Raw genomic sequence first — 115,343 nt, forward strand, 5'->3', positions numbered from 1 at the left:
CAAAAGTGCGCATCTGGCGCAATCGACATGACCAGCTCTTCATCGAATACCGTGGAGAACAACTGCCCTATCGGCGCGGTACCTCGCACCACCTCACCACCGTTCTCGATGCAAAAGCGCTTGAAGCACGACCGGCGCTCAATCCGCGCGCGCACCATCCCCAAAAGGCACACACCCCGCCGATGACACACCCCTGGAAAAAACAAACCTACCGGGCGATCTCGACGAAGGGACATCTCTAACGAGTTTCAGGGGGACATCCCAGCCGAGCTTGTACAGGCGGATTGTGGAACCCCCGGAATTTGAAAGGCGCCTTCAGCCTACGGCTCCACGCCTCCCACTGAGCCGGGGCCCCCTTCGCCGAGCAAGTCTTTCCGCCGCGCGGCGGTCCGCGCCCGGGACTGTTCACGGCGCCAGGCGGCGATCTTGGCGTGGTCGCCCGAGAGCAAGACCGCCGGCACCTCGACCCCGCGAAAGACCGGCGGCCGAGTGTAGCTGGGATAATCCAGCCAGCCGTTGGCAAAGGACTCGTGCGCGGCCGAATCGGCGTCGATCACGCCGGGAACCAAGCGGGCTGTTGCGTCGATGATGGCCAGCGCAGCCAGTTCGCCCCCGGTCAGAATGAAGTCCCCAACGGAAAATTCCTCGAGCGGATACAGCTCGGCCAGGCGCTCGTCGATCCCCTCGTAGTGGCCGCAGATCACGATCAAACGGTCGTGGGCGGCCAAACGAGCTGCGTCGGCGTGGGCGAATGCCTTGCCTGCGGCCGCCGGTACGACGATCGCGCGCCGCTCGCCGGCGGGGGCGCTTGCGATGATCGCGTCCAGCGCGCGCGCGAGCGGTTCGATCCGCAAGACCATGCCGGCGCCGCCGCCGTAGGGCATATCGTCGGCACGTTCGTTTCCTTGCAGCGCGTCGAGCAGATGGTGATAGCGAATCGCGATCGTTCCGGCTTCCACCGCGCGTCCGAGGACCGAGAGCCCGACGAACGGCGCGAAGACTTCGGGGAAGAGCGTGATCACGTCGATGATGAGCATGAGCGTCGCTCCTTCGAGGCACCCGTAAAGCGAGCCTCGAATCGCAGGCGTATGGCCGATAGCGCCGAGCAGATCTTCCTTTCGGATGAGATTCTCGCCCTGATGCGCAGCGCGGCGGCGCTCGCCGGCGGGATGCACGAACCCTTCATCACCGTGCGTACGCTGCTGCTCGCGCTGCTGGACGATCCGCAAATCGGGCCTGCGCTCACCGAGGTCTTGCCGCGCGAAAAGCTGGAGACGTACGAACTTCCCGATGACGCGGGAACGCGCCTGACGGCTTCGCGCATTCCCGAACCGCACTTGCAGAGCGGCGAGCGTGCCGCGCTGCTGCGGTTCAATACGCTGGCCTTCAAAGTGCCTGACGGCAGTAAGAGCGTGTGGTTGAGCCGTGAGGCCTACGCGGTGTGGAACGAGGCCGCGCGGCGGGTGGGAGAAGGCGAGCAATTTCTGCCCAAACATCTGGCCTTCGGGATTGCAGCCGACGCGATTCGTTCGCCGGGTGTGCTCAGCGCCATGCGGGTGTCCCCCGGCGACGTCACCGACGCGTTGCTAAAACTTTAAATTTATTAGGTTTTGGAGGCTTCGACGGCGGTGAGTTCTTCGAGATATTCGAAGAGCTGCGGAAGCGTGATTTTTTCGAGCGCGGTCTGTGCCTTGACGTGGTCCGCGTCTTCGCCTTCGTCGCGAATGTAGCAGCGCGTCTCGACGCCGTTGTCGCTTTCGCTGATGAACGAAACCGCGAACCCGCGCCCAGGCATCTCGTCGTAGATGCGCATCGTTTGCGGATTGAGAATCTCGATCGAGTGTGACGCGTTGTTGGCGTCGAAGATCAAAATTTTGAGATGCTCGTAATTGGTCACCTCGATCGAACCGACGACGAAGACGTTCTTGGCAGAAAAGAACTCGTGCCCACGCTTGCTGCGGCTCGAGACTTCGTAAAAGACTCGGTGGGCAACGAAGCGCTGCAGGATCTTGCGTAGGGTCGCCAACGAGGCGAGGGTTTCGGTCCGGTTGCCTCGTGTGTAGATGATCTTCACGCGGACGTGCCCGCTTGTACAGCCGCAGGAGGAGTTCCTCCCTGTCCTCTGCGAGCGGACCGAGGCCGCCGCAAGCGAAGACGAATCGAGCGATGTTCTCTGTTCCCGATATCATGGTCGTCTCGGTGCTGGCGCTGCTGCTGTTCGGTCCCGATCAGCTGCCCAAAATCATGCGTCAGAGCGGGCGGCTGATGCGCGAGATCCAGAATACCTCGCACTCGTTCATTGCCGAGATGGAACGCGCCGCCGAGATCAGCGAGGCTCAGAGCGAGCCGCGGCCGCCGGTCGACGAGCCCAAATAGCAGGCGCGCAGGCGAAGCTGCGCGTCTAGATGTTGAAGTTCTGGCGCAGTTCGGTAATGCGCTGCGCGACGAGCGTCCGCACCTGCGCGTGTAGGCGTTCTTTCTGCTCCTCCGGCAGCCGGCGGTAGACCATGTACCCCGCGGCCGAGGCCAAGCCGCCGAGCAATCCGATGAGAAGCGCCTTGCCCACTTCGTTCTCGCCCTCTTCCGAGCGCGGTTCGTCGCCGAAGGCTCCTTGGTAGCCGTTTCCGGCGGAATTCGAGGCCGACCACGGCTGATCGGGCGGCGTCGTGCGGAACGTGTCAGACATGGGATCCTCCTTCGGGTACGCTGCCTATTCTACCCGGTTTGGCGCGAGCGTGTTACGCGGACGTGAGCCGGGTACTGCCGGGCGAGCTGTTCGCTGGCCAGCTCGGCGGTTGCGACGATCGCAATCACCGCGGCGTCGTCTCGCGCGGATTCGGGAACGTTCACGTCGATGAGCCCAGCGCGCATCGCTGCGCCGACCTCGATATTCGCGTGCTCTTCGAGTCCTGCGCGTGCGGCCTGAAGCACCGCCGAAACGGCCGCGCAGACCAGCGAATACTCATCGGAACTATTCTCGGGGATTTCGACATGACCGGATGCAAAAAACCGGGAGAGCCGCCCACGGCCATCCCGGTAAAAGGTCACTTCAACCATCGCTCACCCCGGCGCCCTGAGCCTACTCGAGGGTTAAAGGCTGATTTTCGTGATTTTGACTTCGGCGAAGCGTTGCCGGTGGCCGTTGAGCTTACGCACGCGCTTCTTCGCTTTATAGCGGAAGACCAGGATCTTTTTGTCCTTGGCTTGGCGCAGCACGGTCCCGGTCACAGTGGCCCCCGCGAGGGTGGGCGTACCGACTTTCACGCCGCTGCCGGTGCTCGCGAGCACGACCTGATCGAAGGTGACGTCGGCTCCGGCCTCGAGATCGACGAGGTCGGTGCGGATGACGTCGCCCTCGGCAACGCGCATTTGCTTGCCGCCGGTCTGAATGATCGCGTACATGACTGACACACAGTACCAGGGCTCCCGGGAGCTGTCAACGTCCTGACCCGGCCGCCGGCTCGAGCGTCAACCGGTGCACCGCCGCCGCCTCGACGGCCGCGTCCGAATAGGGCAGCGGCAGTAGCTTTCCGGCAACCCAGGCGGCGGCTTCGTCGGTGTAGTGGCCGCTGCCCGGCCGTCCCGATTCACCTTGCGGAATCGTGATGCCGCCGGCATCCCAGTTCCCGACGTCCCAGACGGCGCGGAAGCTCTGCGAGAACCCGTAGTTCTGAACCTTCACCGTGTAGGCGTCGCCGTCGCCAGCGAACGTGGTTCCATTCAAGAACGAAAACCCGAGCGCGGCGAGCGGGTGACGCACCTGCACCGCGCCGGCCGTTCCCCAGGGCGTCGGCGAGGGATCGCTGACGGCGGCGAGTGCCGTGACGGCCCCCGGCTTCGCGCGTGAGGCGAGCATCGTTTCGGTCATGCCGCCGAACTCGCGCACGAGCGCCCGGCGCAGGTAGTACGCGGCGGTCGCGTCCCGCGAGACCGGCGTGAAGCGGCCGTCCCACGCGGCGAGCTGCGGGACGTGCGCCGCGAGCGCACGTTCGCAAACCGAGAGCACGTCCATCTGCATCGCCGCGAAATATGCGATGTCGTACGTCGTGCGGGCGCGCAGCATCCGGGCAACGCGATAGGCTCGGCACGGTGCGATGAATGCCGGCGAGAGCCTGAGCGGATACGACGGTCCGTACATCTTGTTGTTCGACGTCCACACGATCGCCGTGCGCGCGGGCGCAACGTGCGGCAGCTCGTCGAACGGAACCGGCGGATAGACGTTGCGCAGATCGCTTGCCGGGTGAATGCCGCGCGACCACAGCGGATCGTCCGGTATCGAGCCGGCAAGCTGATAGGCGACGCGGCCGCTCACGCCGGCAAGTTCGAAATTCTGCGTCGGTCCGGGATAGGTGCGCAGCGCCGCCAGCGCGTCTTCGATGCTGCGCGCGCGATCGAGCGCTTCGAACGTCGTCAGTGCGGATTGCGGGTCGTCGTATGCGTTCCACCGCACGAGCACAAATCGTCGTTTGGCGTTCACGCTGACCCACGTGCCGAACTCGCGCGCGCCGCGGTAGTAGCGCTTGGTCACGTCGCGGCCGAAGCGAACGCGGAACTTCTCGGTTTGCCAATCGGCGGGCTCGAGATGTGGCGGCGCATCGAAGATCGAGAGCGCCGTTACCGCTCCGTTGGTCGCGCCCCACGCGACCTTATCGTTGTGACCGAGCGTGATCCCCGGCGTTCCCACCAGCGTCGCGCCGGCGGCGTGAAACGTCGGCGCATGCAGATCGAGCAGATACCACACGCCTGGAATGCCGAGCTGCAGATGCGGGTCGTTGGCGAGCAGCGCGCGTCCGCTCGCGGTGTGCGCTGCCCCGGCCGCCCATTCATTGCTGCCGATCGGCGGCCGCCGGTCGAGAAGCGCGCGGATCAGATCGAGGCGGGCGTCGCGTGTGCTGCAACGCGCCGGGTCGGCGATGTGCGCGAGACCTTCGGTGACCGGCGCATCGAAGCAGGGATCGGAAAGGGGTTCGTTCTTGCCCACACGGCCGGCGACCTCGTTCCAATCGTCGGTCAAAACGAGGACGGTTGCGAAAGCGACCGCAAGCGAGTCTTGCGGTCTCCACGGCTGCATCGAATAATGAAGGATCCGAAACTCGACCGGGGTCGACTCGCGGGACGCCGCCGCGTTGACGCCGTCCGCAAACGCCCGCAGCATCGCACGGTCGCCTCCGTTCAGCCGCGCCCACTCTCGCTCGACGATCTCACGCACCGGCACGACGCGTGCTGCTTCGTCGGCCCGCAGCGTCACGGATCCGAGAATCTCGCTGAGATCTCCGTAGACGAACCGGCGCTGCAGGTCGAGTTGGAAGAGCCGGTCCGCTCCCTCGACGTAGCCTTGCGCAAAGAAGAGATCGTGTTCGTTCTGTGCACGGACATGCGGTACGCCGCGCGCGTCGCGCAAGATCTGAACCGGTGCGTACAGACCCAGCCCGGCGATCGTGCCGTCGGCTCGCGCACGCGCGTGCATGCCGGCGAACACGTTGCCGGCATAGATCGCGAGGATCACGGCGATGGCTGCGAGCAGTGCGGCAACGGCGCGGATGACGATCCGCATCACAGCTCCACGTACAGCTCGCCGGCGTCTTCGCGCACGGGATAGGTTTGCACCGGCATGACGGCGGGCATCGTCGGGGCGCCGGTGCGCACGTCGAACGTCGCGCCGTGACGCGGGCAAATCACGCACGCGCCCTCGATCTCGCCTTGGTCGAGCGGGCCGCCGTCATGCGTGCAGACGTCGTCGATTGCGTAGAACGAACCGCCGAGGTTGCAAATCAAGATCTCCACGCCGTCGACGGCAAAGGATTTAGCCGTTCCCGGCGGGATCTCGCGTGCGGGCGCCACGCGCCGTTCCACGATCAATTACCGATCTTGTGGCAAGGCGCAAGCGTTTTGGGTGTCGTGCCGAGCGCAACGATATGGAACATGAAGCCCGGTCCGATTTTCACGTTCTTTCCGCTGCGGACCTCGTTGACCGCCGTGCGCACGAGACCGGGGATCGGGAGATACCCGGTCGCGCGCTCGGCGAGCGTTTCGGCCGGCGCCCAGACCGAGGCGTCGCGGGGATCGATCATGACTTGGTAGGGTTTATTGTTGTAGACGAGTTCACGCACCTCGAGCACGAGCGAACCGTTACGGTCGTGATTGCTCGCCGCGGTCACTTCGCGTACCACGCCGTAGCCGATCGTTCCCTGCGGAATGAGCACGTTATCGATGCGTGCGGTTACCGCGAGCTTGAAGCGGAATTCCATACCGGGGAAAGCGGTTCCCGAATCGACCGTATCGACCATGGTCGCCGGGATCGCGACGATGCAGCCCGTCGCCCACGAACGGGCGGGAGCGGCGCAGATGAACCAGGCAAGTACCAACGCTGCCGCGGCACGCCAAACCATGCCGGGATTTTCAGCGGTTAGCCGACGGCGCCTTCCATCTCCATCTTCACCAGACGGTTGAGCTCGACGGCGTATTCCATCGGCAATTCTTTGACGAAGAAGTCGAAGAAGCCGTTGACGATCATCGCCGTGGCATCGGCTTCCGAGAGACCGCGCGACATCGCGTAAAACAGTTGGTCCTCGCCGATCTTCGAGACGCTCGCCTCGTGCTCGACGGTCGAGCGCTGCTCGTGAATCTTCATCGTCGGCTTCGTGTCGCTGGCCGAGCGGTCGTCCATGATCAGCGCGTCGCAGCGCACGCGCGTCTTGGCGCCGGTTGCTCCCGGAAAGATCTCGACGAGGCCACGATAGGTCGTCTTGCCGCCGTGCGCGCTCACGCTCTTGTTGGTCACGACCGAGGTCGTGTTCGGCGCGACGTGGATCACTTTGGCGCCGGCATCCTGGTGCTGGCCCTCGCCGGCAAACGCCATCGACAGAATCTCGCCGCGCGCGCCTTCACCCATCAAGTAGATCGACGGATACTTCATCGTGAGCTTCGAACCGAGGTTACCGTCCACCCATTCGACCGTCGCGTTCTCGTGCGCCACCGCACGCTTGGTCACGAGATTGTAGATATTGCGATACCAATTTTGAATGGTGGTGTAGCGAATCGACGCGCCCTCGAGCGCAATCAGTTCGACTACCGCACTGTGCAGCGACGAGGTCGAGAACTTCGGCGCGGTACAGCCCTCGATGTAATGGATCTTCGCTCCGGCATCCGCTATGATCAGCGTGCGCTCGAACTGACCCATGTTCTCGGCGTTGATACGGAAATAGGCTTGCAGCGGCATCTTCACTTCGACGCCCGGCGGAACGTAGATGAACGATCCGCCCGACCAAACGGCGGAGTTCAGTGCCGAGAACTTGTTGTCCGCGGCGGGAATCACGGTCGCGAGATATTTGCGGACGATCTCCGGATACTGCTTGACCGCGGTATCCATGTCGCAGAAGAGCACGCCCTGCGCGTCGAGTTCCTTGCTGACGTTGTGATAGACGACTTCCGACTCGTACTGGGCGGAAACGCCGGCCAAGAACTTGCGCTCGGCCTCCGGAATGCCCAAACGATCGAAGGTGCGTTTGATGTCGTCGGGTACGTCGTCCCACGAACGCTCGGTCTTGTCGGTCGACTTGACGAAATAATGGATGTCCGCGAAGTCGATTTGGGAGAGCAGCTCGGTGTCGCCCCACGTCGGCATCGGCTTGCTGACGAAGAGCTCGTAAGCCTTGAGGCGGAAGTCCCGCATCCAGTCCGGCTCATTCTTCATCGCGCTGATGCGCTCGACGATCTCGCGCGTGAGGCCCTTGTCCGACTTGAAAACGTAGTTTTCCGGGTCGTGGAACCCGTGGCGGTAGTCCTCGGAGACCGGGAGCTGAGCTGGCGTGGCTGCCGCACGAGGCGGCTGCTGGAGCCCGAGCGCAGGATGCGCGTCCGAGCCGAGCGATGCGGGCGTAGTCATGGCAATCTGAGGGTACCACGCCCTCCCTTATAGTCAAGATTGTGAAGTAGGAGCTTCAAAATCTCTTCACTGCTCTGGTATGCAACCAAGCCGCACGACGCGTTCGAACCACCTTAAGAACTTCTTATCCCAAAGGGGTTTACAGGGGGGGCAAGGGGGGTTATCATGTTCGCCGGACCTGGGGTATTGAGCTTGGTTTGATCCCCGAGCGGCAGGTCCACGGTATGGGGTGGGCGCGCCCTTTTTGCGCCATCGCGACGAGTCGCCCGTGCACCGAAAAGCGCCGGCAAGAGTTCGTCGATAGGTCGGGGACGTGACGCTGCACAGCAGGCGCCAGCCGACAAGTCCGGAGGTGGGATTCCCCCGAGGCTCAAGGAGAGCGGAAAAATTGAAGGCACTCGGTACGCACATCGTGTGCGAGTTGTCGGGCTGCGATGCAGCCGCACTCACCAACGTCGATGCGGTCCGCGAGATGATGATCGGAGCGGCCAATGCATCGCGCGCGACGATTATGGAAGTCGCATTTCATCGGTTCGAGCCCCAAGGCGTCTCCGGCGTGGTCGTCCTTGCCGAGTCGCACATCTCGATCCATACCTGGCCCGAGACGGGCTACGCCGCAATGGACTTTTATACGTGCGGCGACCACACCGATCCATGGCTGGCGTGCGAGTTCGCTGCGAAGGCACTGTGCGCCAAGACCATGCTGACCACGGAAGTGAAGCGGGGCATCGCGCAAAGCAGCGGCGCGTTCACCCACGTCGTTACCCGCGATCACGAAACAACCGCGCTCTCCGCATAATCGAGCTTCGAGCGAAACCGAAGGATCATCGCGACAGCGATGGTCCTTTTTTTACTCCTCGCTTCTCAGCCGCGGTTCAGGGAGGGCGCCCTTGCGGGCGCCCTTCTCAGATTTTCGCCGCGGCGCAGGGTACGCGCGTCGAAATCGAAAGCTTTCGGGATGCGTCTGCCCATCATCGGATTCGTATTTTCAGTCTGTGCGCTCGCGCTCGCCGCCGGATGCGGCGGCAGCGGCAGCGGTAGCTCCACACCGACTACGAGCACCACACCGACCCCAACCCCCACGCCGGCCTATGCGGCGAGCGGCGCACCCGCGACGGCCATGCCGATCAGCACGTCGTCGCCGGCGAGCGCCTATGTCGTGACCAACGAGTTCGGCGTCACGGTGAACGTGCAGGCGGCAAGCGCGGGGAGCGGAACGACGGTCGCGGTCTCCGTTGCGACCGCGGCGCCGGCGGGCCTGACGCCGTTTATCGTCACGCGAGCATCGGGAGCGAAGCGCCGCATGCAAGACGATTCGACGGGAACGCCGCTCGTGTACGTCGAGCTGCAGCCGAGCGCTGCATTCACGCTGCCGCAGTATCCGCAGTTCCAGCTCACGCTTCCGCCCGGCTATGCACCGCAAGGTTATAATTTCTTCGCCGCTTTCCAAACCAACGATCCGTCGTACACGGCGAGCACGGGGTATAACGCCTGGTACGCGCCGCAAGCCGATATGGGCGCGGCAACCGACTACAACGGCGGGCAGACGCTGACGTGGGCTAACCCGAGTGGTACGTTCACGTTCGGCAATTACTACTACGTCTATTGTCTTTACGAGGTCTCGACGACATAAGCGGGCGGGGGCACCTTTCTCCCGCGGCGAAGCCTGCTGCCCGCTATGCCCAAAACCGAGCATTGGCAGTGGTACGTCGAAGAATCCGCTCCGACCGAGGCGCACCATCACGCCATCGAGACCGTGTTCTTCTCCGGCCGCTCCGACTTTCAACAGGTCGCGGTGATCTCGACGCCGGTTTTCGGCAAGATGCTGATCCTCGACGGTGACACACAGAGCTCTCAAGGCGACGAAAAGATCTATCATGAGTCGCTGGTGCATCCCGCGATGGCGGCGAGCGCCGACCGCGCCGAGGTGCTGATTCTCGGCGGCGGCGAGGGTGCGACCCTGCGCGAAGTGCTGCGCCACCCCGGCGTGAAACGCTGCACCATGGTCGATATCGACGGGATGGTCGTCGATCTCTCCAAGAAGTATCTGCCCGAATGGGCGAACGGCGCCTTCGAGGAGTCGCGCGCGAACGTGATCATCGGCGACGCCCTCGCCTACATGCGAGCGCATGACGAGCGCTTCGGCGTCATCATTTCGGATCTGACCGAACCGCTCGAGGACTCGCCCAGCAACATCTTATTCAACGAAGACGTCTTTCATCTGATCAAGTCGCGCCTTGCGCCGGGCGGCGTCTACGTGCTGCAAGCGAGCACGGCGGCGTTCCACAATTACTCGCTGCATTGCAAGATGGCGCGCACGCTGCGCCGGCATTATCGCCACGTGACGTCCTTTTTTACCTACGTGCCGGCTTTCGATACCGACTGGGCCTTCCTCGCCTGCAGCGACACGGTCGATCTTGCGAGCCTCGACTCGGCCAAGGTCGATGCCTATTGTGCCCAGTTGCGTGGCGAGAATTTCTTCTACGACGGCCAAACCCACCGGCGGCTCTTCTCGTTGCCGCTCTATTTGCGTCGTGCGCTCGCCGCCGATGGACCCGTGTTTTAGTGGGCATCGATTTCGCCTCCGCACCGCACCACTGGGAGAAACACAAGTCGCACTTCGTCGCGCTGCTGGATCTCAAACTGGAAAGCGTCGATCACGGCAAGGCGATCATGCGTATGCCGTATCGTCCCGAGATCTCGAACGGTTCCGGTGCCGTGCACGGGGGCGCGATCGTCAGTTTGTGTGACACCGTCTTCTACGTTGCGCTCGCATCGATCTACGGGCGGGAGCAAGACACGGTCACCGTTGCGCTGCAGTGCAATTTTCTCGCGCCGGCGCTTCCGCCGCACGATCTGATTGCCGAAGCGACGGTCCTGCGCGCCGGGCGGCGCATCTGCTACGGCGAGGTCGCGGTGCGCAGCGACGGCAAGCTGGTCGCGCACGCGACGCTCAATTTCCTGAACAGCTATCCGGAGGAGGCGCCGAAAGCATGAGCACCTCAACGCAACTGCGCCGCACGGCGCTCTATCACGAGCACGGCAAACACGGTGGGCGCATGGTCCCGTTCGCGGGCTTCGAAATGCCGGTGCAGTACTCGAGCATCTTGAAGGAACACGACGCCGTGCGGCATCGCGCGGGACTCTTCGATCTCTCGCACATGGCGCAGTTTCTCATGGAAGGGCCGGATGTGGCGCTCTGGGCCGAGACGCTGACGATCAACGCGGTCGACTCGATGAAACCGATGCAGGCGCGCTACAATATCTTTTGCAATCCGCAGGGCGGCGCACACGACGATACGATTTTCTATCGCTTGAGCGAGCGCTGGCTGCTGGTGGTCAACGGCGCCAACGCCGAGAAGATGTGGAGTCATCTCAACGCAAACATCGCCGGAAGCGTGCGGCTCGAGAACTTGCACGGCCGCAACGCGCTGATCGCGTTGCAGGGTCCGAAGTCGGTCGCAATGCTGCAGCCGCACGTCGACGTGGATCTCTCCGCCTTGAAATATTACTTCTGCGCCGAGGGCAACGTCTACGGCCGGCCCGCGATCGTCGCGCGCACCGGATACACGGGTGAGGACGGTTTCGAACTCTTCGTCTTCGGCGAACATGCGCCCGAGATCTGGACGGCGCTGCTGCGCGATCATGCCGCCGACGGGCTCGAGCCGTGCGGTCTGGGGGCGCGCGACGTCTTGCGTCTGGAGGCCGGCATGCCGCTTTATGGCCACGAGCTGACCGAGGAGATCACGCCGGTGCAAGCCGGACTGCAATGGGCGCTCAAGACCGGCAAGCCGGAGTTCATCGGACGCAACGCCTTGATCGAGCAGATGGAGCGCGACGACTACCCGCGCATCGCCGGCCTGATCATGAAGGGCCGTGCGCCTGCCCGCGAAGGGTATCCGGTCTTTTTCGGGGGAGAGCCGGCGGGGGAGATCCGCAGCGGCTCGATGGCACCGTCGGTGGGCGGTTCGAATATCGCGACCGCGCTGCTCGCCAAGACCGCCGCAACCGTCGGTGCGAGCGTCGAGGTCGAGATTCGCGGAACGCGGCACGACGCGACGATCGTTCCGTTACCTTTTTATAAGCGTCCGAAGTAGGAGGATCGACTAGCGTGGCGGACCCGGCAACGCTGCTGTACAGCAAAGAGCACGAGTGGGTGAACATCGAGGGAGAGACCGCGACGGTCGGAATCACCGACTACGCGCAGGACTCGCTCGGCGACATCGTCTACGTCGAGCTGCCGCGCGTCGGCAAGCAGATCGAGCAATTCGGCAACATCGGGGTGGTCGAATCGGTGAAAGCCGTTTCCGATCTGTTCACGCCGGTCGGCGGCGAAGTGCTCGAGATCAACGGTGCGCTCGAAGGTGACCCGGCCGCCGTGAACCGTGATCCGTACGGCGAGGGCTGGATGTTCAAAGTCAAGCTCAAGGACGCGGGCGAGAAGAACAATCTCCTCACCGCGGCCGACTACGAAAAGATCGCGCACAACTAGAATGAAACGTGTATTTGGGGTGCCCCACTTAGGCCATCCGGCTTCGCCGGACCGCACGTCGTGTGCTTGGCCATTGCACCGGCATCCGTGCCGGTGGGGTCGTCTGGGGCGGAGCGCCTTTTAAACATGTATACGCCCCACACGGAAGCCGATGTTCGGGCGATGCTCGGCGCGATCGGCGTCGGAACGCTCGACGATCTGCTCCAGGTTCCCGAAGCGATCGCCCTCAAGGGGAGGCTCGACGTCGTTCCCGCTCTTCCCGAATATCAAATCGGCCGGCGTTTCGAACACTTTGCCGCAAAAAATAACGGCGTCGATTACGTCTCGTTCTTGGGCGCCGGATCGTACCGGCACTACGCGCCGCCGGCCATCGGGGCACTGGCGATGCGCGGTGAATTTCTCACCGCGTACACGCCCTATCAAGCCGAGGTCTCGCAAGGCTATCTCCAGGCGATCTACGAGTGGCAGACCTACGTTTGTTTGCTGACCGGAATGGATCTGGCCAATGCGTCGGTGTACGACGGCGCGACCGCGCTGGCTGAGGGCGCGATCATGGCCCTCAACGCCAACGGCCGCAAAAAAGTGCTGATCTCGCGGGCCATCGATCCGAATTATCGCGCCGTGCTCAAGACCTATTGCGACGGTCTCGACGTCGAGATCGACGAAATCCCGCTCACGCGCGAAGGAACGACCGATCCGGATGCGCTCGCCGCGGCGGTTGCGTCGAAAGAATATGCGGCGGTGGCGTTACAATCGCCCAATTTTTTCGGGAACGTCGATGTGCTCTCGCCCGCCGCACAGCAGTCGGTTACGGCGAGTGAAACCGTGCCGATCGCCGTGGTCACGGAAGCAATGTCGCTCGGCGCTCTGGCCGCGCCGGGATCCTGGGGCGCGCAGATCGTCGTCGGCGAGGCGCAGAGCTTCGGCGTTGCGATGGCCTACGGCGGTCCGTACGTCGGGTTCATCGCTTCGACCAAGGAACACATGCGCCGGATCCCCGGCCGTTTGGTCGGCAAGAGTGTCGACGCGCAGGGTCGCACGGCGTACGTGCTGACACTGCAGGCGCGCGAGCAGCACATCCGCCGCGAGCGTGCAACCTCGAACATCTGCACGAATCAGGCTCACTGCGCGCTGATCGCCACGATCTATCTCGCCCTCATGGGCAAGACCGGGCTGCGCGACGTCGCCGCACTCAATCTCGAGCGCTCGCGCGAACTCGCCACGGCCGTCTCTAAACTGGACGGCGTGAAATTGAAATTCAGCGCGCCGTTCTTCAACGAGATCGTGGTCGACGTGCGCACGAGCGCGCGCGAAGTCTTGGCCAAGCTGCGCGAACGAAAGATTCTCGGCGGCGTCGATCTCGGCCGCTGGTATCCCGAATTCTCGACCTGCATCTTGATGAATGCGACCGAACTGACCACGACCGGCGAGATCGAGAAGCTCGCCACCGCCCTCGGAGAAATCATTCGTGTCCACGCCAACGTTTGACCGCACGGCGAGCCCGCTCATCTTCGAACTCGGGCAAGAAGGGCGTGCCAACCGCTACGTGGAGCAAGGCAAACCGCTCGAGCAGTTCCTTCCGAAGAACGTGCTGCGCGAGGATCTGCCGCTGCCCGACAACAGCGAGCTCGACGTGGTGCGTCATTTTACCAAACTTTCGCAGCGTACGTTCGGAATCGACCTGGGTTTTTATCCGCTGGGCTCGTGTACGATGAAGTACAATCCGCGCGTCAATGACGCGATGGCGACCAAACGCGAGTTCGCTCAGCTCCACCCGTATACGCCCGACGAATTGGCGCAGGGCGCGCTCCAAGTGATGTACGAGCTCGAGCGCTCGCTGGCATCGCTTTTCGGCATGGCGGCCTTCTCACTCAACCCCGCGGCGGGCGCGCACGCGGAGCTGGCTGCGCTGCTGATCGCCAAGAAATATTTCAAGGATCGCGGGGAAGAGCAGCGCGACAAAGTGATCGTGCCCGATACGGCGCACGGTACGAATCCCGCCTCGGCGGCGATGTGCGGATTCAAGGTGATCTCGCTGCCGAGCGACGAGCGCGGGCGCGTGAGCGTCGACGAGATCGAAAAAGTGCTCGGCCCGGACACCGCCGTCTGCATGATGACCAACCCGAATACGCTCGGCCTCTTCGAAGATCACATCGCCGAGATCGCGGCGGCGGTGCACGACGTCGGCGGGTTGATGTACTACGACGGCGCGAACGCGAACGCGATCATGGGCAACGTGCGCCCTGGCGACATGGGCTTCGACCTCATGCACCTCAACACGCACAAGACGTTCACGATCCCGCACGGCGGCGGCGGCGCCGGACACGGACCGGTCGGCGTGGCCGCGCATCTGGTCGACTATCTGCCGACGCCGGTCGTTCGTGCTATGGCATCCTTCGAGACGCCTGCTTCGCAGGTTCCTCAGGATGACAGAGCCCCTAGCGAACGCTTCACCTTTGAGCTCGATTTCGATCGTCCGAAGTCGATCGGACCGATGCGCTCGTTCTGGTGCAACTTCGCGCATGCCGTGCGCGCGCTCGCGTACATCTACGCGAACGGCGCCGACGGGCTCAAACGCGTCTCGCAGCTTGCGGTGCTCAACGCGAATTACGTGCGCGTCAAAGTCGCGGAATTTCTCGAGACGCCCTATCCGGAGATCTGCCGGCACGAGTTCGTCGCCTCGGCCCAGGAGCTCAAGAAGGAGACGGGCGTCAAGGCGCTCGATCTCGCCAAGGCGCTGCTCGATCACGGAATGATGGCGCCCACGATGTACTTTCCGCTGATCGTGCCGGAGTGTTTGATGATCGAGCCGACCGAGACCGAGTCGAAGGAGACGCTCGACAATTTCATCGCCGTACTCCGCGAGATCGTCGAAACCGCGAAGCGCGATCCCGCCGCGCTGATGGCGGCGCCGGTGACGACCGTCGTCGGGCGGGTCGACGAAACGCGCGCTGCGCGCCAACCCGACCTGCGCTGGGAGCCACCCTCTCCGTCATCCCGAACGTAGGCGTTTGATGACAAGATTACGCTGACTCCTCCTGGCGGGTCTCGTCGCCCGACAGCGCGTGGAAGAGTGCGCTGCGTTCGGCGGTGAGATTGCAGTCGCGGTTGCGGTGCTTGTGCGGCGGGACGACGATCTCGAGCGCGATCGTCGCCGGCGAACCGTGCAGGAGCACGATCCGGTCTGCGAGGTAGAGCGCTTCCTCGATATCGTGGGTGACGAGAATTGCCGTCGCACTGACGGCGGCGATGATCTCGGCGAGCGCTTCCTGCAACTGCATGCGGCGTAGCGCATCGAGCGCGGCAAGCGGCTCGTCCAACAACAGCACCGAGGGTTTGCGCACCAGCGCGCGGGCGAGCGCGGTCCGCTGCGCCATGCCGCCGGAAAGCGCCTTGGGCAGCGTCGATCGCGCGCCGTCCAATCCGGTGAGCTCGAGCACGTCGTCGACGCGCGCGCGCTCATCGGGCGTTCGTGCCGCAAAGCGTACGTTGCGTTCGACGGTCAGCCACGGAAAGAGCCGCGGCTCCTGAAAGACGTAGCCAACCTCGCCCTCGACCGCGATATCACCGATTGGATGCACGTCGAGCCCCGCAATCGTTCGCAGCAGCGTGCTCTTTCCACAGCCGCTCGGCCCGAGAATGGCGACGATTTCGCCGCGTTCGACCGTGAGCGAGATTCCTTCGAGCACGCGCAACGCGCCGAAGGTAACGGACAGATCGACAATGCGGATCGCGCTCATGACCGCAGGCCATCCGTCCACGCGGTGCTTCTCCGCTCGATTGTGCGCATTCCCGATTCGCAGAGTTTGCCGAGGATGGCGAGCAACAAGATCGCGACCAGGATCTCGTCGGGTCGTGAGATCTGCTGGCCCTCGGTCAGCAAGAATCCCAGGCCGCGCGTCGAGGCGAGCAATTCCGCGGCAACGAGGAAAAGCCACGCCTGCGTGAGACCGATCCGCGCGCCGACCAGCAGCGAGGGAAGCGCCGCCGGCAGCACGACGCGAACCGCGATGCCGAACGGATGCAGCCCGAGGATGCGCGCGACCTCGACCAACTTGCGATCGACCCCGTGAATGCCGGCGACCAGATTTACGTAGACCGGGAAGAACGCACCGATCGCGATCAGCGTGACCTTTGCCGATTCGCCGATGCCGAGCCAAAGTAACAGCAGCGGCACCCACGCGAGCGAAGGCACCGAACGAATCGCTTGCAGCGTCGGGTCGATCGCGCGCTCGACCGTACCGTTCAAGCCAACCAGCGTGCCGATGACGATTGCCAGCGCGAGTGCGATCGCAAAGCCGGAAAAGACACGCGCGACGCTCGCGAGGATGTCTTGCTGCAAGAGTCCACGCTGCCACAGCGAGCCGAGTTCGGCAATGACGCGTCCCGGCGGGGCGAGTTGATCGGGTGCAAACCAATGGACGGCGCCGGCGACGATCCACAGGACGAGGATCGCCGCCGGCACAAACCATGCGAGCAGGACGTTACGCATGGGCGAGGGCGACGCGCGCGGGCGCTGGATCGGCCAGCGAGCCGAGCGCGCTCTGCACCGCGCCGACGTCGGCGACGAGTTGCTCGGAGCGAATCACCGGAATCGTACCGCCGACCGAATCGAGATACGCCTTGCCCGGAACGGGATCGGTGAAGCGCGTGCGGTCGTTGATAACCAGGCTCGCGATCTTCACGTCGAGGTTCGATGCTTCGGCGAGAATCTTCGCGGTTTCGTCCGGGTGCGCTTTGGCATACGCGTGACCGAGCTCGTAGGTGCGCAGCACGGTGCGTACGACGTCGGGATACGCGGTGAGAAAATCCTCGCGCGCGTTGAGCGCGCCGTACGTGTTCCAGGCAATGTTGCGGTAGAGCAGGCGCGAGCCGGCCTCGAGTTGCGATGCCGCCATGTGCGGGTCCAGTCCGGCCCAGGCGTCGACTTGGCCGCGTTCGAGGGCGACCCGGCCGTCGGGATGCTGTAGCTCGACGATCTGGACGTCGCTCGAACTCAGGCCCACCGACGCCAGCGCGCGCAGCAGAAAGAACCACGGATCGGTTCCGCGCGTCGCCGCGATGCGCTTGTCTTTCAGCTCGCGCAGCGACCTCAGCTTGGAGTTGCGGCCGACGACGATCGCGGTCCACTCCGGCTGCGAGTAGAGAAAAACGGTGTGCAGCGGAACGCCGTTGGCTCGTGCCAGCAGCGCCGCGCTTCCGGCGGTCGAGGCGAACTGCGCCGAGCCCGAGGCGAGGAATTGATTGGCCTTGTTCGAGCCGAGCGAGAGAACCCAGGAAACGTTCGTCCCGGCCGGTGCGAGCGCGCGCTCGATCCAGCCGTTCTGCTTGAGGATCAGGCTGACGGGATTGTAGTACGCGTAGTCGAGGGTCAGCGCGTCGAGTTTGCCCGCCGCACGAGCCCGGCCGGGAAGGGCGAGGGCAGCGAGGGCGGCGCTGGCGAGGCCGATTGCCTCGCGTCGGGTCGGGTCCATTGGTAGCCTCCTAGGAAAGCAAAAAGCCCCCGCCGGATCGGCGGAGGGCTTCGGTCATCGAAATTCGTGTCGCGCTATTTCGAGATGCGAGAAGCCAACCTACGCCGATCGGGCGCCGGGACGAGGCACATGTGACACATAACGTGCAGGTTGGACATGGACCCGACGATAGCATGAAGGGGAGAAAGAGGGCTACCCTTCTGGCAGGCGCTTCTTGGGTCCGGACGCTATAATGAGGGTAATCAGGGGGCGCGACACGAGCCCCCTTCCCTATCTCCCGCTACGGGTCTATCGACATGCGAATCAAGTATGAAGTGTCGGCCGGCGGCTTGATGTTACGGCCGCGCGAGTCTGGCTTCGACGCGCTCTTGATCGGACGCGGTTCGCCGCGCATTTGGACCTTGCCGAAGGGACACGTCGAAGCGCGCGAGTCGAACGAACAGGCCGCGATCCGCGAAGTTCGCGAGGAGACGGGGTGCTGGGGCGAGATTCTCATTCGCCTGAGCGAGATCTCGTATTGGTTCTACGTCGGCAAAGCCAAGCACAAGAAGAGCGTCACCTTCTATCTCATGCGTTATCTCTCGGGCGACCCCGCGCAGCACGACCACGAGGTGGACGAAGCCCGCTGGTTCGAGGCCAACGCGGCACGCAAGGCGCTCAAGTACGTCAACGAAAAGCGCCTGGTCGACATGGGGCTCGAGTTCGTCGCCGCCAACCCCGCCGTCTTTGGCGACGATGCAACCGTGGCACTGGCCGAACAGAAGAGCTCTTGACCGACGCCGACGCCCTCCACGTCCGGCTCGACGTTTTCGACGGGCCGCTCGATCTGCTCCTGAGTCTGATCAAAGAGCAGCAGCTCGACATCGCAACCGTGCCGCTCGCTTCCGTAGCCGAGCAATACCTGGCATACGTGCGTATGATGGAAGCGCTCGACATGGAGCTCGCGGCGGAGTACCTGGTCATCGCGGCGACGCTGGTCTTTCTCAAATCCAAAGCCTTGCTGCCGCCCATTCCGCAAGAGTTTCTCGACGAGGGTGAGGATTCGCCCGAAGCGGTCGAGGAGCGGTTGCGCCGCCGGCTCATCGCGTACTCGCGCTATCGTGAGCTCGGCGTTCAGCTCCGCGCCCGGCAAGAGGAAGCGAGCGGTTATTACTACCGCGATTCCGGCGATCCGACCAGCGAACTCGTCCAGCACTATCGCGTCGATCCGGAGAAGCTCAAGCGCGCGTTCATCACGATGCTGCAGCAGGCGCGCCCCGAGAAACGCGAAATCGTGCGCGAGCGCGTCTCGCTGATCGCACAGATGGACTACATCTCTCGCAAAGTGAAGGAACAGGGGCAGGTCTCGTTCTTCGCCCTCTGCCGCGAGTTGGGAATGACCCGCGACGTCATCATCGTGACCTTCCTCGCCATCTTGGAACTGGTGCGCCGTCACCGCGTCGATTTCCAACAACCGGATCACGATGACGACATCCGGCTGTTTCCAATCTCTCACGCCGTTACCCAGGTATAGTAGTGAACACCCAAGAGTTGAACGATTCAGACTCCGAGCTCAGCGCCGAAGCGCACGAACTGCGCGCCGCTGCCGAAAGCGTGCAGCCCGCGATCGAGGCCCTGCTTTTCGTCGCCAGCGAAGCACTTGACGCCAAGCGCATCGCGAAACTGACCGGAGAGGAGGAGCGCGCGGTCGCGCTGGCGCTGCAATCGCTCGAAGAACGCTACAGCAACGGCGGCATCGTGCTGCGCCAAATTGCCGGCGGGTACCGTTTCGCGACGTCGTCTGCGGTGCGCGACGTGGTCGAGGCGTACCTCTTGCCGCCGAAGACGACGCTCTCGACGCCGGCACTCGAGGCGCTTGCCATCGTAGCGCACATGCAACCGGTCACCAAAGGTGAGATCGAAGCAATTCGCGGCGTCAATTCCGATAGCGTCGTCGGCACGCTGCTCGATCGCGGCTTGATCGCCGAAGCCGGGCGCAAAGACGTCGTCGGTCGCCCCATCACCTACAAAACGACGCCGCTCTTTCTCGAGTCCTTCGGGCTGCGGTCGCTCGATGATCTGCCGCAGCTCGAGCTGGAGCCCGGGCAACCGCTCGAGCTGAACCTCATTCTTCCACCGGCGGCGGTCGAGTGACGTCGTTCGATTCACTGGTTGCCGAGTACGACGCAGGCCGTCTGGGCTACGCCAACGACGTCTACAACGCGCTGGCGAATTTCGGCTTCTCTCCGCGGTATGCGATTCTCGACATCGGGTGCGGCACCGGCTTGGCGGGGGGACCGTTGATCGAAAACGACTTCAACGTCACCGGGGTCGATCCGTCCGAACCGATGCTAGCCGTCGCCAAGGAACGCTATCCGGAAGCGACGTGGGTGCGCGGGACGGCGGAGTCGCTGCCGTTCGAAGACTCGTCGTTCGACGCGGTGATTTGCGCGCAGGCGTTCCATCATTTCGACGCAGGCCCGGCGATGGCGGAGCTTCGGCGCGTGCTGCGTGCGGACGGCCGCGTCGGCATCTGGTGGAAGAGTCTGATGAGCGACGATCCCGTGAAGCAGCTTCGCGACGCAGTCGCGGTGGATATGGGCTTCGCGCCGCTGAACAGCGGATGGCGCGGCGGATTCAGGGAATTCTACTCGGCCGGCTTTTCGCAGACGGGCGTTCGCGTGATTCCGTGGAGCACGATCGTCACGTTGAGCCGCTTCCTTCAGTACGAGCGTTCGCGGAAAATCGTACGCGACGCATTCGGCGGGCGCGACTCCGAATATTTTCAACGGCTCGAAGAGCGGCTGCGCGAAACGCTCGGCCAAGGCGATCCCGTCATGCCGCTCACGTACACGCACTTTCTCTACCTCGCGAAAAAGTAACCGCTTCTCGTGCGCATCGGGATCCACACGCGCGTCTCCGCCGGTTATGCCAAGGCCGTCGCCTATGCGGCCTCGCTCGGTTGCACGGCCGTGCAGATCTTCTCGAGCAATGCGCGAAGCTATCGCGTCGCGAAGGTCGATACGTCCGCGCTCGCGGCGTTTTCGCAGCTGCGCGCGGACGCGGGTATCGAGCGCTGCGTGATCCACACGGCCTATCTGATAAACCTGGGCAGCGAGGACCCGGCGATCGTGAGTAAATCGCTTGGCCTTTTGCGAGGCGATCTCGCGGTAGCTGCTGCGGGGAAGATCGACTACGTCAATACGCATCTGGGCTCGTACGGAACTCGCGATCGCGGCGAAGGCTTCGCCGCAATCGTGGCGGCGTTGGAAGACGCGCTGAGCGATATTGCACCCGGCGTGATGCTGGTGATGGAAAACTCGGCGGGAGCCGGCAATCTCGCCGGCGGTACGCTCGAAGAACTCGGCCGCTTCATCGCGGCGATCGATCATCCGCAGCTCGGTGTGTGTCTGGACACGGCGCATGCCTGGGCCGCCGGCTATGAGATCAACTCGGCCGACAGCGTGGAACGTTTCCTAACGCTGGCCGACCGGCACATCGGGCTAGCACGCATTCCGATGTTTCATTTCAACGACACCCAAGTACCGCTCGGAGCCGCCCGCGATCGGCATTTCCACATCGGCGAAGGCCTGATCGGCTTCGAAGGTTTTCGCGCGCTGCTCGCCCACCCCGAGGTGCGCGAGAAAGTGGCGATCCTGGAGACGCCAGGCGAAGAAGCCGACGACAGGCGGAACATGGAAACCTTGCTCGCGATCCAGAGAGGAATTTCGCCGAGCGGATCGGCCGAAGGCCGAACGCCACAGATTCAGCGAAGCTGAATCCGAATGGGATTCGTAGCGCACTTTGACATCGACGCGTTCTACGCCAGCGTCGCGGTTCGCGACGATCCGAGCTTGCGCGGAAAGCCCGTTGCGGTCGCCGGGTCGCACCGGCGGGCGGTGGTGTTGACCGCCTCGTACGAGGCGCGTCCCTACGGTGTGCGCTCGGCCCTTCCGCTCTATCGAGCACGCGAACTCTGCCCGCAACTCGTCGTGGTGCGCCCGCAGATGAGTCGGTACAAAGAGATATCGCGCGAGGTGTTCGCGATCTTCGGCGCGAGCGGCCGCGCGGTCGAGGGACTTTCGCTCGACGAGGCGTTCGTCGATTTCGGCGCCACGTCGCTCGAGGCGGCGCGCGCCGATGCAGCCGCCATCCGTGCCGAAGTCTTCGCGCAAACCTCGCTGACGGTGAGCGCGGGCGTCGCGACCGGGAAGATGATTGCCAAAATCGCCTCGGACAGCTGCAAGCCCGACGGCCTGCTCGCGATCGAGCCCGGCGACGAGGCGCGGTTTCTGGCGCCGCTGCCGGCAGCTCGTTTGTGGGGCATCGGCCCGAAGACGGCGGCGCGTTTGCAGACGTTCGGGATCGCGACGATCGGACAGGTTGCGGCGCTCGACGAATCGCAGGCGCGCGCGATCTTCGGGTCGTGGGGACCGCAGGTGCGCGATCTCGCGCGCGGCATCGACACCCGCAGCGTCGAACCCGGCCGCGAAACGAAATCGATTTCGTCCGAGACAACCTTCGAATACGACGTCCGCGACGAGCGCAAACTGATCGAGGTCCTGCGCGAACAAGCGGCGGAAATCGCCGAGAGCCTCGAACGCGAGGACTGCAGCGCGACGACGGTCGGGATCAAGATCAAGCGCGCCGATTTCCGCGTCTTTGGACGTCAGACACATTTGGCCGAACCGACGCGCGACGCCCGCATGATCTACCGGGCTGCGCTGCATTGTTTGCGCCGAGCTCATCTGGCCGGAACGCCGGTCCGGCTACTCGGTCTTCGCGTCGCCTCGCTTGCGCTCGGTCAGCCCAAGCAGATCAGTTTCTTCGACGGTTCGAGCGGACCGGGCCCAAACGCGTAGTCTAGATATGATCGGTTCCCCAGATGCACTCGTTCTTTGCGGAGGCGGCGCCGGAAACCCATCGCTTCCCCGGCGCACTGAGCCCGGCGGCCATGAGCAGCGCGCTTGCGCGCTTGCGCACGCTCGCGCGCGGAAGTCGTTCACGCGCCGGTTCGGGCGGAAGCCACCCGGTGATTCGCCGGAGGTCGCCGGCCGCGCTGCGAAGCAGCGCCGGAATCAGCGCTGCCGCTTCGGCATCGGCGTAGCCGAATTCATCGAGAATGTACGCGTCGTGCTTGGGCGCGCGCGCACCGAGAACGTAGGCCGAGATCGCGCGCCCACGACGCACGAGGAGGTTGGTCTCGATACTGCCCGGATGTTCCGAGCCCTGACGCATGCGCAGCCGCAGCCATTCCCACACCAACGGCGTGCGCACGAACGCACTCGTTCGTTGGTGTTCGCAGAGTTCGAAACAGCGCTGCACGCCGGGCCAGTCCCGTTCCTCGAGCCGCGCCACTTCGACGCGCGTCTTTGCCAAGCTGTCGGCGCGCAGACTGATCGAGCGCGAGGGCAGCAGCGAGAAGCCGAGCTCGGCGTAAAACTGCGGCCGGATGTCCGAGAAAAGGAACGCGAGATCGAAGCCTTCGGCGCGCGAACGGTCGAGTTCCATCGCGAGCATCGCGCTGGCGTACCCGCGGCCGCGTAAGTCGGGCGGCGTAAAGACGGCGCCGACGCCCAGGGCCCGCAACCGTTCCGAGCCGTTGCGCAGCGTGCGCTCGTATCGTTTGAACGATGCCAGCAGCGCTTTGCCGTTGTAGAGACCGATGGTGCGATAGTGCCGCCGCCCGTATCCGCTGCGCGCGACTTCGCCGGTGTGCTCGACGTAGCGTTCGAAGGTGCGCTCGCCGCCCCAGAGCGGCGCACTGAGCGGAAGCACCGTTTCGGCGTAGGTTTCGAAATCGATCGGTTGGAGTTTCATCGCGCGCGCAGCTCTTCGAGGAATTCCGGCGCGGTGAGGCCGCGCGTGGGCGGGCCCGAGGCGGTGACCAGGAGTCGTGCGCGCGCTCGCGAGAGCGCGTACTCGAACGCGCAGCGCTCTTGGGCGTTGTATGCTTCGCGTGCTTTGGTGCGATAGAGATAGTAACTGAACTTGGCGGTGCGCGACGCTTGCGCATCGCCGACGTTCTCGCGCGGGACCATTCCCAACGTCGGGCTCCATAAGAACGAGTCGGGCACATACCAACGCGGAAACGAGCCGGGCCGCGCATCCGGAATCACGACGACCGCGAACGAGCGCCCGCGGGCTGCGTCGATACTGAGCAGGTGCACGAAGCCCGAGTCCTCGACGATCTCGCAGCTCTCGCCGTCGCTCTGTGCCCGTTCGAGGCAGTCGGTCAGCAGATCGCCGAGCGTCGCTTCGGGACGATCGCGGTGCAGCCGGATCAGCCGCCGCTGCAATCGGCGTAGGATCGGCTGCTGGGCGCGTGCGCGCGCCGATCCGTCGGGACCATCCTGCGCCAGACCCTCGGCCCAAACCTTACGCACGAACGCCGGGAAAGGCAGCGTGGTCATCGCTTCGATCCATCCCCGGCGCAGCGTGCGAAAGCGTTCTATGCGTGCGCGCGCGACGTCATTGAGCAGCGCGTCGTTATCGCCGCGCAATACATTCCACCCGAGCCGCACGTCGCGTTTGGGATTCCAGCGACTCGTGCGGACCGTCGGCGCTTGTTCTTCGTCGAAATTGAAGAGCGCGGCTTGTGGATCCGGCGGGTCCGAGCACAACGCGGCGACCGACGCATCGGAGAGCGCCATCGCTTTGCCGCTCAGCGTGCGCAGCAGCCAGTCGTGCCTGAACGGATCCCACACGTTCCAGAGCAGCGCCAGCGCATCGAGAGCGCGGCGGTCGGCGAAGACGTTCACGTCGCCCGCCGTCGCCGCGGGAACGTTGCGATCGAGCAGTGCATCGAGATAGACTTGCACGTCGGCGCTGCTCCGGAAGAGGAGCGCGATCTCGTCGGGCGGTACGCCGCGCTCGATCTCTTCGTGCACGCTCTGCGCGATGTATCCCGCTTCCTCAACCGGCGTCTTTGCGCGGTGCAGCGCGAGAGCGGCGCTGGGTGCTTGGCCGGCGAGTGCGATCGTGCGGCCGGCGCCGGCGAGCGCAACCTCGGGACGCGCGCCCTTAAAGCGGCTGGTGGCGGCTTTCGCATCGCCGGCAAAGGTGACGTTCTTGAGCGGTGTACCGTAGATCGCGTCGAGCAACGCGCGCTGCGCCGGCGTCGCCTCCTGCATCTCATCGACGAAGACGTGTCCATATCGCGCGCGAACCGCCGATCCGAGGGCCGGCTCATCGCGCAGCCGCTGCAGCGCCGACGCAATCGCATCGCTCGCACAGAGCGCGCTCTCGGCGGCCGTAGCGGCGACGTATCCGGCATAGAGCTTGTGCAAGATCTTGACCAGGTCGATTTCGCGCCGGTATTGCCGCTGCAGTTCCTGTGGCGACACGTCGAGCGAGTCGCGATAGGCATCCTTGGTCGCGGCGATCAAGTCGGCATGCGCGAAGTTCGGCGGCTTGGCATAGAAATCGGTCGCACCGGCGAGCGACTTATCGAGGAAGGTTTGCGGGTCGACCGCGCCGTCGCGCAGTTTGCGAATCAAACGATAGGCGGCATCGAGAAAACGCTCCGGCGAGCGCAGCGCGGCGACCTCGGGATCGAGGCTGGCATTCAGCAACTCGGGCCAGATGAAATCGAAGAGCGGCTCCGCGCAGCGGGCGAACAACCGCCGCGCTTCGATCTCGTCGGAAATTCGAACCGGCGCGCCGGCGGCTTCGTGGACGGCAATCGCCAGCGCGACCAGTTCGCACGGATGGCGCGCAAAGAGAAAATCGGTCCCGATCTCGCGCTCGTAACGCTGCGCGCGCGCCAGCAGCGTGGTGGTCTTCCCCGAACGGCTCGGTCCGGCGATTTCGAGCGATTCTTCGAACCCGGCGTCGATCGCCATCATCGTCCGAAACGCTCGCGCTCGTCATGCGGCCGATCGGCGCACGCATCGCGATACGCGCAGTACGTGCAGGCCGACGGGTCGCTCGTCACCGGGAAATGCTCGAGCGACCCCGCCGTCAATTCGCGGCAGATCTCGACCATGCGGGTGCGAGCGCGTTCCAGCTCGCCGATCGCGATCGTGCCCGTCGGCGCGTCGCTGCGCTTTCCGTTAGGCCCGGCAACGGGAACGACCTCGAGCGCGATCGGCACGACGTCGAGCAGCGAATCCTTGAGCGGGATCAGCGCCAGCCTCGCCACGCGGTCGCCCGCAGCCGTGCGCGCCCAGTAATAAAACGGCAGCTGAAAGTCGGCAAAGCGCCGCACTTGGTCGCGGTATTCGGCGGCGCTGGTCGCGATCGATCCGGTCTTGTAATCGAAGATGCTCACCGCGCCGGTGCGGTCGTCGCGGTCGAGGCGGTCGATGAATCCGACGAACGCGAAACCGTCCAAGTCGAGTTCGACCGGGACCTCGCGCCCGATGACCGTAAACGGACCGCGGGCAGCTTCGGCAAGCAGCCAGTCGACATAGCGCTGCGCGGTGCGCAAGGCTCGCCGCTTTTGCAGCTCGAGTTCCACCGCCGTATCGAACTGCTCGCGAAAGCGCTCGAAGTTCCAGCGGATGTTCTCCGCGATCCGGACCCGCATCGCCGCTTCGTCTTGCGCGTTCGGGCTGGGAAAATCGGCGTGAAAATCTTCGAGCGCGGCGTGAAAGGCGGTGCCGTACGTCGAAGCGGACGACGGCGCGTCTTCGACCGCGGCGCAAACGTAGCGGTAGTACCACTTTCGCGCGCAATCCGCGTATGCGTTGAGCGCCGACGCGGAAAAGTGGGGCTGCCGCGCGCGCACGCCCGAGCGCGGATCGGCGCTTTCCGCGAGGGCCAGCGCAAACTCGCCGCCGCTATCCTCGCTCTCATCGTCGGGCCGCGGTTCGAGGCCGAAGCGTTCGTAGAGGTCGGTTTGCGGGCCGATCGCGCGCACGCGCTCGGCGAACGAGAGCAGCGCATCGCGTTCCGCGCTCGAGACGGCGAGCAATCCCCGCGCTATTGCGTCCAGGAGCGGCGGCACACGCGTCGCCGCGGTTGCGTAGGCGGCGGCGGTATCGTGCGGCACGCCCGAGCACGGCGAGCGCAGCGCCCGGACGAGGGGTGCATCCTCTTCGGTCTCGGCCCACGCACGAAGGTCGGCAACAAAAGCAGCGGCAAGCGAAGCGTCCACAGTCACGATACAGCGTAGCAGTTACAGGTCGTGGACCAGGCGCCCTTGCATGAGGCGTATAAGGGAGAAACCATGCGGCGCATCATCATCGGTATCAGTGGTGCGAGCGGCAGTGCGTACGGCTACATGGCGCTGCAAGCTCTGCGCGCGATCGGCGGCGTCGAGACGCACGTCGTCGTGACCGATGCCGCACGCCGTACGATCGAACTCGAGATGGACATGACGGCCGACGACTTTGAAGCGCTCGCCGACGTCGTCCACCGCGGCGACGATCTCGCCGCCGCCATCTCGAGCGGATCCTTCGTCACCGACGGGATGCTGATCATCCCCTGTTCGATGAAGAGTGCGAGCGCGATCGCGTATTCGATCAACGACAATCTGCTGGTGCGCGCGGCCGACGTTTGCCTCAAGGAGAAGCGCAAGCTGGTGCTGGTCGTGCGCGAGACGCCGCTGCACCTCGGGCATCTGCGCACGCTCGCGCAACTCGCCGAAATCGGGGCCGTCATCCTGCCGCCGATACCCGCGATGTACGCCGCGCCGCAGAGCGTCGACGACATCATCGCCCACACCGTCGGCAAGGCGCTCGATCAGTTCGGCATCACCAACGATTTATTCAAACGCTGGCGCACACCGGGCAAGACCCCCTTGTCATCGTGAGCGTAGCGAACGCACCCCTCTTGTCATCGTGAGCGTAGCGAACGCATCCCTCTTGTCATCCTGAGCGCAGCGAACGAAGTGAGCGAAGTCGAAGGACCCCTACCGAGGGGCTCGGGATGACAAGGACTATGACGAACGTCATCAGCTTACTTAGCCGTTCGATGCTTGCTGGGTCAAAGGAATCAGCGTACTCCGGAAGCACTTCGGTGATTGCAGGAAGGATCGCGGTGCTTTCAAATGTGATTCCCATAGCGGGGCAGGGGTATCGTCGTGAGCGGGGGCGTCGGCTAGGATTCGTTAGCCAATGAGCAAGAATATCTGGGGCGAGAAATACCCGCGCGGCCAATCTCCGATCGAGGTCGCGGCGCGCCATTCACCGTGGTGGTTCTGGATCTCGGGCACTCTCGGGTCCGCCGTCGTCGTTCCGATGCTGCTCTCGCGCTCGGGGCTTCCGGCCTTCGCCTACGTCTGCGCGGGGATTGGCATCATGGCGTTCGCGTACTCCCTCGCCGGGCTGGTCGCCAAGATCGTGCAGCGTCGCGGCTGACCCACTCTTCGGAGGGCCGGTGCATTGCTATGCATCGGCCCTCTCGGAGCTCACCAGCCTCTCCGCTAACGCGACGTCGCTGGCGCGGTCGACGTTGACGCCGGTTTCGGGGTAGGGCGAGACGATCGCGCACACGCTCGCGCCCAAGAGTTGCGAGGCCCGCCGTTCGGCGCTGGCGATCGAAAGCCGGCCGAACGCGAACCGCGCCATGACGTCCCATCCGAACAGCGACGCGAGTTGCAGCGGGTTCTTGCGCGCGGCACCGAGGCGCTCGATGAAGCGCTCGAGCGCCGGGAGCGCGCGCGGTTTGATCGCTATGAGCCCGCCGCCGCAATACGTGCCCTCGCGCAGGCGCGCCCAGGTGTGCGGAACTTCGGGAAAGAGCGCTTCGTGCACCGTCCGCTCGACGCAGCCGTATCCGATGTCGGCATCCACGTCGTACGCGTGTTCGATGAAATCGTCGACGCAATCCGGCGTGAGGATCGGAAGATCGGAAGTGCTGACGAGCACGATCTCGTCCGGCGGTAGAAGTGCCAATCCGTTGCTCAGGCTGATCTGAATCTTCGTGCCGTCGGCGCGTCGTTCGTCGGCGCCGGCGAGTGCGGCATCTGCGTGCACCGCTTGCGGGGCGACGACGATGATGCGGCCGACCAGCGTGCTCGCGCGCAGCGCGCGCAACGTGCGCTCGACCAGCGCGATGCCGCCGATTCGCACGAACGCCTTGTTGATCGCGCCGGGTTGAAGCGCGGCCACCTCGTCGGGACCGCCGCCGGCCAACACGACCGCCGTCGTCCTCACGGCGTGCCCTGAGCTTCTCGAAGTGCGACGCCGCCGCGCCAGGAACGCCCGTGCGCGAACGCGGTCCGCAAGCGAAGATAGTCGGGGCTCAGGTCCAGCCTCGAATCGATCGCGGCGATCTCTTCCGCGCTGCGCGCGAGCGTGAAGACGGCTGAACCGGAACCGGCCAGCAGGGCATTGCGCGCACCGGCTGCGTGCAGCGCTTCGATCGCGCGCGCGACCGGAGGCGTCGACTCGGCGATCGGATCGTGAAAATCGTTCTGAAGAAGGCGTTCGACCGTCTCGAAGTCGTCGCGCTGCAGCGCGCTCACCGCCTCGAGCGATACCGACGCGTTGCGCGGGCGCGACGGCCGGCTCGTGCGGTCGAGCAGCGCATACGCGGCTGCCGTCGAGACCGACGCGGGCGGTTTGACGATCAACACGTGCCACGCCGGCAACGCCCCCACGGCGGTCACGCGCTCGCCTGTGCCTTCGACGAGCGCGCCGGAATCGGTGAGAAAGAACGGCACGTCGGAACCGAGCGAACGTGCCAGGCCGATCCAGTCCCGAGTGTAACGATGCTCGAACGCCCCCGACATGGCCGCGCGCAAGAGCGCTGCCGCATCGCTCGAACCGCCGCCCAAACCGGCCTGCGTGGGAATCACTTTGTGCAACGCGATCGCCGCGCGCGGGAGCGGGTCGAGCGCGCGCGCCGCTTTTACGACGAGGTTATCCTCGCCTTCGAGCGTCGGATCGCTGCAGGTGAACGAGAAGCCGGCGGCGGGCTCGACGCGTAAGTCGTCCGCTAGCTCGAGGGGTACGATAACGCTACGCAGCGCATGGTAGCCGTCGTCTCGACGATCGAGCACTTCCAGCGTCAAATTGATCTTTGCCGGGCAGGCGAAGTTCATCCGCATCAGTTTCCGGCGAAAGGGGCGCCCCCGTCAAGGGCGTAGGAGTCATACGATGGGTCCGAGCTACGACGCGCTGCGAAACGAGTTTTGCGCCTACGTCCTCCCCGAATCGCAGACGCCCTACGGGCTGTTGCTCGGGAATTACAAGTCCTTCGCGCAATCGACCGCAAAGGGCGGCGTGCGCGGACTTTGGGACGCCGACTCGGACAAAATCGTCTTTGGGACGCATCACATCGTGTATCGCATCGGCGGCAGCGCGCAGACGCTCCCCCCTCACCAGATCGAGCGCGAAATCACCTTCTTGCCCTACGCCCAAATCGGCGAGTTTACGCTGGAACACCGCGTGCACGTCACCGAGGCATTTTACGTGCCGTTCGGCGAGGCATTCGATCGCGCGGTTTCGTTCGTCGTCGACGTCACGCTCTACAACCCGGGCGCGGCGCCGATCGACGTTTCCGTATTCCCTTCGGCGATGCTCGTCGGCCAGCGCTTTTACGGTGAGCCCGAAAGCGAAATGACCGCGTGGGCGCAAGGCCGTTTCATCTGTTCGAGAAACAACGAGAACGGCGCTACGCGTTGGTGGGGCGGTTCGCGCGAGCCGCGCGCGGCGGAACTTTCGTTGCGCGAGCAGGTCTTGGTGGAGAACATCCGGCGCGGTTCGCTGTTGCCCGAAGGCATTCCGGACTTCGGCCGCACCGCGGCCGAAACGTCCACGATCACCGGCCGCCGCATTTTCGGGGCGTTCGAATACTCGATAGCGATCGCACCCGGGGCCCGTGAATCGCTGCGCTTGGCCGTCGTCTTTCATAAAGACGGCACCGAACGCAGCCTGCCGGTGCTCGAGCGACTGCTGGCCGACCAGCGAGCGCTGCACGATACCCAGCGCTACTTCGCGCGCCGGCTCGCCGACGCGCGCTTCATGACGCCCTCCCCGACGATCAGCCGCGGCGTCGCCTGGGCCAAAGCCAACATGATTCGCATCGTCAAGGAGTATCCGCAAGGTTGGGGATCGACCAATTCACCGCCCTCCGACATCCTCGTGTCGCGCGACACGTCGTGGTTCGTGCACGGCTTCGATTATTTTTGGCCGCAGTTCAGCCGCGACGCGCTCGAGGTCTTCAACCGCAGCGTCGAAGAGTCGGGTTTGATGATCGAGTACGTGCGCGGCGTCAACGGGTACACGACGGCTTACGATCTGAACATCAACGACGATACGCCGCTGCACCTGGTCGCCATGCTGCACTACTACAACGCCACCCTCGACGACGGCTGGGTTCGCGAGAAGCTGCAGCTGATCGTCAAGCTGGCCGACTACATGATTTCGCAGCGCGACGATCAAGGGTTGATCTTTTGCCGAGCCAAGGGCGTTGACATGTACGGCATCTCGTCGTGGCGCAACATCATTCCCTATTACACGCTCGACGGCGCGGTGACCGAGATCAACGCCGAGGGCGTCTTCGCCCTCGAAGCGGCGGCGATGATGTGTGCCGTGGCCGGCGATTGGGCAAACTGGGAGAAATACGCCAACGAAGCACAGGCGCTGCGCGGCGCGATGATGGATTTTCTGTTCAACGACGACACCGGAGCCTTCGTGCTCAACTACGATCAGGATCGCAATTATCAGGACAGCTTTACGGCCGACGAAATCTTTCCGGTGCTCTTCGGCGTCGCCGACGTCGATCAGCGGCGTTCGATTCTGCGCCGCTTGCTCGAAGCCGACTTCATTACGCCGGTAGGGTTGCGCACGATTTCGACCGCCGATGCGTGGTACTTCCCGTCATACGGATTCGGGTTGCTCGGCGGCATCTGGCCCGACCTCACGCTGTGGTTCGCCGTCGCACTCGCGCGCGACGGCTTCGTCGACGAATGCGTGCATTTCTTGGACGTCATCTATGGGTCGATGGAAGTCGGCAGCTCGCGAAACACCGTGCCCGGTGAGTTCGCGGAGTGGTTCGATGGCGGCTCGCTCGCGAATCGAGGCATGTACCTCTCGCCGTGGACCGGGGCCAAATATCTCTGGGCCGTGGCCGAGACGATCGGGGGGCTCGACGGTTACCGCACCAGCGGCCGGCCGCACCTCGCGCCGCTGCGTCCCGAGGGCTGGCAGTGGATCGCGGCCGCGCGCGTGCACTGGGGCGGAAAGCGCTGTAGTTACGTGATCGACTTGCTGCACGATCGCATCTACGGCGACATGCCCGAGCTTTCGGCCGAAGAGCCGTTCACGTGCATCTTTGCCGGCCGCGACGTGAGCGACGAGGTGACGATCTCACCGGTCGAGATCGGTGCGATCGCGTTCGAAGACGAGCGGGGAGCGGTGCGCATCTTCGTCTGCAACATGATGGACCGTTCGCGTCCCGCGCTGGTCGAATTCCGCGGACACACCGTCCGCGTGCAGATGGAAGCCGGCGAATTGCGCGAGGTGCAGTTGATCGGCCGTCCGACCGAGCGTAAGGCGCGTGCCGCCAAGCTCGACGTGGTGCCCGCGTGATCGATCCATCGAAGCGCTTCGTGACGGCTCTGCTGGCGGCGGGGGTGGCGGTTCTATTGACTGCGATTTTGATCGGCGAGCATATGGGCGATCGCGTATTGGTCGACGCGGTCGACACCGACAGCACCGCGACCACCCCGCTGATCACGCCGCTGCCCGAACCCTCCAGCAGCGGTCCGTACGGTCCAGGTTGGAAGAATTCGCAGACGCTGGCGGCCGCGCCCGATCCCGGATTCCCGGATCCGCGGGTGCCGCCCAAGCCCTTACCGACCGCGGCCACGCCCTCCCCCAAGCCTTCACCCGCCTCGACGTGGACGCCCAATCCGAATCTCCCGATCTGGGATCAGACCCCGCCGCCGAGCCCCGGAGCGTCGCCGACCACCTTCTCGCAGGAGTCGACGCAAGGCAGCCCCAGCCCGCAGGTCGCCGTTACGCCGCGCTAGGCTGCAAATTGTAACTAATGTCTCCGTTGGTTTGTCTTGCTACGATAGAGACATGGATGAGAAGGCTACCGGAACCGTAACCGTCAAGCGCGGGCTTGCCCAGATGCTCAAAGGCGGCGTCATCATGGACGTCGTCACCCCCGAACAGGCCGTCATCGCCCAGGAGGCCGGGGCGGTCGCCGTGATGGCGCTCGAGCGCATCCCGGCCGACATCCGCGCGGCGGGCGGCGTTGCCCGCATGAGCGCGATCGAATTGATTCAAGGCATCATGGACGCGGTTACGATTCCCGTGATGGCCAAGGTGCGGATCGGGCATTTCGCCGAGGCCCAAGTGCTGCAGGCGATCGGCGTCGATTACATCGACGAGTCCGAAGTGCTGACGCCGGCCGACGATCTGTACCACGTCGACAAGCACGCGTTCACCACGCCGTTCGTGTGCGGTGCGCGCGATTTGGGCGAAGCGTTGCGCCGGATCACCGAGGGCGCGGCGATGATCCGCAGCAAGGGCGAAGCGGGCAGCGGCAACATCGTCGAAGCCGTCCGTCACATCCGAGCGATCAAAGACGCCATCGCCCAGCTCTCGGTCTCTCCCAAAGAAGAACTGGTCGCGCGAGCGCGCGATCTCGGCGCGAGCTATGAATTGGTGCGTGACGTCGCGCAAGCGGGCACGCTGCCGGTCGTTCTCTTCTGCGCCGGAGGCGTTTCGACGCCGGCCGACGCGGCGCTGATGATGCAGCTCGGCGCCGAAGGCATTTTCGTCGGCAGCGGCATCTTCAAGTCGAACGATCCGAAGAAGTTCGCGCGCGCGATCGTCGACGCGACCACGCATTTCAACGACCCGAAGGTCGTTGCCGAGGCGTGCCGCTCACTCGGTACCGCCGACGCGATGGCCGGGCTCGACGTGCGCAAACTCGACGAAAGCGAGCTGCTCGCGACGCGTGGAAACTAACACCCCGGTGATCGGCGTGCTCGCGCTGCAGGGCGACGTCGTCGAGCACGTCGCCGCGCTCGAACGCGCGGGTGCGCATGCGATCGAGGTAAAAACGCCGGAACAGCTTGCGCGCGCGCAAGGGCTCGTGATCCCCGGGGGCGAGTCGACGACGGTGATGAAGCTGCTCGACCGCTTTGGTCTGGCCGCACCGATCGTCGATCGCACGCGCGCCGGCATGCCGTTGTGGGGAACGTGCATGGGTATGATCGTTACCGCGCACGACGTCGCCGGATTGCAGCAACCCACGCTCGACCTCATCGACATTACCGTACGCCGCAACGCGTTCGGACGACAGAACGAATCGGCCGAGATCGAGCTCCCGATCCCGGTGCTCGGACCCGCACCCTTTCCGGCAATCTTCATTCGCGCGCCGTGGATCGAGCGCGTCGGCCCGGGCGTTGAACTGCTTGCCTCGCGCGACGGTCACGGCGTAATGGTTCGCGAGGGCAACGTTCTGGGAACCTCGTTCCATCCCGAGCTCAGCGGCGATCCGCGGGTCCACGCGTATTTCCTGAAAATGGTCGGCGACGCGCGCGCGGCAGAAAAAACGGTAGGGAAGGCTTCCTCGGCCGCGTAACTCTGGCACCGATGAGTTCGCACGCGGAAGCATCCGACGAACACTTGGCCGGATTCCAAGGGCAGATCCCGCCGCTCGAGCCGCTGCTCACGGAAGTGATCACGACGCTCACGCTGGCGGCGCACGCCTATCTTGCGGACACCGATGGGAAGGAACCGGATTTTCGCTCGGCCGAAGCCTCGATCGACGTCGCCAGCGTCGCCTTCGACCGCGTCAAAGAAAGGTTGCGGCCCGACGAGAGGTTAGCAATAACGCAGATGCTGACCGAAACTCGACTGACGTTCGTAAGAAGGCGAGGCATGTAAATGCCTCGCTTTCATGCATCCGAACGCCTCTCGTGTCGCTGCCGGAGACTTCCGTAGTGAGCGACGTGCTCGTCTTGAATTTTACGTACGAAGCGCTGAACATCACCAGCTTCCAGCGCGCGGTGAAGTTGATTTTCGCGGGCAAAGCCGAGATCGTGCATGACCGCGACCGCGTGCTTGCATCGACGCGCTACGAAATGCGCATGCCCTCGATCATCCGGATGCTCTACTACATCCGGCGCCCGATGCAAAAAGTCGCGCTGACGAAGAAGAACGTGCTGATTCGCGACGACCACACATGTCAGTACTGCGGATCGCGGGGCGAGAAGTTGATGACGGTCGACCACGTCGTGCCGCGCAGCCGCGGCGGCCCCTCGACGTGGGAGAATCTGGTTTGCGCGTGCATGCGCTGCAACAACCGTAAGAACAACCGCACGCCCGACGAGGCGAACTTGAAGCTGAGGCGCAAGCCGCGTCAGCCCAAGTACATCCCGTGGATTCAGATCAAACGCAACACGCTCCCGGGCGAGTGGGGTAAGTTCTTGTTCCTCTACAACGTTTCGATCGACGAACGCGTCGAGTGAAGGGTTTCGAGCAGCGCACGCTGCCCGGGGCCGACGGTGTCTCGATCAACGCGGTGGTCGGCGGCAGCGGGCCGCCGCTTCTGCTGTTGCACGGCTATCCGCAAACGCACGTCATGTGGCACAAGGTAGCCCCGGTGTTGGCGCGCCGGTTTACGGTCGTCGCAACGGACTTGCGCGGATACGGCGACAGCGGCAAGCCGCCGACCGACGCGGACCATGCGCCCTACTCCAAGCGCGCGATGGGTGCCGACCAGCTCGCCGTCATGCGATCGCTCGGGTTCGATTGCTTTTTTCTCGCCGGCCACGATCGCGGCGGTCGCGTCGCGCATCGTCTGGCGCTCGACCACCCGGACGCGATCTCGCGCCTCGCGGTCCTCGATATCGCTCCGACCCGCGAGATGTATCGCGGAACGACGATGAGCTTTGCCTACGCCTATTATCACTGGTTCTTTCTCACGCAGCCGTACGATCTGCCCGAACGGCTGATCGGCGCGGACCCGGAATATTACATACGCCGGAAGCTCACCGGTTGGTCGGCCGGCGGCGACGTTTCCCGCATCTTCACGCCCGAAGCGCTCGAGGAATACATCCGCTGTTTCAACGATCCGGACGTGGTGCATGCCTCCTGCGAGGATTATCGCGCGTCGATTGCGATCGATATCGCTCACGACGATGCCGACGGCGGACGCAAACTCGAACCACCGCTGTTGTGTCTGTGGGGTGCGCGCGGGGTCGTCGAGCGATTGTTCGACGTTCTCGCACTGTGGCGCTCGCGCGCCGAGACGGTGACCGGAGCCGCGCTTTCGAGCGGACATTATCTGGCGGAAGAGGTGCCGGCCGAAACGGCCGACGCGCTCGTCGCGTTCTTCGGCGATCAGCTCCCGTAGGCGGGTGCGAGCGCCCGCAACGCCAGCGCACCGCAGAACGTGCGGTTCCACGCGCGCTCGATGCGCTCGCGCGTCGGTTTCTCGACGACGGCGCCGACGCACCCGTCGGGACGCACGATGAGCACAACCGGTGGTTTGACGTGCCATCGCTTCGGCGGAACCTCGATGCGCAGATGCGGAAGATCGAGTTGCAAATCGCCGGCGAGAAGCAAGATTGGTTCGCCGGCCCGTCGTGCGTTGACGCGCGAACCGTCCGCCAGCCGCAAGTCGTCGATGCGGCGTCCAGCCAGCGGGTGGCGGCTGTCGACGATCGGCGAGTTCGTGTAGCGGCCGCTGAGCATGCCGATGCCGCGGCAAAGTTTGCGCTGCATGCCCGGCCCCCGCACCGCACGCGAGAACGCGCGCACGATGAACTGGCGTGCGCGCGAGGGAAACGAGATGCCGACGCGTGTCAAACGATCGGTGAGGCGTTCGACGGTGTCGGTGATGATCTCGCGCCGCTCGAGATCGTAACTCTTCAAGAGCGCGTCCGCGTGGCGCTCGTCGCGCACGGCGCAGGCGAGCTTCCACGCCAAGTTGGCGGCGTCTTGAATGCCGGCGTTCATTCCTTGACCGCCGGCGGGGCTGTTGAGGTGCGCGGCGTCACCGGCCAGCACGACCCGTCCCACGACGAAACGCTGTGCCTGGCGACGATGAATCTTGAACAAACTGCTCCATTCGGTTCGCACCGGCGCTTCGCCGAAGAGTTCGTGCAGCCGTTTCGCGTGCGCGGCCGGCGCGAGCGCGGCGTCATCGCCGATCTCCTTCGGAATCGACGCGATCACGCGCCACAGGCGTTCGCCGAAACGAATCGCGAGGCGGGCGCTCGGTAAATCGAAACGCACTCGCGCCGAGACGGCTTCGGCGAATTCGGCATCTACGGTTTCGTCGCTTAGAACGACGCGCGTATCGTAGGTCGTTCCTTGCAGCGTCAGGCCGATCGCATGCCGCACGACGCCGTGTGCGCCGTCGCAACCGACGACGAACGATGCCCGCAGCACGCTCGCGCCGGAGGACGTCTCGACCGGCACGTCGACGGCGTTGGGCCGCGCAACCACGCCGCTGACGTTGATCCCGGTGCGCAGCTCGCACAACGGGTGAGCGCGAACCAGGCTGCGCAGGATCGCTTCGGTTTGACTTTGCGGCAGCATCAGCGCGCCCGGATCGTCGAAGACGTCGTTGACGGCGGAGAAGTCGATCGTCGCGACCGTACCCTCGGTGCGCGCATTCACCGCGCGAAGCACGCGCGCGAACCTTCCCGCCTCGCGCAGCGCCGCGTAGGCTCCCCAGTCGCGCAGGATCTCCTGCGTGCGGGGCCAGATCACGGCGGCGCGCGATTCCTTTACCGGCTCCGCGTTGCGCTCGAGGACGATCGAACGCGCGCCGTAGCGCGCGAGACCAAGCGCGAGGGAAAGGCCGACCGGCCCTCCACCAACGATGATTACCGGTGCGTCCACGCGAAGCTCGTGCGGTCCATGATTCAAGCGCTCTCCCGCCTCTGGCTTCCGTTCACTCAGATGCAGTCCTTCGACGCGAGCGCGCGCACGTTTGTTCGCGGGCAGGGCACGAGCCTGATCGATGCGCGCGGCCGGCGGGTCTTCGACGCGGTCAGTTCGATCTGGACGGTCGTGCACGGCCACTGTCATCCGGCGATCGTCGATGCGATTGCGCTTCAGGCCGCGACACTCGACCACGCGACGACCCTGGGCGCGACCAATCCGGTCGCCGAGGCGCTCGCGCAGATGTTGTGTGAGCTATGCGATAGCGACTACGCGTTCTTCGGAAGCGACGGCGCCAGCGCGGTCGAGGCGGCGATCAAGATGGCGCTGCAGTATTGGCAAAACGCGGGGGAGCCGCAGCGCACGCGGTTCGTGCGTCTGGTCGACGCGTATCACGGCGACACCTCGGGAGCGATGAGCCTCTCCGACATTGCGGTGTTCAAGTCGCACTTCGGCGCGATCAGCTTCGAAACGCGTCCCTACCGGCAGGCCGAGGATCTCGAGGCCGGCGACGTCGCCGCGGTGATCGTCGAACCGATCGTGCAGGCGGCGGCTGGAATGCGGTTGGTGCCGCCCGAGCAGTACGAACCGCTCAAAACGTGTACGCCGCTGGTCATCGTCGACGAGATCGCTACCGGATTCGGCCGCACCGGAACGATGTTCGCCTACGAACAACTCGATCTGCGCCCCGATCTTATTTGCCTGGGCAAAGGAATCACCGGCGGGGCGATGGCGCTCTCCGCCGTGCTCGCGCGCGAACGCATTTTTCGAGCGTTTCTCGGCGCGCCCGACGAGCGCAAACAGTTCTTCCACGGCCATTCGTATGCGGGCAATCCGATCGCGTGTGCAGCGGCACTCGCATCGCTCGAACTGTTCTCCCGCGAGTCGACGTTCGAGCGGGCCGGCAGCATCGAGCGAACGGCGCGCGAACGCGCCGCGGTGCTGAGCGAGCATCCGGCGATCCGCGAGATTCGTCAAGCGGGAACGATGCTGGGCATCGAATTGTCCGACGCCACGCGTGCGTGGCCGGTCGCGAGCGCACTCTACGATCTCGGCCACTTCACGCGCCCGATCGGCGCGGTCGTGCAACTGGTGCCGCCGCTCTCCTCGAAAGACGAAGAGATTCACGACTTCTTCGACGCGTTTGTCGTCGCGCTGGACATCGCGTGAGCTATCTCGACCGCGTCGCCGCGCTGCTCGAGGAGATTCGTTCGCAAGGCCGGCACCGTGAGGTGCGCAGCGGTCCGCCGGGCGGCATGCTCGATTTCTCGTCCAACGACTATCTTGGACTGGCGACCGATTCGCGTCTGGTCGAAGCGCTCCGGCGCGCGCGGCGCGTCGGTTCGGGCGGCGCGCGCCTCCTCGGCGGAGCGCAGCGCGAGCACACGCTGCTCGAAGACGAGCTTGCACGATGGCTCGGCCGCGAGCGCGTGCTGCTCTTCTCGTCCGGGTATCACGCCGCGCTCGGCGCGATCGCGGTCCTCGCGCAAACGGTGAATTGCATCTACTCCGATCGCCTCAATCACGCTTCGCTGATCGACGGCATCCGCAGTGCGCGCAGCGACCGCGTCGTCTACGAGCACGGCGAACTGCCGCCGCGCGCGCAGCGCCGCCGTCCGGCGCTCATCGTTACGGAATCGATTTTCGGCATGGACGGCGACGCGGTCGATCTCGACCGTACCTTCGCGGATCTGAACGAAGACGACGTCTTGCTGGTCGACGAGGCGCACGCGCTCGGTGTTACCGGCGTGCAAGGCACAGGCTGCGCTCGGCGGCTGGCCGATCCGCGCGTGGTCGTGCTGGGGACGCTCTCAAAGGCCTTCGGCGCGCACGGCGGCTTCGTCGCCGGACCGGCCGCGTTGATCGATTTGCTCGTCAACACCGCGCGAACGTTCATCTTCGATACGGCCTTGCCGCCCGCGATCGCTCTTGCCGCGCGCATCGCGCTCGTCTTGATTCGTGACGATGAATCCGCGCGCTCCCGCCTGCGCGAAAACGTCCGCCGCCTCCGCGCCGGATTACGCTCGCTCGGGTTTGCGGCCGGAGACGATCCGTCCCCGATCGTACCGGTCGTGCTCGGAAGCGAGGCGCGAGCGGTAGAAATCGCGCGCCTGCTCGAAACCAACAACATCTACGCACCGGCGATCCGGCCGCCCACGATTCCGCCCGGGACCTCGCGGCTGCGGCTTTCGGTGCGTGCCAACCATCAGCTCGAACACATGGATGTGTTCGTACAAGGCCTCGCGGAATGCATCGTTACTTCGTGACCGGTACCGACACCGACGTCGGAAAGACGCGCGTGACCGCGGCGCTTGCGCTCGCGCTCAAGAATCACGGCGTGACGCCGACGATCGTGAAGTTGGTGCAGACCGGGCTTCCGCCCGGCATGCCGGGCGATTCCGCGCGCGCGGGCAAACTCGCCGGCGTGCGTTCGGTCGAGCTCGCGCGGTTCGAAAAGGCGGCCGACCCGTGGTCGGCGGCGCTGGCCTACGGGCTGCCGGAAGTGCACGCGCGAGAGCTGGTCGACGCGATCGTGCACATCGAGAACGGGGTGGTAGCCGAGGGCGCGGGCGGGTTGATGGTTCCGCTCAACGCGCGCGAGCAGATGGGGAACGTCGCGGTGCTCGGCGGTTTCGACACCATTCTGGTCATCGGTCTCAAGCTCGGCTGCGTGAATCACGCGCTGCTCACGATCACGCAGTGCCAGCAGGCGCACATCCGCCTAGCCGGCGCGGTGCTGGTCGAGCGTTGGGGCCCGACCGAGGGGAGTTATCGCGACGACGTCGCGCGCACGCTGCAGGGAAAGGTCGAGATTCTTGGCATTCTGCCGTTTGACGAAGACGAGGCGAATTCGGTGAAGACGGGTTCGCAAATCTTCGGCTCGCTGTTCAACTGAGGAATTTCTTGCTTGCACCCGACGATTGACGCGACGCGCCGGCGCACGCTCGATGAAAAGCTCCCCGCCGATCGCGCGCTGCTCGAAGCGCTCGCGTCGCTGCCGGACGAGGACCTTCCCGATCTGCTGGCGCTTGCCGACGAGGTGCGGGCCGCGCACTGCGGCAACGCGATCGCGGTCGAAGTGCTCTACAACGCGAAGAAGGGCGGCTGCTCGGAAGACTGCCATTTCTGCTCGCAGAGCGCGCGTTTTGCCGGCGAAGTCGAAGCCGAGCCGCTCTCCAGCGTCCAGGGATTCGTCGACGCGGCGCGCGAGGCACATCTGCGCGGAGCCGGCGAGTTCTGCATCGTCGTCGCGGTGCGTGGGCCCTCGGCGCGTTTGCTCGAGCGCGTCTGCGAAGCCGTGAAGATCATCAAGGCGCAGCTTCCGCTCAAAGTGGCGGTGTCGCTCGGCATCTTGAGCGCGGAGCAGGTCGCGCAGCTGGTTGCGGCCGGCGTCGACAAGGTCAATCACAATCTCGAAACCTCGCGGCGCTACTTCCCGCGTGTCTGCACCACGCACACCTTCGACGAGCGGGTGGAGACGTTGCGGCTCGTGCGCGAAGCCGGTCTCGAAGTTTGCTGCGGCGGTATCATCGGCATGGGCGAGACGGTCGAAGACCGGGTCGATTTCTTGTGCACGTTGGCAACGCTCGCGCCCGAAGAGGTCCCGATAAACTTTCTCAACCCGCGCCCGGGCACGCCGTTTCAAGATCGGTCGCTGGTGGAACCGGTCGAGGCGCTGCGCTTCGTCGCGATGGCGCGGCTGGCGCTGCCCAACGCGTTGGTTCGCTTTGCCGGCGGGCGTGAGATCACGCTGCAAGGGCTGCAGGACCTCGGCATGCGCAGCGGCGCGAGCGGCATCGTGCTCGGAAACTACTTGACGACCAGCGGCCGCAGCGATCAAGATGACTTCGCGATGCTTGACCGCCTCGGCTTCGAAGTGATGGCCTAGCACGCTTGGACCAGGAGCGCACCCCGTATTTTCAAGCGCTGCTCGAGTATGTCGACTCGGGCGTGCTGCCGTTCCACACGCCCGGGCACATGCAGGGCCGCGGTGCCGACCGCGCGTTCCGCGAGTTCGTCGGCGATAACATCCTCGCTATCGACCTTACGCCGATGCCGGGCATCGACGATCTCTTGCAGCCGACCGAGTCGATCAAGGAAGCGCAGGAGCTCGCCGCCGAGGCGTACGGCGCCGATCACACGTTCTTCTTGATCAACGGTTCGACCAGCGGCAATCAATGCATGATGATGACCGCGTTGAACCCGGGCGAGAAGATCGCCGTGCCGCGCAACTCGCACAAGTCGATGCTCGGCGGCCTGGTGATGAGCGGCGCGCATCCGATCTACATGCGTCCGGCAGTCGATCAGGACATGCACATGGATAACGCGGTGACGCCGCAAACGGTCGAGCGCACGATTGAGGAGCATCCCGATCTCAAAGCGGTCTACCTCGTCTCGCCCACCTACTATGGCGTCGCCGCCGACTTGGCCGCGATCGAACGCATCACCCACAAAGCCGGCAAACTGCTGTTGGTCGACGAAGCCTGGGGTCCGCATTTCCACTTTCATCCGGCGCTGCCGCTTTCGGCCACGCAAGCGCGGGCGGATCTTTCGATCAACTCGACCCACAAGATGCTCTCGGCCTTTTCGCAGTGCGCGATGCTGCACCAGATCGGCGACCGCGTGCGGCTGGATCGACTCAAGGCCGTGCTCAAGATGTTTCTCTCGACCTCGCCCAATCTGCCGATGGTCGCCTCACTCGACGTGGCGCGGATGCAAATGGCGACCCAAGGCGCCGCGCTGCTCTCACGCACGATCGAACTCGCGCACGAAACGCGCAGCCGGCTCAATCAGATCGACGGAGTCTACTCTTTCGGCGAAGAAATTCAAGGACGTGAAGGCGTCTTCGATCTCGACCCGACGAAGATTACCGTGCGCGTCACCGACTTGGGATACACGGGATACGAAGCGTCGGAGATCCTGCGGCGCCGGTATAACATCCAAGTCGAACTGGCCGATCTCTTCAACGTCGTCGCGCTTTTCACGATCGGAACGACATCCGAAGCCGCGGATCGCTTCGTCAACGCGTTTGCGGAGATGGCGCGCGACGATCGTCCCCTCGACATGTACGCACCCTCGGGCATTCTCGAGCAGCGTCTCCGGCGCGAAACCTACCGGCTCCCGGAGATTCCGCCGATGCGCATGCTCCCGCGCGATGCGTTCTTGGCCGATACGGAGTTCGTCGACTTTCGCAAGTCGGCCGGGCGTATTTGCGCCGAGACGATCTCGCCCTATCCGCCCGGTATCCCGGTGATCGCGCCGGGCGAAGAGATCACCGCGGATCTAATCGACTACCTTCGTCTGGAGCTCAAAGCCGGCGTGCGCGTTCAAGGACCGCACGACGATCGGCTGCGCAAAATCCGGGTTGTCCGCCACCCTTAGGGAAGCTCTGAAGAAGTCCATGCACCGATCGTTATGGCCCCGATGGCCACAGATCCGAGGAGTCGGCGAGGGAGCATAGCCAGGGTGTTCTGTGACCGAGCCGACGACGATGGAGATGCGCCATCGCGACCATAACCCTTCGGGCAAGGGCATTTTCCGGTGCGGGTCTTCGTTGCATCCTCGGTCACAGAGCGCGTTGCTATGCTCCCTCGGATGCGCCTCGATTCGCACCGGAAAATGCTCCTTGCGATCGGTACAGCGACTTCTTCAAAGCTTCCCTAGGGCACGCGAATGCGTTGGTTGGCGTTGTTCATGATGTAGATCTTGTCGGCGTGGCGCACGCCGAGCGCCTTCTGATCGTAGATGATGCCGACGTATTGACCGTCATGCACGTCCTTCATCTGATACGTCGTCTTACCGTCGGCCGAGAAGACTTGATCGAACGCCGGCAGGATCTCGAAGCTCAGCACCTGCTTCGTGCGGGGGTCCTCGACCTTGATATTGTTGGTCGAGACGTGAATCGTCAAGCCGTAGAACGTGCTCGCTGCCCACGCCGGGGTCGCGGTCGCGGCGAGCGAGAGGAACACAAGAGCGGCAAAGCCGCGCAAAAGTACGTGTCGCATGGCTGGATTATACCTACGCCGAACACGCTCGAAACGAGATGGCAACGCTCTTCGACTCTCTCCCTGCCGAGGCGACCCTGTTTGCCGACGGCGGCTCTCGCGGTAACCCGGGACCGGCGGCCAGCGGCGCGGTGCTGATCGATGCCGACGGCACGATTCTCGACCAAATCGGTCGCTATCTTGGCACGGCGACCAACAACGTTGCGGAATGGACCGCCCTCTGTATCGGGCTCGAGCGCGCGGCCGAGCACGGATTTCGGCGTATCGCAGTGCGGCTCGACTCCGAGCTGGTCGTCAAGCAGATGCGCGGCGAGTACCGCGTGAAGCACGCCGACCTGCAACCGCTCCATCGCCGTGCGCAGGCGCTGCTCCGGCGCTTCGAGCACGTCGACATCAAACACGTGCCGCGGAAGCTGAACAAGCTTGCCGACCGGCTCGTCAACGACGTGCTCGACCAGGAAGCGGTCGCGCGGAATCAGTAAGGACGCCCCTCATGCTCCGCCGTACGGTCGTCGTTCCTTGGGCCATCTTTATCTTCGTCGTCGTAATGACTGTTATCGGGATCAAGATCTACGGCGGCGGCGAGCTCTCGCGGCTCAACGGGGTTGCGCGCATCGTGCAGCAGCCGAGCGCCCTGTACGCGGATCTCACGATCCTCTACGACAAGCCGCCGATCTACGAAGAAGCGTATCGTACGAAAGACGTCGAGGGAATTTCGACCTTTCAATACGTGATCCGCACGTACGCCGGAAAGCAGATCTCGATTACCGCTCCGCGCGAGGTAACCACCGACGTGAGTTACTTCTTCGGAAGGCTCGTCCAGGACGGCGTCTGGGATTTGGTCGATCGCCCGCCGCGCGGAAACACGAGCGTCCATTACACCGTGTACGTAAAGCAGCTCGCCGACTTCAAGCAAGGGGATCGCACCGTCACCTTTACGGACCCGCACTATTGGGCGACGACCGCGGGACGGCAGTTCACCATCGATCTGCGCAAAACGAATCCCAACGATCTGCTCAAATTGCGCAGTACGCAGCTCGCCGATCCGCACTACCAACAAATCGTCGATGATTTTCGCAACTTCGGCCCGATCGCGTTCCGCGCGAAGATCGCGGCGATACGTGCTTCGCTGATGCGCGGAACGAACGCGAAATGACGTTTGGTGCGCGCGTCGCGATGCAGACGTTGGTAGCCTGCGCGGCCATGGCGCTCCTCGGGTTTTGGTTCTACGAGTTTTCGGAAAGCCCGAGCAATCAGATCTTCGGGCGAACGCTGGTGAGCGGACCGCGAGACCAACGGGTTGTCGCGTTGACCTTCGATGACGGACCGAACCCGCCGTACACCAGCGCGATTCTGGACGTGCTCGAAAAGGAGCGCGTGCACGCCACGTTCTTCGTCGTCGGCCGGGCGGTGGCAGCCTACCCGGCGGTCGTGCGGCGTGAGGTGCGCGACGGTGACGCGATCGGGAATCACACCTGGTCGCACGGGCATCTGATCTGGATGGACGCGGCGCGCGTTCGTACCTCGCTCGCCCGCACCGACGAAGCGATCTATCGCGCGGCCGGCGTTCGCCCGCGCATCATGCGGCCGCCGTTCGGCGCGCGCGACTGGCTCGTGCTCGACGAAGTGCGGCGCATGGGGTACACGCCGGTGATGTGGTCGGTGCCGCTCGCCAACGATTGGGAACAACCACCGCCGCAAACGATCGCCGACCGTATCGTTCCCTACGTGCGGGACGGATCGATCGTCGTGCTGCACGACGGAAACCGCGGCATCGTCTGCGGCGGCCGTATACCCGCCAAAACGTGCGACCGCCACACCGACATCGAGGCGACGCAGCTGATCATCGACCGGCTGCGGCGCGAAGGGTTCCGCTTCGTCACCGTACCCGAGCTGCTGGCCCGCGGCGGTGCTACGCATATACGCGCCCGCGGAATCGAATGAACCCGCCGGGGTGACGATGCGCGGGGTCGTGGTGCGTCCAGTGCACGATCGGCGCCGGCGCGCCGGGGTCACGCACCATCTCGCCGCGTACCTCGATCCGATCGCCCGGGCTCACCGGCACGCGGGGCGCGATGTCGACGTTGTCGATTACCTCGATCGGGCCGGCAGCGGTTTGGGCCCAGAACTCCTCGTGTTCGGCGTTGGTGTGCGTCCCCATGAAGTACGTAGGGCGGCTCGTGACCGTCGCCATCAAATCGACCATCGTCATCCTCCTCTATGCATGGATCACGCGTGCGAGGGAAAATGACTAGGGCTATGCGGGTCCTCTTGACGGAACGGCTGCGTTTGGTCCCGGTGACCACCCAAAACGCGGCGGTGCTGTGGCAGGTTCTCCAGCAACCGGGTTTGCGCGAGTTTCAGGATCTGCCTGACGTCGATTTAGCGCAGTTCCGGCGTATGGTTGCGGCGCGGCCGGCACGGCTCGAGCAAGGCGCATGGGGCCGCTTCGAATGGCTGATTTTTTTTGAAGGCGTGAGCGAGCCCGTGGGTTGGACGTCGCTGCGCGTCGGCGAGCGCGCCACCGGTTCGGCCGAAGTCGGCTACAGCGTCGTGCAGTCGGCGCGCGGCCGCGGCATCGCAACCGAGTGCGTGCGGGCAATTGCCGCCGAAGCCTTCTCGCGGCTGCACTTGCGCAAGCTGCGTGCCTACTGCGTGCCCGAGAACCGCTCGTCGCGTGCCGTGCTCGCGCGTGCCGGCTTTGCGGAGGACGGCGTCTTACCGCGCGGCGCCACCGTGCAGGGTCAGCCGGTCGACGTCCTCGGCTACGTGCTCGACCGCGAGCAATGGGAAATCCGCCGCTCCGCTTAGCCGGCCTCTTCCGGCCAGACGATCGTGACCCCGGCGTCCGCAACGCCGAAATAGCGCGTCCGATCGCGTAAGTAGCGCATCAGCGGATCGCGCACCACCGCGATCGCGATGCGCGAGGCGAGGCGGTCGATCGCAACCCACTCGACTGCGACGATGTGATCGCTGCTTTTGGGTAACGCGATCGTGCCGCGAACGTCGATCGCGAAGGTCGCGTTCATGACGTGCGTGGCGCCGTCATAACTCTCGCTGATGTACGCGAGCTCGTTCACCGTGGCCGTGAGCCCCGTTTCTTCGCGCACCTCGCGAACGACCGTTTCGGAGAGCAGCTCGCCCGGCGCGACGCGTCCGCCGGGCAGATTCCAAAGCGGCTGCGAATGCGATGCGTACGTCGAGGCGACGAGCAGCGCGCGTCCGTCCGCGATCGCGAGTCCGCTCGCCAATCGGATGCCGGCGCTCACGATGCAGCCTGCTCCAATATTTCGAGTGTCCTTTCCGCGGTTTGCGTCCACGGCATCGCGGCGGCGCGAAGCCGACCGCGCTCACGCAGCGAGGCTGCCAGCGCCGCATCGCCGCGGACGCGCGCGATCGCGTCGGCAAGCGCCGCGTCGTCGTCGGGCGGGACGTAGAGCGCTGCATCGCCGGCGACCTCGGGTATCGCCGCGACCCGTGTCGTAATAACGGGTGTTCCGTGTGCCATCGCCTCCAGCACCGGTAGGCCGAAGCCCTCGTAGCGCGAGGGGAAGGCGAAGAGTTCGGCATCGCGATAGAGCGCGGCCAGCGTCCGGTCGTCGATGAATCCGGGCGTTTCCATCGCGATCGTTTCGCCGCCGGTCAAGCCGTCGCCGCGTGACCCGGCAATCACCAAACGCAGCGATGGGTCGTGCCGCTGGACGCGGTCCATCGCCCGTACCAAGATGTCCACGCCCTTGCGCCGTTCGGCGGTGCCGACGAAGAGTACGTACGGATGCGCGCGCGCGATCTCGGCGCCACTCGTTTGCGGATCGGCCGGCAGATCGACGCCGAGCGGAACCGGCGTGAGCCGCTCGAGCGGAATCGAAAGCTCGCGCGCGAGTTCGGTCGCAGAAAAAACCGAATCGGTAATGAGCGAACGGCAATGGGCGACCGCGTTGCGAAAGATCACTTGCGTTTGCGGTGCGTACCCGGGGATGGCAAAATTGGTCGCATCGTGCAGCGTCGCGACCGCAGGCAGGGTGAAATTCGTCCAACTGCAGCCATTCCACGGAAACCAAAGCACGTCGAGCTTGGCGCGACCGTGCAGCGCGCGTGAGACCACCGCGAAATTTTCCCCGTTGGTTTCCCGGCGGTAACGGCTGCGCACCGTCCACGTGAGCAGCTCCGGAACGATCAGCGTCACCTTGACACGATCGGCAAACGTTCTGTGCCACTGATGCAGGATCGCGCGCAGGTATCGACCGATGCCGCGGTGATCGCCGGGAAGGTTCCAGGCATCGACGCCGACTGAAAGCATTGGCAAGTAGTTTCCTACCAAACGGCCGAAAAGCTTGCCGAATGATGCGTCTCTTCGGTCGCCGCCATACCGCGCCGCCGCCCTATACGATGGAGCTGCCGGTCTATTCCGATGACGGCGGCGCATTCGGCGGGGTAAGGAACCGGCGCGTGCTGATCTACTGGCCGCACGGCTTCGGCGACTTCGTACATCTCTCGCACGTCGTGCCGCTCCTCGAACCCTCGAACGAGTATTTCCTCACTCGTTTCGGTGACGATTTCGTTCATCTCTACGATGAAGGCGAGCGTGTGCGCCCGCTCTTCTCGGGTTCGCGCGCGCTCGGCGACGGGTCGACGTTCGGCGCGTCGCCGCACTTCGGAATCGACCTCGATCATCCGCCGGACGGTGCGTGGCGGCTCGACGTACCCGAGCCGCTCAAATCGCGCATGCTCGATCGCGGCATCGATGCGGTGCTCGTGTGCCGGTATCCGGAGATGACCGGACGCACTCCCTATCCGTGGCAGACCAAAGCCCGCTATCTGGCGAGCCGCATCGTCTCGCCGCAACGGCTTGCCGCGACCGACTTCTCGCTGCCGCTGCGCAGTTCGCTCGCCTTTCGGGCCCCCGCCGGCGTGACCGAACGCATCGAAGCGCGCTTGCGCGACTTCGTCGATGCCGGCGCGCGGCTCTATCTCGTTTCGTCGGGCGGGCACACGCAAGTCGACAAGATCTGGCCCGAGCGCGAAGTTGCGAGCTTCGCGCGCGAGCTGCAGCGGCGCGATCCGCTGGCTCGGATCATGACGATCGACGAGCGCACCAGTGCGGCGATCGGTCGCGAACGCGGCCTCGCGCCGACGAGCACCGATCTCTTCGCGGATCTCGATCTGCCCTTTGCGCACGTGCTGGTGACGCTGATACGCGCGGCGCATGCCTACGTCGGCGTTGCTTCGGGCCCGCTGCATGCCGCGATCGCGATGGGCGGACGGCCGACGATCGGGATCTGGCTTGCGCATTGGCCGGAATATTACGACGAACCGTCTGCGGAAACGCTGCATTTGGTAGGACCGATGGTCTACCGCCGCAAGCTCGACCGGCGCATCGGGGCGTTCACCAAAGCGAACGCCGGCGTCCTGAACTACCGCATCGAAGCCTACCGAAGGCATCCACCCTCGAGCACCGACGTGCTGGATGCACTGGAGCGTTTCTCGGCTAGTTAGTCCGCCGCCGCCACCGCGCCGGCGGGAGCGCCGGCCGTTCGCTGCTTCACACGGATGAGAAACACGAGCGGCGTCGCCAGCGCAAAAATGATTGCGGTCACGCGAAAGAGATAGTCGTAGGCGATCATCGTCGACTGCTGCGCCACGATCGAGGTCAACGTGTTGATCGAGTACCCGTGCGTTTGCGTCACGCCGGACGCGAGCTCGTTCCAGGCGACCGCGGTCTGGTGCACCAGCAGCGTGGTGAGAATGGCTATGCCGAAACTGCCGCCGATTTGGCGAACCAGCGTGTACACGCCGGTTGCGCCGGCCATTTCTGAAATCGGGACGTCGCCGAGCGAAACGGTCGTGAGCGGTACGAACAGAAAACCGAGGCCAAAGCCCTGAATGAGCCGCGGCCAGAAAACGTCCCAGTAGCCGGCGTTGGTGTTCAAACCACCGAGCATCCACGTGGAATACCCGAAAACCAAGAACCCGAATGCGATCGACAGCCGCGGATCGATGCGGTTGAGGATCCGGCCGATGATCAGCATGCTGATCGCGGTCGAGATCGCGCCGGGCAACAGCGCCATGCCGGTATCGAACGCCGTAAAATTCAGGATCTGCTGAAAGAACAACGGCAAGATGAGGTTGGTCCCGAACAGGCCGAAGCCGCTGATGATGCCGAGAATGTTGCCGATCGTGAACGAGCGGTACCTGAAGACGTGCAGGTTCACCAGCGGATGGCGGTCGCGGGTCATTTTCCAGATGAACAGCACGAGGGCGACGATCGAAACGATCGTCAAGATCGTGATCGTGTTCGAGCTATACCAGTCGTCGTGTTCCCCGCGCTCAAGCACGTACTGCAGCGATGCCAATCCGACGGTCATCAGGCCCAGTCCGGTAAAATCGAGGCCGGCCTTCGGCTTCTCGATGTATTTGGGATTGGGAATGAACATCATCGTCATCATGACGGCTGCGATGCCGATTGGGATGTTGATGAAGAAAATCAGCGGCCAGCTCGCATTATCCACGATGTAGCCGCCGAGCGTCGGACCGATTGCCGGGCCGACCATCGCGCCTAGTCCGAAGATCGCCATCGCGGCGCCGCGCCGTTCGGGGGGATAGGTTTCAAAGAGAATCGCCTGCGCGGTCGGCTGCAGCGCGCCGCCGCCGATACCTTGGATCACGCGATAGATCACGAGCTGGGTGATGCTGGTCGCCGTACCGCACAGAAAGGAAGCGATCGTGAAGAGCGCGAGCGAGGCAGCATAAAAGCGCTTGCGGCCGAGGAAGGCGGTGAGCCAGCCGTTGAGGGGCATCACGACCACGTTGGCAAGGATGTAGCCGGTCGCGACCCATGAGACTTCGTCGACCGAGGCGCCCAGATTGCCCCCGATCGTGTCGAGCGCAACGTTCACGATCGTGGTATCGATGATCGCCATGATCAGGCCGAGCATGGTGGTGATCGTGATCAACGCGATCGGGGCGTCGTCGCGGTGGGCGAAAGGGTTGCGCATGGATGTCATTAACCGGCTAAGTATATACGCGGTTTCGGAAAACGCGGCCTTCCGTCCAAAATGCCCGGTCTTAACGCCGGTTTAAACAGCATTGACATAGGCTCGAAGTAGTTGAAAGGATGGTGAGATGGAACTCGAAGTCGATGCCCCAACCAATGACGTGATCGCCATGCACTTGACGATTGCCGCACTCGACCAATGGCTCAAGAACGTCAGCTCCGATCGCAGCGGTCAAGAGCTCGGCCGTGAGATCGCGGCGATGTACCGCGAGATTCATGCCGCGGTCGACGAGATGTCGCCTGACGAGGAAGAAGACGACGCGTTCGAATTCGACGACGAAGACGACGAAGACGACGAAGACGAAGACGAAGACGAGGACGAGGACGAGGACGACGAAGAAGAGGAAGACGAGCGAGATTAGTTCGCGGGTAGGAGCAGGCTGACAACGGCTCCACGGCCGGGTCCGTTCGCCAAACGGACCTCGCCGCCGTGGGCTTCGATCAGAACGCGGGCGATCGAGAGGCCTAGACCCGTTCCGCCGCGCGAGCGCGCGGAGTCCGCCCGCCAAAATCGTTCGGTCGCGTGAACGAGCGCCTCGCCGCAAAATCCGGGACCGTCGTCGGCGACGTCGACGCGCACCCACCTGGCATCGGCCACGATCCGTACGCCGATCGTCCCTCCCCCGCCGTGCGTCGCCGCGTTGTGGAGGACGGCGGTCGTTGCGCGCTCGATCGAATCGCCGTGCCCGCGCACGACGGCTCGGTCGCCATGAACCGCGACCCGAACCTCACGCGCCGTATTTCGCATCCGCTCGGCCACGCGCGTGACGACCGCGGCGACGTTGACGGGTTCGCGCGCCACGACCGCGCGATCGCGCATCGTATCCAGCAAGCCGTCGACCAGAAGCTCGATCCGCGTCAACTCGCCGTCGATCGATTCCAGCGCCGCGCGATATTTCTGCGCGTCACGCGGACGCCGTAATGCCAGATCGGTTTCAGCGCGCGCCACGGCGAGCGGCGTGCGCAGTTCGTGCGATGCATCGGCGACGAAACGGCGCTCGGTTTCGAAGCTGGCCTCGAGCCGGTCGAGCATGCGATCGAAGCTCGCGCACAGGCGCGAGAGTTCGTCGTTGCCGCCGGTCCGTATCCGTTTGGAGAGATCGCGCGCTTCGATCTGCTCGGCGAGTTGCGCGATTCGTTCTACCGGACCGAGCATCGCGTTTGCAAGGGCTCGGGAGAAAAGAGCGGCGATTATCACCAGCACGACGCCGACCAAGCTGAACGTCGTAAGGCTCGCGCGCGCCACGTCGGCGATCCACCGATCGCTCTGCCAGGTTACGACCGTGCCGAAGCCGGCGGTCGTCATGTCGAGTTTGGTCGTCCGCGCGAAGCGATAGCCCGCGGCCTGCGCGCCGGTGGGAACGGCTTCGCCGTAGAAAAGGCGACCCTCGCGGTCGAGCACGGCGATATGCTCTTCCGGCACGTGGAGGCGCTTGATTTGGAGAACATCTCTTGCGTCGATCGAAAGCACGCCGTGGTGAACGTCGGCGATTTCGCCCACCGCGAGCGCAAGCGTCGTCAGTTTCGCGTCGAGTTCGGCGCGAAGCGTACGTTCCAGTACAACAAGCGAGATCGCGGCGAAGACGATCGAGCTCGCGGCGACGAGCACCGTTATCGTGAGCGCGATACGCCGGCGCAGGCTCACCCGGTCGGTCCCAACTTGAACCCGATGCCGCGAACCGTGTGGAGCAGCGGCGGCTCGCCGATCGCACAGAGTTTCATCCGCAACCGGCGCGCATACACGTCGAGGACATTCGAAGCGGGATCGGTGGAACGGTCCCACACCGCATCAATCAATGCCTCCCGCGTCACCGTACGCCCAGCATTGCGCAGCAGCGTCTCGAGCAAGGCGACCTCCTTGGATGTAAGGTCGATCGGACGCTCGCCGCGGCGAGCTTCGCGCGAGCGGCGATCGAAGACGAGATCGTCGCAGCGCAGCAGATCGTCGCTCCAGGTCGGCGCGCGGCGGGCGAGGGACCGAAGGCGCGCGTGCAGTTCATCGAGCGCGAACGGTTTGCGAAGATAGTCATCGGCGCCCGCGTCGAGTCCGTCGACGACGTCGCGAGCATCCACCCGCGCCGTGAGAAGCAGAACCGGCGTACCGATACCGCGTTCACGAAGCTCGCGAAGCACGGCGAGACCGTCGCGATGAGGAAGATTGAGGTCGAGGATCGCAACGTCGTAACACGTCGCGATCAAATAGTCAGCGCACTCGCGACCATCGGGGAGCGCGTCGGCGACGTGGCCATCTTCTTGCAGACCCCGAACGATAAGCCGTCGCAACGCGGTGTCATCTTCAACGATCATCACGCGCATGAGGCGAGCTCTTCAGAACGCGGGTTCGCGTCCCTTGCTCAGGGCGCGATCCTTAATCCTTCGATAAAGTCGCCCCGCCGACGACGAGCTCGTTCAACCGCGGGCTGAACACCAAAGGATGGTCGTTGGCGATCTGCGGCGTCTTAATGATCTTAATGACTTTGAGCGTGTTGGGATCGACGACGGCGATGCTAATCGTGGCGATCAATTTCATCGTGCGAACACCGTCGGCGATCACCAACGCCTCGCTACCCGTGTGCGCCGCGTAGACGCGATCTCGCTCTGCATCGACCTGGACATAATCGAAGCGGCTTACGATCGGAACCGCGTGCGGCGGCAGTGCTACGAGCATAGGCACGGTCAGAATTCTACGGCGCTACCATGACGCGGACATGAACGCCGAAAACATAGCTTTTCTTAAGCGCGCGATAAACGCCAGTTAAATTTCGGGCCGTACTGATTCACATATGAGTGTACGGATTTGTGCGGCACTGTTGCTCGCATTTTCTTTTGTGCTATCGCCGGCGCTGGCGCAGCCCCCCGCCGCCGGGGCCACCGTTACCGGACGAATTCTCGAAACGAGCGCCGGGCTGCCGGTGGGAGGCGCGAGCGTCGCGCTTCGCCAAGGCGAAACCGTCGTCGCAACCACGGCGACGGCGAAAGACGGATCGTTTTCCTTTGCCGGCGTCGGACCGGGCGACTATTCGCTGCTGATTACCGCCAACGGTTACCAGACCACGCTGATCCCGATCTTGCATGTCGAACCGGGACAGGCTGCGGTCGAGATGCAGACGGCGCTTACGCCGGCGACGACCGGTCTGAAACAGATCGCCGTCGTCTCGGTAGCCACCAACACCGCGCTGGCAAGCACGGCGACAATCAACAAGAATCTGAATCCGAGCATTCTGCAAGATCAAAACTACATGCGCGCGGGCGATGCACTGGGAACGGTACCGTTCGTTACATCCACGACCAGCAACTCGGTCGGCGATGATGAAAATATCCAATTGCGAGGCTTCGATCCCTCGGAGAGCGTCGCATTGATCGACGGCCACCCCGTCGGCCCGCTGGGCGCGTGCCCGGCGGCGAATAACCCGATCGGCACCGCCCCGTGCCCGTACAATACCAATGGCAGCCTGTTCGACTACCAGCTCGCAGAGTTTTGGGGCATGAGCAACATCGGCGTCACACTCGGCTCGGGCGCGACCGGGCTCTACGGCGTGCCGACGCTTGCCGGTTCGGTGAACTTCGAGACGCTCAATCCGACGCCGACGGATCACTTCACGCTTCTGCAGGGCTACGGCGATCTGAGCAAGCTGATGACCGGATTCTCGTACACGGGAACCGCCGGAAAACTTGGCTTCGCGGGGGCCTATGGCGTCGAAGGGTCGCAGGGCGAGGTCAACGGCCCGATTTTACAGACCGCGATGCTTTCGGGCGCGGATTTCATCAAATCGCTGGGCGGTAAAGACGCGGCCGATTGTGCCGGCGTTGGTTCGCCGACGGCGACGCTTTACGGCAAGAGTATGCCGCCATCACTTCTGCCCGATGACGTCGCAGCGTGCACGACGGACGTCGGCAGCGACTATATGAACAAGAACGCGCTTGCGAAACTGACGTATCAGGTCGACTCGAAGACCTCGGTGCTCGTCTCATTCTACGGCGCGAATTCCAACGCCAACGGCGTCGGCAACGGAGAGGCTTATTGGATGCCGTATAGCCAGATGCTCAGCCAGGCCAACAGCTACGCTTCGAGCGGCGGCTACAATTTCAAATTGAAGCCGAGTGGAACGGAGACGAATTGCGATTCCGCCGCCAACCCGAATCCGATCGCCGTGCTCTACAACAACGCCGCTGGATTCGAGTGTCTCACGGCGCCGCAGTTCGCATCGGACTTCTCGGGAGCGTGGGACAAGGGGCCGGGCGGTTTTCATAACGATCTAGACCAAGACTATCACGCGCGTATCACGCGCCAAATCGGGGCGGGAACGCTCACGATCGACGGCTACGTCGACACCTACAGCGAGTACAACGAGAAACCTGACGTGGACGATTATCTGGCTGCGGAACAGGATACGTGGTACACGCACGGCGGCCTGATCAGCGACGACTACCCCGGCCGGAAGAACGACTTTACGTTCGGCATGTCCTTCCAACACCAGATGCACGAAACGAACCAGTGGCCCGCCGACGGAGTGCCGTGTTTCGGCAACTGTTACGCCGGGTTTCCGTTCGGCGATACGAACTATTTCATCCACGACACCTATGACGCGAGCAATCACTTCTCGGTCTTCACGGACTTGACGCTCGACGACTCGAAGGTCTCCGGCACGACGAGCTTCGACCCGCGCGTCTCGCTCGTCTACCGGCCTGATTCGGCGAACGTCTTGCGCATCACGGGGGGCGCCGCGTCGATCTCGCCCGATCCGGTCCTGTATACCGGCGGCTTGTATCCGAACCCGGGACTCGGCGCGCTCTACTCGCACCTTTCGGGCGGTATCTTCACCGACATGGTGACGAGCGGCGTTGCTTGCGATGCTCCGGTTCCGGCCGTGAATGCGCCCGGTTCGTCCGTAAGGCCGGAGCAGGCCGACGACATTGAGGCCGCGCTGGCGCATCGCTTCCCCAATCAGGCGACGGTGGAAGTCGATGCCTACAACACGATCGAGACGAATCCGATCATCTCGGGTATCGCGCCGCTCTCCGCTGCGCCGGCGGCGCAACTCGCGGCGTTCAACGCGGCGAATCCCGGCTACTTTACGACCGTGCTCGATACGCTCAATGGCCCCGGCGGCTGCGGCACCGGCTACACGATGAGCAGTCTCGGCGAGATCGTGGCAACGAATTCGGGACAGGCGCAGTATCGCGGCGTGAACGTCTACGCGAAGTACCCGATCACCCGTCAGCTCGAGATCGACGGCAACTACACCGTGCAAACGGCATACTACATGGGCCTCTCGCAAACGGTGTTGCTGAACAATCCCGGCTACATCAACGGTCAGCAGTTCTACGGGATTCCGACCGACACGGCGACCCTCGGACTGGGTTACAACAACCGGCAGGGTGCGTGGACGGCCCGGATCGACGGTTACTACGTCGGCAACAACAACTCATATTATCGTCCGGCCTTCTGGTACGCCAATGCGAACATCTCGAAGACCGTGAAAGATATCACGCTCAACTTCGGTATCAGCAACCTGTTCAACAACGACGCCGGAATTTACCAATACACGAACGCCGGTACGGTGATTGCTCAGAACGGATACTATCCTCCGCCGAATTCGTACAATAGTCTGCTCTCACTCCTCCCCCGTCAGGTCTGGCTGACGACGACCGTCCACCTCTAGCGGACTCCGTCCGATGGACTCGAAGAAGCGCGCATGATTGCATTGCAGTATGCGCGCTTCGGTGAGCCCGCTGAAGTCGTCGTACCGACCGATGTCCCAGTCCCCGCACCGCGCGAGGGTGAAGAAGTTCTGCTCCGGATGGTGCGCTCGCCGATTCACAACCACGATCTGGCGACGATCCGCGGCATCTACGGCGTACGCCCGAAGCTGCCGGCGATCGGCGGCACCGAATTCCTGGGCCGGATCGGCGATAAGCGGTACGCCGGCACCGCCAAAGGCGCGTGGGCCGAGGACATCGTGGCCAATAGCGCCGCGCTGGTGCCGGTGCCCGAGGGGATCGACGACGATCGCGCCTGTCAACTGCTGGCGATGCCGCTCTCGACGCTCGTGCTCTTCGACGACCTGCGCACGCGACCGGGCATGTGGATCGCGCAGACCGCCGCGAACGGCGCTGTCGGCAAGATGCTGATGTTGCTCGCGCAGCGCCATGGCGTGAACATCGTCAATTTCGTTCGGCGTCCCGAGGCTGCGGAAGAGCTGAAGAAATACGGCGCGCGGTTTATCGTCGTGACCGATCACGAAGGGTGGGAGAAGGAGGCGCACGAGCTGACCGGCGGCGCGGGATTCGCACGCATCGTCGACTCCGTCGCGGGACCGCAGACGGTGGGTCTGCAAAAACTGCTTGCCCAATTTGGCGAGCTGATCGTTTTCGGCGCCCTTTCCGGCTCCTCGATGAAGCTCGCGCCCGGCTTGATGATCGCTCAGGAGTCGGTCGTTCGCGGTTTTTGGCTGAACGCTTGGATTCAGCGCAACGCGGAAAAGCGCGAAGGCCTGGTCCGCCGAGTTTTCGAGCTTGCGTTGGCGGGCGAGTTGCCGTTGCCGGTTGCCGGAGTCTATCCCTTGCGCGACGCTTCGGCAGCGCTCAAGGCGGCCGAGGCTGCGGGACGCGGCGGCAAGGTGCTCTTCGCCGTGTAAGCCGCACGATGCGGCTCGAGGTTCGAAGCGCAGGAAGCGCGAGCGCCGAAGGCGCACGAACCGTGCGTGGGCGGATTAGGAAGTCATCACACGCATCCGTATGCGCTGCAGGCGCTGGCATTCGTCGGCTCGCTCCTCTTGCCGGGCGTCCTTTTTGCTCTGCTCGGCGGAGCGTGGTGGGAGCAGCTCCGGCGCCGGCGCCCCTGGGTGCCTGAGGGCACCGCGGAGTAGCCGTTCCTCGAAGTAACCGCTCTCGGAGCCGATCCTTGACGCTGCCTCGGGGCGGTGCTAGACTCTTTACCTATGCCCCGGGGCGCCTAAGCCGCGATAATTAAAGAAGGACGAGTCAGCTCCTACGACGAGGGGGACGAGCTCGGCCTCTTTTGCTTGTGCAGCACAGCGTGCCCGAACCCTCAAAGGTCAGTAAGAGAGAGATAATGGCGAAAACGACGGCACCCAAAACGTCCGCGAAAAGTTCCGCGGCGACCAAGGGCAAGTCGAAGCGCACGGAGCGTCCTGCGCCCAATGCCGGCGTAACGACGACCGCCGTGCCCAGCTCGTTCCCGATGGCGGCGGGAGCGTTCACGATCGAACAGCCGCCGGATCCGGGCCCCAAACGCGGACGGCACACGTTTGCGAAGATTCCGCACGTGCTCGAAATTCCGAACCTGATCGAACTGCAGAAGGCCAGTTTCGATTGGTTCAAAACGGACGGGCTGGCGGAAGCGTTCGCGTCGATCTCGCCGATCAAAGATTTCACCGGCAACCTTATCCTGGAGTTCGGAGAGCATTCGCTCGGCGAACCCAAGTATTCGATCGAAGAGTGCCGAGAGCGCGATATGACGTACAGCGCACCGTTGCGCGTTCGCGTTCGTTTGATCACGGCGGAGTCGGGCGAAATCAAGGGCATCCCCGACCAAGAGATCTTCATGGGCGATTTCCCGCTCATGACCGACAAGGGCACGTTCATGATCAACGGCGCGGAACGCGTGATCGTGAGCCAACTCGTGCGTTCGCCGGGCGTCTACTACAGCCAAGACGTCGATACCAACGCGCGCCCGACCTACAACGCGACGATCATCCCCAATCGTGGCGCTTGGATCGAGTTCGAGACCGACAACGGCACCAAAAACGACGAGACCGAAGGCACGATCGGCGTACGCATCGACAAGAACCGCAAGATCTACGTTTCGACGTTCATCCGCGCGCTTTCGCGTCCGGATCTCGGTTTGAATTGGGAGAGCGACGATGCGATTCTCGCGCTCTTCGACAATTCGCCGCTGATTCAGAACTCGATCGACAAAGACAAAGACATCAAGACGCGCGAAGACGCTCTCAAGGAGATCTACAAGAAGCTTCGTCCGGGTGAGCCCGAGAACGCCGAGAACGCGGAGAAGCTGCTCGAGTCGCTCTTCTTTGACGAGAAGCGCTACGATCTAGCCGGCGTGGGCCGCTACAAACTCGGCGGCAAGTTCCACTATCGCATCGAGAATCCCGACGTCGAGGAACGCGCCGCGACGCCGACGATCCAGATCAACGAGTATCGCGGTCTGGAAGAGCCCTCGATCGACGTGCGCTGCCTCACCCGCTCCGACATGATCGCGGTGATTCGCCGCCTGATCAAAGTCGCGACGGGCATCATTGCCAAGGACGACATCGATCACCTGGGCAACCGCCGCGTGCGCTCGGTCGGAGAACTGCTGCAAAATCAGTTCCGCGTCGGTTTGCTGCGCCTCGAGCGCGTCGTGCGCGAGCGCATGACGGTACAAGATATCGAGACAGTCACGCCGCAGGCGCTGATCAACATCCGTCCGGTCGTCGCCGCGATCAAAGAGTTCTTCGGATCCTCGCAGCTCTCGCAGTTCATGGACCAGACGAACTCGCTGGCCGAACTGACCCACAAGCGCCGCCTTTCGGCGCTCGGGCCGGGCGGTCTCTCGCGCGAACGCGCCGGCTTCGAGGTTCGCGACGTCCACCACTCGCACTACGGCCGTATCTGCCCGATCGAAACGCCGGAAGGCCCGAACATCGGCCTGATCGGCTCGCTCGCGACCTATGCGCGCGTAAACAAGTTCGGCTTCATCGAAACACCGTACCGCGTCGTGCAGGACGGGCGCGTTACCGACGAGATCGTGTACCTCACTGCCGACCGCGAAGACGAATACATCATCGCGCAGGCCAACACTCCGGTCGACGACGTGAGCGGTCGCATCACCTCGGACTCGGTCGTCTGCCGCTATGCGGAAGAGTACATCGAAGAGCCGGCGTCGCGTGTGCAGCTCATGGACGTCTCGCCCAAGCAGATCGTCTCGGTCGCGACCGCGTTGATTCCGTTCCTCGAGCACGACGACGCGAACCGCGCGCTGATGGGCGCGAACATGCAGCGTCAAGCCGTGCCGCTGCTGCGTCCCGATGCGCCGATCGTCGGCACCGGCATGGAGTATCGCGCCGCCAAGGATTCAGGCAGCTTGATCGTCTCCGACGTCAACGGTACGGTTGCGTCGGTCGATGCCAAAGGGATCACGGTCAAACTCGACGACGGTACCGAGAAGGTGTTCGAGCTGCTCAAGTTCGTGCGCAGCAACGCCGGTACGTGTATCAACCAGCGGCCGATCGTCAAGCTCGGCGAGCGCGTCGTCGCGGGTCAAGTGCTCGCCGACGGCCCGTCGTCCGACGAAGCCGAGCTCGCGCTCGGACAGAATGTGCTGGTCGCGTTCATGCCGTGGGAAGGCTACAACTACGAAGACGCCATCCTGATCTCCGAGCGGATGGTCAAGGAGGATCGCTTTACCTCGATTCACATCGAGGAATACGAGTGCGAAGCCCGCGACACCAAGCTCGGGCCCGAAGAGATCACGCGCGACATTCCCAACGTCGGGGAGGACGCGCTCAAGGATCTCGACGAGCGCGGCATCATCCGCATCGGTGCGGAAGTTCGTCCGGAAGACATTCTGGTCGGCAAGGTCACGCCCAAGGGCGAGACCGAGCTGACGGCGGAAGAGCGGCTGCTGCGCGCGATCTTCGGCGAGAAATCGCGTGAAGTGCGCGACACCAGTCTGAAAGTTCCGCACGGCGAGAAGGGCAAGATCATCGACGTCAAGGTGTTCTCGCGCGAGAACGGCGACGAGCTTTCTCCGGGCGTGAATCACCTCGTGCGCGTCTACGTCGCGCAGAAACGTAAGATTCTGCAGGGCGACAAGATGGCGGGCCGTCACGGCAATAAGGGCGTCATCGCCAAAGTGCTTCCCGAAGAGGACATGCCGTATCTGGAAGACGGTTCGCCGGTCGACATCGTACTCAACCCGCTCGGCGTTCCCTCGCGTATGAACCTTGGCCAGATCATGGAGACGCATCTGGGTTGGGCGGCGCGCATGCTGGGCATGCACGTCGCGACACCGGTCTTCGACGGTGCCCACGCCGAAGACATCGCCGAATGGCTGCAGGACGCCGGCATGGCGCCCGACGGCAAGACTTGGCTGTGCGACGGGCGTTCGGGCGAACGCTTTTCGCGTCCGATCACGGTCGGCATGATCTACATGCTCAAGCTCGCGCACTTGGTCGACGACAAGATCCATGCGCGTTCGACCGGACCCTACTCGATGATCACCCAGCAGCCGCTGGGCGGCAAAGCGCAGTTCGGCGGGCAGCGCTTCGGCGAGATGGAGGTCTGGGCGCTCGAGGCGTACGGCGCGGCCTACACGCTGCAAGAGCTGCTCACGGTCAAGTCCGACGACGTCGTCGGACGCGTGAAGACCTACGAAGCAATCGTCAAGGGCGAGAACGTGATGGAACCGGGCGTTCCAGAGTCGTTCAAAGTGCTGATCAAGGAGCTGCAATCGCTTGCGCTCGACGTCAAAGTGCTCACCGAGAATCGCGAAGAGATCGACGTGCGCATGCAGGACGACGACATGGGCGATCGCGAGCGTCAGGAGATCGGCCTCTTGATGGGCGACGATCAACCGATACCCTCGCAGACGCAGGTCGCGGCACGCGAGGTATTGGCGGAAGCGGCTGCGCAAGAGGGCGTCGGCGATCCCACCGAGATCGATGCCGACGAGGAAGAGGAGGAAGAGGAAGAGATCGACGACAGCAAACCGCTGGACGCGACGATGCCGCTTCCCGCACCGCCTCCGCTGCCTGCGCGCGAAACGGAGAGTGAGGATCTCTTCGTTGCCGACGAAGAACCCGAAGAGGAAGACGTCGACGGTCAGCAAGGGTACGAGATCGAAGAAGAAGACGAAGACTCGTACGAGGAAGAGAAGCCCTTCGAGGACGAGGACGAGGAAACGACGTTCAGCGAGAACCCGATGGAAGACGACTTCTAAAGGGAAGCCCGGCCGCCCGGCCGGGCTTCTTCGCTTTCAACGGGAACCATAGGCCGAAAGGATGAACTTCGAGTCCGTGCGCTCTTTCGCGCCGCGTCCGGATGGCTGGCACAGAACGGCGGTCTATATCGCCGGATTTTTGCTTGCGTGGCAGATTCTCGCGCCGCTGCCGGACGGCGCCGTCGTCGCGGCCGACGTTCTTCTGCTGCTTTACGCGGGCTGGCGTTGGTGGCCGCTGATTCCGCTCGGCGCCTTGGCCCGCTCCGCCGTCCTCGAACACACGCTTCCCGCGCTTTTATCGACGCTCGTGGTGCAGCTCGTCATCGCCGCGGTGTTTGCGTATGCGGTTGCGTTCGTGCTGACTCGTTTGCGTGTCACGCTCCCGCTGCGCACGCTGCGCGACATCGCCGTCTTTGTCGGTATCATCGGTGTCGCGGCGCCGGTACTCGCCGGTTCTCTGGGCGTCACGCTGCTGGTCGCGATTGGGCACATCGCAACGGACGACGTACCGCGAGCCTTGGCGCAATCGATTTTGGGCACGGTGACGTCGATCGTGGCATTGGTCCCGGCGGTCATCACGCTCGGCGGTTGGCGCGGGCTGAACCCGCCCGCCGAGCATCAGGAGCCGCGCGCGGTCGAAATCGCCGGCTTGGTCGCCGGCATTGCGATCCTGGTGTGTGCCGGTGTCTATCTCGAGTCGCTCACCCACGCGCCGATTCTCGAGGTGCCGGTCGTCGTGATGTGCTGGCTTGCGATCCGGTACGGCATTCGCGGCGCTGCACTGGCCTCGCTCACGGCATGGGCCAGCGCGACCGCGATGCAGCTTCTGCAGGCGCACTCCCCGATGCCGGTTCAAAGCCAGGGATTTCTCTTCGCCTCTTCGCTCACGGCGCTCTTGTTGGGGGGGCTGAGCGAAGAACGGTGGGAATTGGTTGCGCGTCTTTCGCGTCGCGCTTTCGTCGATGAGCTGACGGGCCTGCCAAATCGTGAGCGGCTGGTCGAATGGATCACCCGGCATGCCGATTCCGCGATCGTGCTCGTGATCATGGACGTCGACGATATGCGTCTGCTCAACCAGGGCGTCGGCCGCGTCGCCGCCGATCACGTGCTTCAGCAGATGGCCATACGCATGCGCGGAACGTTTCCGCCCTCGCACATGATTGCGCGGGTCAGCGCCGATGAGTTCGCGGTGGCGGTAGTCGACGATCGCAGCCCGCACGCGATCATGGCGGAACTGCGCGCCTTTTTCGACGCGCCCTTCGAAGCCGACGGGTCACGCGTCTTCATTTCAGTTTCGATGGGCGCAGTGCGGATGATTCGTGCCGGGTCGGCGGACGAGATGCTGCGAAAGGCCGATATTGCGCTCGACCGCGCGAAGGAATCGCCGACGCATGCAATGGTCTATTCACCCGAACTGCAGGTCGGTGAATCGCCGTCGCTCGTGGGCGAATTGCATCGCGCCGTGGAACGGCGAGAGCTCGTCCCGTTCTTCCAACCGATTTTTGCCTTCGACGAGACGACGCGCGACTGGCGTGTAGCGGGAGCCGAGGCTCTGCTGCGCTGGATCCACCCCGAGCGCGGAATCGTTACGCCCTCGAGCTTCATCGAACTGCTCGAACGCCTTTCGATCGGCGAGCACGTCGGCTGGAACGTGATGGAACAGAGTTTGCTGCAAGCCGGGGAATGGCGGCGCGACATTCCGGATTTTGCCGTGTGGGTCAATCTCTTCGCCCGGCAAGTGCTCCATCGGCATTGTCGCGATCGCATACGGGACCTGCTCGAGCGGACCGCGGTTCCGGCCAGCGCGCTGATCGTCGAGATAAACGAGAGCGTGGTTGCGAGTGACGAAGGCGACGTGGCCGCGCTCGTGAGTTCGCTGCGCGAAATCGGTGTACACTGCGCGATCGACGATTTCGGCACGGGCGGTTCTTCGCTCGGACGGGTGCGCGACGTTCCTGCGAGCGTACTCAAAATCGATCGTTCGTTCGTGACGAAGAGCGAAGTCGACAGTAAAGCGCGTGCGGTCGCCGTTACCGTGATGCGCCTGGCTTCGGAACTCGGCATGACGGTCGTCGCCGAAGGCGTCGAGAACACCATGCAGCTCGAAGTGATGCTCGAAACCGGCTGCCAATACGTGCAGGGCTACGCGCTCGGGCACCCGCTTCCGGCCGATCTGTTCGCGCGCACGTTCCTCACGGCCAGCCGCGCAACCTCATCGCACTAACCCGGGGACGCGCGATACGCGGCGAGCCTGCCATTGGAATCGAGGCGCACGACGACGTCCATCGTGCCCTTCGAGAAGTTGGCGCGATACGTGTATTCGTGTTTGCCGGTATCCATACCGAGCAGGGTGAGCCCGGTGTAATTCCCAAGCGCGTGCATCCGATCCGAAAGCACGCCGACGCTCGCACGCGAGACCTGCGCCTGCAACGCATCGTCGAAATAGGGCGCCACGGCGGCGGGGTCGTCTTGATAAACCGCACGCGTCACCGCGCTCGCGGTCGATTGCGGATCGCTCGTCGAGCAGGCGGCAAGCGCCAGCGCAAACGCCAGCGCGAGGGTGCCTCTCACGGCGTACCCCACCCGTACGAGACGGTTGCGGCGCCGTTGCCCGCTTCGCTCGTACTCACGTCGAGCGCCGCAAGTTCCTTACGCTGCGCTTCGACGACACCGTGTTGGTAGGCGATCTCTCGCTCGAGTTCCGCGTTGGCTGCCGCCTCCTGGCGATAGGCGTCTTCGGCCTGATGATAGGCTGACCAGGCGTCATTGCTTTGCTCTTCCGCGGCGGCCTGGCGCTGCGCGTCTTCCGCTTCCTGTTGGTGAACCTTCCGGTTGTGCTCGACGATCAAATACGTCGCGGCCGCAGCGCCCCCGAGCAGAAGCAAGTTGCGCGTGCTTGCCGCACCGTCGGCGCAGACCGGCGTTGCCGGAAAACAAAATGCGAGCACGGCGCCGATGGCGACTCCCGCAATGATCGAGCGCATGTTCATGGTTAGACTCCTCCGCTGTTCCTCGGCGGAGGTTCTTCCCGCGTGCCCGCGCAACCAAACGCTCGCGCGCCGCCCACCGGTGCGGAGAGCGCGAGCGAGATCACCTGCGGCGGACCGTACCGGTCGATGCTGGAGAGATAGTGCGCGTTGGTTACATTGTCGGCAGAAAGCGTCAAGCGAGCGCCCGCCTCGAGCGGAAAGACTGCATGCAATCCCGCCGTGACCGCAGTGCCGAGCGGTTCCTGGTTGAGATCGTCAGCCCACGTCATGCCGAGATAGTCGACGTCGACACCGGTTTGTACCGCGCCGACCTGGGAGTCGAACGCGACGCTCGCCGAGCCCTTCGGCACATACGGCAGTTGCTTTCCAACTTCACCAGGCGTCCCGACGGTAATGCGGGCGTATTGCTGGTTTCCCGAAATCATCACCCGCGAACAGGCGCCGACCGCGCGAACGTACGCGAGTGTCGTGCCGTCCGTTCGGGTGTGAGAGAAATTGCAGCGCATCTGCACCGTGGCGCTGATCGTGCAGAAATCGATCGCGTCGTTCACGTAGGAGTGATTGAAATCGAGCGAGAGTTCGTTCGCGCCGGCGCTCCAATCGAATCCCGAGCTGAGCGACGAACTGCGCTCGGGGACCAGCGCCGAGTTTGGCAGGTACTGCACCGCGCCGATCTGGTAGCCGCGCACCAGCTCGTTCAGATACGGCGCGCGGTATCCGCCGCCGACCGAGGCACGAAAGGCGAGGCGCTTGGTCAGGTCGTAGCGCGCCGCCAAACGGGGAGAGAGCGCGCGATACACGCGCGGCACGATCGGCGTGACGACCGTTCCCTTCTGCGTCGAGGCGTTGAAAAGATCGATGGCGTCGCCGCGCAGACCGCCGATGATTTCGAAGCGTTTGCCGTGCAGAGTTTCCTGCAGAGCAAGCCCCTGCAGATCTTGCGTGCCGCTTCCGGCGACCGAGAAGATGCCGGCGCCGTTATACTGATTGCTCACGCCGCCGACGAACTTGGCATCGCTGTGGACCTCGAAGGTCGAACGGTCGCCCTCGACGATCCAGTCGGCCGAGATGCCGCTTTCGTGGGTAGGAACGTATTGGGTGTAGAGCAGCGTCCCAGGTTTGCTCGGATATTCGTCGGCCTGATTGACGACGAACGCATTGCGCTCGTAATAACCGGCGGTCAGCGTGCCTTGCTTGGTGCTGTGCGCGATTCGAACGGCGTTCTGCACGAGATTTCGCCAGAAGTCGTAGTTGGAACGTCCTTCATATTGATAGTCCCACGCGCCGCGATAGCCGTACTCGAGAATCGTTTGCGGATCGGCGGCGTAGCGCAGGCGAATCGACGCCATGTTTTCCTGCGTCTGTGCCTCGTTGTCGTGGGCGGTTTGATAGCCGGGCGCAAGATCGTCGTATTGGAGCCGCTGGCTGAAGGCTGCGACCGACGCGGAAAGCTTGCCGGAGAGGGGCGCCGTGGCTTGCGCATAGGTTTGAGCGAAGGCGTGCGTCCCGCCGCTGAACCTCAAATAGCCGGCGGCCGGACCGCTGGTTTGCGCCGTGGGAGCGAAGGTTTGCAGCGCGAGCACGCCGCCGATGGCGCCGCCGCCGTAAAGCGCGGAGCCGACGCCGCGCAATAGCTCCGCACGAGTGATGTCGGGCGCCGGATACTCGGCCCAATCGATCTGACCGCCGAAACCGTCTTGCGCCGGTACGCCGTCGGCCAAGACGAGACCACGATCGTTGCCCATCCCTGAGAACGAGACGCGCAATTGTCCGTAGTTGGTGAACATGCTGTTGCTGCGATCGCGATCGAATCCGGGCAACGCCCCCAAGAGTCCGTCGCTGGTCAGCGCGGGCGAGTTCGCGATCGCCTGTGTGTCGAGCAGCGACGCCGGCATCGGCAGCTTGTGCATTGCTTCGGGCGAACCGGTGACGACGCGCACCGTTCCGATCACCGGCAAGGCGCCCGGCGCCGGCGAAGGCGTGGGGCTCGCCGTAGCAACGGCAACGATTACAGCGAGCACGTACATGTTCGGGAGCATTATCAGCCCCGGTAGGTGGTCCCTGGCGTTCGGTGCCGAAGTCTCCCCGATGCGTTGCGCGTCCCGCCTGCCGTTCTTGATCGCCGTTGCGCTCATTGGCGCCGCGGTCGGGGACCCGCTGGTCGAGACGATCGCGAACACCGGGATTCTTGGCCCCGGTTATGCCGACAACGTACATTCCAGCGTGGTGCCCACCTTGATCGCCGGGATCTCGCTCGCGCTGCTGTTATTGGGCTGGCAATGCCGGCGGCTGCTGAGCTGCCGCAGCCGCAGCCCCCAGCGGCCGGGCGACCTGGCCCGTCGCTTCCTCGCGCGCTCGCCGATACGAGACGTTCCCTACGTGGTGATATTGCAGCTTGCCGCGGTCTTCGTCATGGAGAGCTGCGAACAAGCCTTCTGCGAAGGGGGGCTCCTTGGCGGCACGGCTTGGCTCGGCGGCCCGGTACTATTCAGTCTCTTCGTGCACGCCTCGATCGCGACGCTCTTCACGATTCTGATCGCCCGTGCAATGCGCGCGATCGTTCGACGCTGCGCGGTGCTGGTCGAGATCGTTTTCGATCGTATTCTCGGTGCGTTCGGGCGCGAGAACACGACGATCTTCGCGCGGCGCGATGACGCATCGAGACGCTGCCGCACGCAAGTTTTGCACGTTCGTCAACTCGGTGAACGGGCACCACCGCTCCTCATACCCCTGACGTAGACCTACTTCGTCAATCGGCGGGGCGTACGCGCGCCCCGTAGAGGAGCATCATGAGAGTTCCGATTACGGCACGAATGTTCTTCGTGCTCAGCATCATTTTCGCGAGCGAATTCGGACAGTCCGGTGCCGCTGAAGCGACCACCGGCACGGTTGTCGGCGTCGTGACCGCGAACGGTACACCCGTCGCGAACGCGAGATTGACGCTGGCCTCACCGTCCGGGATCTACAACGCGAGATCCGACGACCACGGCCGGTTTACCGCGCTCGGCGTCGCGCCCGACGTCTATTCCGTATCAGTTCAAGCGACCGGATATCGGTCTGCGAAGCAGAACGGCGTGATCGTTTTTCCGGGAGAAACGCAGTACGTCGCGTTCCGTTTGGTTTCCACGCTGCGGACGATCGCAAGCGTTCAATCGACCAGTCGCGCATTCGCCGCTGGGAGCACGAGCGACTCCTTCACCGTAAGCGGGGCGCAAGCGCGCGCGCTTTCACCGCCGGTCTCGTCTTCGGGCCTTTCGACCTACGTCGGCGGCACCGTGCAAGGAGCGATCGCATCAGTGCCCGGCGTCGTCCTCGACCCCTTCGCCAACGCGATTCTACGCGGCGGTAAGGTCTCGGACGCGATCTTCGATTATGACTCAGTCCCTCTTCCACAAGGCTTGATTGCGGAGCCGGGCGGCAACATCGTCGGGGCGCAGCTTCCGACGACTGGTGTTGCCTCGACGACGACGACACTCGCAGGGTACGCGACGCAGGGCGACAACTCGCTCGGCGGCGTCGTCGATGAGATCCCGGCGGTCGGCACCTACCCGGGAAGCGTCACCCTGGAGAGCGGCTTCGGCCTCGGCGCGCAGTTTCAGCAGAACTCATTGCAAGTGCTCGGCGCCACGCCGGATTTGAAGTGGCGTTACGCCTTCGCGACGATGACCGGCAGTCAGTATTTTCTCTACGGCAACGGTTCGTTCTATCCGGAGGAGGCGGCCACATACGGGCTCGCACTCCAAAATCGCGGTGAGTACTCGATGGAGTCGAACGTCCACTATCGGATCGACTCCAACGATGACATCTCGATCTTGGGTCTGGTTGGTCAGGCGTCATACGATCAATACGGATCGCCGTATGCAGGCGAAACCGTCGGCGCCTTCGACGGTCAGACGGCTGCGGGAACGCCCGTGAGCTATCCGGGCGAAGTGAATCCGAACGCGGCCGTCGATTACGCTTCGGGCCTGCGCGGCTCGTACAGCATCCTCAAGGCGCAATGGCTTCATAACGGCGCGCACTCGCTCTCGCGCGCGCAGCTCTATCAAACGCAGTACGGCGCGGAGGCGGGCGGTCCGTTCTGGGACGAGAACGGCTGGCCCGACGGTATCATCTCGCTCTCGCAGAGACAAGGAAGCCGAGAGACGGGCCTCGGCTACGACGGTGAAGATATCATCGGCGAGCATCACGACCTTCGATTCGGAGCCGAGTATCGCACCAATACGGCATCTCTCAATCAGGTCGTTCCGACGGCCGGGGAGTTCATCACTTCGAATCCGACGCTGATCTCGTATCTCGCGTATTTCGGCGATACGTGGCACGTTACACCGCGCCTCGACTTCATGGCGAACGGGCGCTTCACCGACACGCATATCATTCCCAGCTCCGGGTCGATCTACGACGACGGTGCGCTCGATCCGCACCTCTCCGCCTCCTACAATCTGACCGGCAACATCGCGGCGCGCATCACCTACGATCGTAATACGGTCGCACCGCTGCCGCTCGAAACGGATCGTATCGATTCGACGAACGTGGATCCGGTAACAAATGCCCCCGCTCCGTTCGTGCAGCTCTCTCCGGAGATCGGAAACGACCTCACCTATTCCCTCGAAGGGGGGACGCGCATGCAGTTTCGCGCGACCCTTTTCAACATCAACGAGCAGAATCTGATCGACGTCCTGCCGTACAATTTTCGCTCGGCGCTGCAATCGGGTCTCGTGCCAAACGGCGTCGGCGTCCCGACGAACGTCGGCGGCCTGCGCGCGCGCGGCGCGGAACTCTGGCTCAGCGCGGCTGGATTCACCCTCGATTCGAACTTCATCCGCGCCTATTCGTCGAGCGCCTCGCAGTTTGCGTTCAACGATCTCAACGCGCCGGCGGTCGCAGCCGGCGTGCTCTTCCCGGTCAGCTACCTGCCGAATTTCTCCGCCAGTCTTTCGTACGAATGGCACACGCGCGACCGGAAGCTGCGCGTCTCGCCGTCGCTCTCATACGAGTCGGGCTACCCGTACGGCAACGGCAAGATGGTCTGGGTCTTCAATCCGGCGACCGGTAAGCCGGAAGAGGTTCCGAACGATAACTATTACGATCCCGGTTACAACTACTATTTCCTCGAAAACCCGGCCGAGCCGTACAACGCAACCAGCAATCCCTATATCGGATCGCTCGGCACCGCAGAAGCCGACTTCCCGAATTCCCTGCACTCCCCGCCCGAGACGTTCGTCAACCTGCACCTCGAATACGATCTCACGCCGCGCTGGACGGCAGTCGTCGACGTCGTCAATCTGTTGAATAACGACGCGCCGACGTCGTACCAGGGCAATCCCTATCTCATCGGGGCGCCGGGTTATGCCGGCGGGAATCCCTTATACGCGGCAGCGTACGAAGCAGCCGGCGGGTACTCGGTTCCGTATACGCTGGGCAACGGCGTGCCGACGAACGACGGCCAGACGCAAGCGGTGCCGTGGACGTACGGCCGGGCCGGCTACGTACCGCAGAATTGGCCGATGGGCCGTACGGTGCAATTCCGGCTGCGGTTGCGGCTACCGTGAGGTCGGACGGATCGCTTCGGCGTCGTGTTCCATCTCGCGCGCATGGATGAGCGGGCCCGCGTCGATCGCGTGCCGTCCGCAGTTTTCGATGATTTCTTCGACCTTGGCGCGCGCTTCGGGGTCATCCGAGGCAACTTTGAAGTCGTTCGTCAACTCCGGCGGCTCGACGAAGGCCTTGACGACGTGCCGGTTGTCCAGTTTCTGCGCAAGCAGTTCCGCGCCGCTGCGATCGCCCATGTGCGGTGGCCGGGTCGCGTCGATCACGATGCCGTCTTTATAGCTTCCGAGCGCGGCGAGGGCCGGCTCGAGATCTTCCCAGTGAACGGTCAAGAGCAACGTTTCGCAATTCGCTGCTTGCTGGTACGGGGTCGTGGCAAAGGCCCCGTCGCCCAGCGCTTCGGCCGCGGATTGCGAGGTGCGGTCGTCGATCGGGTCGCTGAAACACACGTTGTGTCCGCAGCGCCGCAACATTCTTCCCAAAGCAACCGCGCGATCGTCCGCGCCGATAATTCCGATAGTCATGATGCCTTGGTCTTACCCGCGATCGCTACCGCCCGCAACGCGTTCACATTGGTGAGGGTTGGACCCGTAACAAGCAAGTCGCCGATCGCTTCGAAAAACGTGAAGCTGTCGTGGCAATCGAGGAGCCTGCTGGAATCGAGATGCGCATTGCGAGCGCGTTCGAGCGAATCGGGCGCGATGAACGCGCCGGCGGCATCCTCGGTCCCGTCGCGTCCATCGGTATCAGCGGCAATCGCCCAAACGCCGGGTGCGCCCTCGAGTGCGATCGCGAGAGCAAGCAGAAATTCCATGTTGCGCCCGCCGCGGCCGGCCTTGGCGGACCCGATGGTGACGACGGTCTCGCCACCCGAAATCAGCATCGCCGGCACGGCGGCGGGCGCATCGTGCAGGCCGACGCTGCGCGCAATTCCCGCCATCACGATCCCGAGATCGCGACTCTCGCCTTCGAGCTCGCCGAGAACGACCGGCGCAAATCCGAATTCCCGCGCGGCTGCGGCGGCGGCTTGTAGCGCCTGCGCGGGCGTGGCGATCAAGCGAAAGTCGACGGGAAAATCGCCGGGCTTCGGCGTTTCGCGAGCCGTTTCCAGAAATGTTGCCACGCGCCGCGGCAGCTCGATGGAATAGCGCGCGACGATCGCGCGAACCTCGTTCAGCGTCGTTGGATCCGGTACGGTCGGGCCGCTCGCGATCGTTGCCGGGTCGTTGCCGGGAACGTCGCTGATCGCCAGCGTGACAACCTTCGCCGGCTGGGCCGCGAGCGCGAGCCGTCCGCCTTTGACGGCCGAGAGGTGCTTGCGCACCGCGTTCATTTCGTGGATTGACGCGCCCGATGCCAGTAGCTTTTCCGCTAGCGCTTGCTGGTCGGCAAGGGTTATGCCCTCGGCAGGCTTGGCGAGGAGCGACGAACCGCCGCCCGAGATCAGCGCGATCACGAGGTCATCGGGGCCCAGAGCGCGCACGAGTTCGAGCATCCGCGTGGCGGCGCGCTCGCCGTTCTCGTCCGGTACCGGATGCGCCGCCTCGATCACCTCGATCCGCTGGGTGGGGACGCGATGGCCGTAGCGCGTGACCACGGCGCCTTCGAGCGGCACCTGCGGCCAGGCGTCCTCGAGCGCCGCGGCCATCAGCCCGGCCGATTTCCCGGCTCCGACCACGACCGTGCGTCCGGACGGCGGCGGCGGCAAATGGGCTGCGAGGACCCGGCGCGGATCGGCGCTGGCAACCGCGGCGTCGAAGACGGCGCGCAGCGCGGTTCGGATTTGGCCGTCGGAAGGGTGCATGCGGAGCGCATCTACCCCGCCCTTGAGTGGGGTTCCTAGGGGTGATATACTATCGGTCTGTGCCTGGACCGGACCCACTCTGACGAGGGTGGCGCTCGGTTCGTCCGGCGGAGCGACGGTGGGACCCCTTACGAGCCAACGTGAGATGCGGTGCCCTGCGTAAGCGACCCCCCGGATGCACAAAGTACCAGGAGTTCTCCTTGAACCTCATCGACGTCAACAATTTCGATGCCATGCGCATCGGCTTGGCCTCGCCCGAACAGATCCGCGCCTGGTCGTTCGGCGAAGTCAAGAAACCGGAGACGATCAACTACCGCACGCTCAAGCCCGAACGCGACGGGCTCTTCTGCGAAAAGATCTTCGGCCCGACCAAAGATTGGGAGTGTCATTGCGGTAAGTACAAACGCATTCGCTTCAAGGGCATGATCTGCGACCGCTGCGGCGTCGAGATCACGCGCGCAAAAGTGCGGCGCGAGCGGATGGGACACATCGAGCTTGCGACGCCGGTTTCGCACATTTGGTATCTCAAGGGCGTCCCCTCGCGCATCGGCATCCTTCTCGACATGTCCCCGCGGCAACTCGAGAAGGTGATCTATTTCGCGGCGTACGTCGTGATCGATCCGGGCGATACCAATCTTGCCAAGCGCGAAGTGCTCTCCGAGCAAAAGTATCGCGAAGCGCGCGAGAAGTACGGCAACCGGTTCAAAGCGGGAATGGGCGCGGAAGCGATCCGCGAGCTGCTGCGCGACATGAACCTCAAGAAGCTGCAAGAGGAACTGCGCAAAGAGTTCCGCGAGACCTCGGGTCAAAAGCGCCTGAAGGCGATCAAGCGGCTCGAGGTCGTCGAGGCCTTTATTTCGAGCGGCAACCGTCCTGAGTGGATGGTGCTCTCCGCCGTACCGGTGATCGCGCCCGAGTTGCGCCCGATGGTGCAGCTCGACGGCGGACGTTTTGCCACCTCCGACTTGAACGATCTCTACCGCCGCGTGATCAATCGCAACAACCGTCTCAAGCGGCTGCTGGAGTTGAACGCACCCGAGATCATCATCAAGAACGAGAAGCGCATGCTGCAGGAAGCGGTCGACGCGCTGATCGACAACGGCCGCCGCGGCCGCCCGGTCACCGGGCCGAATAATCGTCCGCTCAAGTCGCTCTCGGACATTCTCAAAGGTAAGCAGGGGCGCTTCCGTCAGAACCTGCTCGGCAAGCGCGTCGACTACTCGGGCCGTTCGGTCATCGTGGTCGGCCCGTCGCTCAAGCTGCATCAATGCGGTCTGCCCAAAGAGATGGCGCTCGAGCTTTTCAAGCCCTTCGTCATGAAGAAGCTGGTCGACCGCGGCCTCGCGCACAACATCAAGAGCGCGAAGCGGATGGTCGAGCGCGTGCGTCCCGAGGTTTGGGACGTGCTCGAAGAGGTGATCAAGGAGCATCCGGTGCTGCTCAACCGCGCACCCACGCTTCACCGCCTCGGCATTCAGGCCTTCGAGCCGGTGCTGGTCGAAGGCAAGGCGATCCATCTGCACCCGCTCGTCTGCACGCCGTACAACGCGGACTTCGACGGCGACCAGATGGCCGTGCATTTGCCACTCTCGGCCGGTGCGCAAGCCGAAGCGCGCATCCTGATGCTCTCTTCGAACAACATCTTGTTGCCGGCGTACGGCAATCCGGTCTCGATTCCGACGCAAGACATGGTCTTGGGTCTGTACTATCTCACGTTCCAGCGCGAGGAGTACGCGGGTCCGGCCAAGGCCGCGGTCACCGAAGAGTTCGACAACATTACGCGGGAGAAGAAGAAAAACGCTCCGGTTGCCGACGCGCCGGGCGCCGTTCCCACGTTCTACGATCCCAAGGAAGCGGTCATGGCGTACGAAACGCACAATGCCGCGCTCCAGGAGTGGATCTACGTCCGTTGGCACGGTGAATTGATCAAGACGACGATCGGCCGCGTGATTTTCAACTCGGCGTTTCCGCAATCGTGGAACAAGGAGTTCGTCAACCGCATCATCGACAAGGGTTCGCTCAAGAAGCTCATCACCGAGTGTTATCGCAAGTACGGAAATGCCGAAACGGCGCGCTTCCTCGATGCGATCAAGGAGCTGGGCTTCCACTACGCGACCCTCTCGGGAACGACCGTCTCGATCAACGATATCGTGGTGCCGCAGAGCAAACACGACATCCTCGATCAGGCGCAGGGCGAGGTCGACGAACTGCACCGTCTCTTCGATCAGGGCTTCATCTCCGACGACGAACGGTACAACAAGACGATCGAGATCTGGTCGAAAGCCGGTGACGCCGTCACCAGCGCGATGCAGGCCGCGCAAAACCCGCTCAACCCGGTCTTCATGATGGCGACCTCGGGCGCGCGCGGTTCGATCGCGCAGGTCAAGCAGCTCGGCGGTATGCGCGGGCTGATGTCCGATCCGTCGGGCCGAATTCTCGAGATTCCGGTCAAGGCTTCGCTCAAAGAGGGCTTGACGGTGCTCGAGTACTTCATCTCCACGCACGGCGCGCGTAAGGGTCTTGCCGACACCGCGCTGCGTACGGCCGACTCGGGCTATCTCACACGGCGTCTGGTCGACGTGGCGCAAGACGTGATCATCCGTGAGGACGATTGCGCGAGCCCGAACGGCATTACGGTCAGCGACATTCGTGCCGGCAAAGAGATCATCGAGCCGTTGATCGATCGCATCATCGGCCGCCGCGCCGCTGAGGATATCAAAGATGCCTCCGGCTCGGGACGGGCGCACGTCGTCGTCAAACGCGACGACGAGATCGACGAAGAGAAGGCCAAAGCGATCGTCGATGCAGGTATCCAGACGGTGAAGATCCGTTCGGTGCTTGCGTGTCAATCGAAGTACGGCGTCTGTTCGATGTGCTACGGCCGCGACCTCGCAACCGGAAACCGAGCCGATATCGGCACCGCGGTCGGCATCATCGCCGCCCAGTCGATCGGTGAGCCGGGTACGCAGCTCACGCTACGCACCTTCCACACCGGCGGTGTCGCGACCGAAGACATCATCACCGGTCTTCCGCGCGTGGAGGAAATCTTCGAAGCGCGTAAGCCCAAAGGTCAAGCGACGATTACGGAAGTTGCCGGTACGATCAAGTTCGGCGACGACAAGAACAAGCGCGTGATCTTCGTGGTCGATCCGACGGGGGAAGAGCACGAATACGACATTCCGCACGGTACGCATCTTGCGGTCCAGGAAGGTCAGACGGTCAACGCGGGCGACCAGCTCAACGAGGGCTCGCTCAATCCGCACGACATCCTGCGCATCAAGGGCGAGACGGCACTCCAGAACTACATGGTCCAGGAAGTGCAGAAAGTCTATCGTTCGCAAGGCGTCGACATCAACGACAAGCACGTCGAGGTGATCGTTCGCTCGATGATGCGCAAGGTCAAGATCGTCGAGGGCGGCGACACGCTGATGCTGCCCGGCCAAGTGGTCGAGGCCTCGGCGTTCCTCGAAGCCAACGAGCGCGCCAAGACCGAAGGACTCGAGCCCGCGACCGCAACTCCCGTTCTGCTCGGCGTTACCAAAGCATCGCTGGCGACGGAGTCGTTCCTCTCGGCGGCGAGCTTCCAGGAGACCACCCGCGTTCTCACCGACGCGGCGATCAAGGGCAAGTACGATCCGCTCTTGGGTCTGAAGGAGAACGTCATCATCGGCAAGCTGATCCCGGCCGGTACCGGTATGTCGCGTTATCGCAATATCGATATCGAACCCGAAGGTCAAGACGTCGACGAAGACGGACGTCCGCGTACGCAGTTCGAGATGAACGGGTACTCGATGACGGCCGATGACGCGGCGCTGGCCGAGGTCATGGGCGGCGGCAACGGTGACGGCATGAGCCGGTTGATGAGTGCGTACGAGCGTAATCGCGAACCGCTCACGGTTCAATACGAAGGCGAGTACGACGATCACGTCGCCGTGCACGCGGCACCGAAGAAGACGCAGTATGACCGCCTCAAAGGCATCAACCCCGAGGATCTCTAGTCTTTTCGTCCGCAGTGTCGTTGCGGGGCGGCTCGATAACGTTCGAGGTTAACTTCGCCGCCCCGCGCCTAACTGCGAACGAAAATCCTTACAAGTCCATATGAGGGGCGGCTCGATATGAGGGCCCGGCGAGGTTTCGCCGGGCCTTCGTGTTGAAGGTGCGAGCATGACCTGGACGGCGCGGATACCGATCGCCTTGATCTTGTTGTGTGCTTGCGTGCTCCCTGCGCATGCGGACACGACGACGTTCGGGTTGACGTTGAATGGGACGAGCGGTGCCCACATCGAGCCGGATCAAACGCAAACGATCCCGTTCTTGCCGCTGCCGATGTTCGAATTCGACCACGTGCACAAGAACCTGCGCTTGCATCTCGAAGCGATGCCGCCGATCGGCCCCGTGCCGCTCGCCCAGACGAACGCGTTCCTGGATAACGCCGACCCGCGCGTCAGTTATTTCGAAGGCGAACTTCTCTATCAGTTTGCGGATCGACGCTACGCCTTCGGTTTGGGCGAAACGATCATCAATCAGCGCACGCTCTATCCGCCGAGTGCGATTTCGCAGGCGTCGCGGGTCGTCGGCCTTCGGCTCATCGCGCGCTCGACGCTGTTCGAGAGCGGCGCAACGCGCCTGGAGGCGAGTCTCGCCGTCAATCCCGCGCTACAAGGTTTGCAGACGACGACTGGCTACCCGTTGCTCCCGCTCGCAGAGTACGGATCGCTGGTCGACTCGGCGCTGCGCTGGAGCGTTGCGGAGCGGCGGTTCGTCGTGGTCTACGGCGTGCGGTACATCAACTACACCGCCGCCTATCGCGTCGACGACAGCCTTGCCGACCGCAATCACCTCTTCATGCCGTTCGTCGGAGTCGACTGGCCGCTGCATCGAACAGCCGCGGCCGCAAACCGCGCGCCAGCAGTCGTATCCGATCCGGCGAGGGCTCCCGCGCTATCGCCGCCGGCGCGCGAAAGCTCGGCGTTCGGCGTGACGCTGCTGGGTACGAACGGATCGCGCTCGTCTACCGATGCGTACTCCGCCACGGCGCTGCAGTTTGCGGCGCTGCCGCTCTTCTCGTTCGCGCAGACGTTCGAGCGATACGAACTCGCCGCCGAGGTGATTTTGCCCAACGAGAACTCCAATCCGTACGCCGCGCCGGAGCAGCAGTGGAGCTACGTCAACGTCGACGGACTCGTCCACGTGCGCAATGCGCGGTACGCGCTCGGATTGGGCGACACGATCATCAATCTCGAGCCGGCGCAGCTGAACAGCTTCGTTTCCGAACATACGCGATCGGAGGGGCTGCACCTGACGATGCGCTCGGTGCTGTTCGCGAATCTGCACGGGCAGCTGATCGCCGAGATCCGTTTGACGCCCTACGCGCACGTCTTCAACCAGGAGATATTCCACGACGAGCCGACCCGCTTCCCCAACGTTTTTACTTCGATCGACCACGGCGCACGGATCGAGGTGCTCATCCACCATCTTTCGAGCGCGCGGCCGTTCGGTTTCGATTACGGCATCCGGTACGTCAACCAAACGACCGACTACGGCCCGCTCGAGCTAGGGAATCCGCAAAGCGGCCTCTACCTCACGCGCAGCAGTTCGCTGATGCCGTTCGTTTCGCTCAAAGTCGCGATCTGACGCGTCAGGTGCGCATCATGCGGCGGAAGTATCGCCGCTGAATTTCTTCCTGCGCCGCGGCCAGCCGCTCGCGCATCTCTCGCGTCGGCACGCGTACTTTGTCGACGAGGCGCATCGCCGCCATGACCTTGATCATCCACCAGGTACAGTCGAGCTCGAACCACTTTAGGCCGTGACGCGCCGAAAACGGAAACGCATGGTGATTATTGTGCCAGCCTTCGCCCCATGAGATCAGCGCGACCCACCACGAGTTGACCGAACGATCCATCGTGCGATAGGTGCGGTAGCCGGTGAAGTGGGCGGCGCTGTTTACGAGCCAGGTCGCGTGGTACGTGAAGACCAGGCGCACGAAAATCGCCCAGATCACCCACGACCAGCCGCCCAGAAGAAGGAGCAGTCCGGCAAGCGCGATCTGGAGAGGTATGTGCAGATACCGCAGCGCTCGATAGAACGGGTCACCCCACAGGTCCGGCGTGACGCGCTTTTGCTGGGCTCCGGTCGGAATGTTTTCGTTGGTGCGAAATAGCCACGTCAGGTGGGCCCAGCTCAAGCCGCGGCGAATGCTGTGCGGATCTCCCGCCCGGTCCGAATGCGCGTGGTGAATGCGATGGGTTGCGACCCAGTCGATCGGGCTTCCCTGAAACGCGAGCGTTCCCAGGATCGCCGTCGCATACTCGAGCGGCTTGACCATGCGCAGCGCCCGGTGCGTGAGCGCACGATGGAAGCAGAGCGTAATGCCGATGCCGCCGGTCGCGTAGGCGACCACGCCGGCCGCGAGCAACGCCCACCACGAAAAAAAGGCTGGTACGAACGCGAGAAGAGCACCGACATGTATCGCGAGGAGCGCGATGCCGGTAACCCAGTTGGGCCGGTGATGCATGGGGGCGTGCTTCGCGCCCCGGCGGGGGGAACCCCCGTTCGGGCAGAGGAGATTAGACGGGATTGCAAGCAAGCTGACCGCTCGCCGGGGCGGCACGCTCGACGAAGGCGCAGAGCAGGTTTACCAGCTCCATCTGCTCGGGCGTCGAGCACCGTACGCTGAGCAGGGCGGGTGAACAGACCAATATGCTCAAGCACTGTGCGCGCGAGATGGCTACGTTGAGGCGATTGCGCTCGAAGAGAAACTCCAGGTCGCGCGGGAGCGTCGCCTCGTTGGAGGTTGCCATCGAATACAGCACGACCGCCGCCTCTTGACCCTGGAACTTATCGACCGTGCCGACACGGATCTCGCCTAGCCCCGCCTCCTCCAGGCGGTGGCGAATTCGCTTGCGCTGCGCGTTGTAGGGCGAGACGATGATGAGGTCGGCGCTGCAGACCGGCCGCGGCGCCTTCTCACCGATCGTCACGACGCCGCGCAAAAGCGCAAGTGCCGTGTCGGTGACGACGCGCGCTTCTTCCTCGGAGACGCGCGTGTTGCCGTCGTGCTCGACCGGTATGTATCGCAATCCGCTCCCGCGCCAGAGCGGTGCGTCGATCGCGTTGCGTGCGCAAACGGGAGCTGCGTGGAGGCGGTCTTCGTAGACGGCGTGCGAGATGAACGAGCAAATCTCCGGCGCCATCCGATAGGAACGATCGAGAAAAATTCCCTCGCGCGGATCGATCGTTTCATGCGGCCCGAGCAGGTGCGCAAGGATCGAGAGGTCGGTTCCGGGCGGATGCGAGCCCTGCGAGACCGCCGCAAGCTGCAGCGGATCTCCCAGAAGGACGACATTGCGCGCGGCGGCCGAACAGGCGAGCGCGTCGCCCAAGCTCATCTGCCCGGCCTCGTCGATGAAGAGATAATCGTAGCGCGCGGCCATCTCGGGCCGGGTGAAGAGCCAGGCGGTACCGGCTGCCAAATCGTGGTCCGCGGCAAAGGATTCGTTCGACGTCGTCGTCGCTATCCAACTCGCTCCATCGCTCGAGCGGTACTCTGAGCCCTCGGTGGTGGTGGAGTACTTTTGTATGCCGCGGAACCGCAGCCCGAGCTTGGCGGTGTGCGATTCGATTTTCTCCAGCACGTTGTGAATCGCTTTGTGGCCGCCGGCGACGATGCCGATCCGTTTTCCGGCAGCAAGAAGATCGGCGATCACCGCGGCCGCGAGCGTACTCTTGCCGCTGCCCGGAGGGCCTTGAATCGCCACGTGGCTGCCGTCGAGATCGGCGATCAGCGCGCCGACGCTACGTACATCGATTTCGTCGGGCTGGATCGTTGCGCGCGGCGTGCGCAAGCGCGGCGCGCGCGCGAGCAGCAGCGAGAGCGTCGCAGGGTGGCTCTGCGTCAGCGAACCGTCGAGGTAGGCCTGCGCAATCCGGGCCAGCGCCTTGCGTTGCTCGTTGGTTTGCACGGGCATTCCCGGAATCAGCGCGCGCAGCTCCTGCGGGCAAATCGAGCTGCTGAGTTTGATCCGCAATTCGTTGCGATCGTCGTCGAGCGAAACGATCGTTCCGGCTCCGGCACGCGCGTGCGGGCAGTAGGGCTTGTCGGTGCCGAGATTGTGCAGCTGATCGGGAAACGTGTAGGTGTAGACGTAGCTGCGCTTTTCTTTGTAGGGCGGTACGTCGGCGCGCAATTTCAGCCCGCCGAGCGCTTCGTGATCGAACTCGACCAAACGATCGGCGTTCTCGATCCGGTCGTAGTATTTCCAGTACGCCGGTTTGGCCTCGCGCGCGTGGTATTCGAGCAGGTGGCCGAGCAGCCAACGCGCCCGCGTGCGCTCGTCGCGCGCGCGTAAATCGGTCAGGGAGGATGGAGCCTCGAGGCCATCGAGCAGCTGCGCAGCCAACTCGCTCCGCCCGTCGTCCTCGGGCGCTTGTGAAGGTTCGACCTCGCGCCAAGCCAGTGCGCGGCCGCGCTCGGTTTGATATTGCGCCCGCAGCCGGAGCAGCCAATCGCGTAAGAGCAGCGTCGATCGGCAGTCGTCGGCATTATAGCGTTCGATGTCGTCCAGGATCGCGTTATCGCCGCCGGCGAGCCACGTCTCGAACATCACGATCGAATCGTCGCCGCGCTGGACGCCGGTGGTGCGCCGCATTCCGTAAAACGGTTCGAGTTTCTTGATCGAGTAGCTCGGCTGCGAGATGCGCAGCGTCTGACGCACGACGGTGAAGAGATCGACGAAGGTTTGCCCGCGCAAGAGATCGTCGAGTTCCCGCTCGCGCGTTCCGTAAAAACCCATCAGCCGGCGCAGCGCAGTGGTTTCGTAGGGCGCGTAATGATACACGTGCATGCCGGGGTGGCGTGCGCGCCGCTCGCGGATGAAATCGATCGCCGCCTCGAACGCGGAGCGCTCCTGCGCTTGCGTACGCGCCCAGAAGGAAACGTAGCGCTGCTCGTCCGCGCAGTGAAATCCGAAGAGATATTCGAGCCCGCGCTCCAGCGCATAGAGCGGATCACCCTCCATGTCGAAAAAGAGATCGCCGTCGTCCGGCCGCGGAAGCAACTCGAAGCCCGCGCCCTCAGGCGCATCGAGCAATTCGTAGACGTAGCTCCCGTCGCGCCGGCCGGCGACTTGTAATGCGGCTTGTGAATGGAGCGTGGCAAAAGTTCCTTCGTCCATCCCGAACGGCCGGCGCGCCGACGGGCCGGCGAGCGCGCTCATCGTCGCGATGCCGTTCTCCTCGAGCCGCGCTATTTGATCGTGGCGAATGCGAGCGACCAGACTCAAATGATCGTCGTGCTGTCGTTGTGCCGCGCAGCGGTCGTACCAACGGCAAATTTCGCAGTGGCCGACCTCGAGCGGATAGGCCGGCGGCACGCCTTGCGCCATACGCGCCACGAACCGCGTCCGCAAATGCCGCTCGTACGCGGCGAAATCCTCGACCCGAAACGGCCGCTCGACGCCGCTGCCGAGAACGACGTGCATCTGCTGCGGGCTCGTACCTTGGACGCGCGCCAGATGCGCGCTGTAGTGGGCGAGCTGAACCAGATAGTAGGGCCGAGGAACGAGCGCAAGTTTTGCGTCGATGACTTCATAGCTCCACGGCCAGCGCACGCACGCGCGTTCGACGCGGCGCAGAAAGTCGGTGCGTCCGAGAAACTCGCCGTCGAAGAAGGTCGCTTGATAGATGAAGGGCGCTCCGAGCTCCATCGCCGCCAGCGTCCGCTGCTCCGCCGCCGCGAACGATGCGAGTGTCCGCCCGTTCTCGGGCGTAAAGCCGACGATGCCTTCGCCATAGCGTTCGCGGTAGCGCGCGAGCTGGCGCCGTTCGTGCTCGTCGCCTTTGCGCGCCAGCAGGGCGGCGGTCTGACCGGGCTGCGGACGCTGCAGCTCGCCGCGTGCCGCCAAAGCCTCGAGTTCGATGAGATGATCGCACTCGAGCGCGTTGTTCAGGTCGCTGGCAGAGAAGACGAAGCGTCCGTCGATGCGCTGCATGCGGTCATCTTCCGACATGGTCGTGCCAAGCGCCTGGCACGATCGTGCGCGAGAATCCAAGCATCATGGATCCAATCCTCGCCGCTCGCCGTCTTCCCCGTCTTGCCGAGCGCGCCATGCGTCAGGCAATCGTCCGCGGGCTGTACGGCGCGCGCACGACGCCGCGCGCGTTGATCGACGACGCCTTGCTCGCGTTCGAGCGCGCGGTAGCGCAACGGCTCGGTGAGGGCGTGCGTCCGGCGCTGCTGTTCGGCGAGCGCGACCGGATTCTGCGCGAGTTGCGCGCGTTCATCGAGAGTCCGCTCGCCGCGCGCTTACGTGCGCTCCCGCGCGCGCGCATCGCCGCCGCCGGTCCTGCCGCGGCGCCGTTCGACGCGATCGTCCGCAACGCTCGCGGCGTATCGTACGCGATCGTCTTGCGGCGAATGCCGCGTGACGGGCTCCGGCTCGACCTGCTGCAACGGATCGTCGCTGCCAAAACGACGACGAGGATGCCGGTCGACGGCATCCTCGTCTACGATTTCTCGCGTGCCGCGGTGCGGCTGCTTTCAGGCCAGGCCGGTGCGCAGCGCGTGCACTGCGACCTGCGTGCGAGCTGAAAGGTTCATCTTGGCCAGGATGTGCGAGAGGTGATTCTTCACGGTTTTATCCGAAAGCCGCAACCGAAGGCTGATCTGTTTGTTGGACAGGCCTTCGGCTACCAGCCGGACGACCTGGAGCTCCCGGTCGGATAACACCTCGCGGATGTCGCGGCCGCCGCAGACCGGGCGTAGGTGGCGTCTCCGCGCCCGCTCCGGCACCGCCGGCGGCAGGCTCTTCACCATAGCGATGAAATCGGCGATCGAGAGGTCTTTCAGGTCGTGCAGCAGCGCTTCGTCGATGATGACGCCGGCGTTGGTACGGGCGCGTTCAATCGAGGAGGCGGTCGCGGCCGCGTCGATGCCGCTCTCGAGTGAGAGCAGGCGTGTGATCGCGGTTCGGACCCGCGTGTCGGAGCCGACCACGAGTACGCGCGTGGTGGGCGCCGGATTGGTGACGACGGTCATGAGTGCCCTTCCGTTGGCTCGGCTGGCGCCCTCAGAATACGAGCGGGCGCTTTCCTGGGACTTACGGCCTAATTACAGGTCGATTACAAACCGATTACAAGTTCATGGTGGGTGAGGCGGTCCGGCGTGAGGCGCTTCTCGAACGGCTGGCGCGGGTGGATCCCCGGGTCGTGGCGATCATCGCGCCGGCAGGCTTCGGGAAGACCAGCCTGATCCGCCAATATCTGGCCGAGCGCGGCGGCGGCGTGGTCTGCGATTGCGGGCGCGTTCGCGACGACCTCGATTTGGCGCGGCGCCTGATGCCGGCGCTGGCGGCGGCCGACCCGGCTCGAGCGGGCGATCTCACCCGGCGCGAGCTGCTGCTCGGAGACGGCGGCACGAGCATCGCCGACCGGGTCGCGCTCGCACTCGAGGCCTGGCGCGAGCCCTCGCAGGATTGCATCGTGTTCGAGAGCGCCGAGGATCTGCTCGCCGCGCCGTCCGCGCGCGACCTCTTGGCACGCATGCTGGAAGTACGCCCGCCTGGCCGCACGGTCGTGATTTGCTCGCGCGAGCCGCTGCGCATTCATGTCGCCCGCTATGCCGTGCCGCACGAGATATTTTCGCTGCGCGCGCCCGATCTCGCGTTCGACGCGAACGATATCCGCAACATCTTCGCGCCCTATGACGTCGACGAGCGGGGGCTGGAGCGGATCGTCCACGTTTCCCGCGGCTGGCCGATTGCAGTGTTTCTGCTCCGGCGATTTGCGGGTGAGGGACGAATCGGGACGCTGCTCGAGCGGCTCGACGACGTCGCGTTCGACGAACTGCACGACTATCTGGCAGACGAGGTGCTTGCCGGTCTGCCGGCGCCGATGCTCCGTGCGCTCTTCGCGTGCGCCGCGATTCCGCAGGCAAACGCCGAGGATCTGCGCGCCGCCCTCGACGATCCGGCGATCGTCGACGAACTCGCCGAACTGGCCAAGGAGACGGCATTCGTCGAGCGGAGCGACGCCGGCGTCTTCAGCCTGCATCCATTGCTCGCGGCGCTGTTGCTGGAGCGCGGCGACGAACGCCGGCATGCACTGCTTCGAACGCTCGCCGGCGAGTACGAACGCCGGGGCGATCATCAACGCGCGGCCGAATTGCATTTGGCGCGCGGCGACCAGCAAGCGGCCGCGCACGCGCTGGCGGCCTACGAGGTCGCGCGCGATCCCGCCCCGTCGATGCGCTATGCGCGCGTACTCTCGGGGTTGGATCGGAACTTGGTGGCGCGCTATCCGCGATTGTGGGGCGTTACCGCGCTGATGCGCATGTTTTGCGTCGATAGTTCGGCGCTGCTCGACGAAGCCGAGACCGTCTGGCGAACGCTCTCGCCCGACACCTCCGCGATGGAACGCTATTATGTCTTCGCTTTCCGAATTGTGTTGATGAGTTATATCGGCAGGATCGACGAAGCGCTCCTTGCCATCGACGAATTCGGCGTGCATACCGGGTTTACGGATCCCCCGAAAAGCACGCTCGACGCGCAAGTTCTGTACTTGCGCGGGCTGCTGCGAGCGCGGCGCGGAAATTTCGATTTGGCCGAACGCGATCTCAACGCGGCGCTGCCGCTCGTGGACGTGATGGACGTGACCGCTTCCGGCACGTATCTAGCGCTCGGAGCCGATATCGCGCGCGTGCGCGGCGAATGGTCGCTCGAACGTCAATTCCTGGCACGCGCGCACGATCGCGCCGTCTCTTCGGGTCTTGCGAATTTCATCGCTTTTGACACCGCCGAATCACTGATTGCCGCGTGGTTCTCCGGCGACCGCGCCGCCTTCAATGCGATCGCCTCCGAGCTGGAGAGCACGGTTGCGCACAACGGCATCGCCGGTTTTGCGTATCTCGCCGGCGTCGCGCGCGGTCGTCACGTCGCCCCGACGGCAGTGGATCTTCCGAAGTTCGTCGTTTTCGGCCATTTGATCGCGCTCTCGCGCTCGCGCGACGAGTCGGAACGGGCAGCGCTGGCGCGTGCAGCGCTCGAGCTGGCCACGCGCATTCGCGTGCCCTTCGTCGAAGCGCTGGCGGCGATCGCCCTGGCGCTGAGCGATTCGGCGTCGTTCGATGCGGCGGCCGAATCGGCCCTTGCGTCCGCGGCGCGCTGCGACGCGCCGGCATTCATCCACGCCGTTGATGCATTCCGAAATCAACACGAGAACGTTGGCATGCTCTCGAGTTTCATCGAGCAGATCACGCGCGATCGCAGCGAAGCGGCACCGCTTGCAATCGAAGTGCTGGCCGGGCGGGTTCGCGTCGAGGGCCGCTCGGTTCATTTGCCGGGCCGTGAATCGGAATTGCTGGCCGCGTTGGCGCAGCGGCGCGATCCAACCCCGCGCACGCGGCTTGCCGCGATGCTTTGGCCCGATCTCGACGAGTTCGCGTCACGCAACGCGCTCAGCGTTTGCCTTCACCGCCTGCGTTCGCATTTGGGCCGCGACGATCTCGTCGAACGCGACGGTGACGGTTATCGGCTGCATGCGGGCGCATTCGTCGACCTCTGGGAAATCGACCGTGCGGTGATGGCGATGCGCGCCCGCGACCGTCTGCGCGAAACCGACCGCGCGGCGCTCCTGCGGGCGTGGGTGCGGCTGTGCGAAGAGCGGGCCGGTTCGCTCGAGCGCTGGGAATGGTTCGAACCGGTTGCGCGCCGATTCGACGACCTGCGGACGGCGCTGGCGCACCGGCTGGCCAACGACGCGCTCGACCGCGGCGATCCCGATGCAGCCCTCGAGTTCGCGTCGAAGGTCATCGGCGATGATCCTTGCGACGAAACGGCGCGCGAGATCGCGATTCGCGCCCACCTGGCTGCGGGCGATCGGGCCGCGGCATTGCGGAACTACCGTCAATACCGGGACATCCTGCGCACCGAGCTGCAGGTCGAGCCGTCCGCCGCGCTGGCGGCGCTCGTGGCGGGAGGATAGCCGGCGATGATCGAGGTGCTCTACCGGTATCGCGTCCATCCTGCGCAGGCGCGCGCCTTCGAGCATGCGTACGGATCGACCGGTCCATGGGCGATGCTCTTCCGCGGCAAGCCCGGATTCCGGCGGACACGGCTCTTCCGGCACAAAACCGAGCCGGGCGTCTATATCTGCATCGATGCGTGGGACAGCAAAGCCGATTACGATGCCTTCCGGGTTGCGCACGCGCATGCGTACGGCCAGCTCGACCGCGATCTGCATCTGCTCTATCTGGAGGAGTTACTGCTGGGGTATTATGAGGGAGAGGAAGAGTATCGGGCCGCGCTCGATGCCTCGTCCTAGGAGCACATGATCCGACCTGTTCGCCCTGACGGTAAGATTGAGACCGGCGGGGTTTTTGTTCCGATCGTCCGGCGGCGCGTCATCGACCGAATCGCGTCCGCTGCGATGCAGCGCGTCGTCTTGATCGTCGCTCCCGCCGGCTACGGAAAATCCGTTGCGCTGCGCCAGTATCTCGGCGGTTTGACCGATCCCCACGTCTGCTACGACGTGCTTCCCGACAACGCCGGTCTGCTCGGATTTTTGCGCGGTTTCGCCGATGCGATAGCCGAGATTGCTCCCGATGCCCGCAGCACCCTTGCCGGTGCATATGAATCGAACGCGAGCGCGCAATCACCCGGGGTCGACCTCGCGCTTTGGATGCACTCGCACCTGCGCGCGTTTCGGGGCGTGATCGCGATCGACGATCTCCACGTCGCGCAAGGCGATCGTGAGGTGGCGCGATTCATCACCTCGCTGATCGAACGCACCAAAAGCCGCGTGCAGTGGATCATCGCGTCGCGCGCGACGACGGGATTACCGATCGGAACGTGGCTAGCCTACGGCGAGAGCGACCTGGCGATCGACGAACACGACCTCAAGTTCTCCGTCGAAGAGGCCAAGGAAGCCGCGCGAACGTTCAAGCTCGCGGTGCGGGACGAGGAGATCTTCGAACTGCTCCATCTCACCGACGGCTGGGCGACGGCGTTGACGTTCGCGCTTCGCTCGACGACCCGCTCGGTCGATTTGCGCAACATCTCGTCGATGACGCGCGAGATGATCTACCGGTATCTGGCCGAGCAGGTTTATCAAACGCTCAGCGACGAGGAGCAGCGCTTCGTCGAGACGGCCGCACTCTTGCCCGAATTCGATATCGCCGTCATGGTGGCGGCGGGTTTCGATCGCACGCTGGCGTTGATCGAGGATTTGCGCGCCCGCGTCGCATTCGTTCACGAGTACGAACCGGGACGCTATCGGCTGCACGATCTCTTCCGCGATTTCGCGCGTCGCGAATTCGAGCGGCGCGGCAACGAGGCGCAGCGCCAAACGCTCGCGCGGCTTGGCGGAATCCTCGAACAGATGGGACGGCTTCCGGAAGCGCTGCGTCTGTACGTCGAGTGCGGCTCGGCGCAGGATTCGCTGCGCTTGTTGGCCGAGCACGGCATTCAACTGCTCGACACGGGGTTTGCCGACGAAGTGGACTTCGCGACCAGCGCGTCGCCGAATCTCCAGTATGCGGCCGATCCGGCGATCGTGGGGCTGCGGGGGCTGCTCGACCTAGCCGGCGACCGGCTCGGCGATGCCGAGCGCAAGATCATGCGGGCGCTGCGTTCGCTCGATCACGGCGCGTTGTGCGCGGAACTGAGGCTGCGTCTGGCGACCGATCAGTGTAACCGCGGACAAAATGTCACCGAACTGCTCAGTCCGGTTCTTTCCGAAGAGACGCTGCCTGCAGCAATGCGGGCCTACGGCCAGGCGCTGATCGCGCGCTGCTTCGCGCGCACGAACGATTCGCGCAGAGCGCTCGCGTTGGTCGCGGACGTCGAGAGGGTGATCGACTCGCTCGATGACGACCAATGGCGATCGCGCCTCTTGCTGCAGCTCTCGATGGTGTATGAAACCATGCACGAGATGGAGGTCGCACGGCTGATGAACGTCCGGGCGGCCGAACTGAGCTCGCGCATCGCGCTGTGGAGCGTCGCGTCGCGCTCCAACCGGAACCTGTCGCTGATTGCGCTGATGCATGATAACGACTCGGCTTCGAGCCTGTGGTTCGCGCAGCAAGCGGCGGCGGCGGCGACCCGGGCCGGCAACTATGCCGATCTGCAATATGCGCTCGTGATGATCTTGAGCCTCGAAACACGCCGCGGAAACGCCGACCGCACCGCGCAAATCGAGAAACAGCTGGCCGAGTTCAACGGCGGCGAAGGCATCAAACGAGCCGACTACATCGCCTCCAGCCAGGCGCACCGGCACGCCTGGGTGGGACGCTATGCCGACGCGCACCGGCTCTTCGGAAGCGTGCTCGACCGGCAGTTTCACGCGCCCGACCGCGCGCTGGTCCGCGCCTGCTACGCGCTCTGTCTTGCACTCGACGGCCAGACCAAAGAAAGCGGGGCCGCCGTCGGCAAGGCGCTGGCGATCATCGACGAACAAGCCGGAGCGCCGGGTGCCTACGGCGCGATGTTTTTCGACTTTGCGCTGCTCTTGCTCGTCCTCGCCGAGGTCTTGGCGGGGCGCCACACCTACGCGCAGCGCTTACTCAAGCACGACCGGCAAAGTTCGCATGAAGCGGTGAGCTGCATGCTGCGCGCGGTGGAAGAGATCGCCCGCGCCGCAAGGACGCCTTCCTACGCCCTCGACGACCTCGAGCCGTCGCTCGAAGCGCTGCGCGAGTTCGGATTTGCCGGCTACGGCCACTATCTGCGCAACGTCGCCGACCAGCTCGAGCGACACCACGAGCCGGAGACGAGCATCGCGCTGACCCCGTCGGAGCTGCGCGTCGTTCGCGATCTCGCGGCGGGATTGACGCCCAAACAGATTGCGGCCGAAATGGGACGCTCGGTCTATACCGTCCAGACCCACATCCAGAACCTGATCGAGAAGTTCGGGTGCCACGGAAGGGCCGAGGCGATCGCCGCCGCCCGGCGCAGTGGGCTCCTCGATGAGATCTGATGAACGGCCCTACTTAAAATTCAGTAGTGCCTAGGTCCTAGGGAAAGTCTACTGTGAGAACAGATAGCTCTCGCTGGAGGCCTGCTCCTACATGCTGACCGCCGTTCTCGTCGTTGCTCTCGTCCTCGTCGCGGCCGATGCACCCCCCGGCGGCGGTTAGGCGCATCGCGAGATCTATCCGGCGATTTTCATGGCTTCTGCCCGCACCCTCACTGCTTTAGGCGCCGCCCTCGGGGAACGAATTCCCGAGTTGGCGCGATGCGCCGTCGGATACGTTACGATCCCGTCGCTGACGGGGGACAGCGCGGTCGAAGCGACGCTCGGCGTCTTGCTGGACCGCCTGTGCCTCTCGCTGACGCTGGCGAAGCCGGTGGGCTTGACGACCTGGGCCGAGCGCGAGTCGCCCAGGATCGGCCGGGCAGCGATCGTCGATGTTGCAAGCGCGGCTACGCATACGATTGCGGTGGCCGCTACCGCGTACGATGCCGATCAGCGCCGCCTTCTGGCTTTTCTCGACGTGCTGGCGGGCGAGATCGAGCGGGCCGCGCTCGGCGGCGACGGTGAGGAGCTGCTGGATCGGCCCGGAGCCGAAGCGACGGTCGCGCTCCTCTCGATGCTCGCCGAGCGAGACTACGGAACGTGCTGCCACTCCAAGGCAACGGCGGAATGGGCGCGGCGGCTCGCACGGGCGATGGACTGCGATGAACCGGCAACGGAGTTCATCGCGATCTGCGGACTGCTCCACGACATCGGCAAAATCTCGACTCCCGATCATGTGCTGCTCAAACCTTCGCCCCTCTCGCTCGAGGAGTGGGAGGTCATGCGCGATCACGCCGCGTCGGGCTCACGAATTCTCAGCCAGATTCCGGCGCTGGCGAGCTGTGCGGTCGTCGTCCGGGCCCATCACGAACGCTTCGACGGTACCGGATATCCGGACGGACTCTACGGGACGGGCATCCCGTTCGAGGCGCGTCTGGTCGCCGTGGCGGATGCGTTTCACGCGATGATCAGCGAGCGGCCTTATCGCGAGCCCGTCGCTCCGCGTCATGCGCTGCAGATTCTGCAAGATGGCCGCGCGTCGCAGTGGGATCCCGACGTCGTCGACGCGATGGTCGGGATGTTCTCGCGCCGCACGACGATCGTCTCGCACGCGCATACCAACGTTTCCTCTGCGTAGTGTCCCGCGGAGGGAAATTGTGCTTACCGGGTGGTGGGCGGGGGCGCCGCGAAAGCGGCGCCTCTTTATTTTGCGCGAAGCGCCACACTGGTGGCACTCGCGGGTGCGATCCTGAGCGCATGAACGAGTATCTCATCGGTGCGGGCGCGATCTTGACCGCCGGCCCCCAGGCGAGCATCGCGGGCGCCACCCTCCATGCTCAGACGGACGCCGCGCTTGCTCCGACCGTGCGAGCCGCGCTCTTCGATTTCGAATCGCCCGGTATGCTCGAACTGACCAAAGTCGTCCTGGTGGCCGCCGGCTGGAACGCCGCCCGTGTGCGGGCCGAGCTGGTTGCTCCGCTGCTGGCGCGCCGCGAGTGTACGCTGGCCGACGTCATCGCTGCGCTTGCGCAGGCCGCTCGTACCGGCGAAGTCCACGTGTTTGCACGCTGGCTGCCCGATGAGGCGCTCGTGAGGGCCCTTCGCCCAGCCGGCGTGAAGCTCGTTTCCCATCCGCTCGAAAGCATCCGGCAAGCCGCGCTGATCAGCGGCCAAAGTTACGCGCGTTGGCCCTCGCCCCTACGCGCCGCATAGCCCTACCTCAGTGCCCTCTCAGGGCTGGACCGCAGGATGTCCCCTAGAAATGATCAGCGTGACAACTGCCCGGGTGGCCGTCATCGACGACGACCGCATGGTCCGAGAAATGCTCGAGCTGGGACTTTCCCGCGAGGGCTACGAGGTTCAAAGCGCTGCCGACGGGGTGGCCGCGCTCGACTTGGTGCGGCGCTTCGATCCTGAAGTGATCGTGCTGGATATCATGATGCCGAAGATCGATGGAATCGCACTGCTCCCGAAGCTGCGAGAGATTACGCACGCCCCGATCCTCATGCTCACCGCCAAGGGCGGCACCGAAGACAAGGTCCAGAGCTTGACCGCCGGCGCCGACGATTATCTGGTCAAGCCTTTCGTTTTCGAAGAACTCATCGCGCGTCTGCAAGCCAAGCTTCGCCGGCCGCAGCTCATCGAAGAGAACGTCCTGCGCTGGCGCGATCTCGCGCTGAATCCGCAGACCCGTGAGCTGTGGCGCGGGCGGGAGAGCATCGATCTGACGCAGCGTGAATTCGATCTGCTCTCGGTGTTCATGCGCGAACCGCGGCGCGTTTTCAGCAAGGATCATCTGCTGGAGATCGTCTGGGGTCACGATTTCGAGGGCGGCCCGAATATCGTCGAGACCTACATCTCGTATCTGCGCGCAAAAATCGACCGACCCGGTGAGCGCGGCTCGTTCATCCGAACCGTGCGTGGGGTAGGGTACGGGCTCTCCCAGCAAAATTAATAGAAGCACATGAAGCTTTCGATCGCGTCGCGCCTCTCGTTGATGTACGCGGTTCTGCTGGGTATTACCGTGGCGGTCGTGATCATCGCCTCGAGCATCGCGCTGGTCCTCGAGCTCGACAGCTTCAGTCACAACATCGTCTTGGCCAAGCACGAAGAGGCGCGCGTGCTGGTCGACCAATATCAGGCCGACGGCGTTCCGCTTGCAAAGGCCGCGCCGCAGGTCGCGAACGCGCTCAGCGGTATGGGGCTGAGCGTCGCGGTCTTCGACGCGCGCGGCAAGTTCCTCGGCGGCGATAAGAACGTCCATCCGCGCGTGCTGGGCCGCTTGATCACGGCGCGCATTCATGGCGGCGCTTTTTTGTTCGGAAGGGGCCCCGGATCCTCGCCGCCGCCGCGGCAGCCGCGCGGTACGTTCTACATTCGCACCGGCGGGCCGGGGCCGAGCGCTTTGCCGCCGCCGATGCCGTTCAACGTCGCCTTCGTCGACGGCGGTTTCGTAGCGTTCGAGGCGTCGCTGCCGCTGCTGCTCGTCTCACTGATTCCGTATTGGCGGGTGGTCGTCATTGTCGCGATCGTCGCGATGGTTCTCTCGTGGCTGATCGGCCGCGTGTTCGCGAATCAGGCATTGCGGCCGATCAACGATCTGACCGCATCGCTCAACGCGCTCGCCGGCGGCGATTTCACGCAGCGGCGCTTCGTTGCGCCCGGCGGCGACGAGATCGGCACCCTGACGCAGGCCTACAACGACGCGGCGGCGAGCGTCGCAAGCGCGATGAACGAGCGCCGCGAAACCGAGGAGCGCATGCGGCAGTTTGTGGCCGACGCGGGTCACGAGCTGCGCACGCCGCTCACGGTGATCGGCGGGTACATCGACGTGCTGCGGCGCGGTGCGCTTGCGGAACCGACGATCGCCCGGCAGATTCTGGGAACGATGTCGCTCGAGAAAGAGCACATGCGCAGCTTGATCGATCGGCTGATGCGGCTGGCCCGCCTCGACGCCGAAACGCCGCCCCGCGCGGAGCCGATCGATCTTGCAGAACTGCTGCGCAATCAATGTGACGCGGCACGGCGGCTGGATGAGACGCGGGAGATCGACTACAGCGTGGACGGCGCCGAGACGGTGGTCGGCGATCGCACCGAGCTCGGCGAAGCGCTTTGGAACGTGGTCGAGAACGCGCTCAAGTACGCGCCGGACGCGCCGATCCATTTGCGCGCGGTCAAGGTGAACGGGAACACGACGATCACGGTGCGCGACGAAGGGCCGGGCATGACCGAATCCGAGCGGCTCCATGCATTCGAGCGATTTTATCGCGGCGACCAGCGGGGAGAGATTGCCGGGAGTGGATTGGGCCTGGCGATTGCCAAGCGCGCGGTCGAACGTGCCGGCGGCTCGATCGATATCGAGAGCGCGCCCGCGCGGGGTACGACCGTGAAGATTACCTTATAGTCCCTCAGGCTATCTCAAGCAAGCACCAATTAGAATCATCTCCGACCTTATGAAGCGCTTTCTCGCGGCCATCCTTGCCGCTGCACTCGCCCTTTTCGCCGCGCCGGCGAACGTGCAGGCCCAGCAGGAGGATACCGGCACGATTCGCATCGTCGTGCAGGACCAGGCTTCGAAGAGCGCGCTCGAGTCGGCCCGTGTCGTGCTCGACGGCCCGGTGGTGACCAGCGCGTTCACCGACAAGAGGGGCGAGGTGCTCTTCACCGAGGTTCCCGACGGCATCTATCGCGCGCGTGTTCTGCGCCGCGATTACCAAGCGATCACCTCGAAGCCTTTTGAGATCATCAACGGCAATAACGTGACGGTCAGCGTGACGATGGCGCTCTCGACACAGCTCAAAGTCATCGGGACCGTGGTCGCGACGTCGACGGCGACCGTTTCCAGCTCGTCGATCGGCCCGGACTCGGCGGTTCGGCGGCTCTCCTCGGATCTCGCCGACGCGATGGGCAAGCTTTCCGGCGTCACCATCCAGACGAGCAGCGACGACTCCGATGCCGAGCAGACGATTTCGCTGGAAGGGCACGACGCGACGCAGACGCAGCTCACGCTCGACGGCATTCCGCTCAATGCGCCGGGTACGGCAGGCAACATGGGCATGTTTGCGAGCGACCTCTTCATGGGCGCGAGCGTACGAATGGGTCCCCAGATCGGCGGACTCGGCGGCGGCGTCAACTTCTCGACGCTCGAGCCGACGTTGAGCTGGGAATCCTACTACTCGATGGCGACGGGGACGCTCGGACGCCATAACGAGAGCTTCGCCGAAACGGGAACCGACGGCAAGCTCGGCATCGCCGTGATGGGTGTCAACCGGCTCTATCCGAGCTGGCTCGACGGCATGCTCTACACCGACGCGAGCGGTCTGGACTACGTCCACAACGGCGACCGGAATATCAACGGCGAGTTCGTCAAGTTGCGCTACGATCTGAGTGATTCGCAGACGCTCAGCGCGATGTTCCTCGGATCGGTCAGTAACGCCAATGTCGTCTGCGCGCGCATTCAGTACGACGGTACCCCTTGCGGCTATGGCCCGAACAATTACTCGGCGAACAGCGTCGGCCTCTCGTCGATAACCGACGATCTGCTGCTGGGCGGCACGTCGATCCAGGCCTCGCTCTACTCGATCGGTTCTACCTCGCTCAGCAACGAACTCAACCGCTACGTGAACGGCGTGCCCGCGCCGATCGGTTCGTCGGGACTGAATTCGACGCACGGCTTTACGCTGAGCGCGCTGCTGCCGGCAGCGCAGCGCCACACCCTCTCCGTCACCGCTTACGGCAGCTGGAGTTCACAACGAGAGTTTCCGCTCAATAACGTCGCAATACCGTACTACACCAACAACCAGCATAACCAGTACATGGCCGCGCAGCTCAGCGACTCGATACATTCGAACTCGCACCTGACGCTCAACGAATCGATCGGGGTCAGCTCGTCGACGGGTGGTTATGCCGGCACGCTGGCGAGCCTCGGCGTGAGCTGGCATCCCGATCGTCTCGACACGTATCAGGCAACCTACGCGATCAGCGGTTCGGCGGCCGCACCTTCGCGTTCGACGGTTCTCACCGATCCCGATGCCTTGCGCTTCACCTGCGACGGCGATGACAGTTTCGCATACGGCAGCGCGCCCGGCGCCGGGCCCGAGCCGAGTTCGTCGACGTCGGCGCGCATCTCGTGGCTGCACCAGTTCACCGGCGGCTCCGCGATCGTGCAGCTCTACCGTCAGGTGCAGAACGACGTCCTGCTCGGAACGCCCGTCAACGGGTCGGTGCTCCTTGCGAACGGCACGCTGACGCCGTCGTATATCGCGGCCGTGCAATCGGTCTTCCAGAGCAACGCCGGCTGCGGCGCCGCCACGCCGTTCTCGCCGGCCAATCTCTATTTCAATACGCCGATCGCCGGTACCGAAGGCCTGTATCAGGGCGGTTCGATCACCGGATTTGCAACGATCGGGAATCTCGTCGTGGAGCCTTTTTGGGACACGACGGTACGGCAGGTGATCTCGAGCTCGCCGCTGATCGTCAACCCGTACTCGTACATCGTTTCAGGGCAGCAATATCCGAACACACCGCTGCAGCGCGCGGGCCTCATTTTCGACTACAAGGCGAAGCGCTCTGCCCTCGAGTGGTATGCCGACGCCGAGTACACCGGCCGCAATAACGGGAACAACCTGCCGGCGTACATCCAGTTCGACGGCGCGGTGAACGTGCTTTTTGCCAAGGGCTCGCTCACTGCCGCGGTCTCGAACATCTTCAACACGGATGCCGGCATCTTCTCGAGCATCCAAAACATGGTTCCGTATTCCACGCAAAACGGCTTGATCGTTCCGACGATCGCGCGCCCGCTCACGCCGCGCAGCTATTCCGTGACGTATTCGCTCAAGTTCGGACCGGGTGCGCTGGGCAATACCCACATCGCGCAGATGATCCCGCAACCGCGCGGAGGCGGCCGCTATGGCGGCGGCGGTTTCCGCGGCGCGGCGCCGTTGCCCAGCACCGCACCCGCCGATCCGCTGGCCGTTTCCGACAACGGTGAACGGTGTCCGGCCGATGCGCACGCGATCGCGTTGACGATCTCGGCCGGGTTGAAAGCCTACATCGCGCAGATAGAAGCGGCGAAGACCTCCGCCGGCTATCCGGCGACGATGCCGGCGCCGCAGATACCCGACGTGACCGTTACCTATCACGGTCTTGGCGCGGCCTATGCACTTACGATCGTGCCGCATTTCGAGAACCAGAACGGCGCCGCCGTCGAGCTCGCGTCGGCCGAACTGCAGAACGCGAATGCGCGGGCGGCAGCCCAGACAACGACGCGCGGGCCGCGCGGCGGCGGCATGTTCCGCGTGTTCTTTGGGTGCATCACGCTGCACATCGCGCAGCCCGACGAGGTGACGGCGCGTCACCTCTACGCCCCGAGTCACGGCATCTTCGGTGCTCCGGAGATCACGTACATGCCTGCCGTCGGGCTCTACATCGTGGGTCGCGCGCAGCAAGCGGGTCAGGAGAGCTTCCGCGTCTACCAACTGCCCACCACGCCGCCGAAGAACCCGTGGGAGATTCGCACCGCGCCTGAGTGCACGGCCGATCTGAAGAATACGGCAACCGAAGCCGTGGGCGAGCTGCGCGCGTACTTCACGAACGGGACCAAGCCGTCGCTCTGGACGATCACGCCGCACACCGCCAAGAACGGCACCTGGTACGCGCTCGATCCCGGCGATCCGGCGATCATTGCCTCGCTGCTCTTCTGCGGGCGAGTCGCGGCGGCAACGCCGGAACAGATCGTTCCTAAAGGTTGGGACGGCGTGATGGCGCCGCAATTGAATTACAACGCGGCCTACGGACTCTACCTCGTGCGTCCGCAGCCGCGGCAGCCGAATCCGGGCGAGAGCCCGCGGCCGGGGCCGCCCTAGCGCTCGCGCGCTGTACCGTCTTTGCGCGCGCGTGCGACCATTTCGCGCATGCGCGGATGCTCGCCCGGAATCGTTTTCACCCAGGTCTCGAAACGCGGCACGGGCTCGCCGCAGCGAAAGAGCACGTACCATACGTTCATGTCGCCCAGGAACGCGAAACGGCGCTTCATGTCTCGAGCGAGCGCCGGATAGGACGAAAACGAAGCGACGTACGCGTGAAAGCTTCCGAACTCGCGTTCGATCGCGATCAACGCTTGCGCGTTGGCGATCGTGGCGGCGACCTTACGCGGCACGCGGAGAATACCGGGATACGCCAAGACGCGCTCGACATCGAGTGCGTCGAACGCGGCGACGCGCTGCAAATCGAACTGCGCGAATGCTGCGCGGTACGCATCCCATGCTTTCGCGATCTGTGCCCAACTCACGCCCGCCTGAAAGACCGCGCGCGTGATGATCTCCAGTACTTGGTCGGGCGAGGGATGCTCGAGGACCTCCGGAATGACCGCGCTCACGCAGCTTACGGCGCGTTGCGCGGCGCGTCCAGGGCGAGCGCGGTCATCATCGCAACGCCGTTCGGCAACGCGCCCTCGTCGATGTCGAAGAGGCTGGAGTGATGCGGATGGCTGGTCTCGACGCCGCCGCTGCAGCCGAGCGTGTAAAAACACGCCGGCACGCGCTGGGCGAAAAACGAAAAATCCTCCGCGCCCATCAAAGCCGTCGCATCGACTACCGACCGCTCGCCGAGCGTGCTTACCGCCAGTGCACGGGCGTACTGAGTCTGCGTGGGATCGTTTGCCGTAACCGGATAACGCCAGATGTAGTCGTACGAATAGTTTGCGCGGGATGCATCGCAGCAAGCGCGTAAGACGCGTTCGATGCGTTCGGGCATGGCCGCTCGCACTTCGTCGGAGAACGCGCGAACCGTTCCGAGCATGGTGCACGTGCGCGGAATGACGTTGTGCGTGGTTCCGGCGTGGATCGCGCCGATCGTGACGACCGCGGGCTCGAGCGGGTCGATCTGCCGAGACACGACCTGCTGGACACTGGTCACAAAGCTTGCCGCCGTAAAGATCGGATCGACCGTATCCTGTGGTGCCGATCCGTGTCCGCCGACTCCAAGCACCTCGATCTCGATCGAGTCGCTCGATGCATACATCGGACCCTCGCGAAAGCCGAGTACGCCGCTCGAATACTTGCTCGAGAGATGGAGTCCGTACGCTCGCTCGATTCCAAAGCGCTCGATCAGTCCGTCGTCGAGCATTTTTTTGGCTCCGCCGAGGCCCTCTTCGGCCGGCTGAAAGACGAGCGCAATCGTGCCGGCGATTTCGTCGCGCCGGTCGGCGAGCAGCGCCGCGGCGCCAAGCAGAATCGCGACGTGTCCGTCATGACCGCACGCGTGCATCGTGCCGTCGGCCTGCGAACGATACGCGTGCCCGCGCTCCTCGAGAATGGGGAGCGCGTCCATATCGGCGCGCAGCATGATCGTGCGTCCCGCTCGCGTGCCTTTGAGCACGCCAACGACACCGGTGACGCCGATCCCTTCGTGCACTTCGTACCCGAATGCGCGCAATCGGTCGGCAATGATGCCGGCGGTGCGGTGCTCGTGAAAGCCCAGTTCCGGATGCATGTGCAGATCGCGCCGGATCAAGACGACGTCGTCGGCGAGGCGTTCGGGTACGGTAATCGTCGCTGGCATGCCGCACGCTTCTGCGGTCGTCTCGCGGAGCCCCGTTCGGCAGGGACTTCGGTTGCAGGGGTCGGAGAACCCGGCACGCGCCAATGGGGAATCTACGTCAATGACCAAGGCGGAACTCTTTAGCGAGTATGCCTCGTATCACACGGATCGCCGGAACCGCGCTTGCCACGCGGTCGGCATTCCGTTGATCTTGCTCGGTACGATGGGCGTTCTACATCTGGTCGCTCTCGGGCCGATCGATCTCGCGATTCTGGCCGGCGTGGCGACTCTCGTGTACTACGCTTCAATCGATCCTCGGGGTGCGCTGATCTCCACGGTGCTCTTCGCGATCTTGTACTTGATCGCGGTCCGGTTGCCGTGGCAGGTTGACGTCGCAGCGCTCGTTCTCGGCTGGATTCTCCAGCTCGTCGGCCACCGGTTTGAGGGAACCAAGCCGAAGTTCTTGGAGAATTTGGTCTACCTGTTGATCGGGCCGCTGTACTTTTTCGAAGAGATCTTCGATTCCGTTCTCGGAACATGAGGCTTCAAGGAGTTACTCGTTCGTGTACGTCGATGAAATGTTGAATTGCGTGGATTGCGGTGGCCAGTTCGTCTTCAGCGCCGGGGAGCAGCGCTTTTACGAGCAGAAGGGCTTTCAGAACAAGCCGAACCGGTGTCCCGACTGCCGGTCGGCGCGCAAGGCGATGCGCTCGCAAAATGCGGGCGGAGGAGGGGGAGCCGATCGCGCGCCGCGGCCGCGCGAGATGTTCCAAGCCACCTGCAGCAACTGCGGCGGTGTGGCCGAGGTGCCCTTCAATCCGCGCGGAGACAAGCCCGTCTATTGCCGCGACTGCTTTCAATCGCGCCCGTCCGCGCAGCGCTACTGAGCGCGGCGTTTCCTTGGCGTTTCCTTAGGGGAGGGACTGCTTGCCGGTGGACTCCCGGTCGACCGGTCGCTGTGCTAGAGCGGCGCCGGTTCGGGCGCCGGCGTCCGAGCGGGTAGCAACAGCGAGACGCCGACCAGCACGATCACGTTGGCGACGAGGCCGACGAAGCCGGCGTTGATCCCGAACGGCGCGATGCCCTGGGCCGCGAGCGTGCAGGCGAGGACGATTCCCACGACGATCCCGGCGGTAACGCCGGCGGTCGTCGTCCGTTTCCAGTAACACCCGAACGCGTAAGCCGGCATGAACTGCGAGATGCCGTTGTAGGTGAGCAGCAGCAGATCGACCAGCGTCGTGCGGTAGGCGAGCCACAGGCCGAGCGCGAGAAGTCCCATCACCACCACCATCAGGCGCGTGAGGCGCAGGCGTCCCTCGTCCTCGCGACCGATGCCGAAGAGATCGCTGCCGATGTTTTTCGACACGACGCTCGCGGTGCTGAGCAGCAGCGCGGTCGAGGGCACGAGCGCGCACAGCGCTCCGGCGCCTGCAACGAAGCCGAGCACCCACGGCGGGTAGTAGCGCGTGATGACCGCGAGGAACGACTGATCGGCGGCCGGTCCTTTCAGACCCGGCACGATCAGCAGCGCCGAGAATCCGGCGAAGAAGATCAACAGCATCACCAGCTGATAGATCGGCAAGAACATCGCGTTGCGGCGCAGCACGTTTTCGTCCTTGGCGGAGAAAATGGCAGCGATCGATTGCGGCCCGGAAAAGAATCCGAGCCCAGTCAACAGCACGGTCGAGACGTACCAAAGCGAACCCTTCGGTGCGCTCAGAGCGCCGAGGACCAGGCGTTCCGGATGCGCGCGCAGGACCTGATCGAACAATGCCGCGGGCGATCCGAAAAACTGGAGCGGAATCGCGATGCCGACGAAGATCAACGCGCCGATGACCAACGTGTCCTTGAGAATGCTGGCCCAGGCCGTGCCGCGCAAGCCGGTGACGAAGACGAAGGCGATGATGAGCACGAAGGCGGCGACGGCGCCCACGACCGGGTCGATCGCGCCGTGGCCGGCGACGGTCAAAAAGATCTGCAGTGCGGAGAGCTGGAGGGTCACGTACGGGATCAGCGCGACGACCGCGATGATCGAAACCAGCGTCGTGAGCAAGCGGCTGTTGTAGCGCGTCTGGATCAAGTCGGGAAGGGTCAGGAGATTGTGTTCCTTTCCCAGGCGCCAGATCCACGGGAAGAGGAAATAATAGAAGATGTAGCCGCACGTGCCGTACGCCATGATGTAAAACGCGGGCGCACCGAACGTGTACGTCCAACCTGCGGCGCCCAGGAAGGTGAAGCTGGTGTAGATCTCTCCGGCCAGCAAGACCCACAGAAAAACCGTTCCGAAGCCGCGCCCGCCGACGATATAATCTTGCGGCGACATCGAGATCCAACGCACGCTCACCAGCGCAAAGATGACCGTGCCGATGACGATGACGGCGATGATGCCGAGCGCGATCGTTGCGTTCACCAGTGACCCTCGATGCGTCCGACCCACCACATGAAGATCGGAGTCACGATCACCCAGAACGCGATCCAGGCGAGGAGAAACGGCAAGCCGAGGATCCGCGGCTCGACGCGATTGACGAACGGCACCGCGACGGAAAGCGCGCCGAAGGGAATGGCCGCAAGCAGGAAGCGAAACCGTCGCTGCATCTATCACACAGCTTTATGACGGCCGCGAGTGCATTCCTGGAATCCGTACGATGAGAATCGTCTTCGTCGGGGGCGGCCCAGCCGGTTTGTACGCGGCGATCCTCGCAAAGCAGCGATTCCCCGACTGGCCGTTGACCGTACTCGAGCGTAACGCGCGCAATGACACCTTCGGATGGGGTGTCGTGTTTTCGGACGCGACGCTGGAGAATTTGCAGGCCGCCGACGCGTCGACCTACGCGTCGATCACGCAGGCATTCTATCATTGGGACGATATCGAGATCCATCGCGAGGGTGAAGCCGTCACCTCGGGCGGACACGGGTTTTCGGGCATCGCGCGCAAGCGGCTGCTGCAAATCCTGGCCGATCGCGCCGTCGAATTGGGCGTGGACGTGCGATTTCGAACCGACGTCGACGACGTCGCGGCGCTGCGTGCGTCGTACGATCTCGTCGTGGGGAGCGATGGCGTCAATAGCCGCGTTCGAGCGGCATTTTCGGAGGCGTTCGAGCCCGATCTCGATCGCCGCCGCTGCCGCTACGTGTGGTTGGGGACGACGCTCCCGCTCGATGCGTTCACGTTTCTCTTCGAGCGCACGCAGCACGGCTGGTTTACCGTCCATGCCTATCGCTTTGACGAGCGAACCAGCACGTTTATCGTCGAAACCCGTGAAGAGACGTGGCTCGCGCACGAACTCGATCGCGCCGACACGGCGCAAACGCTTGCATTCTGCGAGCAGCTCTTCGCCAAATACTTGCGCGGCCATCGGCTGATGGCGAACAGCGCGCACCTGCGGGGACGCGATTGGATCAATTTCGTGCGGGTCAGCAACCGCCGTTGGGTGCACGAAAACGTGGTGCTGCTCGGTGACGCCGCGCATACGGCGCATTTCTCGGTCGGTTCGGGAACCAAGCTTGCGCTTGAGGACGCCATCGGATGGGCCGACGCGCTGGCCTCGCCGCTCGGACTGGGCGCGGCGCTCGAGCGCTACGAAGCGGAGCGGAAGATCGAGGTCCTCAAGCTGCAGAACGCGGCACGAAACTCGACCGAATGGTTCGAGAACGTCGCGCGTTACGCGTCGTTGCCGGTGCCGCAATTCGCTTACAGCTTGCTTACGCGCAGTCAGCGGATCGGTCACGAAAACCTCCGGCTGCGCGATACAGGGTATGTCGAGCGGATCGAGTCTTGGCTCGGAGCGGGGACTCCGGCCCCGCCGATGTTCAATCCGTTCCGTTTGCGCGAAATGACGTTGCGCAACCGCGTTGTCGTATCGCCCATGGATATGTACAGCGCGGTCGACGGTCTTCCCAACGACTTTCACCTCGTGCATCTCGGTGCGCGCGCGCTGGGCGGCGCCGGTTTGGTGTTCACCGAGATGGCCTGCGTCTCGCGCGAGGGCCGCATCTCGCCCGGCTGCTGCGGGATGTACCTGCCGGAACACCTCGCAGCGTGGCGGCGGATCGTCGGCTTCGTGCACGAGTTCAGCGGCGCCAAGATCGCGCTGCAGCTCGGGCACAGCGGGCCGAAGGGCTCGACCAAACTGATGTGGGAAGGCATGGACGAGCCGCTCGAGGCGGAGAACTGGGCGGTGGTCGGCCCTTCCGCGCTGCCCTATTCGTCACGTCATCAGACGCCCGCCGAGCTCGATCGCGCGCAGATGGATACGATCCGGCGTCAATTCGAGGCCGCGACACGAATGGGAATCGAAGCCGGCTTCGATTTGCTCGAACTGCACTGCGCGCATGGCTATCTGCTCTCGAGTTTCATCACGCCGCTGCGCAACCGCCGGAGCGACGAATACGGCGGTTCGCTCCCGAACCGGCTGCGCTATCCGCTCGAGGTCTTTGCAGCGATGCGTGCGATCTGGCCGGCGCAGCGCCCGATGTCGGTGCGCATTTCCGCGACCGACTGGATGGATGGCGGGATCACCGGCGACGACGCGGTCCAGATCGCGCGCGCCTTTGCCGCGGCCGGTGCGGATCTGATCGACGTGTCGACCGGGCAGACCGACCCGCGCGCAGCTCCGGTCTACGGCCGGCTCTTCCAGACCCCCTACGCCGATCGCATTCGCAATGAAGCCGGCATCGCGACCATGGCGGTCGGCAACGTGACCGACGCGGATCAGGTCAACGCGATCGTGGCCGCCGGCCGTGCCGATCTGGTTGCGCTCGGACGGCCGCACCTCGCCGATCCGGCCTGGACCCTGCACGCCGCGGCGCAACTCGGTTACGAAGGCGATCTTTGGCCGGTCCAATATCTCCCGGGGAAAGCCCAGCTCGAACGCCTGCTCGCGCGCCAGCAAGGAGCCACGCATGTCGTCTGATTACACAGCCATTCTCACCGGCAAACACGCGCTGGTGACCGGCGGTGCGCGCGGAATCGGCGAGGGCATCGCGCGCGCGCTGGCGCGCCACGGCGCGCGGGTGAGCGTGGTGAGCCGTCAGCCCGCGGCGGTCGATGCCGATTTTACGACGGCGCAAGCCGACGTTCGCGATGAAGAGCAGGTACGGCGTGCGTTCGCGATCTGCCGCAAGGCTAACGGGCCGGTCGAGATTCTGGTCAACAACTCCGGCATCGCCGACTCCGCGCCGCTGATTCGTACGTCGCTTGCACTTTTCGAGCGCGTCGTGGGAACCAACCTCACCGGCACCTTCCTGTGCAGTCGCGAAGCTTCCCAGGATATGCTGATCGCGAAGTGGGGCCGCATTCTCAACATCGCAAGCATCGCCGGTTTGCACGGCGCGCCCTATATTTCCGCGTACTGCGCCAGCAAACACGGCGTGGTCGGTTTCACGCGCGCGATCGCGGCCGAATTCGGCGGTACGGGCGTCACGGCTAACGCGATCTGCCCCGGGTACACCGAAACCGATATGATGCGGTTGGCGATCGAAAAGATCGTCACGCACACCGGCGCCAGCGAGGATTCGGCGCGCTCCACGCTTGCTCAGATGAATCCCGAGGGCCGCATCGCGACCGTCGGCGATGTTGCGCAAGCGGCGCTCGAGCTGATCTGCGGTGAAAAGAACGGCGTCTCGCTGATCGTTCCCGGAGGGGAAGAGGCGTAACACGCTCATGGTGAGCGCGTTCGTCATGCGCCGTACCAGCGCAGGTGCGGCCAGATTCGGTCGAGCAGCATCGTCGGTCCGGTGCAGAGATAGATCGGCGAGGGTCCCTCAACCACCCACTTGAGCGGTTCGTTCGAGGTGCGGACGAGCCGGCACGATGTGTAGAACTGCTTCAACAGTTCGAACCGGGTGGCGCCGATCGCGATCATCGGGTTGCCGCTGTACCCGTGTGTGCCCCAGAGCCAGTAGGTGTTCTGGCTGCCGATGACGGGTGGCAATCCGTATGCCGGGCCGAAGAGATCGATCGCGCCGGCGTCCGCGTAGGTGTCGGCGTAAATCGCGGTTGCGGCGCGCGTTGCCGGCGGAAGCGCGTCGTACACCGACGCGACGTCGCGCGCAAGACGATCCCAACCGAACTCTTCGGCGTAGACCGGTTGGATGAGCCGCGGCGGTGTTCCGGTGAGCCCGAGCGCATGCGAATACGCGATGAATCCGTCGACCGGCAATACGGGAATCGAGAGCGGCATCGTCGCAATGCCCGTTGCCGCGAGCGCGGCGAGCAATGCGATCCGCAGCCATGCGGCGGCGCGTTCCACCACCACCGCGCCGGTCGCGAGCAGCGCGCCGTAGATCCCGATGACGTAGTAACCCTTGGCTTCCAGCAGCACGGCCGCGATGAACAGCGCGACGTATGCCACCGGCAGGAAGCGTAGCGCCCGCAGGCGCGGCCAGACGAACGGCGCGATCAAGCCGCACAGCCAAACCGGCGCGGCCAGTGGATTGGTATAGACGAGTTGTTCGGTCGCGAAGCTGAGCGCATTTGCGGCGATGTTCTGCGATTCCAAGAGCCAGCCGTTGTTGAAAGCGTGCCGATGCGCAGCATCGCCTTGCAGCACGGCGAGGAACGGCCAGCCGTGCGCCGCTTGCCACCAGAGATTCGGCAGCATCAACGCGACGATGATCGCCGCACAGATCGCAAACCAGGCTGTCGCGAGCGCCCGCCGCTCACGCGTCGCGAGCAAACCGATCAGCAACGCCGCGAGCAGCAGCGCCATCGAGTACTTGCCGTAGAGTCCGAAGGTCGCCGCGCCTGCGAGCGCGAGCCACGTCTTCGGAGCGGTCCCTCGACTGCGCGGGATGACAAGCGCGATGCAGCACCAAATGACGAGCGTCCACGAGAGCGGCTCGAACGAAGTCGTCGTCAGAACGTTGCCGAGCAGCAGATACGCCGGCGTGAGTGCGAGAGCAATGCCCGCGAGCCACTGCGCGAAGCGGCCGCCGCCGAGCTCGCGCGTGATGTGCACTCCAACGTAGACCGTGAGCGCCGCGGCAACGCACGGCAAAACGCGCAACGCGAGCAGGTTATCGTGGAACGGCTGCGCGAGCCATGCAACCACCGCGACGAGCGGCGGTTGATCGACGTAGCCCCACGCGAGATGACGACCGCACGCGATGAAATAGAGTTCGTCGCGAAAATAGCCGTAGCGCCATGCCGTGCCGAGATGCAGCGCGGCGGCGGCGAGCGCGATTGCAATGCCGATCACTCGCTTCCAACCGCCATACGGCAGGAATTATGCGCTCGGTGGGCCGACCCTTGCGGCGATGACCAAGGCTCGCTTCGCCATTGCCGATCGTGTTGCCGTCGTTACGCTCGACCGTCCCGAGCGCAAGAACCCACTTACCTTCGAACTCTACGCGCAATTGCGCGACTGGTTTCGAGCGCTCCCGGACGAACCGTCGATCAAAGCCGTGGTCGTGACCGGAGCGGGCGAGAACTTCTGCTCGGGAGGCGATGTTCACGAGATCATCGGACCGCTCACCGCGCGCCCGCTCGCCGAATTGCTGGAGTTCACGCAAATGACCGGCGATCTGGTCAAAGCGATGCGCGCGGCTCCGCAGCCGATCGTCGCGGCGATCGACGGCGTCTGCGCCGGGGCCGGGGCGGCGCTCGCGATGGCCAGCGACTTACGATACGGCACCGCACGCTCGCAGGTGGCATTTCTCTTCGTCCGTGTGGGACTCGCCGGATGCGACATGGGCGCCTGCGCGATGCTGCCGCGTATCGTCGGCCTCGGTCGCGCGACCGAGCTGCTCTACTCCGGACGCGCGCTCGACGGCGAGGAAGCGCGCGCGTGGGGATTCTACAACGAGCTGGTCTCGCCGGAGGATCTGCTCGCGCGGGCAACGCAGACGGCGCGAGAGCTCGCGCACGGACCAACGCTGGCGCATGCGATGACGAAGCGCATGCTGCGCGACGAGTGGGAAATGCCGCTCGATGCGGCAATCGATGCGGAAGCACGGGCTCAGGCCGCCTTGATGCAATCCGAAGATTTTCGGCGCGCCTATGAAGCGTTCACGCAACGGCGCACGCCGGTCTTCGAAGGAAACTAAGATGCCGATGAACGGGCGTGCGCTAGAATGGCCCTTCTTCGACGACGAGCATCGCGCGTTCGCGGATGCGATCGAAAGCTGGCTCGAGGAGAATCCGGTCTTCGAAGACGAAGCGGCGCCCGATTCGAGCGTGCGCACGTGGGTGCGCGCGCTGGGCGACGCCGGCTGGTTGCGCGCCTGCATCGACCTGGACGTACGGGCGCTTTGCCTGGCGCGTGAACGCCTCGCGTACCGTTCCGCACTCGCCGACTTCGCGTTCGCGATGCAAGGGCTCGGCAGCGGGGCGATTTCGTTGTTCGGCTCGCCGGCGATGCGTTCGCGGTACCTCGACGCCGTCGCCGCCGGGAAATCCATCGCTGCCTTCGCGCTCTCCGAACGCGAGGCAGGCTCGGACGTCGCGGCGATGACCACGCACGCGCGCCGCGACGGCGATCGTTACATCATCAGCGGCGAGAAGACGTGGATATCCAATGCAACGATCGCCGATTTCTTCGTCGTCTTCGCGCGAACGGGCATGGCGGAGAGCGGCGCCAAGGGGATCTCGGCCTTCATCCTCGATGCAGGCATTCCGGGATTCGAGGTGCGCGAACGGATCGAAACGATCTCGCCGCATCCGCTCGGCGTGCTCGCGTTCAACGAGTGCGCGATACCCGTCAATCATCGCCTCGGAGAAGAGGGCGAGGGCTTCGCGATCGCAATGGCGACCCTTGACGTTTTTCGCACGACGGTCGGTGCGGCGGCGCTAGGGTTCGCGCGGCGCGCCTACGACGAGACGCGCGCGCACGCCAAGTCGCGCCAACTCTTCGGTGCGCCGCTGGCCGCGCTTCAACTGACGCAGGCGGCGATCGCCGATATGGCGGTCGACATCGACGCGTCGGCGCTGCTCGTTTACCGTGCGGCGTGGACCAAGGATTGCGGCGCGGAGCGGGTGACGCGGGAGGCCGCAATGGCCAAACTCTATGCCACCGAAGCGGCGGGGCGTATCTGCGATCGCGCCGTGCAGCTGTTCGGCGGGCGCGGCGTCACGCACGGTGAGATCGTCGAACGGCTCTACCGCGACGTGCGAGCGCTGCGCATCTACGAGGGCGCGAGCGAGGTCCAAAAACTCGTCATCGCACGCGCGAGCTTCGAGGGTTAACGTGGAAGGTGCTCACGTCGACCGCTTTGCGGAAGATCATCTGCCCCCACCCGACGCGATGCCGGATCTGCGCTTCGATCTGGCCGGACTACACTATCCGCAGCGCATGAACGCCGTAAGCTATCTTCTCGATCGGCATATCGAGGACGGCCGCGGAGAGCGGCGCTGCATCGTCGCGCCCGGCGCGATCGATTGGTCGTACGGCGACCTCCACCGTGCGGTCAACAAGATCGCAAATGTCCTGGTCCGCGATCTCGGTGTCGTGCCGGGGGCGCGGGTGTTGCTGCGCGCACCGAACTCGCCGATGCTCGCGGCCTGCTGGCTCGCCGTGCTCAAGGCGGGAGCGATCGCGGTCGCGACCATGCCGCTCTATCGGTCGAGCGAGCTGCGGTACATCATCGAGAAAGCGCGCATCGGGCTCGCGCTGTGCGATGCACGCCTCGGCGAAGAATTGAAGAGCGCCTGCGAGCGCAACCCGAGCATCCGTCTGATCTGGTTCAACAGCGACGCGCCCGATGCGGTTGAGGCGTTGATGGACGGCGCGCACGAGGATTTCGAAACCGTGCCGACCGCAGCCGATGAGACCGCGCTGATCGCGTTCACCTCGGGCACGACCGGCGTGCCGAAGGCGGCGATGCACTTTCATCGCGATCTGATCGCGACCTGCGATACGTACGGCAAACACGTGCTGCGGGCACGTCCCGACGACCTCTTCACCGGCAGCCCGCCGCTCGCGTTTACGTATGGACTCGGCGGCCTGCTGCTCTTTCCGCTTTATGCCGGGGCGGCGACGCTGCTGCTCGAGCAGGCCAATCCGGAGCAGCTGCTGCACGCGGTCGGTGAATTCGGCGTAACGACGGTCTTCACCGCGCCGATCGCGTATCGCACGATGTGCCCGATGCTCGAGCGCTTCGACGTCTCCAGCTTGCATACGTGCGTCTCCGCCGGAGAGACGCTGCCGAAGATCGTCTTCGACGAGTGGCTCGAACGCACGAAGGTGCCCATCCTCGACGGAATCGGCAGCACCGAAATGCTGCACATCTTCATCGGGAGCCCGCGCGAGAAGGTGCGTTCGGGTTCGACCGGCCGCGTGGTCGCCGGCTACCTCGCGCAGATTCACGACGACGAGGGCCATCCGTTGCCGATCGGCGAGGTCGGCCGCCTGGCGGTGAAAGGCCCGACCGGCTGCAAGTATCTCGACGACGAGCGTCAGCGCGCGTACGTTCAGAACGGTTGGAATTATCCGGGCGATGCCTACCGCATCGACGAAGACGGATATTTCTACTACGTCGCCCGTACCGACGACATGATCGTTTCGGCCGGATATAACATATCGGGGCCGGAGGTCGAACAGGCCTTACTCGCGCATGCGCACGTGCGCGAGGCGGCGGTGGTGTCCAAGCCCGATCCGGTTCACGGCACGAACATCGTCAAGGCCTACGTCGTCGTCGTGGCTGCCGAGCATCGCCACGCACGTAAGGCGGATGAGTTACGCGAGCACGTCAAAGCCCTGATCGCCCCGTTCAAAGCGCCGCGTGAGATCGAATTCGTCGACGAGTTGCCGCGAACGCACACCGGGAAGGTGCAGCGCTATAAATTGAGGGAACGTGCGTCTTCCGAATAGCCTGACGATCTTGGTGCTGGTTGCGGCGGCGTTTGGTTTTGCCGCGCTCTGGGACCGGACGATCGGCCTGCCGGGATTTTGGATCGCGCTGGCTGCGATCGTCGCGCTGCTGCTTTGGCGAGGTTTCAACGCACAAAGCGCTTCGCAACGCTGGTTGGTGCGGGCCGCCGATCGTCCGGTCGTCTTGCAGCCGCCGTTCCGCGACCGCTGGTGGGTCGCGGCCGGTGGGCCGGATCCGCGTCACAATCATCACCAGTCGGTGAGCGATCAGTACTTTGCTTACGACTTTCTACGCGAGAGCGGTGATTCGTGGGATCAACCGATTCTCGCACCTTGCGACGGCATGGTCGCGCACGTCGAGAACCGTCAGGACGATGCGCCGCCGGCCCAGCGCCGCCGCAACCGCGCGCGTCCGTTTGGGAACTACGTCTCGATCGAAACGCCGCGCGGCTATGTACTCCTCGCGCACTTGCGCAAAGGCTCGATCGGGGTGCGGGTCGGCGAGACCGTTCGCGCGGGCGATGAGATCGGCCGGTGCGGAAATTCAGGCGATACGCGCGGCGCGCACCTGCACGTTCACGCACAAAATCAGCCGAGTCAAGGGATCGATTCCGCGCAAGGCGTGCCGATCGCGTTTCTCGACCGTGGCGCTACCGAACCGATGCTGCTCGAATACCGCGATCGCTTAGGGTAGGTCTTGCAAAACGGCGGTCGCCTCGATTTCCACCTTCGCGCGATCCTCGAGCAGCGTGGCGACCTGGACGAGCGTCATCGCCGGGTAATGCCGGTCGAACAGCTCGCGATAGACCTTGCCAAGCTCGGATGCTGCGGCGAGGTATTCGGTTTTGTCGGTGACGTACCAGGTCAGACGTATGACGTTGCTCGCATCGCCGCCGGCGGCGCGCACGACCGCCAGGACGTTGCGCAGCGCCTGCGCTGCCTGCTCGACGAAGTCATCGGAGGCGAATTCACCGCGCGCAGTCCAGCCGATCTGCCCCGCGATGGCGAGCACGCGGCCCGCTCCAATCATGCCGTTGCTATATCCTCGCGGTGCCGGCCACCCGTCAGGCTGTATTGAGCTCATGCGAGTCCCCTTTTGGTGAAGTACGGCCGATCGTGAGGGCGAAAAACATTCCGCTCAGACAGACGAGCGCGCCGATCACTTCGTACGACGGAAACGAGGCGTGCAGGATCGGAACGCTCAGGATGCCGGTGAGCACCGGCGAGAAAAAGAGCATGATGGACCCCTTCCCGGCGCCTAACTTGTTGATGCCCCAGATCCAAACCGGATAGGTGAGCAGAATTGGGACGAGCGTGGCGTAGAGGATACGCCACCATACGTCCCAGCCGAGCGCGTGCAGGTCGGTATGCACCAGCGCGGGCAGTCCCGCCGGTAGAATGATGAGCATACCGACGAAGATCGTGATCGCCAGCAGTTCGAGCGGCGCATAGCGTGTCATGAGCCGCGAGCCGAGCACGTTGTATCCGGCAAAGACGGCCGCGGAGGCAAGGACCAAACCGTCGCCCACGCGTGCTGCTGCAACCCCTGAAAAGGCGCCCTCGAAGATCGCGACGCCGAGAAGCGCGATGACCGAGCCGATCCAGCGGCCGGGGCGGACGTGTTCGTGGCGCGCCATGGCGACGATCGCCAGCGTGAAGATGGGCGAGGTCGCGCCGAGCAGCGCGGTTGCGAACGGCGTCGTGTTCGCGAGGCCAAAGACCCAGAGGTATTGATAGATGCCGAAGCCGCACGCGCTGCAGAGCAACAGCGTGGGAATATCGCGCCGCCGGATATGGATCCGCCCGCCGCTCACCCACATCAGGACGAACGCGAGCGGCGTCATTGCGAGGAAGCGCAAGAAGGCAAAGGCGAGCGGGTTCATCTGCTCGAGGATCTGTTTGGCGACGATCATGTTGATCGCCCAGGCGAGGACCACGTAGAGCAAAGCACCGTAGATAGGCAGGCGGCGCGACACGATTGGGCGCAAGCTTCGAGCGTCGATGAGCGACTCCATGCTCTTTCTCGAAAACGAATCGGTGCGGCTGTGTTGCGAGCGCCGCGGCAGCGGAGCGCGCCGCGTGCTCTTCGCGCACGGTTGGATCTCCTCGCGGCGCATGTGGTACGAGGTCGTCGACCGGCTCGATCCGGCGCTCTTCACCGTCGATCTCCTCGACTTTCGGGGCTGCGGACGATCCGATCGCCCGCGTGCGCACAACGAGATCGAGAATTACGCGAGCGACCTGCGCACGGCGCTCGCATCGATCGACGCGCCGGTGACACTGGTCGGGCACTCGATGGGCGGACGACTGGCACAGTATCTCGCCGCTGAGCGCCCAGCGAACCTCGAGCGGCTGATCCTGGTGGCGCCCGGCACGGCGAACGGGACCCCTCCGTCGGCGCGTCACCGTGCGCTCACGCTCGAAACGTACGGCTCGCGGCAGCGGATCGAGCGTTTCCAGCGGGCCGCGATGCACCGCGAAGTCGCGAATACGATGATGGAACGAATCGTCGACGACGCGCTCATGGCCTCGTACGATCATTGGATGGGGTGGTACGACCACGGACGAGCGGTCGACTTCAGCGATCGTTTATCCGCGATCACGGTGCCGACTCTGGCGATTGGCGGCACCAACGATCCGCTCGTACCGCCCTCGCGCGTAAAACGCGATGTCGCGGACGCGATCGATGGCGCGCTCTTCGCGTTACTGCACGCAGCCGGGCACAATCTACCGATCGAAGCTCCCGACGATATCGCGCAGGCCGTACGCCGTTTCGGTCAGTGATCCCACCCGGGTACTGCGGATGGCGGACTCTCGACGAGCGGCTGCCAGACGTTTCCCGCCGTTGTCGATCCGCTGTTCGTCGTATATTGAACGGTGATCAGCGTATTCGGCGCGCCCGCGTCGTCGCCGGGACCGCCATCGATCAACGCATCGAAGGAGCCGTCCGCGCCGCCGACGATCGACGCGTATGGCGGCGTGGCAAACGTTCGAAACGCGACCAAACCGGAGCGCGCGGCGAGTTGTGCCCCAGAGGCGGCGCTCACCACACTCGAGATCAGCACGACGGCGCGACCCTCGCTGACCGCGCTATTGTTTTGTAACACGACGGTGCACGCGGTGCCGGGGCACGCACTGGGTGACGGAGCCGCGGCCGGCGTCGCGAAGGTCGTCTGCACGTTGATTTCGCAACCGTTCGCGCCCGCGTAGGCACAGGTTGCGATCGGCGCAGGCGTGACGCCCTGCGCGATTGCGGCTTGCGCCGCATGCTCGGCGGTGACGAAAGCGAGCCGCGATGCATCGAGGGCGCGTTGTCGCAGCGCCGCCTGCGCGAGTGCTGACGCGCCTTGTACGATCGTTTCGCTCAGCACCGCGAGGAACGCGAGCAAGAAGATCGTCCGCAGCAGCATTATTGCGGCGCCGCCCCGTTGTGGGCCGACGGCAACAGCGAACCGGGGAGCGGCGCCGGCGCCGGAATCGTCTGACTAAGCGTTGCCGTCTTTGTGCTGTCGTTTTGACTGCTCGCCGTCAACACGATCGTCACGGAACCGTCGGCCGCTCTCGCGCTGGAAACCGAAAGTTGGGCGGTGAGCGGCGAGCCGCTGGGCATTGGGATGGTGGTTGCAATCGTCGTGCCGGGTACGCTCGCGCCCTGATACTTCATCACGTCGACCGCGATGCGCATCTCGCGGATGACGGTTGCTTCGAGCGCGCTCTGAATCGGATCGGGTCCGAAGCGGTGGCCGACCGCAATCAGTACAGCACCGAGCGCGCCGGCTGCGAGGGCGACGATCGCAACCGCCACGACCACTTCGAGGAGGCTATCACCGCGTTGCCCGGATTGCTCCACGTCACGGTGAGTGCCCGCCGGCAGCCGGGACGAGACGCGGCTGCGGCAAGCGCAAGAGGGGCCGTTCGACCAGATAGGTCACGAGCGCTGCTTCCGCGATCGTGACGATGAAGGCCAGGATCGTGTAATGCACCTGCCAGGAAAGGCTGGCGTGCGGATCACCCGAGTAGGGCGGTATGTGGTGGATGACGAGCTCGCGTGCGAGCATCTGGTGATAGAGATAGAGATTATACGAGATGATGGCGAGAAAGCGCAGCGGCGGGTTGGCGAGCGGCAGCTGCCAAAATTTCGGCGCGCACAGCGAACCGACTGCCACCGCCGCAAAGGCCAGCCCGTAGAGCGGGCGCGTATAGATCTGGAGCGCGACCTCCCATTGCGGCGCATTCCGATGATCGTACATATTGATGAGCAGCGCGCAGAACAACCAGGCGCCGGCGACCGCAAGAAGGAGCATGGCGAGCGAGAGCCGAGATTGGCGCCAGCGATGACCGTAACGCGCGAAGATCCACGCCGAGAGCATGCCGCACGCGAAGATGTCGAGGTATCCGGGCAGATTTTCGATCAGGAGCGGCATTTGGTTGTTGAAGCAGCAGTGCGCCGCATGCACGCGCCAGAGTTCAGCGAGCGCGATCATCGCGATTGCGGTCACAAAAGGAAGTCGCGAAAAGCAGAACCAGATCAACGGAAAGATGAGATAGAACTCGACCTCGACGGCGAGCGTCCAGAGCACGCCGTTGATCGATCCGTAGGTCGACTGCCACCAGGTGTGGATGAAGAGCAAGTGGGTCAGGATCTCTTGCCACGGCGCGGCGCCGAAGCGCGAGAGCGCGGCATAACCGATTGCGTAAGCGATCGCGATCGAGAGCACGTATGAGGGGACGATCTTGATGAAGCGGCGCCAGGCGAAATGCCCCCACGTCGGCGCGCGTTCGCCGGCGAATTGCGCGCGCACGAACGGATACGTGATGACGAATCCGCTCAAATAGAAGAAGAGATGCACGCCGATGAAGCCGGTTTCGGGGATCCACTGCAGCCAGCGCGCCGGCGCGGGCAGCCACGAGAGCTCCCAAATGTGGTACCACAGCACCAGCAGCACGGCGATGCCGCGCATCCCGTCAAGGACGCCAAGCCGATCCTTCACGCGGCCTTCTTGAGCGCACCGACCACGTTGTCATCCCGAGCTCCTCGACTCGCCGCGCCCGTTCAAGACGGGGTCCGTGAAGCGTCTTCGACGGATCGCGCCGGTAGGTTTGTTCTATGGGGTTGACACAAAGTTGGGGTTTGTATTAGCGTGTAGATACAATGCACGATGCGGTGGTTTTGGGGGCATCCTACGAACGACCATTTGCGGTCATCGTTGCCCTGTTGTCTTGTGCCTTCGCATGTGCTCGGCCGTCACTGTTCGGAAACGAGAAAGTCTGGCTGGACGCGGCCGTGACCCGCGCGCCGGCTGACGTGCGGATACGGCTCGACGCGGCCATTCGGCGGCGGCAGCAGCAAGAGCGCTTCGACCGGCAGGCCGGCTATGCCGTTTCCTTGATCGGGCTCGTCGTCGCGGCTTGCGGATTCTTCGTCTTGATCTCGTTGCCTGTGCTCGGCGCGTTGTTTTCGGCGCTGCTCTCCGGTGGGCTAGCCTATCAACTGCTGCGCGTCGAACGCGTGCGCCCGGGAGCGCGCATCGCAAATCTACGGCGCCGCGACATCCGGCGGATCATCCCGTTGTGGTATCTGAGCCTTCCGGTCATTGGGTGGTGCTGCAGCGCCTATTTCGCCTGGGCGTCGGGCGAGTGGATCGCGATGGCGATTTCTCTCGGTGCAAGCGCGCTTGCGATCGCATTGTGCTTTGTTGCAGCCTCGGCACCTGCGTTGCTCGGCAGCGACGATCCGTCGGCAGACGAAGCCGTCGACGCTGCGCTGCGGACGTTGCGCGTAGGCTCGCTGCTGTTCATCGCGGCGACCGGAACCTTCATCCTCGCCTCACTGATCTTTATGCCGGATTACGTCGCGACCGCTGTGCGACTGGTATGTGCCGGTTCCTACTTCGCTATGGCGCTGGGTATGCAGCGACTGAAGAAGAGCATCCCGGCGAGCATTGCCGCAATGATGGCGTAAGAGAGAATGGAAGCGGATGATTCCTCGTGCTTGAGAACGAGCCGCTGATCGCGGTCGATCCGCAGATCGAGACGCCGCCGTATCAACAGATCTTCGAGCAAATTCGGGCGGCAATCGAACGCGGCGCGCTCGTACCCGATGCGCCGCTTCCGACGGTGCGGCAACTCGCCGGCGACCTCGGTGTGGCTCCCAATACCGTTGCGCGCGCGTATGGCGATCTCGCAAATGCGGGATGGCTCGTCAGCGAAGGCCGCCGCGGTACGCGCGTCGCGAGCAAGACGCCGGCGGCGGATCGCCGCGCGCGCTCGAATGCGCTGGCGCAGGCGACGTCGCGGTTCGTGGATTCACTGCGCCATCGCGGCTACAGCCCGACGGAGATCGCCGCCGAGCTGCGCAAAGTCCTCGAACGGGGTTGACAGCCCCCGCCGGGATGTGATTGCATAGCCGCAACGTGACTCGGAACGGTTTTAGCTTTGCGTACTGGTATTACTACTTCGGCCTGACCGGTCGAAGGGGATTCGCGCAC

Annotated in this window: 109 protein-coding genes and 1 pseudogene; 66 read left to right on the top strand and 44 right to left on the bottom strand. The window is 64.2% G+C overall.

The features are described from left to right. Window positions 1-242, top strand: a 242-nt coding sequence (locus tag VMF11_10205) for a hypothetical protein (GenBank protein ID HTU70675.1), incomplete at its 5' end; no start/stop codon positions are given. A gap of 78 nt (window positions 243-320) precedes the next feature. Here the strand turns inward: VMF11_10205 and trmD are convergent. After that, complete coding sequence (trmD, locus tag VMF11_10210) at window positions 321-1,037, bottom strand: tRNA (guanosine(37)-N1)-methyltransferase TrmD (GenBank protein HTU70676.1); 717 nt, start codon at window positions 1,035-1,037, stop codon at window positions 321-323. 51 nt (window positions 1,038-1,088) lie between these two features. On the opposite strand from trmD, the gene VMF11_10215 reads away from it, so the two are divergent. Next, on the top strand, window positions 1,089-1,598 hold the full coding sequence (locus VMF11_10215; GenBank protein ID HTU70677.1) for a hypothetical protein: 510 nt from the start codon (window positions 1,089-1,091) through the stop codon (window positions 1,596-1,598). A 5-nt stretch (window positions 1,599-1,603) separates the two neighbouring features. On the opposite strand, the gene VMF11_10220 is transcribed toward VMF11_10215, so the two are convergent. Next, window positions 1,604-2,074, bottom strand: a complete 471-nt coding sequence (locus VMF11_10220) for a hypothetical protein (GenBank protein ID HTU70678.1) — start codon at window positions 2,072-2,074, stop codon at window positions 1,604-1,606. A gap of 92 nt (window positions 2,075-2,166) precedes the next feature. Between VMF11_10220 and VMF11_10225 the strand changes: the two genes are divergently transcribed. Next, entirely contained in the window at window positions 2,167-2,376 is a 210-nt protein-coding gene (locus tag VMF11_10225) for a twin-arginine translocase TatA/TatE family subunit (protein ID HTU70679.1), read from the top strand. Between the two features lie 25 nt (window positions 2,377-2,401). On the opposite strand, the gene VMF11_10230 is transcribed toward VMF11_10225, so the two are convergent. From VMF11_10230 to sufB, 7 genes are read right to left on the bottom strand one after another with little or no spacing between them, the layout of a single operon-like run. Continuing rightward, a complete protein-coding gene (locus VMF11_10230; GenBank protein HTU70680.1) occupies window positions 2,402-2,686 on the bottom strand; it encodes a hypothetical protein in 285 nt (94 codons plus the stop codon). A 29-nt stretch (window positions 2,687-2,715) separates the two neighbouring features. Next, window positions 2,716-3,048 (bottom strand): ribosomal-processing cysteine protease Prp, encoded by a 333-nt coding sequence (locus VMF11_10235; GenBank protein ID HTU70681.1) that lies wholly within the window; start codon window positions 3,046-3,048, stop codon window positions 2,716-2,718. A gap of 42 nt (window positions 3,049-3,090) precedes the next feature. After that, window positions 3,091-3,402, bottom strand: a complete 312-nt coding sequence (gene rplU / locus VMF11_10240; protein ID HTU70682.1) for a 50S ribosomal protein L21 — start codon at window positions 3,400-3,402, stop codon at window positions 3,091-3,093. A 34-nt stretch (window positions 3,403-3,436) separates the two neighbouring features. Further along, window positions 3,437-5,554: a penicillin acylase family protein gene (locus tag VMF11_10245; protein ID HTU70683.1), complete on the bottom strand. Its 2,118-nt coding sequence runs from the start codon at window positions 5,552-5,554 to the stop codon at window positions 3,437-3,439. After that, a complete protein-coding gene (locus tag VMF11_10250; GenBank protein ID HTU70684.1) occupies window positions 5,554-5,853 on the bottom strand; it encodes a non-heme iron oxygenase ferredoxin subunit in 300 nt (99 codons plus the stop codon). The genes VMF11_10245 and VMF11_10250 overlap by 1 nt, the downstream gene beginning before the upstream one ends. A gap of 2 nt (window positions 5,854-5,855) precedes the next feature. Further along, window positions 5,856-6,389, bottom strand: a complete 534-nt coding sequence (locus tag VMF11_10255) for a hypothetical protein (GenBank protein HTU70685.1) — start codon at window positions 6,387-6,389, stop codon at window positions 5,856-5,858. A 17-nt stretch (window positions 6,390-6,406) separates the two neighbouring features. Further along, window positions 6,407-7,885 (bottom strand): Fe-S cluster assembly protein SufB, encoded by a 1,479-nt coding sequence (gene sufB, locus VMF11_10260; protein HTU70686.1) that lies wholly within the window; start codon window positions 7,883-7,885, stop codon window positions 6,407-6,409. A gap of 388 nt (window positions 7,886-8,273) precedes the next feature. Between sufB and speD the strand changes: the two genes are divergently transcribed. From speD to gcvPB, 8 genes are all read left to right on the top strand, one after another. After that, window positions 8,274-8,684, top strand: coding sequence for an adenosylmethionine decarboxylase (speD, locus tag VMF11_10265; protein HTU70687.1), 411 nt, complete (start codon window positions 8,274-8,276; stop codon window positions 8,682-8,684). Window positions 8,685-8,843: 159 nt separating this feature from the next. Continuing rightward, complete coding sequence (locus VMF11_10270) at window positions 8,844-9,518, top strand: hypothetical protein (GenBank protein ID HTU70688.1); 675 nt, start codon at window positions 8,844-8,846, stop codon at window positions 9,516-9,518. 45 nt (window positions 9,519-9,563) lie between these two features. Next, window positions 9,564-10,451, top strand: coding sequence for a fused MFS/spermidine synthase (locus tag VMF11_10275; GenBank protein ID HTU70689.1), 888 nt, complete (start codon window positions 9,564-9,566; stop codon window positions 10,449-10,451). After that, window positions 10,451-10,882, top strand: a complete 432-nt coding sequence (locus VMF11_10280) for a PaaI family thioesterase (GenBank protein HTU70690.1) — start codon at window positions 10,451-10,453, stop codon at window positions 10,880-10,882. The genes VMF11_10275 and VMF11_10280 overlap by 1 nt, the downstream gene beginning before the upstream one ends. After that, window positions 10,879-11,982 carry a glycine cleavage system aminomethyltransferase GcvT gene (gcvT, locus tag VMF11_10285; GenBank protein HTU70691.1) on the top strand — a complete coding sequence of 368 codons (1,104 nt, stop codon included), beginning with the start codon at window positions 10,879-10,881 and terminating at the stop codon, window positions 11,980-11,982. The genes VMF11_10280 and gcvT overlap by 4 nt, the downstream gene beginning before the upstream one ends. 14 nt (window positions 11,983-11,996) lie before the next feature. Then, the gene (gene gcvH, locus VMF11_10290; protein ID HTU70692.1) at window positions 11,997-12,377 is read left to right on the top strand and encodes a glycine cleavage system protein GcvH; all 381 of its coding nucleotides are present in this window, start codon (window positions 11,997-11,999) and stop codon (window positions 12,375-12,377) included. A gap of 126 nt (window positions 12,378-12,503) precedes the next feature. Beyond that, window positions 12,504-13,865, top strand: coding sequence for an aminomethyl-transferring glycine dehydrogenase subunit GcvPA (gene gcvPA / locus VMF11_10295; GenBank protein HTU70693.1), 1,362 nt, complete (start codon window positions 12,504-12,506; stop codon window positions 13,863-13,865). Further along, complete coding sequence (gcvPB, locus tag VMF11_10300) at window positions 13,846-15,384, top strand: aminomethyl-transferring glycine dehydrogenase subunit GcvPB (protein HTU70694.1); 1,539 nt, start codon at window positions 13,846-13,848, stop codon at window positions 15,382-15,384. Before gcvPA ends, gcvPB begins: the two co-directional genes overlap by 20 nt. 16 nt (window positions 15,385-15,400) lie before the next feature. On the opposite strand, the gene VMF11_10305 is transcribed toward gcvPB, so the two are convergent. The 3 genes from VMF11_10305 to VMF11_10315 are packed head-to-tail and all read right to left on the bottom strand — an operon-like array spanning window position 15,401 to window position 17,851. Further along, complete coding sequence (locus VMF11_10305; protein HTU70695.1) at window positions 15,401-16,138, bottom strand: ATP-binding cassette domain-containing protein; 738 nt, start codon at window positions 16,136-16,138, stop codon at window positions 15,401-15,403. Next, window positions 16,114-16,869 (bottom strand): ABC transporter permease, encoded by a 756-nt coding sequence (locus VMF11_10310; GenBank protein ID HTU70696.1) that lies wholly within the window; start codon window positions 16,867-16,869, stop codon window positions 16,114-16,116. Before VMF11_10310 ends, VMF11_10305 begins: the two co-directional genes overlap by 25 nt. Beyond that, window positions 16,862-17,851, bottom strand: coding sequence for an aliphatic sulfonate ABC transporter substrate-binding protein (locus VMF11_10315; protein HTU70697.1), 990 nt, complete (start codon window positions 17,849-17,851; stop codon window positions 16,862-16,864). The genes VMF11_10310 and VMF11_10315 overlap by 8 nt, the downstream gene beginning before the upstream one ends. Window positions 17,852-18,147: 296 nt before the next feature. Here VMF11_10315 and VMF11_10320 point away from each other — a divergent pair, with 296 nt between their 5' ends. Genes VMF11_10320 through dinB form a run of 6 tightly spaced genes read left to right on the top strand, consistent with a single transcriptional unit; the run spans window position 18,148 to window position 22,692 of the window. Further along, window positions 18,148-18,624, top strand: a complete 477-nt coding sequence (locus VMF11_10320; GenBank protein HTU70698.1) for an NUDIX hydrolase — start codon at window positions 18,148-18,150, stop codon at window positions 18,622-18,624. Next, a complete protein-coding gene (locus tag VMF11_10325; GenBank protein ID HTU70699.1) occupies window positions 18,621-19,364 on the top strand; it encodes a segregation/condensation protein A in 744 nt (247 codons plus the stop codon). The genes VMF11_10320 and VMF11_10325 overlap by 4 nt, the downstream gene beginning before the upstream one ends. Before the next feature lie 17 nt (window positions 19,365-19,381). Further along, window positions 19,382-19,984: an SMC-Scp complex subunit ScpB gene (gene scpB, locus VMF11_10330; protein ID HTU70700.1), complete on the top strand. Its 603-nt coding sequence runs from the start codon at window positions 19,382-19,384 to the stop codon at window positions 19,982-19,984. Continuing rightward, the gene (locus tag VMF11_10335; protein HTU70701.1) at window positions 19,981-20,712 is read left to right on the top strand and encodes a class I SAM-dependent methyltransferase; all 732 of its coding nucleotides are present in this window, start codon (window positions 19,981-19,983) and stop codon (window positions 20,710-20,712) included. Before scpB ends, VMF11_10335 begins: the two co-directional genes overlap by 4 nt. A gap of 9 nt (window positions 20,713-20,721) precedes the next feature. Next, window positions 20,722-21,609: a deoxyribonuclease IV gene (locus VMF11_10340; protein ID HTU70702.1), complete on the top strand. Its 888-nt coding sequence runs from the start codon at window positions 20,722-20,724 to the stop codon at window positions 21,607-21,609. Window positions 21,610-21,615: 6 nt separating this feature from the next. Next, the gene (gene dinB, locus VMF11_10345; protein HTU70703.1) at window positions 21,616-22,692 is read left to right on the top strand and encodes a DNA polymerase IV; all 1,077 of its coding nucleotides are present in this window, start codon (window positions 21,616-21,618) and stop codon (window positions 22,690-22,692) included. Window position 22,693: 1 nt separating this feature from the next. Here dinB and VMF11_10350 read toward each other — a convergent pair whose 3' ends face one another. From VMF11_10350 to VMF11_10360, 3 genes are read right to left on the bottom strand one after another with little or no spacing between them, the layout of a single operon-like run. Continuing rightward, window positions 22,694-23,650 (bottom strand): GNAT family N-acetyltransferase, encoded by a 957-nt coding sequence (locus tag VMF11_10350; GenBank protein HTU70704.1) that lies wholly within the window; start codon window positions 23,648-23,650, stop codon window positions 22,694-22,696. Further along, window positions 23,647-25,677, bottom strand: coding sequence for a UvrD-helicase domain-containing protein (locus VMF11_10355; GenBank protein ID HTU70705.1), 2,031 nt, complete (start codon window positions 25,675-25,677; stop codon window positions 23,647-23,649). The genes VMF11_10350 and VMF11_10355 overlap by 4 nt, the downstream gene beginning before the upstream one ends. Next, window positions 25,674-26,930: a PD-(D/E)XK nuclease family protein gene (locus VMF11_10360; protein ID HTU70706.1), complete on the bottom strand. Its 1,257-nt coding sequence runs from the start codon at window positions 26,928-26,930 to the stop codon at window positions 25,674-25,676. Before VMF11_10360 ends, VMF11_10355 begins: the two co-directional genes overlap by 4 nt. 72 nt (window positions 26,931-27,002) lie before the next feature. Here VMF11_10360 and VMF11_10365 point away from each other — a divergent pair, with 72 nt between their 5' ends. Beyond that, window positions 27,003-27,587: a UbiX family flavin prenyltransferase gene (locus VMF11_10365; protein HTU70707.1), complete on the top strand. Its 585-nt coding sequence runs from the start codon at window positions 27,003-27,005 to the stop codon at window positions 27,585-27,587. 304 nt (window positions 27,588-27,891) lie between these two features. After that, window positions 27,892-28,134 carry a hypothetical protein gene (locus VMF11_10370; protein ID HTU70708.1) on the top strand — a complete coding sequence of 81 codons (243 nt, stop codon included), beginning with the start codon at window positions 27,892-27,894 and terminating at the stop codon, window positions 28,132-28,134. 27 nt (window positions 28,135-28,161) lie between these two features. Here VMF11_10370 and VMF11_10375 read toward each other — a convergent pair whose 3' ends face one another. Both VMF11_10375 and ispE read right to left on the bottom strand, forming a co-directional pair. Next, complete coding sequence (locus VMF11_10375) at window positions 28,162-28,932, bottom strand: NTP transferase domain-containing protein (GenBank protein ID HTU70709.1); 771 nt, start codon at window positions 28,930-28,932, stop codon at window positions 28,162-28,164. Beyond that, on the bottom strand, window positions 28,929-29,822 hold the full coding sequence (gene ispE / locus VMF11_10380) for a 4-(cytidine 5'-diphospho)-2-C-methyl-D-erythritol kinase (protein ID HTU70710.1): 894 nt from the start codon (window positions 29,820-29,822) through the stop codon (window positions 28,929-28,931). Before ispE ends, VMF11_10375 begins: the two co-directional genes overlap by 4 nt. A 55-nt stretch (window positions 29,823-29,877) precedes the next feature. Here ispE and VMF11_10385 point away from each other — a divergent pair, with 55 nt between their 5' ends. Genes VMF11_10385 through VMF11_10415 form a run of 7 tightly spaced genes read left to right on the top strand, consistent with a single transcriptional unit; the run spans window position 29,878 to window position 36,100 of the window. Continuing rightward, the gene (locus VMF11_10385; GenBank protein HTU70711.1) at window positions 29,878-32,313 is read left to right on the top strand and encodes a hypothetical protein; all 2,436 of its coding nucleotides are present in this window, start codon (window positions 29,878-29,880) and stop codon (window positions 32,311-32,313) included. A gap of 20 nt (window positions 32,314-32,333) precedes the next feature. Next, entirely contained in the window at window positions 32,334-32,756 is a 423-nt protein-coding gene (locus tag VMF11_10390; protein ID HTU70712.1) for a hypothetical protein, read from the top strand. A gap of 52 nt (window positions 32,757-32,808) precedes the next feature. Then, window positions 32,809-33,705, top strand: a complete 897-nt coding sequence (gene pdxS / locus VMF11_10395; protein ID HTU70713.1) for a pyridoxal 5'-phosphate synthase lyase subunit PdxS — start codon at window positions 32,809-32,811, stop codon at window positions 33,703-33,705. Continuing rightward, window positions 33,695-34,324, top strand: a complete 630-nt coding sequence (gene pdxT / locus VMF11_10400; GenBank protein ID HTU70714.1) for a pyridoxal 5'-phosphate synthase glutaminase subunit PdxT — start codon at window positions 33,695-33,697, stop codon at window positions 34,322-34,324. The genes pdxS and pdxT overlap by 11 nt, the downstream gene beginning before the upstream one ends. A gap of 11 nt (window positions 34,325-34,335) precedes the next feature. Further along, window positions 34,336-34,629 carry a hypothetical protein gene (locus tag VMF11_10405; GenBank protein ID HTU70715.1) on the top strand — a complete coding sequence of 98 codons (294 nt, stop codon included), beginning with the start codon at window positions 34,336-34,338 and terminating at the stop codon, window positions 34,627-34,629. Between the two features lie 56 nt (window positions 34,630-34,685). Beyond that, on the top strand, window positions 34,686-35,213 hold the full coding sequence (locus VMF11_10410; GenBank protein HTU70716.1) for an HNH endonuclease: 528 nt from the start codon (window positions 34,686-34,688) through the stop codon (window positions 35,211-35,213). Further along, the gene (locus VMF11_10415; protein ID HTU70717.1) at window positions 35,210-36,100 is read left to right on the top strand and encodes an alpha/beta hydrolase; all 891 of its coding nucleotides are present in this window, start codon (window positions 35,210-35,212) and stop codon (window positions 36,098-36,100) included. Before VMF11_10410 ends, VMF11_10415 begins: the two co-directional genes overlap by 4 nt. Here the strand turns inward: VMF11_10415 and VMF11_10420 are convergent. Further along, a complete protein-coding gene (locus tag VMF11_10420; GenBank protein ID HTU70718.1) occupies window positions 36,088-37,596 on the bottom strand; it encodes an FAD-dependent monooxygenase in 1,509 nt (502 codons plus the stop codon). The genes VMF11_10415 and VMF11_10420 overlap by 13 nt on opposite strands. A gap of 18 nt (window positions 37,597-37,614) precedes the next feature. Here VMF11_10420 and VMF11_10425 point away from each other — a divergent pair, with 18 nt between their 5' ends. Genes VMF11_10425 through VMF11_10445 form a run of 5 tightly spaced genes read left to right on the top strand, consistent with a single transcriptional unit; the run spans window position 37,615 to window position 43,020 of the window. Further along, the gene (locus VMF11_10425) at window positions 37,615-38,808 is read left to right on the top strand and encodes an aminotransferase class III-fold pyridoxal phosphate-dependent enzyme (protein ID HTU70719.1); all 1,194 of its coding nucleotides are present in this window, start codon (window positions 37,615-37,617) and stop codon (window positions 38,806-38,808) included. After that, the gene (locus VMF11_10430; GenBank protein HTU70720.1) at window positions 38,805-39,905 is read left to right on the top strand and encodes an 8-amino-7-oxononanoate synthase; all 1,101 of its coding nucleotides are present in this window, start codon (window positions 38,805-38,807) and stop codon (window positions 39,903-39,905) included. The genes VMF11_10425 and VMF11_10430 overlap by 4 nt, the downstream gene beginning before the upstream one ends. Then, window positions 39,887-40,534 carry a dethiobiotin synthase gene (gene bioD, locus VMF11_10435; protein ID HTU70721.1) on the top strand — a complete coding sequence of 216 codons (648 nt, stop codon included), beginning with the start codon at window positions 39,887-39,889 and terminating at the stop codon, window positions 40,532-40,534. Before VMF11_10430 ends, bioD begins: the two co-directional genes overlap by 19 nt. A 12-nt stretch (window positions 40,535-40,546) precedes the next feature. Then, window positions 40,547-41,527 (top strand): biotin synthase BioB, encoded by a 981-nt coding sequence (gene bioB / locus VMF11_10440; GenBank protein HTU70722.1) that lies wholly within the window; start codon window positions 40,547-40,549, stop codon window positions 41,525-41,527. A gap of 5 nt (window positions 41,528-41,532) precedes the next feature. Then, entirely contained in the window at window positions 41,533-43,020 is a 1,488-nt protein-coding gene (locus VMF11_10445) for an aminotransferase class I/II-fold pyridoxal phosphate-dependent enzyme (GenBank protein ID HTU70723.1), read from the top strand. Window positions 43,021-43,298: 278 nt separating this feature from the next. On the opposite strand, the gene VMF11_10450 is transcribed toward VMF11_10445, so the two are convergent. Then, window positions 43,299-43,643, bottom strand: coding sequence for a hypothetical protein (locus VMF11_10450; GenBank protein ID HTU70724.1), 345 nt, complete (start codon window positions 43,641-43,643; stop codon window positions 43,299-43,301). A 38-nt stretch (window positions 43,644-43,681) separates the two neighbouring features. On the opposite strand from VMF11_10450, the gene VMF11_10455 reads away from it, so the two are divergent. From VMF11_10455 to VMF11_10465, 3 genes are read left to right on the top strand one after another with little or no spacing between them, the layout of a single operon-like run. Continuing rightward, a complete protein-coding gene (locus VMF11_10455; protein ID HTU70725.1) occupies window positions 43,682-44,125 on the top strand; it encodes a ribonuclease HI family protein in 444 nt (147 codons plus the stop codon). Window positions 44,126-44,136: 11 nt separating this feature from the next. Continuing rightward, window positions 44,137-44,799 carry a hypothetical protein gene (locus VMF11_10460; protein ID HTU70726.1) on the top strand — a complete coding sequence of 221 codons (663 nt, stop codon included), beginning with the start codon at window positions 44,137-44,139 and terminating at the stop codon, window positions 44,797-44,799. Further along, a complete protein-coding gene (locus VMF11_10465) occupies window positions 44,796-45,587 on the top strand; it encodes a polysaccharide deacetylase family protein (protein HTU70727.1) in 792 nt (263 codons plus the stop codon). Before VMF11_10460 ends, VMF11_10465 begins: the two co-directional genes overlap by 4 nt. On the opposite strand, the gene VMF11_10470 is transcribed toward VMF11_10465, so the two are convergent. Next, window positions 45,556-45,849 carry a DUF3465 domain-containing protein gene (locus VMF11_10470; GenBank protein HTU70728.1) on the bottom strand — a complete coding sequence of 98 codons (294 nt, stop codon included), beginning with the start codon at window positions 45,847-45,849 and terminating at the stop codon, window positions 45,556-45,558. The two genes, VMF11_10465 and VMF11_10470, sit on opposite strands and share 32 nt — an antisense overlap. 53 nt (window positions 45,850-45,902) lie before the next feature. On the opposite strand from VMF11_10470, the gene VMF11_10475 reads away from it, so the two are divergent. Next, window positions 45,903-46,454 carry a GNAT family protein gene (locus VMF11_10475; GenBank protein ID HTU70729.1) on the top strand — a complete coding sequence of 184 codons (552 nt, stop codon included), beginning with the start codon at window positions 45,903-45,905 and terminating at the stop codon, window positions 46,452-46,454. Here the strand turns inward: VMF11_10475 and VMF11_10480 are convergent. Both VMF11_10480 and VMF11_10485 read right to left on the bottom strand, forming a co-directional pair. Further along, complete coding sequence (locus tag VMF11_10480; protein HTU70730.1) at window positions 46,451-46,912, bottom strand: NUDIX hydrolase; 462 nt, start codon at window positions 46,910-46,912, stop codon at window positions 46,451-46,453. The two genes, VMF11_10475 and VMF11_10480, sit on opposite strands and share 4 nt — an antisense overlap. After that, the gene (locus tag VMF11_10485) at window positions 46,909-47,943 is read right to left on the bottom strand and encodes a glycosyltransferase family 1 protein (GenBank protein HTU70731.1); all 1,035 of its coding nucleotides are present in this window, start codon (window positions 47,941-47,943) and stop codon (window positions 46,909-46,911) included. Before VMF11_10485 ends, VMF11_10480 begins: the two co-directional genes overlap by 4 nt. Window positions 47,944-47,984: 41 nt before the next feature. Between VMF11_10485 and VMF11_10490 the strand changes: the two genes are divergently transcribed. After that, the gene (locus VMF11_10490) at window positions 47,985-49,139 is read left to right on the top strand and encodes a glycosyltransferase family 9 protein (protein HTU70732.1); all 1,155 of its coding nucleotides are present in this window, start codon (window positions 47,985-47,987) and stop codon (window positions 49,137-49,139) included. On the opposite strand, the gene VMF11_10495 is transcribed toward VMF11_10490, so the two are convergent. Further along, entirely contained in the window at window positions 49,136-50,638 is a 1,503-nt protein-coding gene (locus tag VMF11_10495) for a DHA2 family efflux MFS transporter permease subunit (protein ID HTU70733.1), read from the bottom strand. The two genes, VMF11_10490 and VMF11_10495, sit on opposite strands and share 4 nt — an antisense overlap. Before the next feature lie 127 nt (window positions 50,639-50,765). On the opposite strand from VMF11_10495, the gene VMF11_10500 reads away from it, so the two are divergent. Then, on the top strand, window positions 50,766-51,059 hold the full coding sequence (locus tag VMF11_10500; protein HTU70734.1) for a hypothetical protein: 294 nt from the start codon (window positions 50,766-50,768) through the stop codon (window positions 51,057-51,059). Here VMF11_10500 and VMF11_10505 read toward each other — a convergent pair. The 3 genes from VMF11_10505 to VMF11_10515 are packed head-to-tail and all read right to left on the bottom strand — an operon-like array spanning window position 51,056 to window position 53,365. After that, a complete protein-coding gene (locus tag VMF11_10505; GenBank protein ID HTU70735.1) occupies window positions 51,056-52,342 on the bottom strand; it encodes an ATP-binding protein in 1,287 nt (428 codons plus the stop codon). The two genes, VMF11_10500 and VMF11_10505, sit on opposite strands and share 4 nt — an antisense overlap. Further along, window positions 52,339-53,013: a response regulator transcription factor gene (locus tag VMF11_10510; protein ID HTU70736.1), complete on the bottom strand. Its 675-nt coding sequence runs from the start codon at window positions 53,011-53,013 to the stop codon at window positions 52,339-52,341. The genes VMF11_10505 and VMF11_10510 overlap by 4 nt, the downstream gene beginning before the upstream one ends. 52 nt (window positions 53,014-53,065) lie before the next feature. Continuing rightward, window positions 53,066-53,365, bottom strand: coding sequence for a hypothetical protein (locus VMF11_10515; protein HTU70737.1), 300 nt, complete (start codon window positions 53,363-53,365; stop codon window positions 53,066-53,068). A gap of 115 nt (window positions 53,366-53,480) precedes the next feature. Here VMF11_10515 and VMF11_10520 point away from each other — a divergent pair, with 115 nt between their 5' ends. The 5 genes from VMF11_10520 (at window position 53,481) to VMF11_10540 (ending at window position 63,884) form a co-directional block, all read left to right on the top strand. Next, a complete protein-coding gene (locus tag VMF11_10520; GenBank protein HTU70738.1) occupies window positions 53,481-56,360 on the top strand; it encodes a TonB-dependent receptor in 2,880 nt (959 codons plus the stop codon). A gap of 33 nt (window positions 56,361-56,393) precedes the next feature. Continuing rightward, window positions 56,394-57,335 carry a zinc-binding dehydrogenase gene (locus VMF11_10525; GenBank protein ID HTU70739.1) on the top strand — a complete coding sequence of 314 codons (942 nt, stop codon included), beginning with the start codon at window positions 56,394-56,396 and terminating at the stop codon, window positions 57,333-57,335. Between the two features lie 66 nt (window positions 57,336-57,401). Continuing rightward, window positions 57,402-57,566 (top strand): hypothetical protein, encoded by a 165-nt coding sequence (locus VMF11_10530; GenBank protein HTU70740.1) that lies wholly within the window; start codon window positions 57,402-57,404, stop codon window positions 57,564-57,566. 206 nt (window positions 57,567-57,772) lie between these two features. Further along, on the top strand, window positions 57,773-61,660 hold the full coding sequence (gene rpoB, locus VMF11_10535) for a DNA-directed RNA polymerase subunit beta (GenBank protein ID HTU70741.1): 3,888 nt from the start codon (window positions 57,773-57,775) through the stop codon (window positions 61,658-61,660). A 61-nt stretch (window positions 61,661-61,721) separates the two neighbouring features. Further along, the gene (locus tag VMF11_10540; GenBank protein HTU70742.1) at window positions 61,722-63,884 is read left to right on the top strand and encodes an EAL domain-containing protein; all 2,163 of its coding nucleotides are present in this window, start codon (window positions 61,722-61,724) and stop codon (window positions 63,882-63,884) included. Here the strand turns inward: VMF11_10540 and VMF11_10545 are convergent. From VMF11_10545 to VMF11_10555, 3 genes are read right to left on the bottom strand one after another with little or no spacing between them, the layout of a single operon-like run. Beyond that, entirely contained in the window at window positions 63,881-64,231 is a 351-nt protein-coding gene (locus tag VMF11_10545) for a hypothetical protein (GenBank protein HTU70743.1), read from the bottom strand. The genes VMF11_10540 and VMF11_10545 overlap by 4 nt on opposite strands. After that, entirely contained in the window at window positions 64,228-64,650 is a 423-nt protein-coding gene (locus VMF11_10550; protein ID HTU70744.1) for a hypothetical protein, read from the bottom strand. The genes VMF11_10545 and VMF11_10550 overlap by 4 nt, the downstream gene beginning before the upstream one ends. Before the next feature lie 2 nt (window positions 64,651-64,652). Then, the gene (locus VMF11_10555) at window positions 64,653-66,677 is read right to left on the bottom strand and encodes a TonB-dependent receptor (GenBank protein HTU70745.1); all 2,025 of its coding nucleotides are present in this window, start codon (window positions 66,675-66,677) and stop codon (window positions 64,653-64,655) included. 61 nt (window positions 66,678-66,738) lie between these two features. Between VMF11_10555 and VMF11_10560 the strand changes: the two genes are divergently transcribed. Beyond that, on the top strand, window positions 66,739-67,389 hold the full coding sequence (locus tag VMF11_10560) for a hypothetical protein (protein ID HTU70746.1): 651 nt from the start codon (window positions 66,739-66,741) through the stop codon (window positions 67,387-67,389). A gap of 50 nt (window positions 67,390-67,439) precedes the next feature. Continuing rightward, window positions 67,440-70,199 (top strand): TonB-dependent receptor, encoded by a 2,760-nt coding sequence (locus VMF11_10565; GenBank protein HTU70747.1) that lies wholly within the window; start codon window positions 67,440-67,442, stop codon window positions 70,197-70,199. On the opposite strand, the gene VMF11_10570 is transcribed toward VMF11_10565, so the two are convergent. Continuing rightward, entirely contained in the window at window positions 70,191-70,721 is a 531-nt protein-coding gene (locus VMF11_10570; protein ID HTU70748.1) for an NAD(P)-binding domain-containing protein, read from the bottom strand. The genes VMF11_10565 and VMF11_10570 overlap by 9 nt on opposite strands. After that, entirely contained in the window at window positions 70,718-72,001 is a 1,284-nt protein-coding gene (locus tag VMF11_10575; GenBank protein ID HTU70749.1) for a glycerate kinase, read from the bottom strand. The genes VMF11_10570 and VMF11_10575 overlap by 4 nt, the downstream gene beginning before the upstream one ends. A 233-nt stretch (window positions 72,002-72,234) precedes the next feature. Between VMF11_10575 and rpoC the strand changes: the two are divergent. Both rpoC and VMF11_10585 read left to right on the top strand, forming a co-directional pair. Beyond that, a pseudogene (rpoC, locus tag VMF11_10580) lies at window positions 72,235-75,717 on the top strand (DNA-directed RNA polymerase subunit beta'). Between the two features lie 448 nt (window positions 75,718-76,165). Further along, the gene (locus tag VMF11_10585; protein HTU70750.1) at window positions 76,166-77,635 is read left to right on the top strand and encodes a hypothetical protein; all 1,470 of its coding nucleotides are present in this window, start codon (window positions 76,166-76,168) and stop codon (window positions 77,633-77,635) included. Between the two features lie 4 nt (window positions 77,636-77,639). On the opposite strand, the gene VMF11_10590 is transcribed toward VMF11_10585, so the two are convergent. Further along, window positions 77,640-78,515, bottom strand: a complete 876-nt coding sequence (locus tag VMF11_10590; protein HTU70751.1) for a fatty acid desaturase — start codon at window positions 78,513-78,515, stop codon at window positions 77,640-77,642. Window positions 78,516-78,567: 52 nt separating this feature from the next. Beyond that, the gene (locus tag VMF11_10595) at window positions 78,568-81,990 is read right to left on the bottom strand and encodes a TM0106 family RecB-like putative nuclease (protein HTU70752.1); all 3,423 of its coding nucleotides are present in this window, start codon (window positions 81,988-81,990) and stop codon (window positions 78,568-78,570) included. A gap of 65 nt (window positions 81,991-82,055) precedes the next feature. On the opposite strand from VMF11_10595, the gene VMF11_10600 reads away from it, so the two are divergent. Next, window positions 82,056-82,589 carry a hypothetical protein gene (locus VMF11_10600; protein HTU70753.1) on the top strand — a complete coding sequence of 178 codons (534 nt, stop codon included), beginning with the start codon at window positions 82,056-82,058 and terminating at the stop codon, window positions 82,587-82,589. Here the strand turns inward: VMF11_10600 and VMF11_10605 are convergent. After that, window positions 82,539-83,036: a response regulator transcription factor gene (locus tag VMF11_10605; protein ID HTU70754.1), complete on the bottom strand. Its 498-nt coding sequence runs from the start codon at window positions 83,034-83,036 to the stop codon at window positions 82,539-82,541. The genes VMF11_10600 and VMF11_10605 overlap by 51 nt on opposite strands. A 104-nt stretch (window positions 83,037-83,140) precedes the next feature. Between VMF11_10605 and VMF11_10610 the strand changes: the two genes are divergently transcribed. The 8 genes from VMF11_10610 to VMF11_10645 all read left to right on the top strand — a co-directional run bounded on the left by VMF11_10610 (window position 83,141) and on the right by VMF11_10645 (window position 96,372). Then, on the top strand, window positions 83,141-85,978 hold the full coding sequence (locus VMF11_10610) for a BTAD domain-containing putative transcriptional regulator (GenBank protein ID HTU70755.1): 2,838 nt from the start codon (window positions 83,141-83,143) through the stop codon (window positions 85,976-85,978). Between the two features lie 6 nt (window positions 85,979-85,984). Further along, window positions 85,985-86,317, top strand: coding sequence for an antibiotic biosynthesis monooxygenase (locus VMF11_10615; protein ID HTU70756.1), 333 nt, complete (start codon window positions 85,985-85,987; stop codon window positions 86,315-86,317). Between the two features lie 6 nt (window positions 86,318-86,323). Then, on the top strand, window positions 86,324-88,969 hold the full coding sequence (locus tag VMF11_10620; protein HTU70757.1) for a LuxR C-terminal-related transcriptional regulator: 2,646 nt from the start codon (window positions 86,324-86,326) through the stop codon (window positions 88,967-88,969). A gap of 190 nt (window positions 88,970-89,159) precedes the next feature. Continuing rightward, on the top strand, window positions 89,160-90,146 hold the full coding sequence (locus tag VMF11_10625; protein HTU70758.1) for an HD-GYP domain-containing protein: 987 nt from the start codon (window positions 89,160-89,162) through the stop codon (window positions 90,144-90,146). 119 nt (window positions 90,147-90,265) lie between these two features. Continuing rightward, the gene (locus tag VMF11_10630) at window positions 90,266-90,721 is read left to right on the top strand and encodes a hypothetical protein (GenBank protein ID HTU70759.1); all 456 of its coding nucleotides are present in this window, start codon (window positions 90,266-90,268) and stop codon (window positions 90,719-90,721) included. A gap of 58 nt (window positions 90,722-90,779) precedes the next feature. After that, window positions 90,780-91,463: a response regulator transcription factor gene (locus VMF11_10635; protein HTU70760.1), complete on the top strand. Its 684-nt coding sequence runs from the start codon at window positions 90,780-90,782 to the stop codon at window positions 91,461-91,463. Window positions 91,464-91,472: 9 nt separating this feature from the next. Beyond that, window positions 91,473-92,912 carry a HAMP domain-containing sensor histidine kinase gene (locus tag VMF11_10640; protein HTU70761.1) on the top strand — a complete coding sequence of 480 codons (1,440 nt, stop codon included), beginning with the start codon at window positions 91,473-91,475 and terminating at the stop codon, window positions 92,910-92,912. A 49-nt stretch (window positions 92,913-92,961) separates the two neighbouring features. Further along, window positions 92,962-96,372, top strand: coding sequence for a TonB-dependent receptor (locus VMF11_10645; GenBank protein ID HTU70762.1), 3,411 nt, complete (start codon window positions 92,962-92,964; stop codon window positions 96,370-96,372). Here VMF11_10645 and VMF11_10650 read toward each other — a convergent pair. Beyond that, window positions 96,369-96,884, bottom strand: coding sequence for a DNA-3-methyladenine glycosylase I (locus tag VMF11_10650; GenBank protein HTU70763.1), 516 nt, complete (start codon window positions 96,882-96,884; stop codon window positions 96,369-96,371). The two genes, VMF11_10645 and VMF11_10650, sit on opposite strands and share 4 nt — an antisense overlap. A 5-nt stretch (window positions 96,885-96,889) precedes the next feature. Then, on the bottom strand, window positions 96,890-98,068 hold the full coding sequence (locus VMF11_10655) for a M20 family metallopeptidase (protein ID HTU70764.1): 1,179 nt from the start codon (window positions 98,066-98,068) through the stop codon (window positions 96,890-96,892). A gap of 100 nt (window positions 98,069-98,168) precedes the next feature. On the opposite strand from VMF11_10655, the gene VMF11_10660 reads away from it, so the two are divergent. After that, entirely contained in the window at window positions 98,169-98,588 is a 420-nt protein-coding gene (locus VMF11_10660) for an Mpo1-like protein (protein HTU70765.1), read from the top strand. Between the two features lie 22 nt (window positions 98,589-98,610). Continuing rightward, window positions 98,611-98,934: a zinc-ribbon domain containing protein gene (locus VMF11_10665; protein HTU70766.1), complete on the top strand. Its 324-nt coding sequence runs from the start codon at window positions 98,611-98,613 to the stop codon at window positions 98,932-98,934. Window positions 98,935-99,008: 74 nt separating this feature from the next. Here the strand turns inward: VMF11_10665 and VMF11_10670 are convergent, their stop codons facing one another. Together VMF11_10670 and VMF11_10675 are read right to left on the bottom strand one after the other, a co-directional pair. Further along, window positions 99,009-100,457, bottom strand: a complete 1,449-nt coding sequence (locus tag VMF11_10670; GenBank protein ID HTU70767.1) for a sodium:solute symporter family protein — start codon at window positions 100,455-100,457, stop codon at window positions 99,009-99,011. After that, window positions 100,454-100,642, bottom strand: coding sequence for a DUF3311 domain-containing protein (locus tag VMF11_10675; GenBank protein HTU70768.1), 189 nt, complete (start codon window positions 100,640-100,642; stop codon window positions 100,454-100,456). Before VMF11_10675 ends, VMF11_10670 begins: the two co-directional genes overlap by 4 nt. A 50-nt stretch (window positions 100,643-100,692) precedes the next feature. Between VMF11_10675 and VMF11_10680 the strand changes: the two genes are divergently transcribed. Both VMF11_10680 and VMF11_10685 read left to right on the top strand, forming a co-directional pair. Beyond that, entirely contained in the window at window positions 100,693-102,960 is a 2,268-nt protein-coding gene (locus tag VMF11_10680; GenBank protein HTU70769.1) for a bifunctional salicylyl-CoA 5-hydroxylase/oxidoreductase, read from the top strand. Beyond that, window positions 102,950-103,702 (top strand): SDR family oxidoreductase, encoded by a 753-nt coding sequence (locus VMF11_10685; GenBank protein HTU70770.1) that lies wholly within the window; start codon window positions 102,950-102,952, stop codon window positions 103,700-103,702. The genes VMF11_10680 and VMF11_10685 overlap by 11 nt, the downstream gene beginning before the upstream one ends. A gap of 23 nt (window positions 103,703-103,725) precedes the next feature. On the opposite strand, the gene VMF11_10690 is transcribed toward VMF11_10685, so the two are convergent. Continuing rightward, window positions 103,726-105,246 carry a glycosyltransferase family 39 protein gene (locus tag VMF11_10690; protein ID HTU70771.1) on the bottom strand — a complete coding sequence of 507 codons (1,521 nt, stop codon included), beginning with the start codon at window positions 105,244-105,246 and terminating at the stop codon, window positions 103,726-103,728. On the opposite strand from VMF11_10690, the gene VMF11_10695 reads away from it, so the two are divergent. From VMF11_10695 to VMF11_10710, 4 genes are read left to right on the top strand one after another with little or no spacing between them, the layout of a single operon-like run. Beyond that, window positions 105,236-106,093: an enoyl-CoA hydratase family protein gene (locus tag VMF11_10695; protein ID HTU70772.1), complete on the top strand. Its 858-nt coding sequence runs from the start codon at window positions 105,236-105,238 to the stop codon at window positions 106,091-106,093. The two genes, VMF11_10690 and VMF11_10695, sit on opposite strands and share 11 nt — an antisense overlap. Before the next feature lie 7 nt (window positions 106,094-106,100). Next, window positions 106,101-107,231, top strand: coding sequence for an acyl-CoA dehydrogenase family protein (locus VMF11_10700; GenBank protein HTU70773.1), 1,131 nt, complete (start codon window positions 106,101-106,103; stop codon window positions 107,229-107,231). Window position 107,232: 1 nt separating this feature from the next. After that, a complete protein-coding gene (locus VMF11_10705) occupies window positions 107,233-108,855 on the top strand; it encodes an AMP-binding protein (GenBank protein ID HTU70774.1) in 1,623 nt (540 codons plus the stop codon). Next, on the top strand, window positions 108,839-109,549 hold the full coding sequence (locus tag VMF11_10710) for a M23 family metallopeptidase (GenBank protein ID HTU70775.1): 711 nt from the start codon (window positions 108,839-108,841) through the stop codon (window positions 109,547-109,549). Before VMF11_10705 ends, VMF11_10710 begins: the two co-directional genes overlap by 17 nt. Here the strand turns inward: VMF11_10710 and VMF11_10715 are convergent. Both VMF11_10715 and VMF11_10720 read right to left on the bottom strand, forming a co-directional pair. Then, window positions 109,541-109,939, bottom strand: coding sequence for a RidA family protein (locus VMF11_10715; GenBank protein ID HTU70776.1), 399 nt, complete (start codon window positions 109,937-109,939; stop codon window positions 109,541-109,543). The two genes, VMF11_10710 and VMF11_10715, sit on opposite strands and share 9 nt — an antisense overlap. Next, entirely contained in the window at window positions 109,920-110,831 is a 912-nt protein-coding gene (locus tag VMF11_10720) for a DMT family transporter (GenBank protein ID HTU70777.1), read from the bottom strand. Before VMF11_10720 ends, VMF11_10715 begins: the two co-directional genes overlap by 20 nt. Window positions 110,832-110,856: 25 nt before the next feature. On the opposite strand from VMF11_10720, the gene VMF11_10725 reads away from it, so the two are divergent. After that, on the top strand, window positions 110,857-111,639 hold the full coding sequence (locus VMF11_10725) for an alpha/beta hydrolase (protein HTU70778.1): 783 nt from the start codon (window positions 110,857-110,859) through the stop codon (window positions 111,637-111,639). Here the strand turns inward: VMF11_10725 and VMF11_10730 are convergent. The 3 genes from VMF11_10730 to VMF11_10740 are packed head-to-tail and all read right to left on the bottom strand — an operon-like array spanning window position 111,633 to window position 113,846. Continuing rightward, entirely contained in the window at window positions 111,633-112,265 is a 633-nt protein-coding gene (locus VMF11_10730) for a hypothetical protein (protein HTU70779.1), read from the bottom strand. The genes VMF11_10725 and VMF11_10730 overlap by 7 nt on opposite strands. Further along, a complete protein-coding gene (locus VMF11_10735) occupies window positions 112,265-112,660 on the bottom strand; it encodes a hypothetical protein (protein ID HTU70780.1) in 396 nt (131 codons plus the stop codon). Before VMF11_10735 ends, VMF11_10730 begins: the two co-directional genes overlap by 1 nt. 46 nt (window positions 112,661-112,706) lie before the next feature. Then, the gene (locus VMF11_10740) at window positions 112,707-113,846 is read right to left on the bottom strand and encodes an acyltransferase (protein ID HTU70781.1); all 1,140 of its coding nucleotides are present in this window, start codon (window positions 113,844-113,846) and stop codon (window positions 112,707-112,709) included. 293 nt (window positions 113,847-114,139) lie between these two features. Between VMF11_10740 and VMF11_10745 the strand changes: the two genes are divergently transcribed. Both VMF11_10745 and VMF11_10750 read left to right on the top strand, forming a co-directional pair. Next, entirely contained in the window at window positions 114,140-114,817 is a 678-nt protein-coding gene (locus tag VMF11_10745; protein HTU70782.1) for a hypothetical protein, read from the top strand. Between the two features lie 26 nt (window positions 114,818-114,843). After that, window positions 114,844-115,233, top strand: coding sequence for a GntR family transcriptional regulator (locus VMF11_10750; GenBank protein ID HTU70783.1), 390 nt, complete (start codon window positions 114,844-114,846; stop codon window positions 115,231-115,233). Window positions 115,234-115,343 lie beyond the last annotated feature (110 nt).

Source organism: Candidatus Baltobacteraceae bacterium (assembly GCA_035502855.1).
In the GTDB taxonomy this organism is placed as follows: Bacteria; Vulcanimicrobiota; Vulcanimicrobiia; order Vulcanimicrobiales; family Vulcanimicrobiaceae; genus Aquilonibacter.

Excerpts from the sequence above, each read along its gene's own strand:
- VMF11_10510 (HTU70736.1), bottom strand. The coding sequence starts at position 53,013 with ATGCGCGTGATGATCGTTGAAGATGACACCGCGTTGCGACGGCTTATC.
- VMF11_10355 (HTU70705.1), bottom strand. The coding sequence starts at position 25,677 with ATGATGGCGATCGACGCCGGGTTCGAAGAATCGCTCGAAATCGCCGGA.
- VMF11_10450 (HTU70724.1), bottom strand. The coding sequence starts at position 43,643 with ATGCGACACGTACTTTTGCGCGGCTTTGCCGCTCTTGTGTTCCTCTCG.
- VMF11_10570 (HTU70748.1), bottom strand. The coding sequence starts at position 70,721 with ATGACTATCGGAATTATCGGCGCGGACGATCGCGCGGTTGCTTTGGGA.
- gcvT (HTU70691.1), top strand. The coding sequence starts at position 10,879 with ATGAGCACCTCAACGCAACTGCGCCGCACGGCGCTCTATCACGAGCAC.
- VMF11_10725 (HTU70778.1), top strand. The coding sequence starts at position 110,857 with ATGAGCGACTCCATGCTCTTTCTCGAAAACGAATCGGTGCGGCTGTGT.
- VMF11_10585 (HTU70750.1), top strand. The coding sequence starts at position 76,166 with ATGACCTGGACGGCGCGGATACCGATCGCCTTGATCTTGTTGTGTGCT.
- VMF11_10365 (HTU70707.1), top strand. The coding sequence starts at position 27,003 with ATGCGGCGCATCATCATCGGTATCAGTGGTGCGAGCGGCAGTGCGTAC.
- gcvPA (HTU70693.1), top strand. The coding sequence starts at position 12,504 with ATGTATACGCCCCACACGGAAGCCGATGTTCGGGCGATGCTCGGCGCG.
- VMF11_10555 (HTU70745.1), bottom strand. The coding sequence starts at position 66,677 with ATGTACGTGCTCGCTGTAATCGTTGCCGTTGCTACGGCGAGCCCCACG.
- VMF11_10680 (HTU70769.1), top strand. The coding sequence starts at position 100,693 with ATGAGAATCGTCTTCGTCGGGGGCGGCCCAGCCGGTTTGTACGCGGCG.
- VMF11_10685 (HTU70770.1), top strand. The coding sequence starts at position 102,950 with ATGTCGTCTGATTACACAGCCATTCTCACCGGCAAACACGCGCTGGTG.
- sufB (HTU70686.1), bottom strand. The coding sequence starts at position 7,885 with ATGACTACGCCCGCATCGCTCGGCTCGGACGCGCATCCTGCGCTCGGG.
- VMF11_10520 (HTU70738.1), top strand. The coding sequence starts at position 53,481 with ATGAGTGTACGGATTTGTGCGGCACTGTTGCTCGCATTTTCTTTTGTG.
- VMF11_10470 (HTU70728.1), bottom strand. The coding sequence starts at position 45,849 with ATGGTCGATTTGATGGCGACGGTCACGAGCCGCCCTACGTACTTCATG.
- VMF11_10620 (HTU70757.1), top strand. The coding sequence starts at position 86,324 with ATGATCCGACCTGTTCGCCCTGACGGTAAGATTGAGACCGGCGGGGTT.
- bioD (HTU70721.1), top strand. The coding sequence starts at position 39,887 with ATGCATCGTTACTTCGTGACCGGTACCGACACCGACGTCGGAAAGACG.
- VMF11_10660 (HTU70765.1), top strand. The coding sequence starts at position 98,169 with ATGACCAAGGCGGAACTCTTTAGCGAGTATGCCTCGTATCACACGGAT.
- VMF11_10270 (HTU70688.1), top strand. The coding sequence starts at position 8,844 with ATGCGTCTGCCCATCATCGGATTCGTATTTTCAGTCTGTGCGCTCGCG.
- VMF11_10215 (HTU70677.1), top strand. The coding sequence starts at position 1,089 with ATGGCCGATAGCGCCGAGCAGATCTTCCTTTCGGATGAGATTCTCGCC.
- VMF11_10540 (HTU70742.1), top strand. The coding sequence starts at position 61,722 with ATGAACTTCGAGTCCGTGCGCTCTTTCGCGCCGCGTCCGGATGGCTGG.
- VMF11_10225 (HTU70679.1), top strand. The coding sequence starts at position 2,167 with ATGTTCTCTGTTCCCGATATCATGGTCGTCTCGGTGCTGGCGCTGCTG.
- VMF11_10385 (HTU70711.1), top strand. The coding sequence starts at position 29,878 with ATGGGTCCGAGCTACGACGCGCTGCGAAACGAGTTTTGCGCCTACGTC.
- VMF11_10525 (HTU70739.1), top strand. The coding sequence starts at position 56,394 with ATGATTGCATTGCAGTATGCGCGCTTCGGTGAGCCCGCTGAAGTCGTC.
- VMF11_10245 (HTU70683.1), bottom strand. The coding sequence starts at position 5,554 with ATGCGGATCGTCATCCGCGCCGTTGCCGCACTGCTCGCAGCCATCGCC.
- dinB (HTU70703.1), top strand. The coding sequence starts at position 21,616 with ATGGGATTCGTAGCGCACTTTGACATCGACGCGTTCTACGCCAGCGTC.
- VMF11_10730 (HTU70779.1), bottom strand. The coding sequence starts at position 112,265 with ATGCTGCTGCGGACGATCTTCTTGCTCGCGTTCCTCGCGGTGCTGAGC.
- VMF11_10275 (HTU70689.1), top strand. The coding sequence starts at position 9,564 with ATGCCCAAAACCGAGCATTGGCAGTGGTACGTCGAAGAATCCGCTCCG.
- VMF11_10475 (HTU70729.1), top strand. The coding sequence starts at position 45,903 with ATGCGGGTCCTCTTGACGGAACGGCTGCGTTTGGTCCCGGTGACCACC.
- VMF11_10320 (HTU70698.1), top strand. The coding sequence starts at position 18,148 with ATGCGAATCAAGTATGAAGTGTCGGCCGGCGGCTTGATGTTACGGCCG.
- VMF11_10675 (HTU70768.1), bottom strand. The coding sequence starts at position 100,642 with ATGCAGCGACGGTTTCGCTTCCTGCTTGCGGCCATTCCCTTCGGCGCG.
- VMF11_10485 (HTU70731.1), bottom strand. The coding sequence starts at position 47,943 with ATGCTTTCAGTCGGCGTCGATGCCTGGAACCTTCCCGGCGATCACCGC.
- VMF11_10460 (HTU70726.1), top strand. The coding sequence starts at position 44,137 with ATGCTCCGCCGTACGGTCGTCGTTCCTTGGGCCATCTTTATCTTCGTC.
- trmD (HTU70676.1), bottom strand. The coding sequence starts at position 1,037 with ATGCTCATCATCGACGTGATCACGCTCTTCCCCGAAGTCTTCGCGCCG.
- VMF11_10230 (HTU70680.1), bottom strand. The coding sequence starts at position 2,686 with ATGTCTGACACGTTCCGCACGACGCCGCCCGATCAGCCGTGGTCGGCC.
- VMF11_10455 (HTU70725.1), top strand. The coding sequence starts at position 43,682 with ATGGCAACGCTCTTCGACTCTCTCCCTGCCGAGGCGACCCTGTTTGCC.
- VMF11_10595 (HTU70752.1), bottom strand. The coding sequence starts at position 81,990 with ATGCAGCGCATCGACGGACGCTTCGTCTTCTCTGCCAGCGACCTGAAC.
- VMF11_10425 (HTU70719.1), top strand. The coding sequence starts at position 37,615 with ATGATTCAAGCGCTCTCCCGCCTCTGGCTTCCGTTCACTCAGATGCAG.
- VMF11_10405 (HTU70715.1), top strand. The coding sequence starts at position 34,336 with ATGAGTTCGCACGCGGAAGCATCCGACGAACACTTGGCCGGATTCCAA.
- VMF11_10315 (HTU70697.1), bottom strand. The coding sequence starts at position 17,851 with ATGGACCCGACCCGACGCGAGGCAATCGGCCTCGCCAGCGCCGCCCTC.
- VMF11_10625 (HTU70758.1), top strand. The coding sequence starts at position 89,160 with ATGGCTTCTGCCCGCACCCTCACTGCTTTAGGCGCCGCCCTCGGGGAA.
- VMF11_10575 (HTU70749.1), bottom strand. The coding sequence starts at position 72,001 with ATGCACCCTTCCGACGGCCAAATCCGAACCGCGCTGCGCGCCGTCTTC.
- VMF11_10490 (HTU70732.1), top strand. The coding sequence starts at position 47,985 with ATGATGCGTCTCTTCGGTCGCCGCCATACCGCGCCGCCGCCCTATACG.
- pdxS (HTU70713.1), top strand. The coding sequence starts at position 32,809 with ATGGATGAGAAGGCTACCGGAACCGTAACCGTCAAGCGCGGGCTTGCC.
- VMF11_10610 (HTU70755.1), top strand. The coding sequence starts at position 83,141 with ATGGTGGGTGAGGCGGTCCGGCGTGAGGCGCTTCTCGAACGGCTGGCG.
- VMF11_10600 (HTU70753.1), top strand. The coding sequence starts at position 82,056 with ATGGATCCAATCCTCGCCGCTCGCCGTCTTCCCCGTCTTGCCGAGCGC.
- VMF11_10560 (HTU70746.1), top strand. The coding sequence starts at position 66,739 with ATGCGTTGCGCGTCCCGCCTGCCGTTCTTGATCGCCGTTGCGCTCATT.
- VMF11_10695 (HTU70772.1), top strand. The coding sequence starts at position 105,236 with ATGCCGATCACTCGCTTCCAACCGCCATACGGCAGGAATTATGCGCTC.
- rpoB (HTU70741.1), top strand. The coding sequence starts at position 57,773 with ATGGCGAAAACGACGGCACCCAAAACGTCCGCGAAAAGTTCCGCGGCG.
- VMF11_10615 (HTU70756.1), top strand. The coding sequence starts at position 85,985 with ATGATCGAGGTGCTCTACCGGTATCGCGTCCATCCTGCGCAGGCGCGC.
- VMF11_10715 (HTU70776.1), bottom strand. The coding sequence starts at position 109,939 with ATGAGCTCAATACAGCCTGACGGGTGGCCGGCACCGCGAGGATATAGC.
- rplU (HTU70682.1), bottom strand. The coding sequence starts at position 3,402 with ATGTACGCGATCATTCAGACCGGCGGCAAGCAAATGCGCGTTGCCGAG.
- ispE (HTU70710.1), bottom strand. The coding sequence starts at position 29,822 with ATGAACTTCGCCTGCCCGGCAAAGATCAATTTGACGCTGGAAGTGCTC.
- VMF11_10590 (HTU70751.1), bottom strand. The coding sequence starts at position 78,515 with ATGCATCACCGGCCCAACTGGGTTACCGGCATCGCGCTCCTCGCGATA.
- VMF11_10605 (HTU70754.1), bottom strand. The coding sequence starts at position 83,036 with ATGACCGTCGTCACCAATCCGGCGCCCACCACGCGCGTACTCGTGGTC.
- VMF11_10655 (HTU70764.1), bottom strand. The coding sequence starts at position 98,068 with ATGCCAGCGACGATTACCGTACCCGAACGCCTCGCCGACGACGTCGTC.
- VMF11_10700 (HTU70773.1), top strand. The coding sequence starts at position 106,101 with ATGAACGGGCGTGCGCTAGAATGGCCCTTCTTCGACGACGAGCATCGC.
- VMF11_10645 (HTU70762.1), top strand. The coding sequence starts at position 92,962 with ATGAAGCGCTTTCTCGCGGCCATCCTTGCCGCTGCACTCGCCCTTTTC.
- VMF11_10350 (HTU70704.1), bottom strand. The coding sequence starts at position 23,650 with ATGAAACTCCAACCGATCGATTTCGAAACCTACGCCGAAACGGTGCTT.
- VMF11_10500 (HTU70734.1), top strand. The coding sequence starts at position 50,766 with ATGGAACTCGAAGTCGATGCCCCAACCAATGACGTGATCGCCATGCAC.
- VMF11_10495 (HTU70733.1), bottom strand. The coding sequence starts at position 50,638 with ATGCGCAACCCTTTCGCCCACCGCGACGACGCCCCGATCGCGTTGATC.
- VMF11_10565 (HTU70747.1), top strand. The coding sequence starts at position 67,440 with ATGAGAGTTCCGATTACGGCACGAATGTTCTTCGTGCTCAGCATCATT.
- VMF11_10465 (HTU70727.1), top strand. The coding sequence starts at position 44,796 with ATGACGTTTGGTGCGCGCGTCGCGATGCAGACGTTGGTAGCCTGCGCG.
- VMF11_10550 (HTU70744.1), bottom strand. The coding sequence starts at position 64,650 with ATGAACATGCGCTCGATCATTGCGGGAGTCGCCATCGGCGCCGTGCTC.
- VMF11_10255 (HTU70685.1), bottom strand. The coding sequence starts at position 6,389 with ATGGTTTGGCGTGCCGCGGCAGCGTTGGTACTTGCCTGGTTCATCTGC.
- VMF11_10310 (HTU70696.1), bottom strand. The coding sequence starts at position 16,869 with ATGCGTAACGTCCTGCTCGCATGGTTTGTGCCGGCGGCGATCCTCGTC.
- VMF11_10515 (HTU70737.1), bottom strand. The coding sequence starts at position 53,365 with ATGCTCGTAGCACTGCCGCCGCACGCGGTTCCGATCGTAAGCCGCTTC.
- VMF11_10370 (HTU70708.1), top strand. The coding sequence starts at position 27,892 with ATGAGCAAGAATATCTGGGGCGAGAAATACCCGCGCGGCCAATCTCCG.
- VMF11_10640 (HTU70761.1), top strand. The coding sequence starts at position 91,473 with ATGAAGCTTTCGATCGCGTCGCGCCTCTCGTTGATGTACGCGGTTCTG.
- VMF11_10630 (HTU70759.1), top strand. The coding sequence starts at position 90,266 with ATGAACGAGTATCTCATCGGTGCGGGCGCGATCTTGACCGCCGGCCCC.